We start from the raw sequence: 112,548 nt of genomic DNA on the forward strand, positions 1-112,548 counted from the left end.
CAGCACATGATTATAAACTTGGATATCAGATTATGTCTGGTACATCAATGGCAACTCCTCACGTTGCTGGAATCTCAGCTTTAATTAAAGCTGCACATCCAGATTATACACCGGCTGATGTCAAAACAGCATTAATGAATACTGCAAAAGATATTAACACAGATTCAAAGACTTATAGTGTCTATCAAGTAGGAGCAGGACGTGTTGATCCATCACGTGCTATTAAAGAAAATGTAAAAATTCAAGTTTTAGATAAAACCGTTACATTTGATAATCTAGCAGATAACTCAACAGCACATGAAGTAGATAACATTACAGGTAGCATGTTTTTTGGTTTTAAAGGTAGAGGAGAAGGTGCAGCGAATGGTTCTGATGATGTAGTTTCTTCAAAAGATTTTAACGTTTCTAACGAAGGAACTAGCAGTAAAACATTTAATGTAAGTACGGAATTTATTACTTCAAAATTTGCTGGGTCGAATAAAGTAGGACCAGGAACAGGAAATGATGTTAAAATTGATTTTTCGGTTGATGGAAATAACGTGAAATCGATTAATGTCGGGGGAGGAAGTACAGTTAAAGCCACGGCAAAAATAACAGTTCCGTCAAATTCACTTGAGGGTACTTACGAGGGATATATCCACTTAATAAATGCAGCGGACTCATCGGAGACTTATCGAATTCCATTTACAATTACAGTTGCGGAAAAAGGAATTAATACGTTTAATGTTGCGATAAAAGCTGCGGCAGAAGGAAATATTTCAGCTTATAATGTTTCATTTAACAACGAAATGGAAAACTGCTATATTGTTGTGAAGGATAAAGATGGGAAATATATAGGTGTAACAAACACATTATCAAGCGGTAGAAATTTTATCCCAGGTGTCCAATATGGCCCACTATTAACTCTTTTTAATGGATGGTATCTTCCATTTACAAAGACATACGATGGAACATATGACGAATCTGGTATTGCAGATAAAGTGGAAGTACTAAAAGAAGGTAGTTACTCTCTAGAGATGATTGCTACTGGTAAAGATGGAAAACGTTATACAGCGGAAGATACGCTCTATGTTGATGGTACTCCGCCGACTATGACGATGGATTCTGACTCAAAACCAGGAATCTATGAAATCGATACGACAGGGTACCTACCTGGACAAGAAATTAAAGGATTTAATGGTACGGTTTATGACTCGAACGTAGACGTGATGAAAAATAATGGAGAAACATCAGTACCTAGGCTTACGGATGGCAAACCTGTTCCTGTTGATCAAGGGTTGAATATTGTCACTGGTTATCAAGACAGTCAATTCCCAACAGTTTACTTCAATACAAATGCGAAAGGTCGTTTCCACTTTGGAGTGACGAAAGAGGACTTAGCCAATAAACTGGGTAGTGATTTTATAATTGACCCTACAGATTATTCGGGTGAAAATGATTATGAGATCAATCAACAAACTTATTACTTTATTAAAAAAGGAAATCCTTACGTTACCTTAACTTCATCTAATGGAGTAGATGCAGGACCAGGTAACAAAGATAAAGTAGTTGTCGATCCGAATAAACCATTCAAAGCAACAATCGCAACAAAATATGGTGTCGGAATGACTGGTGGTAAATTTTTACTGAATGACAATGGTGTGTACCAATTCTCTAATATCCGATTAACAGATGAGTATAAAAATTATCTAATTAGTAAAGGAATCGATCCAACTACCGTTCTTACTATAGGTCAACCATATACACATCAATTTTATCAAGTTGGAAAAACAACAGATATCACAATTTCAAATATAGGTTCAGCCGGTGCTCTTGATCATGATATGCCGATTATTGAGGCAGATGTAACTTATACAAACCTTGATCCTGTAGTAGGAGAATTTCCATATGACTTGTTGCAAGCGAATTTAACATTGTCAGGAACAGATACAAGGGTTGCGTGGTTCCCAGTTGATATACCTTATGTAAGACAGTTCACTTCTTTAATTAGAGGTCGTGTAGCAGCGGAATCTTTCGCAAGAAACAACATTAATAACAACTATCCACAATTCACTGTTGATTCAGGTGCGAAGGTAACGGCTACAGATGCAAATGGTAAAAAATTTACAACAGATCAACCGACAACAGCTAATAATACAATGGCTTATGCGTTTATCAACCCATATTATGCTTTGACAGCTGATGTAAGTGACAAGCCATATTCTTTGGAAGCAAGTGTACCAGGACATTTTAAAGGATATGCAAAAACACCTGTGATTGGTCAAAACAAATTCGGTTATCAATCAGGTACAGTAAAAGATCTTCCGAGTCTCTTCCCAATCCTTTTAGGGGGAGATGTAAATAGTGACGACGTCATCGACATGAAGGATTTACTGCAAGAAATTAGTGTTTATTACCAGTATAAAAATATTTTAAGTTCACCACCAGGTACATTGAATACGGTGGCAAACAAAACGGCATTCTTAAACACAAACCGAAATGCTGATATTTATTGGATTAAACCAACAGGATTTGGTTATGGAATTGACTATAATGACTTCTATTATATCTTTAAAAACTTTGGTACAAAAAATCAAAGTGCGATTGATGCAGGCTTAAGTGTTCCAGATACTCAACTAACAGTTGATAAAGATACGACGATCACAACGGATTATGCCGGTTCAATTACGTTAAATGCTGGTGACACATTACAGCAAGTTATGCAAAAACTTAATTTTGCAGGTCCAGCTCAAGCAGTATCAACAACACCTAAGTTACAAGACTTGCAAAATGGAGCAACGATTTCACTTTCTCCATCAAGCACGATGATCGTTGATGATTTAGTGTGGAGAAAAGCAATTACAAAAGTTATGCTAGGATCAACTGATGTAACTGATAAAGTAACAATTAGTCCGGCTTACACGTATTATGATGCAAATGGTGTAAGTCAAACAATGCCTTCAAAAATTACGTTACCGGGTTCATTATTCCCGACGGCAACGAATTATACTATTACAGTGAAGGCAACAGGTTACCAAGATGTAACGAAAACGTTAACAGTATCAACGGTGCCAATTCCGACGCCAGCGATTCCAATTATCACAGACCCAACAGTAGCGCATATTGGGAATGATTTAACATTATCTTTCCAAGAAGATGCGAACTGGCGAAATGGAATCAATAAAGTAATTATGACCACTAATAGCGGTAAAACTGTGGATATCACGAATTTAATCAATCCAGACACAAATCAAAAATATTACGACATTAGCAAACCAGGGAAAATCACGTTTAATGCAAAAACATTTATGACGGATTCTACTCTTGATCCAAATAATACTTCAACATTTAATCAAGCGACAATCAATCCTGGTGGTAAAAATTATTTACCTCAGCTTTACAAATTTACAATTGGCTCGACAGGTACAGATGGAACAGTTTATCCAGATACTATAGCAGGTTCTGACCCAATTTACACTGCGCAACAGCCTGTTGGTTATAGTATAACATTTGACAGTCAGGATGGCTCAGCCCCTAAGTCGATGGCAGTAGGATACAAACCGAGCGCAAGTCGTTCGAATGGTCCGAATAGTGATTTAGTAAGTTTTTATAGTCCTGCACCAACAAGACCGGGATATAAGTTTCTTGGATGGTATAATGAACCTTCTTTAAAAACAGTATGGGATGCAGGTCCAATAACTGCAGACAAGACTGTTTATGCGAAATGGCAAATGAATACGACTCAAAGCTACTCACCAGTTGATAAAGCGAATCCGGATGGATTAAAATTCGACGGAAGTAACGGAGGGGTTTCTGGCGTTGGTTGGATATTAGGAGAAGGCGATTTAAAAATCAATATTCCTGACTATTTAACAAATGTTTCTTGGTTAACATCTAAGGACAAGATTGCCAATATCGAGGCAACATTCTATCAGATGAAGAGCGATGGTTCAAGGGAAACAACACCAACGGTCTATACGTTAGATCCAAGTACCTATGACTTGACGTCAAACGGTAATAACGGAATCCTTTCCTTTAAAACAGCAACTCATGATCAAGCTGTTCAAGCAGGTCAAACGAAATTAGGTGAGAAATTTGCCTTTAGTGAGATGCCAACGTTATCAAATGCAGGGGCGATTAAAGGATATAATATCAAACTAACGTCATCAACAGGGGAAGTAGTCACGATCCCTAATATTCAACTAGGATATAGACGTCATATTGACTTGAACGGTGGATCCTTAAAGAGTGCAAAAGACTTATTCTTTGCCGATACACTTGTCAATGGTTTGGCGACAGCACCGAATATGAGTACAGGTTCTTCTCATGTAGTAAATGGAAATCTGACTATTAGTTCAAATCTGTATCTAGATGCAGCTAACTCAATTGATAAGATGTCTGATATTTCAATGGATAATGGTAAATTTATAACGGATAATGCAACTTACTATTTATGTTGGAATAAGGTACCACCAACGGTTAATAAAGATGTTGCTGGAAACATTGTAGGAAGCGACATTACGTTAACATTTAATGATGATGGAACTTGGAAGAATAATATCAAAGCAGTGAAAATCGGTGCTAAAACTTTAGAACTAAATAAGGATTACACGATTTCGAATAATAGTATTACCCTTAAGGCTGCTCTTTTCACGAATGCACAAAAGTTCAATGTGACGATTGTTTCAGAAGGGTATATAGATGTAAATGTAGTTGACCAAGTTGTCGGCTATACGGTTACGTTTAATTCAAATGGCGGAGATCCAGTTCCAGCTCAAATCGTCGACAGAAGTGCGACGAAACCATTCGATCCATCAAAAGCTGGATACAAGTTCTATGGATGGTATATCGATCAAGATCTAACAATACCATATGATTTTGATAATATTGTGACAAAACCAATTACACTTTATGCAAAATATGCTTTAGCAGGATCTTTTGTAACAGCAGATACAACGGATAATGCGATCGGGAACAATATCGTATTAGAGTACAGTGATAAAGATTGGGCAAATGCGATTACTGACATCACACTTAACGGAGTTACAATAGACGGATCGAAATATACTGTCGATAAAGAGAATCGTACAATTACTCTAGATAAGAGTCTATTCTCAAGAGCGAGAGATTATCAGATTTCGATTAAGGCTACTGATTACGCTGATGTATCATTAGTTCAAAAATTAGTAAATGGATATAATGTACATTTCGTAGTACCAGGTGATGCACCAGCTGAAGTAAAAGAAGCAACGAAAGATCAAATTGTAGCACGAAGAATCACAGCACCAACTGTTCATGGTTATGAATTAACTTGGTTTGCGGATCAAGATTGCACAATCCCTTGGGATTTCACAAATTCAATTTACTCAGCAAAAACGCTTTACGGAAAATGGAAACCAGCAAAATACACTGTCATCTATGATACACAAGATGCTGGATTAGTTGTTTCGGCGAAAGCTGAATACAACACATTACTAGACGAAACAAAACCAACAAGAACGGGTTACACATTCCTTGGTTGGTATAAAGATGCAGAAGGTAAAACACCATGGAACTTTGCAACAGACAAAGTATCCGGAGATATGGTTTTATATGCAAAGTGGAGTATTAACTCTTACACAATTCACTTTAACAGCAATGGCGGCAGTCAAGTGGCTGATAAAACTGCAAACTACAATAGCAACATTTCTTTACCAAAACCAACAAGAACAGGTTACACATTTGTTGGATGGTACACTGATGCAGCATTAAAAACGCCAGTAGGCCCAACTGTAACATTAACAAACAACATTACATTGTATGCGAAGTGGAGTATTAACTCTTATTCGATCCATTTCAATAGTAATGGTGGTAGTCAAATTGCAGACAAAACTGCAAATTACAATAGCAAAATCACTTTACCAAAACCAACAAGAACAGGTTATACATTTGTTGGATGGTACAAAGATTCTGCATTAAAAACGTCTGCAGGTTCATCAGTAACATTAACAAGCAATATCACACTTTATGCAAAATGGAACATAAACAAATATACTGTTAAATTTAATTCTGTTGGAGGCACAATTTCGACTAGAACTGTAAATTACAATTCAACGATTAGCCAACCAGCATCACCAACAAGAAAAGGATATACATTCCTTGGATGGTATAAAGATGCATCTGGAAAAGTAGCTTGGAATTTCGCGAAGGATAAAGTGACTACAAACACTACGATTTATGCGAAATGGGTAGCTAATCCAGCAAAACCAACAAATGTAAAATTAACAAAATCAGGTTTATCTTCTGTAAAATTAACATGGTCTAGTATATCGGGTGCTGCGGGTTATGAGATTGTTAAATCAACTTCAAAAACAGGCACATTTGGTCACTTAACAAATGTAACAAAAACAAATTACACGAACAGTGGATTAACAAGAGGTAAAACTTACTATTACAAAATTCGTTCTTACAAATTGGTTGGATCGAAAAAAATCTACAGCGATTGGACAAGTGTTATAGCGTTCAAACGATAATAAATAGTAGGACAAGGTTTCTCAGGTAAAAACAAGTCAGAACGGGGTGTTTAGGATATTTAATAATTGAATAAACACCCTTTCGTAAAAAACGATTGATCATCTTTTTTAAAAACAAACTTTCCCTTAAAAATATAAAAGACAAGAATACGTAAAAATCAGTATTCTTGTCTTATTTTTTTAAATTGGCATAAATCATGTATAGAATACAATTGAATATAAGACTTATCATTACGCATTTTGATGCAAGATATGTTAATAATAAGAATGAATCGATTTTCTGGAATCATAAATAGATAATTCACCAACAAGTTATAGTTTTAGTTTTCTTAAGGAGTAGTTGAAGAATGAATTTTGATCAAATGGAACATATTGTAACTGCAGCAAAAGAGATGTCAATCACGAAAGCTGCAGAAAAATTATTTATCTCTCCTTCTGGAATGAGTCAATCCATTACTCAATTAGAAAATGAGCTTGGCATAAAAATTTTTAACAGATCGAAACAAGGAGTTACACCAACTTTTGAAGGGAAAATTGTATTATCAAAAGCGATTATTTTATTAAGTACGATTAAAGAGCTTAATAAAGAAATAGATGATATTAAGAATAGAAGCAGCAATCATTTAAAAATCTTAACGGCACCTACTTTTTCAGCAATTCTTCAAGAAACGATGATCAAGTACAATGAGAAAAATAGTGAAATTACATTTGATGTAGTTGAAGAAAACCCTGCTTATATGATTCAGAATTTCAGTAAGCAAGATTATGATATTGCACTGATTCCTTGTACAATCGAAGAATTAAAGAAAGAAAAATTTATTGGTTTTGAACATTTAACAAAAGGGCATATTTGCATCGCGGTCGGTAAGAAATCTCCGTTTTATTCTTATGAATTTGTCACACCAAACGAACTAACGAATGAAAAAATTGTTATGTATAAAAACTCTGACTATAAGACATTGCAAAAAATCTCTAAACTGAATCCCAAAAATGTAGTCCTTCAAACAAATAGAAGTAGCTTGCTTTATGAACTTGTGAAAGAAAGCCAAGCCATTTTATATTTACATAATTTTTCAATAAGAAATCGTCCGATCGTTTTAAATGGTGACATTAAAATTATTCCATTAAAGGAAGAAACGTTTTTCGATTTAGATTTTTGGTTGATATACCTACAATCAAAAGGATTATCAACACTTGCGAAAGATTTTATGGATGAATTTAAATTGCAGTTTAAAAATAGTATTTAAAAAAGATAGTGAAGCCAGCATAACAACTGACTACACTATCTTTTTTTTAATTATTCTTCAAGTTGAGACTCTGTTCCAATTGCTCCTGTACTTAATATAGTAACGGTCACTTTCGGTTTGATTTCAATAGTAGGATATTCCTTTTGCCAATTTAGTTTTCGCCATTCTTCTGGCTGATGTTCTTTTAAATATCTTCCAATACCAAGCACATCACTATTAGCAACCTGTATTTCTTTGATTACCTCTTTAGCTCTTTTATTTAAATCTTTCTTAATAATGGACCACATTTCTTTTTCTTGTAACATTTTAATTGATGTAATTCCGTCTATTCTAACAAATGCATCAACTTTTAAATTTACTTTTATTTTATCTTTAGAAGTCGTAATAGAGAAATTATTTCTAGGTCTAATGATTTCATAAGATATTGTATTGTATGGTGCTTCATATTTTTTAGGAAGCTTTGTAATAAAATGGCCGGTATTTCCATATTTACCCATCAGCATTAAAAGAACAGGAGATTGTTCAGAAGTTATGAAATGACCAGTATAGCTAGCATTATGCATTAGTCCTGCACCAACAACTTCTACTCGTTTATCTGATACATCTACAACTGGGATTGTGAAATCAATTCCATCTTCAGAACTATAAGTAAAAATATTAAATAACTCCATTTTTTGAGCGATGGAGGTTGACTCGGCATTATCAATTGTATCCCTTAATATAAATGACAATGGTTTTGAACCAACGGTTTTTAATGCCAAAACGTTTTTTGCAGGTTGCTTATTTGTAATAGCGACAGATACATTTATATTTGAAAATGTTCTACGCCGAAAGGTACTTAAAAGATGAATAAATTTAGTTTTCGAGAAATCTTCACCTAATAATATAACCCTCGTTTTTGATGTCGTTATATCTCCGGGTAAAAATGATTGTATTTCCATCCCAGCATGAGATACTGAATTCTGTATAGATTTAACAGATTCATTTTGGAAATCGAAGACGCCAGCTCCTCTTCCGATAATATCAAGTATTAGTGCATTCACCTCAATTTTTTTATCTTGATCGATATCAATACTAATCCCATTTACTAATGTTTTTTCTGTAATGGTTCTTGAATCCCAGCAACCAGTAGCTACTAAAAGAAATAAAAATAAACAAATAATGATTATTGACTTGCGAATCAACTGATTAGCCCCCTAACTTTATTAATTAGGAACAATAGGCATGGAATAATAATAATAAATAATGGGTCTAAATAACTACCGAAATTTACAATTGTTTCTCTTCTGATTAGATGGAAGGAAACTAACGGATAAAAAGCAAATACTACTATAATGATGAAAAGTAATATGCTTTTCCTATTTTTTACAATTAATGAAAGTCGTTTATGTACATCTTCACTAACGATATAAATATAGCTAACTACTGTAGCACAAATGACAATTGTCCATAAGCTTAAAAATATCGTATCTAAACTTTCAATCATTTTCGAGTGATAGGTTTTAAAAATATATAGAATGGGGTCTATGATATAACTATTTTCTTTGTTACTTAATCGAATATAGGAAGTAATAATAATAAAGGTATAAAAAATTGTCGTAAAGAAATTTGCAAATGTTAAAGTAAATAATTTCTTTTTTGTATCTTGAAAGTTTGGCGCTATAAATAAAAAGATTTCAAAACCTAACATTTCAAGAAATGATGAATATGCACCGGAGCCAATCTTTTTTATTGGATATTGGCCAATAGGTAATATTCTGCCAATATGAACATTATCATAAGCAGATAGTAAAAATAAGATAAAGATTAGAAAGATAAAAGTACAAAGTACATATGTTCTAGCAATTGTTAGAATGTCATTTTTCGCAACAATATACGCTGTTAATAAAAATAAAATGAGTATAAGCCAAGACGGGCTTTTAGGAAAAATCCATATCGTGATAATATCTGAAAATCTCATCGATACTACAAGCACAACATACAAAAAATAGACGTAATAACAAATATTTATACATGTTCCAATGAATGGATTCGTTATTATTTTTGTATAGTCAGTAAAACTTTTGTCTGGAAATTTTTTATATAAACTATAATAAAGAAGTATTAAAATTTGAACAATCATGCCACCTACTAGAGTTGAAATCCATCCGTCATGGCCAGCAACTTTATACATATTATTAGGAAAGCTAGTTATAGCAACACCGAATTGCGTAAATATAATTAAATAGAATAGGTGTTTATTATTAATCATGACGATTTCCCCTTTCTATTTTTAAAAAGAACAAACTCAGAGAAACCTGGATTTTCAACATATCGAAAACTAAAGGCTTTAATTTTTGATAGGTGAGCAAAAATCATAAAGACGCCTAAGCTAATTCCGATAAATCCAAAAATTGATGCAAGGATTAAGAGTGGTATCCCCATGATTCGTGCTGCAATCGACATTTCCCTTGATGGAAGTGAAAATGATGCAATGGCAGTGACTGCAATCACAACAACCATAGAATTTGAGATTAAATTCGTTTGTACAATAGCCGTCCCAATAACAATTGCTCCGACAGTACCAATTGTTGATCCGATTGGATTTGGGAGTCTTAAAGGTGCTTCCTTCAAAAGCTCTAAAATAATAATCATTGTTAAAGCTTCGATCAATGGTGGAAGAGGGACATTTTCAATTGATAGTTTTAAAGTATAAAAAATAGAAACAGGTAAAATATTCGAATGATAAGTGGTAACTGCGATATAAATTGAAGGTATTAATACTGCGATCCAAAATGCGAAAATTCTTAAAGAATAAAAAAATACTCCAAAAAGCCATCGGAAATTAAAATCTTCTGTACTCCGAAAATAACCATAAATATCATAGGGAAATAATAAAGCGTTAGGGTCATTATCAATTATAATAGCAGGCTTTCCCGTTATTAAATGACGAATTGTACGATCCGGCCTTTCAGTGTACATCACTTGTGGAAATATAGAAGTCGGATACTCTTCTATACTATTTTGAATATGAACAGCCTCAATCATTTTTTTAGGTTCAACTTGTCCACTTAACTCAAGCTTTTTAATTTTTTGCTCAATTGTTTTAATCATTGATTGAGGAGTGATATCGTTCAAATAAATAATGGAAAGCGATATAGGATATTTTTTACCAACTGTTATATTTTTTATGATTAGCTCCTTTGTACGTAGTCTTTTTCGAATTAAAGTTGAATTAATTTTAAGACTCTCAACAAAACTGTCATGAGGACCTAGTGAAACTGTTTCAGTACTTGATTCTGTGATAGAACGATCGCTATTATTACTAGGTGCAGAATAGGATTTGGCTTTATTTTTATTGTTATCATTAAAAACAATGACATTTCCCGAAAGAATGGCTTGTATACATTCATCAAGAGTATATGCATCATCAGAATCTAATATAGTCGTGATGATTCGACCTGAATGATCTTTTGAAACTAATCGTTCTAATATATGTGTTTGAATAACCTCTGAATCGATCATTGTATCTAGATAACATAAATGAAGAGTTACTTCACCAATTGAATATTTTTTATATTTAAAATCTGAACTTGAATGAAATTCGTTTTGTACTTCCTCAAGCATGGAGGTTTTTTCATTTACTTCCATTTAAACCAACTCCTTAAAAACTCCGCAATGAATATAAGTATTATTCCCTTTTGTAAATTGGATATGTATGGAAATTGATCTTGTAGTTACTAAAGTCTTTAAATATGAATATTTATGATCATTAATAGATTGTAAATTAATTAAACTCTATATTTCATAGTTCTGATTAAGATGTCTGATTATTCAATCTGGGCATTTTTTTAGTATTCAAAACATAAATTTTTAAAGTATCTCATATAAAAGAAAGCTTAAATTAACTATTGCTAAAGTATTAAATACTTTATGAAATGTTTTTTACGGAAGGGGTTGAGAACACATCATGCATATAATTGGTAAAGGAATACCCCGAAAAGAGTCTTTCGAAAAAGTTACTGGCTATGCAAAATATACGGACGATTTTGAAGCAAATGATATGCTTCATGCTCAATTAGTAACAAGTCCATACGCGCATGCGATCATTAAAAATATTGATGCAACTGAAGCTCTAAACGTGCCAGGTGTCAGAAAAATAATATTTGGTGAAAATCTACCTTTAGTTGGAGAAGGAATACTTGATCGTCATCCAATTGCATTTGACCGTGTTCGATTTTTTGGTGAAGTAGTTGCAATCGTTGTAGCAGATACAAAGTATCAAGCAAATCAGGCTGCTAGTTTAGTGAAAGTACAATATGAATTACTGACTGTTGTAAATTCTCCGTCGGAAGCACTTAAACAAAATGCTCCTCTTTTACATCCTAACCTAGGAGAATATGAAAAAACAGAAGGGGTTTACCCAGAGCCAGGAACTAATATAGCTACAAGAATTAAAATTCGAAAAGGCGATTTTAACAAAGGTTGGAGAGAAAGTGAAGTAATGGTTGATGAGAGTTTTGCTTTTAGACCATCAGATCATGCTGCAATGGAGACAAGATGTTCATTTGCGCAAATACATCATGATGGCACTATTGAGATTACTACTTCTTCACAAAGCCCTTTTATGGTAAAGGATTTGATTGGTGATTATTTTGGAATAAAACCTGGAAAAATCATTGTAAACACGCCTTTTGTTGGTGGGGGATATGGTGGAAAAGGGGCAGTCCAGTTAGAAATTTTAGCTTTTATTGCTTCACGAGCTGTAAATGGCAGATTAGTAAAAATATTAAATAGTCGTGAACATGATATGCTTTCCTCGCCAGTGCATATTGGCCTTGAAGCGAATGTAAAACTAGGATGTACAAAAGAGGGAATGCTCAAGGTTGCAGAGATTCAATTTTTATGGGATGGCGGAGCGTATGCTGATAAATCAATTGATTTAACACGGGCGGGAGCAGTTGATTGTACAGGTCCTTACAATATCGAAAATATTTGGTGTGATTCTTTTTGTATGTATACAAATCATCCATACCCAGCACCTTTTAGAGGTTTTAGTCATTCGGAAGTACATTTTGCATTTGAAAGAGCGATGGATATTCTTGCTAGGAAATTAAATATGGATCCTATTGAACTAAGAGAAAAAAACGCAATTAAACCAGGTGATCAAACGCCTACTCAAGTTGTATTAAATTCTAGTACTGTGGGTAATCTTCCTAAATGTATTGAAAAAATGAAAGAATTAATCAATTGGGAGGAAGGTCAGGTTATTGACATAGGAAATCATAAATTGAGAGTAAAAGGAATTAGTTGTTCTTGGAAAACTTCTACTATTACACCAAATGCCAGCTCAGGTGTGATATTGATCTATAACGCTGATGGTAGTATAAATTTAATGTCTGGTGTTGTAGAAATCGGTCAGGGCACGAAAACGATTCTTGCTCAAATGTTAGCAGAAATTCTAAAAATGGACGTAGACGATATTCATGTTCAAATGAAGATTAATACATTAAATACACCTGAGCATTGGAAAACTGTTGCAAGTAGAGGGACATTCATGGCAGGTAGAGCATTGCTAGCAGCTGCCGAAGATTTAATTCGTCAATTAAAAGATATAGCCTCATTTGTATTGCGTGCTCCTGTTGAGGATTTAGAGGTTGGTTATGGTAAAGTATTTTTAAGAAGTGAACCAAATAAAAATATAGCGATAAAAGATATCGCTTATGGATATACATTTCCAAATGGAAACTCGATTGGTGGACAAATAATTGGAAGAGGACACTATATTTTAACTGGCTTAACTTATCTAGATCGAGAAACAGGTGCTGGAAAACCAGGACCAGAATGGACGGTTTGTGCACATGGTGTAGAAGTAGAAGTCGATTTGAAAACATATGAATATAGGATTCTTAAAGCCGTTACAGCAGTTGATATTGGCAAAGTACTAAATATTAAGACGGCAACTGGTCAAGTTAAAGGTGCAATGAGTATGGGATTATCTTTTGCCGGAAGAGAAACCTTTTATTTTGATGCGCATGGGAAGGTACTAAATCCGCAATTACGAACTTATCGACCAATTAGGTTTGGTGAGAATCCTAAATATGAAGTTGCATTTGTTGAAACACCACAAGTGGATGCAGTATTTGGTGCAAGAGGGGTAGGGGAACATGGTTTACTAGGGATGCCAGCTGCTCTTGGAAATAGTCTTTCTACTGCAATCTCGGCTGAAATTAACAATTTACCAATTATCCCAGAACTATTATGGAAAGTAAAAGAAGGTGGGGTATAGTTTGTTATCTTCTAATATAGATTACTATAAACCAACGACCATTAAAGAAGCATTGGAGCTTTTTTATTTTTTAAAAGCTAAAAACCAAAGGCCAATCTATTATGCAGGTGGTACAGAAATCATAACACTAAGTCGACTAAATCTGGTTGAAACAGATGCCCTTATCGATATTAAAGAGCTAAAAGAGTGTCAATTATTTGAGTTTAATGAGAGCTATTTAATATCAGGTGCTGTAATCTCACTTACTGAGATTGAAGAAAAAAACTTATTTCCATTACTTTCTAAAACATCTATGGAAATAGCTGATCGTACGGCAAGAAATAAAATTACTTTAGGTGGAAACTTATGTGGTCAAATTTTTTACCGGGAAGCAATTTTACCATTTCTTCTTTGTGATAGCCAAGTAGTTGTTGCCGGGTACAATGGTGTAGAAGCTTTTCCAATCGAACAAATCTTCAATCAAAACTTACAACTCCAAGACGGTCAAATTCTAATTCAACTATTAACCGAAAAGAAATATATCAATCTACCATTTATGAGCATAAAAAAACGTCAGCAATGGGATACGGGTTATCCACTGCTGTCCATCGCATCTATTAAATCTGATAATCAATTGCGTTTTGCTTTTAGTGGACTATGTCCTTTTCCGTTTCGATCAAAGCAAATGGAAGCCGAGCTAAACAATACGAACTTGAGTGTAGAAGAAAGAATACAAAAAGCAATTCAATTCATTCCCGGTGAAGTACTTGACGATGTTGAAGGTTCAAAAGGGTTCCGACTATTTGTACTAAAAAACACTATAGAAGAGATAATGAACTCAATGGAGGGAAGGTAATGGACCAGTCTCCAAGCAAAAAACTAAGTGTTTCTTTAAGTATTAATGATGAAATTCGACAAGTGGAGATCCTTCCAGTTGATTCTCTCCTTTATGTGCTACGAACTAAGCTTGGTCTCACAGGTGCAAAGCCAGGCTGTTTAAATGGAGATTGCGGAGCCTGCTCAGTCGTTATGAATGGTACTGTTTATAAATCATGTATAATGCTTGCCATAGAGGCAGTTGGACAAAAAATAACAACAATTGAAGGGTTAAAAGATTCACCTATACAAAAAGCATTTGTTGAAAACTTTGCGTTTCAATGTGGTTATTGTACTCCTGGATTTATTATGAATTGTCATTCTCTTTTATTAAAGCATCCACATCCAACATATGAAACGATGAAAGAATGGTTATCCTCCAATATATGTAGATGCACATGCTATGAAGAAATTGAAGAAGCTGTTTTATCAGTTATAGAGAATAGAGAAAAACCAATGAGTAATGAGTTAGAAAAAGACGAATAGTGATCTTTTAACTCACCGGTGTTGACGATGTTGAGTCACTAGCTTTCCTTTGTGTAAAGAAGAAAATAAACGAAATGACTGAAATTGCCATAAGAAAAACTTGGGTATCAGTAGGTCTTACTGTAGGGATATCTGTTAAAGACATAATCACCATTCCTTTATTTACTAAATATTCGCGGATCAATATCAAAATGTTTCGAAACAATTTTTTTACAAAAGTAATACGTTTTTTTTAGAAAAGGAAGTGTCGGTACGCTAACGGGTGCACCGAAAATTGGACCACTGACATTGAGTGAGAATCTACCTGGTCCTATAACAGAGCTTACAACTCGAACTTCATCAATTAATAATAAAATTGCAATGATTATATCGACTACATCAATGAGAGCATTTGTAAATTGATCTCCATATTTACTTTCTACACGTTCTCTACCTAATAAGGGTCCACTTAGAGAAAGACTAAATTCTCCAGACGTTACAAATACACCTATTATCGTAATTTGACCAGTTAATAATAGTGCAGCAGCAGCGAGATTTAAATCTCTTTGAAGAGTAGCAATTATACGGAGATCTTCTTTTATCTTAGAGTCATTCATTGCATCACACCCTCATGCCTATAGTATTCAATAAGTGCCCAAGTGTGAATAGAAAAGGAAGGGTAAAAGAAGAAAGGAAAAAAAATTTAGACATGGAATGTTCAATATACTGATGCTGCTACACTTTATTCGTAGCAGCATCTTTATTTTTAGGTTTAGAATTGATAAAATGTATATTGGTACTATTCAATATTAAGAATTTATTTAATGAAAATCATAAATGAAGATTTTACTAAATAAAAATTAAAAGAGAAGCAATGTTTATGAACCACTTCCTTTTGGGATGTGGTTATGTTTGTATAAGTATAAGATAAATTCATACTACTTAGGTAAATAGGATAAAAAGCAAGGAGGTTGTAGAATGGATGTGAAAAAGTTTTTTCAAAGTAGCACATTTAGACGATTAGCGATCTTTTTTTGTATCGCTCTAGTGTTGTTTTTAATTCGAAAAATAATAAATTTAGTATTACTCATTTTCATTTTTACTTATTTAATGGATCGGATACATAAATTTATTATCAATCGATTGAGTAAGATTTTGCCAGTTAATCGTATAGTAGTCGTTTCCTCTATGTATATAGTTATAGTGGCGGCTTTAGTTTTTGGAATCTATAATTATTTACCTGTTATTACAACTCAGGTTGTTCAACTAATAGTTCAAATAAAGACATTTTATATGAATCCACCAGATGAGCGAATCATAAACTATATCGTTACAGCGATTAAAAAGGTTGAAATATCGGGCTATACAGAACAAGGATTAGATTTTTTATATAAGTATGCATCTAATATCGGTCAATGGGGTATTGAAGTATTAATTGCTCTAGTTCTGAGTTTCTTTTTTCTACTTGAAAAACCTCGAATTATTGCTTTTACCCGAAAATTTAAAAATAGTAAAATATCACTTTTTTATAATGAATTGGCCTATTTTGGTGAAAGATTTTCGCGTTCTTTTGGTAAAGTGATTGAAGCGCAGTTTATCATTGCGCTTGTGAATTGTATTCTATCGGTAATAGCTTTAAATTTTATGGGATTTCCACAGTTAATTGGCTTAGGCTTTTTGATTTTCTTACTTGGATTAATCCCTGTAGCAGGTATGTTTATTTCATTAATTCCTCTTTGTACGATTGCTTATACAATTGGTGGAATGGCTCATATTATGTATGTGATTATCATGATTTTAATCTTACATGCGCTAGAAAGTTATTTCTTAAATCCAAAGCTTATATCGGCTAAAACAAATTTACCTGTTTTTTATACATTTCTGATTCTCGTTTTTTCAGAACGCTTTTTTGGCGTATGGGGTCTGATCATCGGTATTCCAGTATTTATCTTTTTACTAGATGTACTTGATGTAACTGATCATGACAAGAAAGAGATTGAAACGACAGAATAAAAAAAGATGATATCGCATTTAAGCGATATCATCTTTTTAATTTTTAACCAACATATGAGGTCATCTCTGATTTAATAAATTTGATGAACTGTTTTTCAAGTTGAGAGAAAGATTTGTTTTTTGAACGGATAAGTCCAAGTGATACGTCTAATTGATCGTAATTTATTAAATCAATTTCGACAATTTCACCTTCCAATACATATGGGTTATTTCTTAAAACAAAATCAGGAGCAAAACTAATTGCTGCTCCACTTAAAACCGCTCTCGCAATTGCATCAGAGTGATTTGATGAAAATAATATATTCATATCTCCGTATTTCTGTTGAAGTTTACTCGTAAACCATTTCATACAATCTCCGTTGTATAAGATAAACTTTTCAAAAAGTAATTCTTCAGGTGTAATTTTTTTTGAAACTGCAAATGGTGAGTTTTTGCTTACAAATACCTTCATTTTCCCTTTTAGTATAATTTCCGAAATTAACTGATCCGAATGATTAAATAGCTCACCGTATAGACAAACAACTCCAATATCATGTTCGTTCTTAAAAACAGATTCAATCGTTCGGATCGTACTATTTTCAACTACTTCGATCGTCATATTTTCATTTTTTTTCCTAAACTTTATTAAAGGTGCTAAAAAATGATTAATAAATGCTGGAATTGTTGAAACACTAAAATCACTTATATTTTGTTCTTTGCTTCTTCGTGCTTCTTCTTTTAATTCTTCATATTTTAAAAGGATTTCCCTCGTTTTATTGATAATATTCATACCTTCTTTTGTTAAAATGACACCAAAGCGAGATCGATTAAAAATTTTTATTCCCAGCTCTTCCTCAACTTTTGTAATCGCCTGACTGACTCCGGAGTGACTTACATGAAGATTTTCCGCAGCAGATGAAATGGACCCAGTTTTAGCGACTTCCACGAGAAACTCTAATTTTTGTAAATGCATTTTTTACACCACCTATTGATCACATGTCAAATTAATTAATTTTATGTAAATTTAACATATTTTTTCTGCTTTTATATATTAAAGTTTTTGATATTAATATAAGAAAATGTGATAGTGCTATACATCATGCTGATAGCACTATAAAAAGTTACTAAATCAATTTGTATTTATAGAATGAGTGTTTAGAATTCTGAGAAGTTAAAAAGAGGAGAATTTGGATAAATTATATCCAATCATTTAACGTGGGGAGTTTAATAGTCTTTTTGTTTTTATTTAAAGTATTAAATATGAGTAACATAATTTGGAATTAATTGGCTAATCTAAACAAAAATATGGTTAAGGAGCTTTTGAGTGAATAACTTAGAACAATCTACTCTAAATGTGAGTTTAGATAAGAATATTAACTATTTAAAAGAACAATTTAATCAGTCTACTGATTTAAAAATTAGGCAATTAACTATTAATGATGAAGTCATCCGGGATGCGGCCGTTTTATATTTAGATGGAATAACGAATATAGAAGCCGTTCAAGATAATATTCTTGCTCCTTTGTTAAGGGTTATTAAATTCGATAGTATGGATGTCATAATCACACGTCATCTTTTGGCCGCGGATGTCATGAAGGTGACATTGAATGAAGAAGTTTTGGCCGGACTATCAAAAGGAAAAACGCTCATATTAATTGATGGTTATAACGAAGGAATATTAGCAGATACTGCAGAATGGCAAATGCGTTCAGTAACTGAGCCTGATACGCAAAGATCGGTGAAGGGTTCTTTAGTTGGATTTAATGAACAGCTAAAGGTAAATGTTAATATTATCCGTAATAGGATACAGTCTCATAAATTATCAATCGAAAATCTACAAGTAGGAAATGAAACGAAAACAGACGTTTCAATTCTATATATGGATGGATTTGTAGATCAAAAAGTTCTTGAAGAAACACGAAAAAGAATAACAGAGCTAGATGTTATTTATCTATTAGAAGCTAGAGTTATTGAAGACGCACTGGAAGGTAAAAAAACATTTTTTCCAACTGTTTTTACATGCGAACGACCAGATGTAACTGTTTCAGCGCTATATGAAGGGCGTGTTGCAATTTTAGTAAACGGAATTCCTTATAGCATAATCGTTCCATCGCTCTTTCTTCATTACTTCCATCAACCTGATGAATATAATACAAAATCAGGTCGTTACGGTAACAGATTTATGCGTTTATTTAGTTGGTTATTTTCTATCATTTTATTAGGTGCTTATGTAACAATTGTCCGCTTTCACCAAGATTGGGTACCGGATCATTTTGCTAAAATCTTTTTTAAGAAATCAGATACACTTTTCCCTGTAATCGTAGAGATTTTATTTGTCATGTTAATTTTTCAATTACTAACGGAAGCTTCGTTACGAATACCTAAGTCGACTGTCATTATTGTTTCACTTATAGGGGCAATCGTAGTTGGCCAAACGGCAGTGGCCGCAAAACTTATCCATTCTATTACCTTGATTGTAGTGGGTCTTAATTTTTTATCTAGCATCTCGATAGCCGCAGGTGGATTATACGGATCAGTTTTAACATTACGATTTGTCTTTTTATTTTTAGGATACTTTTTCGGATTAAAAGGACTACTCATTGGATTTATCATTATGATTGCTTATATGGCATCAATTAGATCTTTAGGTGTTCCTTATTTAGCACCGTTTATACCGTTTCATCCAAAAGAAATGAAAGATGCATTATTCAGAGGAGATTTAAGGAAGGTTATTAATAGTAAACATACATTTCCTCATAAAAAATAAATTGGAACAAAGAGTAACGTCATCATATGTTGCTTTTTGTTCCAATTCTGTCTTTTGATGTCTAAATAATAGGAGTAATATCATGTTTGAAAAAATAAGTTCAAAAAGATTAACTATTTTTCTACTATTAGTCATTTTATTGTTTAGTAATTTTAATGTTAGCAATGTATTTTCACAAACGTTGCCTCCTACAATGGATACAATTAAATCAAATGAAAAAATTTATAATGAATTAAATTTCAATGATAAGCAAGATTTTATTGACGCACATAAAGGATTCATCGCACCATTAATGCAAAATCAAATAAAAAATACCAAAGGTGCTGTCATTTGGGATCAAAATCAATATTCAATTATTAATAATGGACCCGCGCCTTTAACGGTAAATCCGTCCTTATGGAGACAAGCTCAATTACTAGATACTCCGGGACTTTATAAGGTAGTTGGTGGGGTATATCAAATTCGTGGACAAGATATATCTGTGATGACAATTGTAGAAGGTAAAGAAGGTTTAATCGTATTAGATACATTATCAACGATTGAAACGGCTAAAGCAGCAATGGAATTATATTATGCGCATCGCCCTAAAAAACCAGTTAGCGCAGTAGTTTTTAGTCACAGTCATGCCGATCATTTTGGAGGGATAAAAGGAGTTTTGCAATATGCAGCAAATCCTGAAAAAGTACCAATTATTGCTCCATTAAACTTTTCGAAGGAAGTAGTAAGTGAGAATATCCTTTTAGGTAATATCATGTCACGAAGAGCGGGATATATGTTCGGAATGCTTCTACCCGTAAATAAAAAAGGATACGTAACAAATGGGATTGGTCCAAGACTTAGTAAAGGTACAATTAGCTTTCTGCCACCGACAATTGAAATAAAAGATAAAGTACAAACGATGAAAATTGATGGCGTTCAGTTCAAGTTTTTATTAACGTTAAATACTGAAGCACCTTCAGAAATGCATTATTACATAAATGATTACAAAACTTTAGTAGTAGCTGAAAATACAGGGCATACAATGCATAATTTCTATACTTTAAGAGGAGCAAAAACACGAGATGCTTCGGAGTGGGTAAAAGCATTGGATGATACAATCAAATTATTTGGTATAGAAGAAATCGAAGCATTAATAACAGCACATAGCTGGCCGTTATGGGGGAAAAATCGTGTAATAGACCATCTGTCAAAGCAACGGGATTTATATAAATACATTCATGATCAAACAGTTCGTTTAGCAAACCAAGGATATACTGCAGATGAAATAGCTGAACAAATAAAACTACCTGGTAGCCTTGATAAGTATTGGGCGAATCGAGGATATTATGGTAATTTAAAGCAAAATGCCAAAGCAGTTTACAATTATTATTTAGGCTATTTTAATGGAAACCCATCTGATTTAGATCCACTTCCACCAGTAGAGAGTGGAACTAAATATGTTCAATATATGGGTGGAGAAAAGAAAATATTGAAGCTCGCAAAAGCGGATTTTGAAAAAGGGGAATATCAGTGGGTAGCGCAAGTTTTGAAAAACGTTGTGATGGCAAACCCTAATAATAAAAAAGCAAAGAACTTACTAGCAAAATCTTACGAGCAATTAGGGTATCAGTCCGAATCTGCAGCCTGGAGAAATTATTATTTAACAGGGGCAGAAGAACTGAGAAAAGGGATTGTAAAGTTATATGGTTCACAAACTATTAGTACCATAGATCCTCAGATAATCTTAAGTATGGAAGTAAATGATTTTTTTGATTATATTTCAATTACACTTAATGGACCAAAAGCAAGTCATAAAAATTTTACATTTAATGTAAATATTACTGATTTGAATAAAAATTACACAATTGATATTAAGAACGCTGTTTTTAATTATAGTAAAGGTTTAACAGCTCCAAATTCAAATTCTGATGAATCACTATCTGTAGACAAAGTAACTTTTTATTTAATTATGCTTGGGAAACTTGATGTAAATCAGGCAATTGAAAGTGGAAAGTTAAACATTAAAGGGAATAAGCAGAAATTAATAGAGATGTTAAATTTATTTGATCATTTCAATCAAGAGATCAATATCGTTACCCCATAAGAGAAATTAAAAATTGTTCTAAAGCATTCTTCGGGAAATAGGAAGAATGTTTTTTTGAATTTTTCCGTTCTAAAAATTCAGAAAACTATCAACTTATTTTATTCATTTTTTTTGTATAGAGTCCATGATGTTAAAGATAAAAATTCATGACATTTCACCTGCGAAAAAATGACGATTTTCCTATAGACAGATAATTAATTTTGAACTTCTAAAGAGTCTAAAGCTTTATAAAATAAGGATACAAGTTTACAAAGCGCTTTCATTATATAATTTTTACCAATCGAATAATTTATTGTTGAAGTATGTCGAATTTGGATTTAATATATATTTATTGTTTCAAATAAATATACGTTTTTTGAAAATTTAACTATACTTAAATAACTCTAAATTATCTAAACAATGAAAAAACTCCTTCTATTTTTCGTCAAATTATGATAATTTTAATTAAGTACATTTCGATGATGAAAGCAAAAAAAATGAAAACGCTATCAGCATTGAGAGTGTTAGTTTTGTTCCTTTGTTAAATTGAGAAGGGAGGATTTTCATCTTTACATCGCTCAGTTTCCAGGCTTAGTATTAGAATGTGTTTTGCAAAATCTTGACGAATGACGAGTTGTCAAAGATCAACTGGTATGCGAGCTTTTAAAGATTTAAATTCTAGGAGAAATTTTAATTTAAAATAAAGAGGTGTATTCATGCAAAATACAAACCGTAAAAGTGACTTCACTGTTCAAAGTAACGCGCCTAAAAAAGAACACTTAGAAAGAAAATTAAAAACAAGACATTTAACAATGATCGCGATGGGTGGTACGATTGGTACTGGTCTATTTTTAGCGAGTGGAGCAACTATTCATGATGCAGGACCAGGTGGAGCTCTTGTTGCTTATTTAATTGCTGGTATCATGGTTTATTTCCTTATGACTAGCTTGGCTGAAATGGCAACTCTTATTCCAATTTCGGGTTCTTTTAGCACATATACATCAAGATTTGTCGATCCAGCTCTTGGTTTCGCTGTTGGTTGGAATTATTGGTACAACAATGCAATCATCCTTGCTTTAGAATTATCAGCTTCGGCTTTAATTATGAAATATTGGTTCCCACATACTCCAGGAATCGTATGGAGTTCTATATTCCTTGTTTTAATTTTTGGATTAAATGTATTATCTGTAAAAGGATATGGAGAATCAGAGTTTTGGTTTTCAATTATTAAAGTAGCGACAATCATTATTTTTATTGTAATTGGATTATTAATGATTTTCGGTATTATGAGTGGTCATACAGGTGGATTTGATAATTTCACAAAAGGAGAAGCACCATTTAAAGGTGGTTTCTTATCAATCTTTAGTGTATTTATGATTGTAGGTTTTGCTTTCCAAGGAACCGAAATGGTTGGGGTAACTGCAGGGGAAAGTGAAAATCCTGAAAAGAATATTCCAAAAGCAATCAAACAAATCTTTTGGCGTATTTTATTATTCTATGTATTAGCGATTTTCGTTATCGGCTGTTTAATCAGCTACACAGATCCTAACTTATTAGGTGGAGACGTTGATAGTATTGCGATTAGTCCATTTACTTTAGTATTTAAACATGCAGGACTTGCTTTTGCAGCTGCTGCAATGAATACAGTTATATTAACTTCAGTTTTATCAGCGGGTAATTCAAGCTTATACGTTGGTTCTCGTGTACTATGGGTATTAGCTGAAGAAGGAAAAGCACCAAAGTTCTTAAGAAAAGTAAACAAAGGTGGAGTTCCAGTAAGTGCATTAATTGCAACAACTCTAATTGGTGCGCTTTGCTTCTTAACTTCATTATTTGGAGATGGTACAGTATACAATTGGTTATTAAATGCAGCGGGCTTAGCTGGTTATATTTCTTGGTTAGGCATTTCAATTACGCATTATCGCTTCCGTAAAGCGTATATCGCTCAAGGAAGAAAATTAAAAGATCTACCTTATTTAGCAAAATGGTTCCCACTTGGTCCAGTTTTAGCAACAGTTTTATGTTTAGTTGCAATGCTTGGAACGAATTATCAAGCGTTTTTCCAAGAAAAAATTGACTGGTATGGTATTGCAGTTTCTTATATTGGACTACCACTATTTATTCTTGGATACCTAGGCTATAAAGTAGTGATGAAAACGAAGAAGGTTAAATTAGAAGAAGCTGATTTCAGCAGAGAGTTATAATTAAATTTGACAAAAGCTCAATCTATTATTCGTATAGATTGAGCTTTTTTGCGTATTTTTTTACAGTATTTTGGAAAATTAATAATGTCAATGTGTGGACTGTTCGAAAAACCTTATCGATTAAGAAAGTCAGATAAGGACAGAAACGCAGGCAGACGAAAAAGTGAAGAATGTAATTTTATGTTCGAAAGGAGAAATCAAGTATGAGTAATGGATTAACAGAACTTGAATTAGAAAATCTTCGTCATATTATCGGAGGGCATAGTACTATCGCAAATAAATTAGAGGCTTATGCTCAAAATTGTTCTGATCCTGAATTAAAAGCATTACTACAAAGAGATGCTCAATCAGCACAACAATCAAGACAACAACTTTTAAATTTTTTAGGATAAGGAGACAAGATTATGTTTCAAGATAAAGATATGGTAAATGATTATTTAGCAGGCCTAAACGCTAGTTTAGCGGCTTACGCTGGATATATTAATGAATCTAATAATAATGAATTAAGACAAACTTTAATTCAATTACGTAATCAAGATGAAGCGCGTCAACGCACATTGTACAATTATGCATTACAAAAAGGATTTTACAAACCAGCTGCACCTGCAGATGACAATTTAGTTCAGCAATTTAAATCAGAATTAACAGCTAATCAGTAATATGAAAAAAAGCATTCGTTTGATCGAATGCTTTTTTTGCTATTCATTTTGAAATCCGTACCAAAAGTTTCGCCAAATGTTTGATATTCTTGGCTTCATCTTTTCTGCTCCATAATAGGATAATTCAATAAAGATGCCATCGATTAAACAGTAATAAGACATAACAAAATCTTCAACATTCCCTGTACGAATTTCGCCGTTTTTAATACCCTTATCAATCACTGATCTTAAAATAGTTGACATTGCTTCTTCAGATTCCATAAACTGTGTATGTAATTGCTCCTTTAATGGTTCTGGAGAAAAAAAGACAGCGCGATTAACAAAAGTAGATTGCTCCTCGAACTCAATATAATATTCAAATGTTAAATTTAGAATTTTGTAAAGTTGTTCCTTCGCAGATAGTTCGCTTATTTCTTCCATCAACTCTTCTACTTTTTTCACATGTAGCCATAATATATTCTCATAAATCGTAAGAAAGATTTCCTCCTTACTTTTAAAATGGTTATATATTGATGGTTTCTGAATTCCAACTGCTTTTGCAATTTCAGTTAAACTTGTGCCTTCATAGCCATTTTTAGAAAATAAGGCAAGTGCTGCTGCAATAATCTTATCCTTTGTCATCTTCATCCTCCGAAACTAACTGTTGTTAGCTAGATTATAAACTGTAATCTTCTCTAAGTCTAAAAAATATTTTTCAACTATTAAAAAAGCTCTGTTTTTATGAAACAGAGCTAATTTTTATTATTTTATTGTAGAGAGAGTTTTATCTTTTAAATAGACAATTTTTCCGTCACTAATTGTCATTTGAACTGAAGCTTCAAGAATTTCTTCTTTTTGCATCTGAAACAGATTTCGATCTAGTACAACAAGATCAGCAAGTTTTCCTTCTTGAATTGTGCCTAATTCATGCTCTCTTGATGTACCAAAAGCAGAACCGTAAGTATAAGCTTTTAATGCATCTGATAGGGAGATACATTCTTCAGGATTCCAAACTGCCTTGCCACTACTATCGATTCGAGTAATAGCTCGATAGATTTGCAGTAAAGGATTAAACGAATCAATTGGGAAATCAGTTCCAAAAGAAAGTTGGGCTCCGGTCTTTTTAATTGAATTAATTGCAAATACATATTTTTCACGTTTAGGACCTATTCGTTCAGTATATGTCTCTCTTTCTGATAGGGCAAAGTGATCTGGTTGCATCGAAGCAATTACACCTAATGAAGCAAATCTAGAAATATCATCTGGATGAATGACTTCAATATGTTCAATCGAATGACGTGAGTCTCTTTTTCCGTTTATATTTTGTGCATTTTCATATGAATCAAGCGCCAACCGGATTGCAGCATCGCCAATAGCATGAAATCGAATATTAAATCCATGATCATCTGCATCAACAACCCAATTTTTTAAATCTTCAATTGAATGTGCAGGTAAGCCAAAAGTTTCAGGAGAATCCGAATATGGCTCTAACATAAAAGCTGTGCGGCTAGTCACTACACCATCTATAAATTGTTTTAAGCCGGAAACTCTTAATTTATCAGATTGATATCTTTCCCTTAATTGTAAGGCTTCTTTAATATCTCCGTTTAAAACAGGATAGAGATGCATTCTTAAAGGAAGTGCATCTTTTATTTCAAATTCTTTAAAGATTTCAAAGTCATCTAATTGACTCAACGTCTCAGTGCCATATAAATTATTTACTGAAGTTACACCATTACGGCTAGCTTCTTTTAGAAAACTCCTAAATAATTCTCTTTTTTTATCTTTTGTAAAATCATAGGCATATTTTGTAATAAGTGAAGAAGCTTCTTCAATCAGAATTCCTGTAGGCTCTCCATTTGAAGACCTTTCAATGACTCCATTTGACGGATTTTTAGTCTGTTTATTTATATTAGCGATATTTAAAGCTTTAGAGTTCACCCAAGTATAGTGACCCTCAGCATGGAATAAAACAACAGGACGATTTGGAAATACCTCATCTAAAGAAAAACGAGTCGGGAATTTTTTGTTATCCCAATAGCTGGAATCCCACATAAAACCAATAATCCACTCATTTTCAGGAATAGATTTAGAAAATTCTTTAACGATCTTAACAGCTTCTAATTCTGAGCGAGCATTAAAAAGATTGACACTTTCTAATGAGAGACTGCCCATCATTGCATGAACGTGAGAGTCGTGGAAACCGGGCATAATCAAATGATTCCCAAAATGTTGGACAATTGTATGTTCGCCAATAAGCGTATTCATCTCTTCAATAGGTGCTACTGAAATAATTCGGTTTTCTAATATAGCGACTGCTAATGGTCTTGGTTTATCCTCAAGCCCAGTAAAAACAGCCTCGCTAGATAGGACAATATCAGCTTTCATATTAATCTCCTTATCTGGTAGTTTTACAATTGAACATCTAAATTTGTTTCATTAAAGTCTAGTTCAGGGGGCCGTTGTCTGAAAAATTTTGTTAAGTAAAGTAAATAAATAAGGCCAGTAGCTAGCCAAATACTACCTAATACTATCGAATGAATATCTAATTTTGACCAAAATAATGCAGTGATGGCTGCACCGATGAACGGAATAACACCATACAATATCAGGCCTTTAAGATTTCTCTGTTTTTTTCTACCTATAAAATGATTAATCACTGAAAGATTAACAAAAGTAAACGCGAATAGAGCTCCAAAATTAATAAAGGCAGCTGCTGTATCTAAATCTAAGAAAAGTGCTGTCAATGCAATACAACCAATGATAATAATATTGAAAATTGGAGTCCTATATCTTTGGGAGATATAACCAAAGATTCGATTAGGAAGGATATTTTCACGACCCATCGCATATAAAACTCTAGCACCACTACCACCCGAAGCTACAGCAGAGGAAATAGCAGCAGTGACTGTCACACTTAGGAAAAAGGAATTTAATATATTTCCACCAACATACATAAATATGTCTACTGCTGCTGAATCAGGATCTTTAAAAGATGTAAAGTTCGGATAAATGCTTTGAGCAAAATAAGTAGAAGCAATAAATAAAATGCCACCGATGATTGTAATCAAATAGATTGCTTTAGGTAATGATTTTTTTGGATTTTGAGTTTCCTCAGCTAAAGTTGTTACAGCATCAAAACCTAAAAAGCTAAAACATAGTAATGGAACAATTGATAGTAGATTTGAAAAATGAACTTTTGGATCAAGGAATGGGGTAGTCGATAATAAATCTCCTGTTCCTTTCCCATCGATTAATCCTTTAATACTAAAAAGACAAAACAGAACGATGAAAAGAATTTGTAGTGCAAGTAATATAGCGCTTACATTTGTGGCGAATTTTATTCCAAGAATGTTAATAAGCGTAACGATGATTACAAATATAAAAATGCAAATGGAAACAGGAATAATCGGTAAATAAGCATGAATAAAAATTCCAAATAATAATGCACTAATCATTGGGCTAAGCAAATAGTCTAATAAAATAACCCATCCTACAATAAATCCAACTGATGGATTTATTCCTTTTTGAACATAAGTATAGGCTGAACCAGTCGTAGGAAACTCTTTCACCATTTTTCCATAGCTGTAAGCAGTAAATAACATAACAACTAGTGAAATTAAATATGCTGTTGGAATCATTCCATTTGTTGTTTTAATTGCTATACCATAAGTGGTAAAAACTGTAATGGGTGCCATAAATGATAGTCCGAATAAAATAACATGTCCTAAGGAAAGTGAACGTTTTAATATTGGAGAATTATTCATTCAATTTATCAACTCTTTCCAAAAGTATAGTTAACATTATTATTTGTTCGTTTTATTAATTTGCAATGTAGCTAAACTAGCAAATTCATGCACTAGCGTTGCAGCTAAAAGTGATGTAATTTGAGTTGGATCATACGATGGCAGTACTTCAACTAGATCAAATCCAACAAAATTGAAATCAGTTAACGAACGGATCATTTTTAAAGTTTCCATGCTATTATAACCGCCTACTTCTAGCGTTCCAGTTCCAGGAGCACATGAAGGATCGACAAAATCGATATCAAATGTTAAGAAACATGGAGTATCACCAATTACTTCTTTTATTTCTTTTAAAATATCTTCAAAACCTCGTTCATACATATCAGGAGTCGTAATAACATTGTAACCAAGATCATGACTAGCATCGATATCTCCAGGATGATTCAAAGTACCTCGAATTCCTAATTGGAATACTTTATTTGGTATAAGCAATCCTTCTTCATGAGCTCGAATGAAAGGTGACCCGTGCCAGTATTTTTCGTCATAATAAGTATCCCAAGTGTCAGTATGTGAATCAAAATGAATCATTGCAACAGGCCCATGCTTTTTAGCGGCAGCTCTAAGGTTTGCAAGCGTAATTGAGTGGTCACCACCTAATGCAATCGGAATAATATTTTGATCCATTAATTCAAACATCGCATCTTCAATTATTTTATAACTACGATGGATATTATGCGGAATAACAGACACATCTCCAATATCGATTGCATTACTTTCATCAAATGGATATACCTTGTGAATTGGGTGATATGGAAATAGGGTCATTGAAGCTTGGCGAATTGCTTGAGGTGCAAATCGAGCACCTACACGAAACGATGCAGCCGTATCAAAAGGCATGCCAACGATTGCTAATTTCGCATTTTCTTTTGCAGACGGTAATCTCATAAATGTGCCAGTTGTACAAAACTCAGGTTTTACATCAGGGGAAAGTGGGTATTTCATAAAAAATCATCTCCTATTTTTTATTTCCGGTATTAACTACCGGTAGTTAGTTTAATATGATTATAGATTGTTAAATCTGAATAGTCAAACTATTTTATATTCAATTAGGAATTATTTTAAGCTCAAATTCTCGGATATAACGACATTTATTGTAAATAATAAAATTGTTTAACAATAAATTAAGGAGGGATTTTATGCCGCGGAATCAACAAGGAAAAGGTAATATGGGAACGAATATGCAATCAGGAACTAATCCGCAAAAAGTAAAACAACAAATTCAAAATGATGTAGCCAATGGGCAGGGAGCAATGACTTCTCGTGAGGCAGGGGCAATGCGTGATTAAAAACCACTTTAAGTGGTTTTTTAAATTAGTGCATCTCATGTGAACGAATAAAGAAAACTTGTAAAAAATGAACCGACCATTCCTGATCGGTTCATTTTTTGTATTTAAAAGTTAAATTAGTAATTTCCATTCGCTTCGAGCTTATTGTTTTTTTTTTAGGTTCGATAATGATAATATCGTTTGGATAAGTGTTTCTTAATGTTAGATAGTTAAACCTTGGTTGTGATTTGTACATATTTTGACTCCTTCAATGAACGAAATTTAAAAGTACGAGTTATAATAATTATTAAGAATATTTAATATTGTATATTTATTGTAAAATTTTAATAAATATTCAAATAGAGTAATTTTGTCCAATACTACTTGCAAAAATTCGCCTAATGCAATGTCTGCTTTTATAATCTTCTATCGGATCGCATGCGTATGTCAAAAGCTTTGTCTATTTTAAATGGGAGGTTTATTATGTGTTTGAAAAACAATATGTTGATCGAAGCAAAAAAGATGCACCATACTTTAGGGGTAAAATAATTATTTGTTGAAGTTAATAATATTCCACTACCTATAAGTGAACCCTTTTTTCTAAATCAGTAGGTTAAAATGGTTAATTTAAATCAATATTCAATAATATGCTTTATCATTCTCTTTTAAAAAAGGAGAGATACTAAGTAATCTAGAATAATTAATTTATAAAAACAAATTTTTTGAGATGGAGTGAGGAAATTATTTTGAATAGTAGGTTAACTATATGTTGAATAAATTGAAAATTCTGGATTTTACACGTCTTTTACCAGGTCCGTATGCAACTATGATCCTAGCGGATTTAGGTGCAGAAGTATTACGAATCGAATCTCCATATCATCCCGACATATTACAAACTTCACCTCCATTTGATGGGGACCAATCTGCCGCACATCAAACAATTAATCGTTCTAAAAAATCTATTACCCTTGATTTGAAAAATGAAGAAGCAACTGAAATTATCTATAAGCTAGTGAAAGAGTATGATATTGTCATTGAGCAATTTCGACCCGGAGTATTGGATAAGCTTGGATTAGGATATGAGCAATTAAAGAAAATTAATTCGAAATTAATTTACTGTTCAATTACTGGTTATGGGCAATCAGGACCTTATCGAAATCGTGCAGGACATGATAACAATTATCTTTCATTAACTGGTGTGTTGAGTTATTCAACTAGAAAAAATGAACGTCCAGTTCCAATGGGCATCCAAATTGCAGACCAAGTTGGCGGATCATTACACGCGATTATTGGCATTTTGTCGGCTGTCATTCATCGTGAACAATCTGGTGAAGGACAGTGGGTTGATATTAGCATGACAGACTGTACTTTTGCGTTGCAATCTTTAATGGGTTCTGGGTGGTTAACTCAAAAAATTAATCCAAAGCCGGAGGAACATCTGTTAAATGGAGGTGTGTTTTATGATTATTACGAGACAGCTGATGGACGATTCTTTTCAGTTGGCAGCCTTGAACCTTCATTTCGAAAACAGCTATGTGAGGCATTAGAAATCAGGCAATTTCTTCCTTATTCTTTTAGTGAGGAGAAGGATGAGATAGATTTATTTAAAAATGAAGTAAAGCATGCATTTAGTAAGAAAACGTTTAATGAGTTAATAAAAATTTTTAGTAAATTTGATGCGTGTGTTGAGCCAGTTTTAACTTTTGAAGAAGCATGTGAGCATCCGCAAGTAAAAGAAAGGGGACTTTTAGTAAACGTCAAAAAAAATGACGATACAAGTCAATTGCAAGTTGGTTCACCTTTTAAAACGTCAGTGTTTAACCCTACTTATCAACATGTTGGCGTAAAACCTGGAACGAATACAAAAGAAGTTTTATTAAATTTAGGATACGATCATCAAACAATTAATCGATTCTTTGAAAATGGAGTTATTAGGTCAGCTGATTAAATCTAAATTATTTAAGATGGGGGTAAGCAAATGAGTTTTGGAAATGTATTATCGTTAAACGCAAAAAGGCACCCAGATAAATTAGCATTAGTCTATCAAGACCGTACTTACACATACATGGAATTCAATAAAGTGGTTAATCGTTTTGCTTGGGGATTACAGAAACTAGGTTTAAAAAAAGGTGAAAAACTAGCTCTAATGATGGCAAACTCTGACTTGTTTGCGATTAGTTATTGTGCTGCTGTAAAAATAGGTGCTGTTGTCGTTCCAATTAACTTCCGCCTTGTTTCACGTGAAGTTGAATATATTTTAGAGCAATCGGATAGTGTCATTGTGGTTTGCGATTCAGAACTAGAAAAAGTGGTTTTTGATGCTTCAAAGTCCTCAACGAAAGTAAGAAAGATCATTACTGCGCCAGCAACTTCATCGCCGAATTGTTTAAGCTTCTTTGATGTGTTGTCATCGATTGATGAAGATCCTCAAGTAGAGATTTTCGGAGATGATGATTTTCATTTACTATATACTTCAGGTACGACTGGACAACCAAAGGGTGCGCTTTTCGACTATAAACGAATTGAAAAGCTCATAAATGGGTTGAGTGCAGTTATGGGACAAAGCTGCCAGGATCGGCTTTTACATGTTGCTCCATTATTCCATTGTGCTCAGCTTGTAATCTTTCTATTACCAGGATTATATTTGGGAATGACAAATGTGATCCACCGTGATTTTAACCCAGTAAATGTTTTAAAGGATATTGAAAAGTATAAAATTACTTTATTTTTTGGGGTTCCTACAATGTATAACTATTTACAGCAAGTTCCAAATGCTGATCAATTTGATCTTTCTTCTGTAGAACGGTGTGCATACGGTGCAGCTCCTATGCCACCTGAAATTTTAATGAAAAGTATGAAATTATTTAATACAAATCAATTTTTCAGCTTATGTGGATTAACAGAAGGGGGCCCAACAGGAGTTTATCTTTCACCAGAAGACCATGAGCATCATTTAGGAAAAACGGGAAAAACACCATTACTTTATACAGTCATTAAAGTAGTGAATAAAAAGGATCAAGATGTTTTACCAGGTGAAGTAGGTGAATTAATCTTAAAAGGTGAAACAATCATGAAGGAATACTATAAAAAGCCGCAAGAAACAGCAGATACGATAAAAGATGGTTGGTTATATACAGGAGATTTAGCTGTAGTAGATGAGGAAGGATATATCACATTAGTTGATCGTAGTAAGGATATGTTAATTTCTGGTGGAGAAAATATTTATTCAGTTGAAATTGAAAATGTTTTATATGAGCATCCTTCTATTTTGGAAGCAGCAGTGATCGGTACGCCTGATGCTAAATGGGGAGAGGTGGTAACAGCAGTTGTTGTATTAAAACCAGGGCATCGTCTATCTTTTGAGGAGATTGGCTCTTTTTGCCGTGAAAGAATGGCAGGTTATAAGATTCCTAGAGTTGTTGAATTTATTGATCAGCTTCCAAGAAATGCATCTGGTAAGGTTCAAAAGTTTATTTTACGAGAAATGTATTGTAGCGCTAAATCAAAATAGGAAGTTAAAAAAGCTCTAACTTTAGAAGTAAAAGTTTGAGCTTTTTAATTTGGCTCTTAATAAAGACCGGTTGTATAAAGTGATGTAATTGTTTTTGCAATGTCTTCAATTGAATAATGCTGTTCATTTCGAACGATTTCCCATAAGTACATCTCATTTGTAAAAAACCAAGCACGCGCGACTAATTCGTGGTTTAACTCTTTTCTTGCTAATCCTGTTTCTTGTGCATAGGCAATGTCTAATGATATGCGATTTATAAACTTTTCTCGAATCGTTTTCCATCTGTCTGAGATGATTTCGGATACTCCGATTGCTTGTTCAAAAATTTGCATCATATTTCGCTCATCTTCTGCCATTTTTAGAAAAGAAGTAGCTTGTTTATAAATAATCGATTCAGCGGATTCTTTCGTTTCAGGAAAAAAGTGAGTTTCGGCGATTTCATAAAACCTTTCCATTACACTTTCCATTAATACAATCAAAAGCTCTTCCTTACCTTTAAAGTGTACATAAGCTGTTCCGTAACCAATATCAGCTTTTTTTATCATTTGTGTTATCGTCGCTTTTTGAAATCCTTCTTCAAGAAATACTTCTTTAGCAGCCTCAAGTAGTTTTTGTCTTGTCATCATTGAACGTAATTGACGCTTAGATTCTACTTTGTCATTACTCATACTACGATCCTCCAACATAAGTTACTTCTAGCATATAGGTAAATGAATAAAAATGGAAGAAATGACAGAAAAACACTGTAAGGTTAACAAAAAAACTGGTCATTATGTTGAAACTTTTTTTATTATCTGAAAATATGACACCGTGTCATTGACATAATGTCAGTTAATTTGATATGATTTTTTCACAAATAGATTTAAATAGTAGATTGATAGAGGAGGAACAGTATGAGTACGAAAATTACAGAAACAAGTTTAGAATACGCAAAAAAAATGGACAGTCTCGATTCACTTAGACAGTTTAGAGATGAGTTTTACTTAAAACCTGGTTCAATCTATATGGACGGTAATTCATTAGGACTACTTTCAAAAAGAGCTGAACGTACTTTACTAGAATCATTGCATGATTGGAAGAACTATGGTATAGACGGTTGGACAAACGGAAATCATCCATGGTTTTTCATGGCCGAAAAATTAGGAGAAAAATTAGCTCCGTTAGTTGGTGCTTCTTCTGAGGAAGTAATTGTAACCGGTTCCACGACGGTTAATTTACATCAGTTAGTGGCTACTTTTTATCAACCAAAAGGTAATCGAAAAAAGATTTTAGCTGATGAGCTTACTTTCCCATCAGATATTTATGCTCTTCAAAGTCAACTACGTATTCATGGTCTCGATCCTGAAAAAGATCTAGTTTGCGTAAAAAGTAAAGATGGACGTTATTTAGAAGAGGAAGACATTATTCAAGCAATGACAGATGAAATCGCTTTAATTATTTTACCAACAGTTTTATATCGTAGTGGTCAAATTTTAGATATGAAGCATTTAACTGAAGAAGCTCATAAAAGAGGAATTTTAATCGGTTTTGATGGTTGTCATTCTGTTGGCTCTATTCCACATTCTTTTAGTGAATGGGATGTTGATTTTGCCTATTGGTGTAATTATAAACACTTAAATGGTGGACCAGGTGGAGTAGGTGGTTTATTTGTTAATCGTAAACATTTTGGTGCATTGCCTGGACTTGCAGGTTGGTTCAGTTCTAGAAAAGATAAGCAATTTGATATGGAGCATACACTAACTCCTGCTGAAACGGCTGGTGCTTATCAAATCGGGACTCCACATGTATTAAGCTGTGCACCGTTATTAGGATCTTTGGAGATTTTTACAGAAGCGGGAATTGATGTGATTAGAGAAAAATCACTACAGATTAACCAATTTTTAATGGATTGTATTGAACAAGAATTACCAGACATGGGATTTTTCATTGGATCTCCTAGAGAGGATGCACGTCGAGGAGGACATGTCAGTCTAGAGCATGAAGAAGCAGCTCGTATTTGTAAGTCTTTGAAAGATAACGGTATTATTCCTGACTTCAGAGCACCAAATATAATTCGTCTAGCACCAGTAGCACTTTACACTTCTTACGAGGAAGTTTGGGAAGTTGTACAAACGCTTAAGAAAATCATGAATGAAAAGCAATATGAAAAATTTAAAAATGAACGTGAAGTTGTGGCGTAAGTTTAATTGGCTATCTAATGGGACAAGGGGATGAGATTATGAAGAAATCCACCACTAATTATAAAATTGAAAACGAGCAAGAAAAAGGATTAAAACGGGAGTTGAAAACTAGTCAACTAACGATGATTGCCATGGGGTGTGCAATTGGGACGGGGTTATTCCTTGGAAGCGGACTAGCAATCAAAACTGCTGGCCCAAGTGTATTACTTAGTTATGCAGTTGGTGCATTCATCGTCTTACTACTAATGGGTTGCTTAGCTGAGATGACTGTTGCACATCCTACTAGTGGTTCGTTTGGAACAATTGCTGAAAAATATATCCATCCTATGGCTGGCTATCTTGTCCGATATTCATATTGGGTGGCACAAGTACTTGCTGTTGGAGTAGAAGTAAGTGCCATTGCAGTCTATATGAAATATTGGTTTCCAACTGTACCTGGAATCGTTTGGATCGCCTTTTTTGCAGCAGTATTAATCTATATCAATGCGACTAGTGTTAATACATTTGCAACATTTGAGTATTGGTTTTCAATGATTAAAGTAAGCGCAATTGTTGGTTTTATCCTACTTGGAGCTTATGTCTTGTTTGGAACATCTAACCACGGGAATATTGGTATAGAGAACTTAACAAATGACGGAGGATTTATGCCATTTGGTTGGTGGGGCATGTGGGTAGCTGTCTTTATTTCGTTATTTAGTTTTCTAGGAACTGAAATGATAGCGGTTACAGCTGGCGAAGCAAAAGAACCTGATATTGCTGTTCCAAAAGCTCTTAAAGCAACGGTTTTTCGTTTATCAATTTTTTATGTATTAACGATTGGAATCATGCTAATCATCGTTCCGTGGAAATCAGCAGGAGTAGATGAAAGTCCATTTGTAAAGGTTATGGAAATTTTAAATATACCTTTTGCATCAGGATTTATGAACTTTATCATTTTAACGGCAGCTTTGTCAGCGATGAATAGCCAATTATATGCCTCAACTCGTATGGTGTATTCACTTTCTAAAAGTAATCATGCACCGAAAATTTTAGGCAAAGTAAGTAAAAAGGGTGTTCCTGTAAATGCTCTTGCAGTTTCAACCATTGGAATTGTTGTTGCCGGAATTGTAAATGCAGTACTACCAGATTCCTCATATGCATTTATGATGGGAATTTCAATGTTTGGTGCGATGTTTACTTGGATGACAATCTTTATTTCGCATCTATTTTTTAGAAGGAAATGGGAACAATCAGGCGGGCGAAAATTACCAGTAAAAATGATCGGTTTCCCTTACTTCACAATACTAGGAGCAATTTTATTGCTAGGACTAACAATTACTTCTTGGTTTACTGGCTTTAAAATTATGCTTCAATTCGGAATACCGTGGCTAATTGTATTATCTATTGTTTACTTATTTATTGATAAAAATAAGAATCATAAAGTTCAGCAAAATAATACAGTATTTAAACAAAAGACAGATAAGTTTTAGAGTAGGAAGTTATTGGGGATTGGTATTTAAATTATATTAGGATGTCTCATAAGTAAAAATACTTGTGAGACATCTTTTTTTAGATACTTGTAAAATATAAAACATAAATTAGTATATATTTTTGACTGTTGGCAATTTCTATTTATAATGTGATTAAAGAGTAATCCAATATTCATTGAATGGAGTTGAAAGATTATTAATAGTAAAGTAGAACTTCAAAATTTATCAATTGCTTATAAGGATCAAGGGAAAGGAAAGCCAATTGTTTTAATTCATGGTTTTATGGGAAGTCATGCATATTGGGACAAAGTAATTCCAAAGTTGGCAGAGGATTTTCGAGTAATCGCTATTGATTTACCAGGGCATGGAGATTCCACTTCTATAAAAGAAGAACATTCAATTGAAGATTATGCAGATACGCTGAAAGATCTCCTAGATCAATTAAACATTAATCAAGTAACTTTGTTTGGGCACTCGTTAGGAGGTTATATTACACTAGCCTTTGCTGAAAGATACTCTAATTATTTAAATGGATTTTCATTAATTCATTCTACGGCTTATCCAGATAGTGAGGAAGCAAAAAAAGGTAGAGCGGCAACTGCTGAAAAAGTCAAAAATGAAGGAGTGAAAAACGTCGTCGATGGACTAATTCCGAAACTTTTCTCTCCAAAAAATATTCAAAAGAATAGTTCGGAAATAGATTTAGCAAAGCAGATCGGGTATAAAACTTCAGTAGATGGGACAATTAAGGCCTTAATAAGTATGAAAAATAGACCTGACAGAAATCATGTAATGAACGATACGACTTTACCAGTACTTTTACTAGCAGGTAAAGACGATCAGATTATTCCACCTGAAAAGACTTTTTCAGTCCAAAAAGAAAATATTAAGACTTCAACTTTAAATAACGCAGGGCATATGAGTATGTATGAGTCTCCTGAAGAATTAATAAACGAGATGAAGGATTATTTAAATTCGTTTTAATGGCAGTAATATAGAATTAGATAATGTAAAAGATTTAAAAAGGCTTTGATTCAAGAAAAAGATCTTGATGAAAAAGTCTTTTTTTATGCAATCAATTTTTAATAAACGTGGTAAATTAAGGTGTAGTACTGTTAAGATTAATTAGACAAAGTACATAATGAAATCGTAAATAAATCAAATCTGAGCGTATTTGGGGGTGTAATAATGTATCGTATTGGACTGGTCGGCCCAGAGTGGTCTATAGAAAGAATTTTAAGTTTCTCTAAAGAATATGAACATGAAATGAAGTTTTTTCCTTTTGCTTATGAGGAGCCAGTAGAAACAAAAGATATTTTAAAGAAACATGATCAAGATGTGGATGTTTGGCTTTTTTCAGGGCAATTACCATATAATATTGCCAAAAAAATTCTACATTCTAGTGAAAAATTATTGTATATTCCTCATACTGAGGCTACGGTATATAAAAGTCTGCTTAATATTATGTATCATACTAGTAAGTTAATTAGGCAATTAAGCGTTGATATGCCAATGTATTCTAATCTATTAGAGGATGCTTTAGAGCAGCTCAATAACCCATTTGATCAGCTTTATATAAAAAAGTTTGAAGCTGAAGAGATAAATTTAGAGGAAATATTACAATTTCACCTTGAATTATGGGAAGCAAATAAAACGGAAGGTGTTTTGACTAATTTTCCAACTATTTTTCAGGAATTAAAAAAACGTGAAGTTCCAGTAGAATGGATCTCCACTAGTAGAGTTGATATTCGGCAAACATTAAAACTATTAACGGAAAAAGTAAAAGGGCTTTATTTTAAAGACTCTCAAATTGGAGTAGAGTTGATTGAAATAGAAAACTTTGAGGAGATTATTAAGAAAGCAAAATCACCTTATCACTTACAGCACATCGAACTTCGTATTAAGAATGTGCTTCTAACACTTTGTGAACAATTAAATGGTTCTTTAATTGAAAAAGGGTACGGGAAATATTTAATTTACAGTTCTAGAGGTGCAATTGAACGAGAGATTAAACTGTTAGAAAATACGGTCGAACAGTTATCGTTAGAATCTGATTCAAAAGTCTCCGTAGGTATTGGTTTTGGGGAGACTGTTTTTTCTGCAGAGAAACATGCGATTGAATCAATTCAACAGTCAAAAGAAACGAATAATCGAAAGATCATAATTGTCCAAGAGAACGGAGAAATCATCGAGTCAGTTGGTAGAGAAGAAGAGTTTACATATGCTTATCGAACAGATGACCAAGAATTGTTGCAAAAACTTAAATTAGGAAATATTAGCGTGAAAACATTCCATAAAATCCAAAATCTCGTTAAGAGAATGGGATGGTCCGATTTTACAACAAAGAATTTAGCTGAACAGCTTAATATGACAGAACGAAATGCTAGACGCATAGTTGCAGATTTGTGTGAAGTAGAATTACTAGAATGCATTGGCGAGGAATCTTTATCTTTTCGTGGGAGACCTAGTAAAATATATCGCTTTAAATAAACATTTCAAATTGGAGTGTTTATTTTTTTTGTAAAGTTAAATTTTGTTAATATTTAGAATTTTAAATAAAAAAGTATTGTAGAAACCGTTTTCAAGTAATAAAATCAATATATAAGGAAAATGACCGTAAATGTTCCTTAAATAAAATTTGTATGAATCTCGGAGGTGTTTCAATCGTGTATGAAATTTTTTCTGAATTAAGCTTAGATGAATTGGTTAGTTCGATTAACGACGAAGTGATTGAATGGAGAAGGTATTTGCATGAAAATCCGGAGTTATCTTTCCAAGAAGAAAATACTGCTCAATTTGTGTATGACAAACTAAAATCGTTTGGTGACTTAGAAATCTCTAGACCAACTAAGACTAGTATTGTTGCTAGATTAATAGGAGACCATCCTGGGAAAGTCCTTGCAATTCGAGCGGATATGGATGCTCTGCCAATTCATGAAGAAAATAAAATTGAATTTAGGTCTAAAAAGGATGGAATCATGCATGCATGTGGTCATGATGGACATACTGCAATGTTATTGGGAGCTGCGAAACTACTTTGTAGCTTAAAAAATCAAATAAAAGGTGAGATTCGATTTATTTTCCAACACGCAGAAGAATTACCACCAGGTGGTGCAATTGAGATGGTGAGTGCAGGAGTACTTGATGGAGTTGATCTGATTATCGGAGCACACTTAACGAGTAGTTTGGAAACGGGAAAAATCGGTTTAAATTATGGACCTATTATGGCTGGTGCAGATATGTTTAAAATTACGATCATTGGTGAAGGGGGTCACGCTTCTCAACCAAATCAAACAATCGATCCAATTCTAATTGGTACCCAAGTAGTAACAAACATACAGCATATCGTCTCAAGAAAGATTGATCCGATCGATACTGCCGTCATATCAGTTACACAATTTAATGGGGGTACAGCAATAAACGTCATTCCAAATTTTGTTACAATCGGTGGTTCAGTTCGTAGCTTTAAACCTGAAGTTCGAAATAATTTACCTAAGTTGATTGAACAGATTGTAAAAGGTATTACCGATGCTCATGGTGCAAAATATGAGATTGAATACCATTTTGGATACTCCCCAGTCAATAATGATGATGTAACAACTAGTTTAATAGATCAAACTGTTTGTGAACTATTGGGAGAAGAAAATCGTGTATTAATTAACCCAATCATGGGAAGTGAAGATTTTTCAGCATTTCTTAATGAAGTACCTGGAGCTTATTTTTTTATAGGTTCAAGAAATGAGACAGAGGGAATAGTATATCCGCACCACCATCCGAAATTTAATATTGACGAGAAAGCTTTAAAGGATGGTGTAAAGATCTTTGTTCAAGGAGCCTTTAACATATTAAATAACTAAAATTAAGGAGAGTAGCGTATGAAAAAAATCTATTTACTTGGCTTTATACCGGTTATTGGTTTTGTCATAGGTGCGTTGTTTTCGAATAAAGTTACTCCTTATGTACTTGGTATGCCATTTTTTCACTTCTCCATCGTACTATTGTCATTACTTACTACTGCATGTTTAGGTTTAATCTATTTATTTGATCCTGCGAATAAAGAGGAGGAAATAGAATGAATACTGGTACATTATTTATTTTCTTATTTTTTATTATTTCGATAGTGATCGGTATATGGTCTAAAAAAGGGAAAGAAATGAACTTAGAACAATGGTCTGTTGGTGGCCGTGGGATGGGGACGCTTTTCATCTTTTTATTATCAGCTGGAGAAATGTATACTACTTTTACCTTTTTAGGTGCTAGTGGCTCTGCATATAGTGAAGGTGGTTCAATTTTTAGTATTGTTTCATATGGATGTATTGCATCAATCATTTCATATTGGGCTTTTCCTAAGATTTGGAAATACTCCAAAAAGCATAAACTAATTTCACAATCAGATTTTATGGCAAAAAAGTATGATAGTCAGATCCTAGGAGTACTTGTTGCAATCGTTGGCATTGTCGCTTTATTTTGTTACTTAGTTTTACAATTTAAAGGTTTGGGTTATATTGTTGAGATTACGTCTTATGGGGTTATTTCTTCAAAAATGGCAATTTTATTTGGCGCACTCGGTGTTACTTTATTCGTTATGCTATCTGGAATTCATGGTTCTGCATGGACCTCTGTTTTAAAGGATATATTAATTCTTGCCATTATTTTATTTTTAGGTATCTATTTCCCTATTCATTTTTATGGCGGTATTAAGCCGATGTATCAAGCGATTGAACATGCTAAGCCAAACTTTACGATTCTACCAGAACATGGTATGAATTTAACATGGTATATTTCTACTATTATATTAAGTGGAATTGGAATGTATATGTGGCCACACTCATTCCCACCTATTTTTGCAGCCAAAAATGCGAAGGTTTTAAGAAAGAACGCAATTATTATGCCGTTGTATCAGTTGATTTTATTATTTGCATTTTTCGTAGGGTTTGCAGCAATCTTACAAATTAAAGGTTTACAAGGAAGTGATGGTGATAAGATTTTATTACTTCTTTCTAAAAAGACGTTTGATCCATGGTTTGTAGGACTAATAGGGGGCACAGGGGTATTAGCAGCTTTAGTACCAGCTTCACTGATTCTGATGGTAATCTCTACATTATTCGTTAATAATATTTATAAAGTAGTAGTACCATCTAAATCAGAAATACAAATTGCAAGATTAATAAAATTAATCGTTCCTTTTATTACGCTAATAGGTTTATATTTTACATTTAAAGGTGGTAACTCTCTATTTAGTATTGCAATTGTGGCCTATAATTTTATAACCCAGCTTGCTCCACCATTTTTCTTAAGTTTAATGAAAAAGAACTTTGTAACAAAATACGGAGCTATTACAGGAATTATATTTGGAGGAGCAATCGTTTCAATATTTGATTTAGGCGAAAAAACCTTTGCTCAAACTTTTCCCCATCTTCCACAGCTAGTGAAAGACTTAAATGTAGGAATTGTTGCACTAGTGATTAATGCTCTTATTATGATCGTTATTAGTCTTATTACAAAAAATAGCATGTCTGCGAATAAAAAGAGTGACATATTAGCTGGATAATAAGGGTGGTTTTAAAGAGAAAAAACGTCCGGTCAAACGATCCGATGTTTTCATAGTGTTGAAATATGCTGTGGTTAATATAAAAAATACGAACAATAAATGATGTTGATGAAATTGCATTATTTTTAAATATGTTCTATCTATGTTCTCTTACCTGTAAGACAACTGATGGATAATATATTTTTTTTTCTAAAAATTCAACACAATTAACGTCATTATTATTACAAATATCTTTTTGAGGATCACTATTTATATGATTTTTTAGTAGTGGATTATCTCTCACTTACAATTAGATTAATAAAGGGAGATTCATTCGTTTAATAGACTATTCTATTGTTTTTAAGATTATTCTTTTTTATTAAGAAGTTGATTGGAACGAAAGGGTGCTCGACTCCTACGGGATTAGCGGGAAGGCTAAAGACCCCGCAGGCTTGCCGAGGAGGCNNGCCCCATGGAAAGCGAGCACACTGTAGTGGAAATCATACCACACAACTTATTTATCAGTGATAAAAATAAATGACAAAGTTCTTTTTCAACAGCATGAAAACGTCGGGTCTATAGATCCGACGTTTTCTATTATTCTATTAAATTGTTTATTGAATGTATAAATCCTTCAAAATGTCTGTTAAAGTTTCACCTTTAATTTTCGTTTTACCTTTAGGAACGTCTTGGACATCAGGGTTTGGTGTTAAATAATTCTTTTGAACAAAACTCAAATCCTTTGCGTCAACAATCCCATCGAAATTGATATCAGCTGCACGCTTGTTAGTGCCCCAGTATGTTTTAATATAATCAGCATCTAACACATCGATTACGTCATCGTTATTTACATCTCCACCCATTACTGGAGCATATAAAATGTAGGACAGTCTACCAACAACATCACCATTCGTCACATCATACAAATCATTAACTGTTACATGACGGTCGAAATGTCCAGGAATTTTAACTGTTAAATCATAATCTTCATTTGTAGCTGGAAGATTTTTAACAAAGTATCGTGCACTACTGTTAAATTCTCCAGTATAAGTCTTTCCGTTTTTTGAAACTAATTTTAAACTCATGCCAGCTTTAGAAAAATCTTTGTTGTAGTCTAACCAAATACCCCAGTTATCTAAAAATCCATCTGCAAGTATACCGCCTTCAAGTTGAGAGTAAGTTGGTTCGATATTTATTCCTTGACCAAAGCCTTGAATTGTCGCAGGTGCTTGATTTAAGGAGAATGCAGTAGATTTTGTGAGATCAATAGTTTGAATCCATTTAATATATGTGCTTGGTTTTTCTTTTACTTTAAAAGTAATATCGATTAATGGCATGTTCGTTTGGATTGGCTGAATTGAGTCTCCTGATAATTGAGTGTTAAGTGTAATTTTACTTGCGGTCTGCTCAATGATTTTAAGATCGGCATTTAAGCCATGTGACTTAGCATAAGATACATAATCCTTATTTAATGATACATTTGCAACGTCGTATACTGTTGAAGGGAATGTTAATGTAAATTCTCCACCTGTTAAATCTTTAACATTATTTGCACTTAGTGATAGCGTTACATTTTCACCATATTTCACATCATTTTTGTTTGCGACTAGTTTTGCATATGGTAGTCCTTTTTTAACAAGTGTGTATGAGAAATCAGGGTGATCCTGCATTCCGTTTCCTGCGTAGTCATAGGTGTCAAGACTAATTTTTGTTACATCTTTACCGTCTAATAGATTAGTTTTAAATTCAAAGTCACCATTCTTTTCAATTTTTAAAGGTGTTGATGAGAATTTTGTTTTATTAATTAAGTTAACCATGTTGGAAGACTGATCCCATTTAAATCCATTTTGATTCATGATATCTACTTGTTGGTCATATATGTTACCTTTTACAGTCATACCATCTGGAGTTATTTCATAAACTCCACCTGGTTGCTGCATTTTTACGATTGGGTTAGTATTTTCAATATAAAATACATCAGACTTTTTAAATGTTTTACCTTCTCTGTTTGTAGCGATTAGTTCTAATTCATATTTTCCTGGAGGAGCAAGCCTTTTTGAATATGAAATTGGATGATCCTTATGACCCGTAAATGCACTATAAAGTCCATTAAATCCGTATTCAGTTTCAAACATACTATCTTCAGTGAAAAGACCCTCATATGAATCAACAAGTCCTAGCTCTTTTCCTGTTTTCGCATCTTTTAAAACCAGATCTACAGTTTCCATTGGACTATTAAGGGAGAATTGAATGGCTGTTCCGGATGGGAAACTATGATTTAAATCACGTCGTGTTGTAAAGGCGTCTTCATAAGCATTAATTGAATTAATGCCTTCTTGTAAATGCTTGAAGCCAAAAGGTATTTGGTAAACTTCATCTGGATTGCTATTGCTTGTAATATAAATATAGCCTTCGTAGATACCAAATTCAGCAGTATCAGGAATATGAATTGTTGGTTTGATTTTTATTGTTTTATTGGCATTCAGTGTCACCGTATCTGGAACATCTAATGTAATATTGTTAGCTGAAGCATCTTTAGCTCCTTTTACATTTTGATTAAACTTAACTTGAACATTAAATGTTTTCTTTTTGTTACTTGTATTTGAAATAGAAACTACTCGAGAGTCTGTTTTTTCCTTACCTGCAGTAACTTGTGGTCCGAAGCTTAATGCTCCTGTAACGTCTGGTATAGTTATATCTTGACCATCTTTTGTGCTGATCGTTTTATCTAGTACCTTGATATGCAAATCAGAATGAACTGCTTCATAAACATCAATTCTTCCTGCACCTACTTCAAATACACTATAATCTTTTTGTAGTTTATCGGCTGTATTCATTAAAGCTGCTTTTACATCTTCTGGTTTGTATTCTGGATGTTTTTGTAAAAGAAGGGCAGCAGCTCCAGCAACGTGAGGAGTAGCCATTGATGTTCCAGATGCACTCATATATGCGTTCGTATAATCAGTCAGATGATTTGGTCCGTTTTGATAAGCAGGTACACTTGAAAATACAGCAACTCCTGGTGCAGTAACTTCTGGTTTAATATCATAAAATCTATTTGAAGGACCACGTGAACTAAAATCAGCTAATGTATCTCCACTAGTTTTCATTTCACCAATTGAGTTTAAAGTGAAGGTCGCATTACCTTGATTTACTTTATCTACAACTTTTAATCCTTGTTCGTTTGTCATTGTAAATGAAGGGATAAAGTCAAATCCGTTTCCAAGATAATGAGGAATTTGGCCTTCTGTTGGGTTATTATTGTACATTAAAACTGCTTTTGCACCATGTTTCTTTGCTAGCATTACTTTTTCATTTAAGCTAAGGATTCCACGCTCAATTAGAGCGATTTTACCATTTACATCTTTGCCGCTATAATCACTTTCGCTATTTCCTAGACCGACAAACACGATTGGTAGAGTTTGATTTTTAAGAGTATTTAAATCATCATCGTAATTCTTTGCAAGTAGTTTTAAATTTGATAAGGAAAGATTATCATTTGAACTAACTGTGCCAGTAGCTGTAGGGATCGTCATTGAAAAATCACTTGCACCAACTGTTAAAGCTAGAGGAGAAGTACCAGGTGAACCAAGTGAATACAAATCACTACCAGAGTTACCAGCTGCTATAACAGCAGTCGTTCCAGCTAAAACTGCATTATTGATTGCGATTGCATTTGGATCAAGAGGGTCGTTATAATTTGAACCTAAAGATAGATTAATAACATCCATTCCGTCTGCTACTGCTTTATCGATTCCAGCGATGATGTTACTTGAGGATCCTGATCCATATGGTCCAAGCACTTTGTATGCATATAGATCAACTCCAGGTGCAACGCCTGTAACTGCATATTCTGTTTTATTTTTACCTTGCCCCGCAATCGTTCCAGAAACATGAGTTCCATGGGAAGTATAGTATGTAGATCCAGCTAACGCATTGATTTCAGGTTGTCCAGATTTTTTCCAATCGTCGTATGTTGTTTCCATTGGATCAGAATCGTTATTCACGAAATCATATCCACCTTTATAGACGTCTTTTAAATCTGGGTGATTATAATCTATCCCAGTATCAATTACAGCAACTTTAACACCTTTTCCAGTAATTCCTTCTTCGTGAAGTTTTGTTGCACCGATATTTTCAGTACTATCTTCTGCGGGAGAGTGACTACTTGACTCGTTTGCTTGAATCTCTGTAGGAGATGGATCATCTATTGTGATTACTTTATCTTCAAATATTGCTTTTACTTCATCCATCGCAAGAATAGTATGTACTTCATTACCTGGTACAGTCATTGCAACACCGTTAAAAGCTTGGCGGTACTCTTTGTGAATTTGCATAGTTGAGACGGCTTTTTTTGCTTGTCCAATTTTCTGTTTAAAATTTTGATGTGATTTTTCTACTTTATTTTTTGCCTCATCTAATGGGACTTCAATTCCGTTTTCTTCGTTTTTCTTAATATCCGTTTTAGCAGGGTCTTGGGCAAATTGAACAATGATGCTTACTGGTTTATTACTCGTCGTATCAAGCTTAGGTGATAAATACTTTTCTTGATCGGCCGTTTCAACGCCGTTATGTACTCGATTTCGATCCTCTTTTGTTAAATTTTTTAAATACTGCTCTACGTTTGATCTGCCACCTTGAGAAGTAGAATTAACAGATGCAAAAGTATGACTAGAAAATAACAAACTAGCTGCAATAAAACTAGTAGATACAACCTTGAGTGGCATTACTAAACTGCTTTTCAAATACAATACACCCCTTCAATTTTATGTTAAGGAATTAACCTTATAGTCTGATTATTAAGAAAACTTAATAACCAGTCAATTGGGTTATTTATTCCTTATAAAATCAACGTTTTTCTCAATTAAGGATATAAATCTTTCAAAACTCATAAGAAAATTGTTCAAAAAAGCCAGAAAACATAATAAAAAAATGAATTTTGTCGAGTTTAAACGTTTCCTATTGAACGAAGTAGGTGATTTTTCACGTTAATGATTTAATGATTTTTAGAAAATGGTAATAAATAGCATAATTTTTCTACATTTAACAAATTTTAAATAGTAATAAATAAATTGATAGGTGATTGATATGCGATTGGGTTATCCAAAGAGAAGTAGGCAATCAAAGGAAGTTAAAGCTCCAGTTGTTTTATCATCCGATTTACATAAAAATTTACAAAATATAAATCATGAATTGCAGTATTGTGCAGATTTAATCGTTAGAGAATTTGAGGTTGGAGAAACCAAAAAAAGAAAAATGGCACTAGTACATCTTCAAGGTATTTCAAATGGTGACACAATCAGTCAATTTATCGTTGATCCAATTCTACATAAATGGAAAAACATGATATTAGATAATTTAAGCGAAATTAATTTCTTCAATGAAATGAAAGATAATACGTTTGATGTTCCACAAGTTAAAACTGAAAATGAATGGAATAACATAATGATGGCAGTTTTAAATGGAGATACAGCAATATTTATTGATAATCAACTAAAAGTATTGCTGATTGATACGAAAAGTGGACAATTTCGTTCCGTTTCAGAGTCAACTGGACAAACGATTATTCGTGGTCCTAAAGATAGTTTTACTGAATCAATTGCTACTAATATGTCACTTCTACGTTACCGACTTCGAAGTGCTCAATTTAAAATGGAAATGATTAAAGTTGGTGATGTTACGAATACGAGTGTAGTAATCTCTTATCTTGATGACAAGGTTGATCAAGATATTTTACATACTATAAAAGAAAAACTAAAGAATGCTAAAGTTAATGGAGTTTTAGAATCAATAAATATAGAATATCTTATTGAATCAAAACCCTTAAGTCCATTTCCAACTGTCTTGGACAGTGAAAGACCTGATGTAATTGCCGCAAATTTATTAGAAGGTAGAATTGGAATTATTGTAGATGGTAGTCCAATGGGGCTAGTACTTCCAGCAACCTTACCTATGTTTTTCCAATCGCCTGATGATTATAATCAACGATATATTGTTGGAACCTTTTTAAGATTTTTGAGATTTACAGCATTTTTTACATCATTATTAGTTTCTGCATTATATCTTGCATTAATTACACACCATCGTTCGATGATCCCAACACCGTTATTAGTTAGTCTTGCAGCTCAAAGAGAAAGTGTACCGTTTCCTGCGATCGTTGAGTTATTGCTAATGGAATTTGCTTTTGAAATCATTAGGGAAGCTAGTATTCGTAGCCCAAGGGTTCTTGCATCAACTGTATCAATAGTTGGTGCACTTGTAATAGGGCAAGCTGTTGTACAAGCGGGAATTATATCTACTGCAATGATTATCTTTGTCTCAATTACTGGTATTTCAAGTTTTACTCTTCCTTATTATAGTGTTGCTGCATCTGCAAGACTACTGAGATATTTATTTATTTTAAGTGCAGGAATTGCTGGGTTGTATGGAATTGCATTAATGTTTTTATTTTGGCTAGTTCATTTAAATACACTCGATTCATTTGGAGTGCCATATTTAATGCCAGTATCCCCATTATCAATTAGAGATAATGAAGATAATTTTATCCGTCTACCTTGGAAAAATTTAAAAACTTCAAGTAAAGATTTTGTCCCAGAATCAACAAGGATGAGAAAACAACAAAAAAATAAAAACGGTGAAGACAATGAATCGTAATCTTAAATTAAAGTTAATAATATCCGTTTTTTTGCTACTTTCAGGCTGTAGTAATTATATGGAGTTAAATAAAATTTCATTTATTACGGGATTAGGTGTCGATTGGACTGATAAATCTAATTTTAAAGTTACTTTACAAGTCATTAATCCAACTGATTTAGCTACTGGTCAAAATGGTGGTGGCAATTCTTCGCCAGTCATTCTTTATACAAGTACTGGGAAAACATTATCAGAAGCAATTAGAGAAGCAGGAAAAAAAATAACGAAGAACAAAGACTTTACTCATGTTGGATTAACTGTAATAGGTGAGAATGCAGCAAAGCATGGTATAGAAGAAATAGTAGACGCTATTATTCGGGAACCAAGAGTCTCTGCTTTTATGTCTGTTCTTGTAGCTAAAAATTCAACAGCCGAACAGATCTTAAATACAATGACACCTATTAATAAAGTTTCATCAGCAGAAATGGTTTCAAAAATCCAAAGCGTTAATTTTTCATTAGGTGAAAGTGTCAATCCAAATGTATTTGAATTAGGTGAAGACCTGACCTATTCTGGGAAAGAGATTGCGATTAGTGGAGTTGAAATTGTTAACGAGAATAAAGAAAAAAATACGTTATCGAATTTACAAACGATGGAACCAGCCGAAACTAAAATTGATGACTTAGCATTATTTCGAGGTAGTAAACTAGTTGGTTGGATTTCAGGACGTGATGTAAGAGGAATTTTAATGGTATTGGATAAAATTCAACAAACGAATTTTGCCATACCTTGCGGAAATAATAAATATAGCTCTCTTCGGTTACATGCTCAAAAAATAAAATCGGATGTGAAAGTTAAGGGAAATATCCCGATTATTAACATTGATAATACGCTCCTTACATTACTTGATGAAACTGGTTGTTCAATAAATATTGAAAGCGTTCAAGATTTAATAAAGATTGAAAAACAAGCTGCAAAAGTAGTTAAGCACCAAATTGAGCATAGTATTAAATCTGCTCAAAACTATAAGAGTGATGTTTTTGGATTCGGTGATATGATTCATACACATAATCCAAAAAAATGGCAAAAGATGAAAAGTAATTGGGCAGAAGATTTCGCAAATGCAAAAGTAAATGTTAAAACGACGGTCATAATTAAGCGAAGTGGATTACTAGGGGATCCTGTTATCATGAAGAAGAAATAGGGTGAAGTAATGCAAAATATGAGATTTAATTCAGAGCAGTTATTTAGTTTATTGGCAATTTATTTAATTGGAAGTGCTGTTGCAGTTGACCCTGCACAAGATGCTGGAAGAGATGCCTGGCTTGCAATTTTAATAAGCCTTGTTGGTGGATTACTCTTATTAAGCTTATATTTGGGAATATATAAAAATAACCCGTCTAACTCATTAATCAAGTCCTTACAAAAAGCATGGGGAAAATATTTAGGCGGCTTAGTTGGAATATTATATGTTGTTTATTGTATCTATATTGCATCAAGGGTTATGAGAGATTTTGCCGAGCTTATTTTAACGGTTGCATTAGATAATACAGGTTTATTCACAATTTCAATGTTAATGTTGTTTCTTTTGATTTATACGGTAATGAAAGGATTTACGAGTTTTGCTAGGACGGTTTGGATTTGTTTTCTATTAAGTGGAATTATCGTTTTTATTCTCATTTTGTCTCAATTATTAACTGGATTTTTAAATTTTTCCCATTTAAAACCTATCCTTGAATACGGATGGAAACCAGTTTTAAAATCAGTATTTCCAACGACTGTAACATTCCCATTTGGGGAGTCAATAATATTTTTATTGTTGCTACAACACTATGATCAACCAAAAAATGCATACAAAATGAGCTATTTAGCAATGATTTATGCTGGGATCTTTCTAACAATATCGACGATTATACATATTGCAAATTTAGGTGAAATTATTTTTAAAGCTTCAACATTCCCGGTACTTTCAAGCGTATCATTAATTAACATAGGTGATTTTTTTACAAGATTAGAGTCTCTAGCGGTAATTGTTTTTGTTATTTTAGGTTTTATTAAAATATCAATTTTATTTTTTGGAGCAGTAGTAGGGACTATGGAAATATTTAATTTAAAAGATGATTGGTTAATTACATTTTTAATAGGTATTATGATTATATTTTTCAGCATATTTACAACTGTTTCATACGCACAGCATGTTTATATAGGACTTGAATTAGTCCCTAAATATCTCCATGTACCGTTTCAAATTATATTGCCGCTTATCTTATTTGTAACATTAAAGATTCAAAATAAATTATCCCTTTCTTAGTTTAAGAACCATAGTTAAACAAAAATAGAGAATGAAATAACCGACCATTATTTTATCAAGAGTTAAAAAACCTACTTTATTATAAGAAAGGGCTAAAGTTAAATAATGTAAATCAAAACCTTGTAATAATGTAAGTATGTAAATGAACAGGAAACAAAAAAATGATAACAAAACAAAGATCATTATTTCTTTCATGCATAACACTCCTTTTAATGAGTATTATGAGGAATTTTAGGTTGTTTTACTCATCTGATAAAGAAGTCAAAGGAAAATCCTAAAGTGTAGAATTAGCTCATTACTCTTTAGGATTTTTTTAATTGCAAATAAGTTCATGTTTGTTTTTTTAATAAAAAAATTAATAGAAATTTTGTTGTATTTAATTTAAAGAGATTAAGTAAACTGTATAAAGTAATCTTAAAAGATTATTATTCTTACTTCCTAATTTAATTAGTAGATTAGCCGTCTCTAAACATGTACATATTCATAGATTAACAGTGGATAAGTATTATTTGGGAGGTATCATTTTTGGACGCTTTTTTTAGTGATTTAGTAAAAAAAGTAATTGCAAATTACCCTTTAGAAGTAAAACATGAATCTTTAAAATACATTGATGAAAAAAAAGCTGAGTGGCCCATTGATACAAATATCGGTGAAGTTTTATTAAAGAAAGTTTTAATTGATGAAAAATATATTGAATTCATGATTTATGCAATTGACTATCTTAGAGATAATGGCGTCTTTACACCAGAAGTATTAACAACCAAATTAGGTGACGGTTTTGTAAAGATGAAAGATGAATATTTTATGTTATTTGAAGCTGTTAATGGGAGAAGACCAAATTTTGAGAGTGAAGAAGATCTTATTCTGTTGATGAATGGGCTTGCTTCTTTTCATAAAGCTTCAATAGGCATAGAATTAACAACTGAGCAAGTTTCAATTATTCAGTCAAATTGGAAAAAAGATTTACAAAATAAATTTTTAAAATTAACAAAATGGAAAGAAGAACGAGCTAAGTTAAAGCATCAAAATGAAATCGATAAGCTGTATTTAAAAAATATAAACACAGTTTTAATGCAATGTGAAAAAGCTTTAGCAATAATTGATAAATATATTGCAGAAGAGAAAGCGAAAACATTATGCTACCTAAATTTTAATGTAGATGATCTTACAATCGGAGAAGACGGGAATTTATATTTCTTAAATATGAGTTCTTTAAATATCGAATTACCGATTCATGATATGAGAAGAATTTTAAATATCGCAATGAAAGAAAAAAATTGTAATGCAAAGTTAATTAAGAAAATAATCATCGCATATCAGGAAATCAATCCGTTATCTTGTATACAGTACCAGCTACTTAAAGCTGATTTATTGTTTCCTCATTTATTTTATGACGTATTTTCGGCACATTACGAAAACAAGGATACACTATGGGGTGATCCTAGTTTAGTTTTAAAAATGAAAAAAATAATTACATTTGAATTTAATAAAGAAAGAGTGATTTATTCATTCTTTGTCCGAACAAATGAAGTACTTAATGATCGATAAAACTTCAACTTCAATAAAAAATAAAGCTCAATTCCATTTATGGATTCGAGCTTTATTTTTTATTTATTTTTTTTCTTGCCAATCATACCATAATCTCTGATTGTAATGTGAACATCATAGTTTATTTTAGCTTTACTAAATAGTTCATCCCAATTCTTACTCATTTTTTTCCATTGTTTTGGGTATTGAATTCTTACTTCGTTTCCAAATCCAGCAACATCTGTTTTATATTCATTTTGAAGCTTTTTTGTTACATTTTCTACTAATTTTGTGACTTCAACTGCAGTTGCTTTTTCAATCCTTTTAACATTTTTCTCTTCAAATACAGGTCTTAACTTAGGATTCCAATACTCTGCTATTCTACCTTCTGATTCAATTTTTACGTCAAAAGAGATTTTGTTACCTTTTATATGAGGTGTAACTTTACTTTTTATTAATTCATTTTGAAACCAAGTCGGGCCATCTGATTTTTTCGTGTATGCCTTTACCGCTCCGCCCTTCCCTTGTGCCGTAATCCAATTAACTCCTTCTACTTCTAGTGGATTAAGAGAGCCAATCATTTTATTTTTTTTACCATTAAAAATTGCACCGCCAGAAAACTTAACACCTTTATCAGTTGTTTCTAATAATTGAAGGAGAAAACTAGAACCAGAATTCATTAATCCACCAATTTTTATTAATGGTGTTTTACTGACAATTATTGAAGTTAATGATTGGTCTGCAATTTCAACGATTCGTAATGACGGAATGACATTTGGTTCTTTCGTTTCTAATGCTTTTGAGGCTTCACCTTTTGCAATGAAAATTAGCGTACTTCCACGAATATCGATATCACGAAAATATAAATCAGTAAGCTCTCGGAGGTTTATTTCTCTAGCAAGTTCTTCACTAATAACAATGCATTTTTGATGTGCTCCAAAAATGTAACCATTTCTCTTTAAAGTAGTATCCCATCCTGTAGGTTCTAACGATATGCCTTCACCAATCACATTTATATATGGTTTCGATACATTATCTCCACCAGACTTTGTATCCAATGCCTCAGGAACGACATATTGTAGGGTCGATTTTAATTTTCCTTCACCGTCTTTATCTAGCGAAGAACCTACGATAATGTTTAAGTCCTCAATTGGCCTACTACTCCAGCAACCCGATAATAAAATTAGGAGAATACTATTAGAAATTAAACATATAACGATTCGTTTTAACCTACATTTTCTCATTTAATTTTTTCCTCACAGATGAAATCACTAGTAGGATAAGTGGGACGATCCCAAATAAATAAAATGCTGTATTACCGATTGTATCGGCCATTGTAAAAGTTTGATTTATATCTTTAGGAATCATTGCAATAATATAAATAAATGGTAATGTGCCAAAAAGAAAAGGTTTCATATTTTTTTTATGTAAAACTTGAACCATTCCAAGGGCACAAATATACAATGCGATGATATAGGTAGCAAAAATTTGCATAATCCAAATAACTAGAAGTAATGAGTCAAATCTTTCTACAAATAGCCCCTGAATATCATAGCTGCGAATATAAGTGAGTACGGGCCAAGTTTGTAATAAAACACCGTTTACTGAGAATGCTCCGACTACAGCAACGACAGTAATTGTATAAAAAACAAATGGAATACCGATCCCTAACATAATTGATTTTGATACCTTCGACTTATCCTTCATAAACATAAAAATAAATAAAATCACTTCAAAGCCTGAAAATGAAAGGGAAGTTGTTTTAAGTCCATTAAGGACGGGTTTGAAACCATTTCCAAGAACTGGACGTAGGTTGTCTATTTCAATAATGCCTATTCCTAAAAAAATAACTAATAGAAAAAATAATACAGTGATTGGAAAAATAATTTCCAATATCCTAGCGATTGGGTTGATCCCTCCTAGAACTATATATAACCCAATCCACAAGAACGGAATTAAAATAGCCCAAGAAGGAGTACCTTGTAGTAAGAATAAACGTGTAGTTTCTGCCATTACTCGAACCTCTAAAGCTGAAATGCAAATATAATAGATGATAATAATGATACATAATGGGATTCCTAACCATTTACCAATTATTTTTTGCGTAAATTGAAAATATGTTTCGTTAGGATATTGTTTACACAGCATGACTAATAAAAATACTAACAAGGTAATAAGCAAACCAGATACCATAACGGCAATCCAACCGTCTGGCGTTTTTACTTTGTCAGTAATCGTTCTCGGTAGGATTAAAATACCTGCACCAAATATGAAATTTACAAAAAACATAACAGTTTGATTTGTTGATATTCGATCAATAGGCTCTGAATTCATAACCTAGAACTCCTCCTTTCTTAAGTTATTTCATCCTTCTTGTTTTTTTTGCTTGCAGGCTTTTAGGACGATTTTTCAACATAAATAAAGGAGCTCTTACGACGAAATCTTTCCAATCACCAAATCGAATAGGAGCAGCAGGACTTAGATAAGGGACCCCAAAACTTTTTAGTGTTACTAAATGACTACATAGTAATAGGAAAAATAAAATGACGCCATATAAACCAAATACACTTGCAAAAAGCATCGATAAAAAACGAAGCATACGAAGTGCAATTCCTACATTATATTGTGGTAATGTAAATGAGGAAATTGCTGTTACTGCAACGACAATAACCATGATTGTACTGACAATTCCTGCTTCAACTGCAGCCTGACCGATAATTAACCCTCCAACAATGCCTAAAGATTGCCCAATTGGCTTAGGTAAACGTAAACCGGCTTCCCTTAATACCTCAATCGAGATTTCCATTATTAGTGCTTCAATTAACGGAGGAAATGGTACGCCACCTCTAGTTGCTGCTATATGAAATACTAGCTTTGTCGGAATTAGTCCTTGATGAAACGAAATAAATGCAATGTACAAAGATGGAGCAAATAAAGCAATAAAACATGAAAGATAGCGTAATAATCGAACTAAAGTAGCTGCAAACCATCTTTCATAATAATCCTCAGGAGATTGTAATAACATCTGAAAAGTTACAGGAGCAATAAGTGCAAATGGTGAACCATCCAATATAATGGCTACTCTACCTTCCATTAAAGCACTCATAACCCGATCAGGACGTTCAGTACTTTGAATCTGAGGAAAAGGACTTAAATAGTCATCTTCTATTAATTGTTCTATATAACCAGAGTCTGGAACGCTATCAATTTCAATTCTTTTTATTCTTTTTTTTACTTCCTCGATAATCTCAGAATTCGCAATCGTTGAGATGTATGCTATAACTAATTGTTTTTTTGAAACTTCACCAATTTCAAATCCTAGCATTGTTAAATCTGGATTTTTTCCAGCACGCCTTAACATGGCCGTATTATCAGCTAAGCTTTCAACAAAGCCAAGTCTTGGTCCACGAACAAGTGCCTCAGAATCAGGTTCCTTTACTTCTCTAGTTTTTGTTAGTGCTTCGCCGATTAAAAAACATTCAGAAATACCATCTACTAACAAACCAATTGAACCAAATAGAACATCTGTTTTTAATTTTTTAAAAGTAGTGACTTCTTCAATTGTACAAACAGTGAGTGATTTCTCTTTAATACATTTTTTAATTTCTTTTAGATTTAAAGATTGCCCATTATTTTTATAATTGGTGGCAATGGCTGTAAGTCCCGTCATTAATTCGCCCAATATATGCTTTTGAATTAATTCTGCATTAGATAAGCCATCAATAAAAATAATTGCTACTTGAATATCTGTTTCACCTAATAAAAATTCTCTAAATTTAACATCAGAATTATGTCCAATTTCATTAAAAATCCAATCCAAATTTACTTGGAGATCACTGGATAAGATTTCATTATTATTTTGAGATTCATTATTTAGAGATGCCATATTTTCTGAGATTTTATTGGATCTCCAACGCTTCATTTAAATCACTCTTTCTCCATAATATGAACCCATTTGAAAAATTTTGATAATCCTACAGGAACGATAAAGGTAACAAAAGCTTGTATGAAAATCGGATACTCCGGAATAAATGAAATAATTTTCTTGAACATTTAATACACCCCAATATTTAAAATGATAAAGGTATTATTTCCCACTATAGGAAAAGAATGCGTAAAGGGTAGGAAAAGTATTATACATACTGAACTAAAAACAATTGATAAAGAAACAGAATTTAAATAATTAATCAATTTTAATAAAAAATTGAATATTTCCTATTTTAAAAAAATGACAAAATAGTATAATAAACCTAGTAGATTACGTGTGATTTTACCTAATTTTCCATTTTTCATATAGATAAAATGGAGGAATCGTTGAAATAAAAGATCTTACCGAGTATGGAGAGGAAAGCTTATGAATCAGATACTTCTATATGATTTTCTTACATTTATGAATGATAAAAATTGGAATAAAGCTGATTTGGCTAAATATTCTGGAATCCATATTAGTGATATTAGTAGAGTATTTAATAATAAAAAGCCTCTTTCTTTGCATTATTTAGATGCAATTACAGAAGCGTTCGGTTTACCAGAAGGGTATTTTTACTCAAGCTATACACAACTATGCTTTAATCAGAATCGATATTTAGATAAACGAAGAAGTGTAGCGTTTATTTATAAATGTGCAATAAATGGATTTGATAAAGAGTTAGAGTTTATTATTTCTGAAATGTTAGAGGAGAAATCTAAGACAATTCGTACAAAAAATTTACAAAATTTATATGAAATAGCTGAAAAGTTATTTGCTGAAGGGAAAGAAAAAGAGGCTTTGCCTTTATATGAAATCATTATAGATCACATGCCAGATCAAACAGCAGAGGAAGTTGCTATTAGTTATTTTAGAAAGTACTATTTAAATAGGCTAACAGAGGAAGGACCAGCAACTCTTGTTCATGTTCTAGAATATGTGAGCTATATGCCAGATGATTTTCAGGAATTAACGATTTTATGGATTACGGCAACCTACTATATGTTAAAACAATGGGACAAAGTTCTTCATTATGCTAAGCGATTAGAAAAAATGGCGAAAAATGAAAAACATTATGGCTATGCATTAGTATATCAAGGCTTTGCTTTGAATAGGTTAAGTAATTCTTTAGATGAAGTGCTTGAAATAATAAAAAAGTATGGTAAGATAAATGATTTTTTTGCTGAGGCTGCAATCGGTAATCGTTATGTTACATTACTAGACTTTGGTGAACTACATTATGCTGATGAATACTACGATTGGATTAAAGATCGAGATGATTTATATGTAGGCATTCCGAGAATTATTGAATCCTATGTAAAGTTAGGGAGATTAGAAGATGCTTCAACTTTAATCAATCATCATGAAAAAGTAATTAATGAAATGGCCAATAGTTCAAATATGTATAAACAACAAATGTATTTGGACTTTTGCTATGCACAGTCAATTTTAAAATGTGAAAATAAGCAATATATTGAAGGCTTAAATGATTTAATAAATGTAGCTAGAAAAGTTAAAAACGTAGGTATAATTGAAAAATTTAAACTATGTTTATTATCAATTTGGCACTATCGAGATCATTTAACAGATCAATTAAATGAGGATTATATTCAAATGTTAAGTGATGATAAGAATCAGGCGAGTAATTTGTATGCAATGAGCACTTAACCAGTCTATTAGACTGACCGAAAAAAGATCGCTTCATCTTCTGATTGAGGTGACTCCACTAACCAGTACAAAAAGTTACAAATAAACCACAAGGGAAATTAAATCCTTGTGGTTATTTTCATTTCTAGACCATATTTAAATAGGGAGTTAATTTATCTTCTTATATTCCTTAAACCATTCAACAAATTTAGCTATACCGTCTTCGATTGAAGTAGTTGGACTATATTGAATATCATTTACGAGTTGATCAATATCTGCATATGTTTCAAGTACTTCTCCTGAAATCATCGGCAATAATCGAATAGTTGCTTTTATACCAAGTTGCTTTTCTAAAACTTCGATAAAATAATTTAATTTCACTGGGCTATGGTTACCAATATTATAAAGTTTATAGTAAGAGGAGGATTCTTTTGGTGGCCCATTTTTAATGATTCTTACAATTGATTCAACTACATCATCAATATAAGTAAAATCTCGTTTCATATTTCCATAATTATAAACGTCTATTGGTTGTCCGTTAGTGATTGCATTAGCAAATTTATATAATGCCATATCAGGTCTACCCCATGGTCCATAGACCGTAAAAAAACGCAATCCAGTCGTAGGTAGATTAAACGTATGACTATAAGAATGTGCCATTAATTCATTTGCTTTTTTTGTGGCTGCATATAAACTAATTGGTTGGTCAACTCGATCGTCAATTGAAGAGGGAGATTTTTTATTATTCCCATAAACAGAGCTAGAAGAAGCGTATATGAGGTGTTTAATTTGATGATTTTTACAACACTCTAAAATATTAGCAAAACCTACAAGGTTTGATTGGATGTATGACCCTGGATTTTCTAAGCTATATCTCACTCCAGCCTGTGCTGCTAGATTAATGACTAGATCGAAATTATATTTTACAAATAGCTCTTCTAGAATCTCCATTTCATGTATTGAGCCATTAATGAAACTGAAATGTTCATATTTCTTTAAAATTTCCAATCTATCAAATTTTAGACGTCTGTCATAGTAGTCATTTATATTATCAATTCCAATGACTTGAAAACCTTGTTCTAATAGGCGTCTGCTTAGATGAAATCCAATAAATCCGGCACATCCAGTAATTAAGATGCGCATAGTATCAGTTTTTTTAATGTTAAAAACCTCCTTATCTAACAAGAGTTGGAATATCATATGATGGAGAAAACGACAAAGTTCGAATACATATAGAAATATGTATATAACTAGATTAGGGAAAATACTTTTTTAATAGAATACACATATACCCTCACAATACTTGGACAAAATCATATGATTACATTAGGTCTAAATACACTTAGGGCAATAAAAGTAAATATGCAACTATTTATTACATTTCATTAAAAAGAAATGTGAATTTTTTTATGGGCTCTAAAAAAGTAGGAGGGAGAAATTGAATAATATAATTATTGAGCCATGGATTGTCGATGAGCTTATTCATGATGAATTCTATGTGCCAGAATATATTGAAAAAATTGGGCTTGAAGTACTTAAGTTTTATGATCTTCAAGTAAATAGCATGCAAGTAATAACGACGAAAGCTGACAAAGGCGGAGCAATTTGGAAAATTGAAACAAACGAAGGTCCAAAAAGTTTTAAGCTTTTACACAGAAGACCTACTAGAAGTATGTTTAGTTTAGGAGCTCAGAAGTATTTAGTTGAGGTTCAGCAGGCTAGAGTTCCAAGCATCGTTCGAACTAGAGATGGCGAGGAGTATGTAGAAGCAGGTGGAAAGCTATGGTTCGTTGCAGAATGGATTGAAGAGCTGGCACCAGTTTCTAAAGATTTAGAAGGTGCTAAGCAGTTATGTTATGCTCTTGGTGAGTTTCATCGATTAAGTAAAGGTTATGTACCACCGATCCAAGCAGAAATTGCATCAAGATTGCACAAATGGCCAAAAAGCTATGAAAAAGTATATAACAAAATGAATTGGTTCAGAACAATTGCCTTGGCTTATGAAGAAATGCCTGCTAGTCAGGATTTATTAAATGTAGTAGATATATTTCAAGAACAAGCAAGAAAGAGTATGGAAGATCTAAATAATTCAGGTTACTTTAATATGGTGAATGAAGGAAATGCGAGCTGGGGCTTAGTTCACCAAGATTACGGATGGTCGAATGGTCAAATGGGTCCAAATGGAATGTGGATCATAGATTTAGATGGAGTTGCATATGATTTGCCAATTCGTGACCTTAGAAAACTAATATCTGGTACAATGTCTGATTTATTCGCTTGGGATGCTACATGGGTAAGGGAAATGATTAACGCATATCACGAAGCTAATCCAATTTCTAAAGAATTATATGATGTATTAATGATTGATTTTTCAATGCCAAATGAATTTTATAAGAATATTAAAGAAGTACTTTATGAACCAGAATTATTTTTAGGTGAAACTACTAAACAATTAATTCAATCAATTGTTGACTTAGAGCAGTCAAAATGGGCAACATTGAATGAAGTTCGCAACGACTGGAGTGGAAAAGAATGAAAATATTAATGGTATGTACAGAAAACCTACCAGTGCCTCCAGTTTTAGGTGGTGCGATTCAAACTTATATTGCAGGAAGTTTACCTTATTTAAGTAAAGTACACGATATAACAGTACTAGGCGTTAATGATCCAACATTACCAGATGAAGAAACAATCGACGGTGTAAATTATGTACGTGTACCAGGGAAAGTATTAGAACTATATCGTGAAGGTGTAGTTGAATACATTAAAGGAAATCAATTTGATTTAATCCACATTTTTAACAGACCACGTCTTGTTCTTCCGATTAGAAAAGTAGCACCAAATTCAAAGATTACGTTAAGTATGCATAATGACATGTTTAATATTGGGAAAATTGCTGTTGATGAAGCGAATTTAGTATTAGAAGAAGTTTCAAGTATCGTTACAGTAAGTGATTATGTAGGAAATGTAATTCGTGAACTTTATCCTCAAAGTGCAAATAAAATTAGAACGATCTACTCAGGTGTTGATTCTGACCGTTTCTTACCTGGTAATGATCCTAAAATGATTAGTACGAGAAACACACTTAGAAAAGAGTATGGTTTAGAAAATAAAACAGTTATTTTATTTGCAGGAAGACTTTCAGAAAACAAAGGCGTAGATCGTCTAATTAGAGCATTGCCAACACTTTCAAAAACCTTCAAAGATTTAGCTTTAGTCATCGTAGGAAGCAATTGGTTTAGTCAAAACAATGTAACAGATTATGTTGCTTATATTCGTGCTATCGCAAAAAAACAAGATGTACCGATTATTACAACAGGTTTTGTATCACCTTTTGAAATCCACAACTGGTTTGCAGTAGCAGATTTATTTGTCTGTACTTCATTATGGCAAGAGCCTCTTGCAAGGGTTCACTATGAAGCGATGGCAGCAGGTCTTCCAATTGTAACAACTGCTCGAGGTGGAAATCCTGAAGTCATTATTCCAGGTGAAAATGGATTAATCGTAGAAAATCCAGTTGATCCAGATGAATTCGCTACCAAAATTACAGAAATATTATCAAACAAAACGCTAATGAAGAATATGGGAATAAAAGGTAGAGAACTTGCAGTTACTAAATATTTATGGAGTCGTGTAGCAAATGAGATACTATCTACATGGAGCCAAACTGAATATGCCTCATCTATTTCATCAGAACAATTAGAACAATATGAACCTCAAACATTATTTAAAACTGCAGTACAAAATACAGAGTTGAATGTAGCTAATAATAATGTATCTGAAGTAATCGAACAACCTACGGCAGAAATCAGTGAAGTAATCGAACAACCTACGACAGAAATCAGTGAAGTAATCGAACCAACTGTAGAAATAAAACCAACTATTGAAATAGAAAAAACTACTGAATCAATAGTAGAAGTACCAAAACCAGTAACTCAGTCCGAAATCAAAACTCTTGAAGAATTGCTAGCAATCCTAGTTGAGAAAGCAAAATTAGTTCCTAAAGAAAAAGTAGTCGCAAAAGTAACGGAAGAATTTTCAACTAATACGAATCCAAGATTAAGGATTAGAAGAGTAACTGATCAGGGTGTAAATAATGCAACCTCAAATTCAAACCTAAACTTAAACCAAAGACCATATGCAAATGAAGTAAGTAGAGTAGAAAATAGGGTTAACAATCTATCTAATACTAATTCAGAACCTTTTAGATTGAAGAAAATTCCTAGCGTCATTGAAATGCATAGAAACAGAAATCGTTAAAAGATCATTTTTTTGAGGAATTTGTCTAAATAGAAAGAGGCTGTCTCATAAGTTTAAAGACTTTTGAGGTAGCCTTTTTTAGTTTGAAAATTATTTATTGATGACCGTGTTCCAAATAGAGCAACTTATGAAACAAGTGAACGCTGCTGATCAAGTTACGAACACCGCTCAATTAAAGTTAAAATGGCTAAATTAACGCCAAAACTGATGCAATGAATGGACAACAAATAACACTCCTTGAACGACAAAAATGGCCAAATTAACGCTAAAAATAGCGTAATAAAGGTTAATTAACATGAACAGCAAATTTGGTTTAGCTAAAGGTTTATATCGGTTGATTAACGCCTATCTAGGTGAAAGGAATGGCAATAGCGAGGATGAATAATCTCTCTTAAATAACGTTTAAATTAGCACAATGATTGCCCATGCCGAGGCAACTAATCTTCAAATCGCATATGTCATACTGATTCAAACATGGATTCAAGTAACAAGAAAAGTCTCTTAAATAAATTTATTTTGGTGCAAGAATACCTATAAACACTATCTTTTAATAGATTGGTTTAATGTCTTGAAAATAAATTTATAGGCGAAAAAACTCTAGTTATTAAGACATAAACTTTCTAAACATAATAGGTATATATGGTGACAAGACCTCCTTCATTTACATATAAAGTAGAATGAACAAATGTTTGGAGGCAAGTCAAATGAAAATCCGCAAGGCTATTATTCCCGCTGCTGGTCTCGGGACACGTTTTTTGCCAGCAACAAAAGCGTTGCCAAAAGAAATGTTACCTATAGTTGATAAGCCAACTATTCAATATATCGTTGAAGAAGCTGTTGCTTCTGGAATTGAAGAAATCATTATTATTAGTGGTAGAGGCAAGCGAGCAATCGAGGATCATTTTGATAAATCATATGAATTAGAAGAATCATTATCTCGAAAAAACAAGCTAACTGTTTTGGAAGAAATGCAGAAAATATCCAATATGGTGAAAATCTTTTATGTGCGTCAAAAGGAACCGAAAGGATTAGGAGACGCAATATTATGTGCTAAGAGTTTTATAGGAGATGAACCATTTGCTGTTTTGTTAGGAGATGACATCGTTATGTCTACAACACCTTGCTTACAGCAAATTATTAATGTTTACGAGAAATATAATGCCCCGGTTATTGCTGTTCAGAATGTTCCTGATGAAGAAGTAAGTAAATATGGTGTTATCAAACAAAAAGAAAGTACTTACGATACAAACACAAATCTATTTCAGGTTGAGTGTCTAGTAGAAAAACCAAAATTGAAAGATGCCCCATCAAATTATGCAATTATGGGACGTTACATCCTTACTCCAGAGATTTTTGACATTTTAGCAACAATTTCTGTGGGACAAGGCTGTGAATTACAATTAACAGATGCGATTAATGAATTAAATAAAAATCAATTTGTCTTAGCATATAATTTCGAAGGTAAACGATATGATATCGGACATAAAATCGGATTTATAATGGCTACAATTGATTTTGCGATTAATAGAGAAGATATAAAAGATGAGGTAATCGCTTTCTTAAATGAGGTCATATCTGATCATGCTCTAAATATGAAGAATCAGGAAGTGGATTGACTTGAAAATTTCTATATTAGGTACGGGCTATGTCGGTTTAACAACAGGAGTCTGTTTAGCAGAGATTGGTCACTCAGTAACTTGTATTGATATAAATGAACTTAAAATAAAGAATTTGTGTGCAGGTATCTCTCCAATTTATGAACCAGGAATTGAAGAGTTAATAATTAATAATATTAAGTTAGGAAGATTATCATTTACAACTTCATACGATAAGGGGTTAGAAGATGCTAAGGTTATTATCGTTGCAGTAGGTACCCCTCAAAGAGAAGATGGGGCCGCAAATTTATCCTATCTTGAGGGTGCAGCGATTGATATCGCAAAAAATATTAAACAAGACGTAATTATTGCGATAAAAAGTACTGTTCCAGTTGGAACAAATGAAGTAGTAAAGGAAATTATTCAACAAAATTGTAGTAAAGATATTGTGGTTGACGTTGTTTCAAATCCAGAGTTTCTAAGACAAGGTTCGGCAATTAAAGATACGATGGAAGCAGATCGAATCATTATCGGTAGCAATAATCAAGAGTCTGCCAGAATTGTTGAAGAAATGTATAAACCATTAAATGTACCGATTTTAATTACTAGCATTCGTAGTGCAGAAATGATTAAATATGCATCAAATGCATTTTTAGCTAGCAAAATAAGCTATATCAATGAAATTGCTAATCTATGTGAAGCACTCGGTGCAAATGTAGAAGATGTAGCTAAAGGAATGGGGAAAGATAAACGAATTGGTGAAGCATTTTTATATGCTGGAATAGGTTATGGCGGCTCTTGTTTCCCAAAGGATGTTAAAGCATTATTGCATACAGCCGGGATAAATGGGGTTGAATTTGGTTTTCTAAAGGAAACTATTTCTATTAATAATTATCAACGTGAATTACTGGTAAAGAAAGCAATTGAACGATTTGGTATATTAAAAGGGAAGAAGATTGCATGTCTAGGATTATCGTTTAAACCAGATACAGACGATATGAGAGAAGCACCTTCTATCAATATCATAAATTCTTTAACAGAATTAGGGGCAGAAGTCATTGCGTATGACCCTGTTGCAATTGAAAACGCAAAAAAAATTCTAGGTAGCAAATTAACGTTCGCTAGTTCAATAAATGAATGTGTAACGGATACAGATGCAATTTTTATTGTTACTGAGTGGAGAGAATTTAGAGAACTTGACTTACCTAGCATATTAATGAAAATGAAGAATCCAATCATTTTTGACGGAAGAAACTGTCTGAGGGAAGAAAAAATAAGAGATTGTGAGAAAATAGAATATTACCCAGTTGGTAAACCTTCCATAATTCAATAAAAATGAAAAACGACTTCAAACTTAATTGAAGTCGTTTTTATTATTTTACTCATTTTGTTCATGTAAAGGACGGTAAATCGATTTGACGAATTTATGTTTAAGATAAGGGAGAATTTTTTTTCTACGATTTACTAATCTGCCTACAATTGCCTTTTTGTCTTCCTTTGATAATAACCAATCATCAGGTATTACTTCTACAATTTCTTCTAAAAGCAGTACCGGGAATCTTTGGATGATCTGAAGTTGTTCATTAAATTCTTCTTCACTTTTTATATATTGGGACATGAATTGATGAGTTGAACTTTTCATAATATTTTGAGGCAAAGTTTCTAACTCTGAAGTTAACCAGCTATAGGAGCCAAATGCTTCAGCATGGTCAATGATCCAAAGTTTAAATTGATCTAAATTTTCTTCGCGAAGTAAAATATTTTTTCGAGTACGATCTCCATTACAGAGCCAATAATCGAATAAAATGATACCTGCGAGCTGATTGTTATTTAAAATACTAGGAACTGATACAACTTGATGTCCATTTAACGTTTCAGGTACATATAAAGAAGCAAATTGAAACTTTGAATGTTGAACTTCTTCCATGACTAAATCCGGTATTGTTTTTGAAAATTCTTCAGGAATTGATACGATTTGAGCAAAAGGAACTGGTAGATCTAAAAATCTAGCAATGCAATAGGCAACCCATTCGTTTGGTAATGTTTTCTCAAATCCAGACCGAAAATATTTCACAACATAATCTCTACCATCACTAAATGTAATTAAATGAGCATTGGATTTTCCTTCTAGTTTTTTAATATAGGAAACTGGTTCAATCATTTTGAATCACATCACTATTTTTGCCTTTACCAAATTTCAGAAGATATTCACGATAAATATCGGCTACTTTATGAATAGCAAAATTATTTTCAACATGGTTGATTGCATTTTGCGATAGCTTTTCATGAAACTTCTTATTATCAACGATTGAATATATTTTTTTAACAGCATCTTGAACATCATGTCCTCGAAACAGCATACCTGTTTCACCTTGAAGAACGATTTCCGAAATAGGCATTATATTAGAAGCAACAACTGGCACACCACATGCCATAGACTCAATAAAGGTATTCCCAAATGATTCTACTTTTGTAGTTGCGATTGTACAACCACCAGATTGAAGTACTTTTGCGTATACATGGGGCATTTGTTGATAAGGAATAACCGGAAACCATTTAATGATATCGGTTAGACCTTCTTCCTTCCAAGCTAATGCAAAGTCCTCTCGCTGAACACTTTGGGCTCCTCCAATTAACCAAATTTCAATATCGGACCGTTCACTTTTTATCAATTTTGCAATTTCAATTAACATTGGCCAGTTTTTTCGTTTATCCACTCTACCGATACAGCACACAATTTTTTTATTGTTTGGAAGGATTGGATTATTTTCGATTGCGATCTCATCCCCTGCTAATGGATGGAAAAATGATGTATCAACACCATTGTAGATTACTTTAATGGGGATATTATCTGTTAAGATGGAAACTAATCTTTTTTGATAATTAGAAGGAACAATTATAGAAACAGGTTCAATGGATCTGAATTTCTTTAAATGAGGTTGTAGTTTTATAAGCTCGGGCGTACGTGCTTCTACAATTACTGGACCTTTATATTTAGCTTTTTGTAACCACTTATATGCAGAACCCGTATCTACTACAATGATTGCGTCATATGCATTGTTTTTAATAATATCAATAATTTCGTTTTCGTCCTTCGTTAAATAGACAGGTGCAACATCTTCCATTATGTGTAATCCACCATGATCTGTTGTGTATAGAAACTCAGTATCAATTCCAAACTTTTTAAAATAAATTGAACGATTCCTCCAGCCAGCATTTACTCCACCAACTGTTAAGAGACGCCAGATTATTAAGACTTTCAAATTTTCCCCTCCTTGGTTTTAGGGTATACAAATAACGTTTAAACCGATTTGAAAACTAATTGTATACACGAATACGGCTTTTTACCGGATTCAAATCTTGAATAGTAGTCCTATTTTAGTTAATTCAAATTGAGGTAAATTGTAAGGGCAATTAACTACTAACTACAAATATTTATTAGGTTAAAAGCAGGAAAACTTACTTCTATTTTTCCTTGCTCAGCATTTAGGGATATGATAATGTATAAGAAAAAGAAGTATTGACTGCAACTTTTAAAATTAATGAAGGATAAACTTCAACACTGGAAGGATTAAAAAATAATGGAGCGACCTAATTTTAAATTGTTAGTTAAGGAAAAATTTTCACAATTATCACCAGGGCAAAAAAAAGTAGCGACATATATGATTGAAAATCTTGAGGAATGTGCTTTTAAAACGGCTTATCAAATTGGAAAAAAAGCTGAAGTAAGTGAAACAACGGTCATTCGACTTTCATATGCACTCGAATTTGAAGGCTTCAGTGATATGCAGTTATGTGTTCAAAATGAGTTTCTTCATTTAAATAAAGCCGATTATATAAAAGAAAAAGAAGAGTTAAAAAATGCAGAAGGACAAAATACTTTTACAAAAATTATCGAAAATGAAGTAAATATTTTAAGAAATTTATTACAACCTTCAAATATTAAGGAAATTTCAAAAGCTATTGAAGCAATTATAGACGCTGATCAAGTGTTAATAGTTGGTCATCGAGTATCTCATATAGCTGCATACTGGTTTTCGAATACGTTAAGCTCAATTAGAAGTAACGTATTGTATTGTTCTCCAGCAGGTGACTTTTATGAAAAGTTTTGTAATTTAACAGAAAAATCAGTTGTTGTTGCATTTTCTTTTCCAAGGTATGCAAAGGAAACATTAACAATTGCAGAATGTACGAAAGAAAATGGAGTAAGTTTAATTTCAGTCACAGATCGATTATTATCACCAATTGGACGAATTGCAGATATTGTTCTAACTACAGAAGAAAATGTGGAAAGTGGTTCTAACTCGGTAGCATCAGTTATTAGTCTATTAAATTTAGTGATTGCGGGATTATATGAAAAAGACCAAAAAAGAATTCAAATGTATCAACAAAAATTGGAAAAAATTTATTCTACCTATGAAGTGTTTATAGAATAGAAAAAACAGTTAGGAGAAAATCGTATGAATCCACAATCTTATCTAGATCATAATAAAGAAACTATTTTACAAACTTACCAGGATTTACATAAGCTAGCTGAGCCTAGTTGGCACGAAGAAAAAACAGCAAAGTATTTAAGAGAACGACTAAATTATGCAGAAGTTGAGATTAAAACGTTTAAAAATCATTTTGGATTTATTGCTGAAATTAAGGGGCAAAACGATACAGTTGTTGCGCTAAGAGCTGATATGGATGCACTAGTACAAGAAGTTGATGGTGTTGTGATGGCAAACCACTCATGTGGTCATGATGCTCATAGTACGATGGTTTTATATGCAGCGTTGGCGATATCTGCAAGTGGTATAAAGCCAAAACATACGATTCGATTTATCTTCCAGCCAGCCGAAGAAAAAGGTGAAGGAGCTCTTCAAATGATGGAAGATGGTGCATTAGACAATGTCATTTCATTGTTTGGCGTACACTTAAGACCAGAAAGAGAAGTACCTTTTCAAAAGGCATCTCCAGTAATCATACATGGATCTGCTGAAACGATTAAAGGCACAATTCGAGGGATTCAGGCTCACGCATCTAGACCACAAGATGGTATTAATGCGATTGAAGTAGCTGCTGAAATAGTCAATAAATTAAAACGAATAAATATAAATACGGATATCCCTCATTCGATTAAAATGACCCAAATTCAAACTGAAAATGAAGCATCAAATACGATACCAGAAACGGTAAAGTTTTCACTTGATGTTAGAGCGCAAACAAATGACATTATGAATCAATTAAACGCCCGCACTGTAGAGGTTTTTGAGGAAACGATGATTGAAACAAAAGCTAAAATTTCGTGGTCTATGGAAGAGTTTGTTCCAGCGGCCGTACAAAACGAGCAGGCAATAAAAATTACCGAAAGAGCCATTGCTGAAGTGATCGGACATGAAAACTTAGTGCCTGAATGCATTTCAAATGGTGGTGAGGATTTCCATTTCTATACAAATAAATATCCTCAAATTGCGGCTACAATGGTCGGTTTAGGATGTGGATTAACTCCGGGGTTACATCATCCTCATATGAGTTTTAATTTAGAAGCACTTCATTATGGAGCGAAAATTTTAACTCAAACGGTTTTATTAGCATCAGAACAAGAACAATTAAGAGGTGAGGCAAATGCTAAACAAACTGAATCATTCTGAAGTTAATACAGGAATTAAGATCCGTGCTCTACATTCCATCGAAGAAATGGGGCAGGTACGAGAACTAGAATCTAAAATTTGGGGTTTTGAAGATTCAATTCCCACGCATCAAACAATTACAGCTGCAAAAAATGGTGGCTTAGTTTTAGGTGCATATTTTGACGATAAACTAATTGGATTTCAATATAGTTTTCCTGGTTATGATGGACAAAATGTTTATCTTTGTTCTCATATGCTTGGAATTGATCAAGAATTTCGTAATAAAGGGATTGGAAAACTACTTAAAATTGCCCAGCGAGAAGAAGCGCTTAAACTCGGCTATAAATTGATTACTTGGACTTATGATCCATTAGAAACCGCAAATGGCTATTTAAATATTTCTAAGTTAGGTGGAGTTTGTAGTACGTATATTGAAAACTGCTATGGAGAAATGGAAGACTTATTGAATAGTGGAATTCCATCTGATCGTTTTTTAGTTGAATGGTATATTGCAAAAGAGGAAAAGGAGAATTTGAGACCATTTGAACTAGATGAAGCAGTTAAAAATTCGCTTATTAAATGGGAAGAAAATAATGACGGATTACCAGTGCCGATTAAAAATGATTCCCTAGATAATAACGATCTAGCCTTTGTTGCAGTACCAAAGGATTTCCGAACAATTAGAGAAACGAATAGTAAAATTGCAACCCAGTGGCGAATGCTTACTAGAGAGTCCTTTAAAAAATTATTTCAAAGCGGATGGAAAGTCAGTGGATTTTATAAGAATTCAGACTCGGAAATGCCAGTTCATTTTTATGTACTAAAAAAATAAAAAGGAAAATAAGGGAGAGTTCGGAAATGAAAATTAAAAAAATAATATTACGCCATATGAAGCTAGATTTATTGCATCCATTTACAACGAGCTTTGGTACTGAATATGACCGTGAATTTATTCTATTAGAAGCGATAAGCGAAGACGGAATATCAGGTTGGGCTGAATCAGTTGCTATGCTTGATCCGCTTTATAATGAAGAAACTTTAAAAACAAATTGGCATATTCTAGAAGATTATTTAATTCCAATCGTGTTAAATAATGAAATTAACCATCCAGACGAAATTTCCGAAAAGTATTTCTCACATATTCGTGGGAACTATATGGCCAAAGCTGCCATAGAAGGCGCAATTTGGGATCTTTATGCTAAGCAAGAAAATATCTCACTTTCAACTGCGTTAGGTGGAACTAAAAAGGAAATCGAAGTAGGAGTAAGCATTGGAATTCAAGATTCAATCGATTCAACAATTAACATTATCGAAAACCGACTTGCAGAAGGCTATAAGAGATTTAAATTAAAAATTAAACCAGGCTGGGATCTTGAACTGATTGATAAAGTACGAAAAGTTTATCCAACTATTCCTTTAATGGCGGATGCTAATTCAGCATACACATTATCTGATATGGATCAATTAATTGCATTAGATGATTATAATTTAATGATGATTGAACAACCACTTGCATACAACGATATTATCGATCACGCAGATTTACAAGAAAGAATGAAAACGCCAATCTGTTTAGACGAGAGTATTCACTCACTAGAAGATGCTAGAAAAGCAATAAAGCTAGTAAGCTGTAAAATTATTAATATTAAAATTGGTCGAGTTGGGGGACTAACTCAATCAAGAAAAATACATGATCTATGCCAGGAAAATGGAATTCCATTATGGTGCGGTGGAATGCTAGAATCAGGAATTGGAAGAGCCCATAATATTGCAATCACATCATTACCGAACTTCATTCTACCTGGAGACACTGCGGCATCTGCATTATACTGGGCAGAAGACATAATCGAACCAGAAGTAACTGTAGAAAATGGAATGATCACCGTACCAACAAAACCAGGTATCGGGTACGACCCACACATTCAAAATATTGAAAAATATACAATCAGTACGAAAGTTTACAATAAGAATTAAATACAAGGGGGATGGAGGGGACACAAACCTAAATTTATGGTTTGTGTTTTTTTCGTGATAATAATTTTGATATAAACTTCAAATCAACCTTACTTTTACTGGATAATGTTTAGTTTTGAATGATTCTTATTCAAATTATAGTTATTTCTTCTATTTTATCGAATCTGATAAACTATTTTCTCATGATACCAAGCTTAATTTGCAGTTTTTAAAGTTTTAATTGCAGATTTAACTTTTTTAATTGCGGATTTGCCAAATTTAATTGCAGTTATGGCTACTTTAATTGCACTTGAACAGATTTAATTGCAGTAATAGCATATTTAATTGCACTACACAGATTTATTCGTAGTCACAACATTTTCAAAAGCTTGAAAACCCAAACCTAAATAAAAGGTTTGGGTTTAATTGTTCTTAATCTTCTTCCTTAATCTTGCTTTTAATCTTTTCCTTGATTCTTTTCACTTGTTCTTCGTACTTCTCAATATCCTTTATTTCACCTTTACCATAGCGAACCGAGTTATATGCATTAATTAGTTCATCTTCATTCGGAATTTGTATTCGCTCCAACCACTCTTTTAATGTTTCATTTTGGTTTCGCCCCATCTTGTATTTAGAGGCGTATTTTTGAAGTTGGAAGATTAGTTTTCTGATTTGCTCTGTTGGAGCAGAGTGTTTGAAAAATCGTCTTTTTTTCCTCTTGTGTTCTGGTATTGCATTATATTCGATGCTGATTTCTTGTTTGGCAGTATGTTTTTCATTACGTATATAAGTAAGCTTTCTTATAACTAGCCAAATTACGATTAAAACGATCATCAGTAATAATAACCATAACCAAGTAGGAGTCGACTCTAAAATGTAATGGTGATTACGTATATTTTGTGGGATTTTATCTTCAGCACTTGAATTTTGACCTAGCTTAATTTTTTTCTCTTTTATAGTGATGTGATCTACATAGTTAAAGAAAGGAGTTCCTAAAAATCCAACTGCACTAAATAAACCGTCCAGTAATTTAAAAATCGCCCACTTTAAGATCGGTAATATTAACATTATGGTACCAGTAAGCAGTACTGCTATACTAATTGATCCTATGATTCCTCGATAGTTATTAATAGTTTGGGTAGTGACAGCTTGTTGAAAATATCTACCTAAACTAAATAGAATTGTAAAAATGATTATGATCCATAATATCAAACTCATATGAGAGTAATGTGAAGTCCAGCCAAAAAAGAGGACGATCAAACTCGTTAAATAAAAAGTGATTTGTAATTTATTTCGTTCTTCGATCCATAACGAAGTGTCTTTAAGAAAAGCTTCAAGTCGAAAATAGATAAAGCTAGCACATAAAATAGATGTCACTGAATTTAAGCCAAGAGTATAACTGATTCCTCCAGAAATAATGGCTGCTAGAAACGGAATAACTCGTGATACTTGAGCCTTTCGTAATGAGTAATGTAAGAATAGATTTCCAATCATAAAAATACAAATGATTGCCAAAGTAGGTGGCAGTTGATTTTTTGATTCATATATAAATAGAACGATTAAATAGAGTAATAGATATTCTAATGAAAAAAAGTATGTAGAAAGTAAACGTAAAATCATTTCATTATCCTTTCGACTTAATGTTGTCCAAATGGAACAAGCTTTGGACTTTCTAAATCATCTTGTAGATAATAGATGCTTTGGCCACGTTTTCGCATTTGAGTGAAATATCGATCTCCATGTTTGCCGAACGGGCCACATAAAATAATTACAGGAGATTTTCGTTGTTGCTTTTCTACGTAATGTAGTAATCGATCAATCGGCTGAGTCATTCTTGCACCATTAACTCGAGCAAGAATATCGTAAGTTTTACCTAGTTGAGCTTTACCTCCACCAATTGGTAAATGATAAACAGGAACGCCACTTTCCATGTTCAAATTTAGGAATATTTCATAATTAATATTTTTTAATGCAGCGTATTGGACTATAAAGGCAATATTACTAGCAATTGATTCGATGTTTTCAATGATACTTAATCTAAAATTATCATGATGAGTATCTCGTAAATTGATAATAAATGTAATTGAATAGTCAGCAGTTTTTTCATAAATTTTCGTTTGAAGAACTTGAGTTTTAGCACTAGCTTTCCAGTGAATTCGATGAAATGAGTCCGAATAGACATAGTCTCTTGTTCCAATCGGAGCTAGAAAATCTTCAAACATACTAGTATTTGTTACAAAACTACCATATGAGTTAGTTGAAATTATTTGATCAATTTGAGGTACAGGAATTAAAGTAGGATAAATAATAATTTCTTTATGTAAAAATGGTTTATAGGTCAAATATAGATAGCCTAAACTAAAGAAATTTGAAATTTTTAATTCTACTTGTTTAATTCTAGTAACTCCACGTTTAGTAGCTGAAAGCGGTAATGTAATCTGAATCGTTTCATTACCTTTTAGTTGAATTGGGATCATTAGTTCTAAATTTGAATCGCTACTAACTGCTTTAAAATTTATACTTTCTACTATAGGTTCTAATTTTATTCGAACTGTTGCGTTAATAATTGGTAACCAATGATTCTGGGTTATCTTAATAGGTAAATTAAATTGCTCTCCGACGGAAACTCGAATGGGTTCCTTGTCGTTTTCGATGACAAGGTGATCAGCAATATGTTTTAAATAGTATCGACTCATCAAACTAATAATGATTAAAAATCCTCCTAAAAACATTAATAAATAAGAAGATTGATAGACATTAATGATTAGAAATATGACCCCGAAAATAATTAAGATATCAAGTGAATTTTTGCCATGTATTTCTTTATTCCAAGTCATTTATTGACCAGCTCCAGCTTCTACAGGAACTTCAACTTGATTTAAAACTGATTCTATAACTTGTGTAGCATTTTTCTTTATGGATGCCTCAAGGGTCAAGACTAATCTGTGTGAAAGGAGATAAATCGCAACATCCTTCACATCTTGTGGAGTGACGAATGATCTATTGTTTATATATGCTTTACCTTGTGAAGCTCTCATTAGTGCCAATGTACCACGAGGACTAATGCCGAGTTGAATATCTTCATGATTTCTTGTACTATGAATAATGTTTAAAATATAATCCTCTACTTCTTCCGAAATTGTAACAGTCTTCACCTGTTCTTTCATTTCATCAATTTCTTCTAAAGTTAGTACATTTTTTAAATTCGAAAATGGAGTATTTGAACGATAAGACTTCATAATACTTTTTTCCTCTTCAAATGTAGGGTATTTCAAACTAATTTGCATGAAAAATCGATCCATTTGTGCTTCAGGTAATGGAAATGTACCTTGTTGTGATTCAATAGGATTTTGGGTTGCTATCACGATAAACGGATTTGGGAGAGGAATCGTTTCTCCATCGATTGTTACCTGGCGTTCTTCCATTACTTCTAATAAACTAGCCTGGGTTCTAGGTGTAGCACGATTAATCTCATCTGCTAATAAAATATTCGTCATAACAGGACCGATTCGAAGTTGAAAGTCTTGTTCTTTTGGATGAAAAAATTGAATACCTGTTACATCACTAGGTAATAAATCTGGAGTAAATTGAATTCTTTTAAATGAACCGTTAATCGTTTTGGCAAAACTTTTAGCTAACTGTGTTTTTCCAGTACCAGGGACACTTTCCAATAGAATATGCCCATTATTAATAAGAGCAATGAAAATCATTTCAACGACATCTTCTTTACCAATTATCACGTGACTAATCTCTTTCTTTAATTCCAATAACTTTACTGATCTATTCATAGTTCTCTCCTTATCTTTTAAAACGTTTTAAGCATTATTAATTCTATTTAAAAATCGAAAAAATTGTAGAATATGCTATTATTTTAATAGTTAAACAATAGTAAAGTCCAATAATTCTCAATTTTTAAAATCTATTAAAGAGAACAATAAATATTAGTTGATATTTAAAAAAAAACACTGTAGAATATAATGTTTGTTTGCTAAAAAATGGAAATTGCTTAAAAGACGGAAATTCTGAAACGCCAGTGACAGACTAAAGTTTTTAAGAATCATAAAGAGTATTAAATGATGATGATGATAAAAATATGATTAATTAAAGGTTCCGGATTGTTTTGTCTTTTCCTATACCATGCATTCCATTGAACCTCGCTTTAACAGGAGAGAAAAAGATGAAAAAAATAATGATAGTATTAGCTACCTGCTTTTTTGCTTTAGTTTGCGGGTGTACAAAAAATAATCAAGATGAACAAAAAGTAAAAGAAGATAAACAAAATACAGAACAAGTTAAAGAGCCAAAAGAGCCTATAAAAAAAATAAATCAGGAAGTTACAAAGGTGACTGTTGGTGCCGTGGGTGACTTGTTAATTCATAATGAAGTATATGAAGATGCTAGGCTTCCTAATGGTGTATATAACTTTAATAAAATGTTTGATGAAGTTAGAAAAACGATGGAAAAGCCAGATATTTTAGTAGCAAATCAAGAAACGATGATTGGGGGAAAGCAATTCGGATTATCTACTTATCCAGCGTTTAACAGTCCATATGAGGTTGGAGATGCACTCAAAGGGGCTGGGGTTGATTTTGTAACACTGGCCAATAATCATTCGCTTGATCGAGGTGAAAAAATTATACGAAGTGCAATTTCCCATTGGGACGCTATTCATATGCCATATACAGGGGCTTTTAAATCACAAGCAGATCATGACCAAATTAGAGTGATAAATAAAAATAATATTCGATTTTCATTTCTTGCTTACACATTTGGTACAAATGGGATTCCCGTTCCTAAAGGAAAAGATTATTTAGTAAATTTGATCGACCTTGCCAAAATACGTAGTGATGTTGCAAGGGCAAAGAAAGTATCAGATGTAGTAGTAGTTGCTATGCATTGGGGGATTGAATATGAAAGAATGCCAAACAATACCCAAAAGAATCTTGCAAAACAATTGGCTGATATGGGAGTTCAAATTATTATTGGAAATCATCCACACGTCCTGCAACCGCCGGCATGGATCACTGGAAAAATGGGGAATAAATCAATTGTTTTTTATTCATTAGGAAATTACTTATCAGCTCAAGATGAAATTTATGAGTTAATTGGTGGAATGGGTACAATTGATGTGGTTAAAACTCGAACTGATCAAAATGTAAAAATTGAACTAGAAAATCCAAGTTTTTTTCCTACTTATAATTACTATCGTGATAATCGCAATTTTAAAATTATGTCTTTGGAAAATATTAATGAAGTTAATCTAAAAAATGGCAAAATGAGATACAACGAAATAATGAACCATATGCGAACAAATATTAAGGATTTAAAAAGTATTCCTGAGGTTCAAAATTAAAACGGTAAAATGGGTAAATCGCAATTAAAATCTTAGAATCGCAAATAAAAAGTCTGATCGCAATTAAAATCTGAGAATCGCAAATAAAAAAGGCAAATCGCAATTAAAATCTTAGAATCGCAAATAAAAAAGGTAAATCGCAATTAAAATCTGAGAATCGCAAATAAAAATACAAATCGCAATTAAAATCTAGGAATCGCAAATAAAAAAGGCAAATCGCAATTAAAATCAGAGAATCGCAAATAAAAAAGGCGAATCGCAATTAAAATCTGAGAATCACAAATAAAAAAGGCAAATCGCAATTAAAATCAGAGAATCGCAAATAAAAAATACAAATCGCAATTAAAATCAGAGAATCGCAAATAAACAAGGCAATTCACAATTAAAGTAGATGAAGAATTGACCAAAACAAAATAAAATCAGTTCAAGCACAAAAAAATTACAAAAAAATGTTTGATTACATAAATTTTTACATTAAAATTTTACATCTAATAATCTTCACTACTGACGAAACAATCCGGAAAGCTTATATGCCACAATATAAGCTTTTTTTCTATTCATTAAATAAGTATTTTCTCACAAACTACTTAATAATTGTTTTAATGATTTTTAGCGTACATTTCAACTAGGAAAAAATCTTTTGAAAAACTTTTTTAAAAAATTGTTTATTTTTTTGCAGGGTTTTTAAATTTGTCTTCGTCTAAAGTTATGGAAGAGGAAAAGAGGTGATGCAATGGAGTCGGATGAACAATTAGTAAGGAATATAGTAAAGGGGAATCATCAACTATTTAAAGAATTAATCGTAAGATACCAATCAAAGGTATTTGCAGTAGCATTGAAAGTTTCAAATAACCAAAAGGATGCTGAAGATATTTCGCAAGAAGTCTTTCTCCAATTGTATCGTTCTCTCGAAAACTTTAACGGAGAATCTAGTTTTGCCACATGGATTTATCGAATTACAATGAATAAAGCAATTGATTTTAAAAGAAAACAAGTAAAACAACAGGAAAATGAAACTAGTGAATTACTTTCTACTTTACCAGAAGAGAATTTATTATCACCTGAAGAAGCTTTACTAAAAACGATTGATAAAGAACTTATTCATTCATATTTAATTGAATTGCCACAGGCATATAGCGATGTATTGAAATTATATTATTTTGAAGAACTTACTTATGGGGAAATAGCTTTGAAATTAAATGTAGCCGTTAATACTGTAGAATCACGTTTATATCGAGCTAAACGATTAATTAAAGACAAGCATAAAGGAGGGATCATTTGAAACATTTAACTTCTGACCAATTATTATCGTATCAACAAAAGAAGCTTTCAAATAAAGAATCTCTTTTGCTTGAACAGCACTTAAATGAATGTATCTCATGCCAGGCGGAGCTTGAACTTTTAAATGAATTAGACAAGGAATGGATGAATCCACCTGAATTTCATTTTTCAGATGATCTAGTGAACGAAATAATGAAACAAACTGAATCAATACAAATTACGGAAAAAACAAATGAAAATAAATCTAAAACGAATTCAAAAAAAGTTCGCTTAATCCATTTAGTGTTGGCTGCTGCAGCAACATTTTTATTCTTCCAATTTCAATTAACTGAACGGATTACAAATTCCAATCGTCACGTTGTACAAACGATTGATCAGACGTCTTCGTTAATTGAAAAAAGTGAAGAAATTAAATTATCAATTCCAATTCCAAAAATTTTGAAAGGAAATAAAAAATAATGGAGGTACAAACATTGAAAAAACGTAAAAAATTAGTTTATTTATTATCAATCTTACCTGGTCTTGGCCATTTTTATTTAGGATTAATGAGTCGAGGATTGCAGTTTATGCTGTTATTTTTCGGCACAGTATTTTTAACCCATCTAATTTCAAGCTTTGGATTTTTTATACCAGTCATCGTATTTTATAGCTACTTTGATGCACTTCAATATCATAGTAAATATCGTGAGGATATTGAATTAGTAGATGAGCCTATCTTACATCATCAATTTAAATTTAATAAGTATTTAATTGGTTGGGTATTAATTGGTTTTGGTTGTTTATCTTTATTAGAGAACACTTCTGATTATATTTCTAGACATTACAATATCTTTATCGACTATAATTTAGTACAAAATTTACTAATCAGTATTGTTTTTGTCGGTCTTGGTATTAAATTATTAACTGGAAAGTCGAAAAAAGAAGTATGAGGAATTGGAAGGTTGGCACTATAACAGCGGGAATCATTTTAATCGCAATTGGTTTACTATGGTTTTTACAAAATTTTATTTCAATTCCTTATTCGAAGCTTCTTATTAATGCATGGCCAGTTGCTTGTATTTTATTAGGAATTGAAATACTACTATTCAATTTAGTAAGAAAAGAAGAAACACTCCGTTTTCATGGATTTAGTATTTTTTTACTTATAATAATGATGGTTGTTTCATTACTATTTAGTATTGGTCATTTGTTTGTCAAAGAAATTGGTTATACATTCAAATCTAAAGATATTGAAATAAATGATTCGAAAACGATCACTTCATCAATTAATGAAGTTATTATTAACGCTAATAATAGTGAAATCAGTGTAAATGGAACTGATACTAGTTCAGTAAACGTAAATGGTAATATAAGAGTTCCGGATCGTGATAAAGAAGATAGTGAAAAAGTATCTGATTATTATTCAGTAAAAACACTTGGTGATAAACTGATTATCGAGATTCGTAATGATGACCATCAGATTTTCCACTTTAAGGATGACAGCTCCCATCTAAATATTGATTTGCCTAAAAGCATTTTAACGAATATAAATGTAAAAAATGGCTCTATCAATTTATCAAATAAAGACAATGAAACAGTCATTAATTCAAATGACGGGCAAATTAATATTGAGAATGTTACTGGTAACTTAGTTGCAAAAACTAGAAACGGTTCGATCAGCTTAACGAATGCAAATTTAAAAGGTGATAGTGAAATTGCAACGAGAGATGGTGAAATTACAATCAAAAATATGTCTGGTTATTTAAATTCCACTACAAGAGATGGAAGCATTTCGATTGAACATGCAAATATAGAAGGAACAAGTGAAATTACGACATATGACGGAGAGATTAACTTACGAGATTATAAAGGTAATGTAAACGCAAAAACAAATAATGGTGCAATTAATGTTGAGAATGCATTATTAAATGGTGAAAGTAAAATTTCTTCTGATGATGGCGAAATTCAAATCGATTTGCTAAAGGATAACAATCTAACGATCAATGCGGAAACAAATGATGGAAGTTTTAGTGGAAATATTGGATGGAAAATGAAAAATAAAGATGAAAATCATACCAATAAGGCGATGGTTGGAAGTGGCGAACATCAACTTAATTTAAAAACGAGAAATGGATCAATTTATGTAAATAAAGATTAGAAGAGTAAAAGCCCCATATATTGTATGGGGCTTTTTTTACTAAAGACGTATTAGTATTTGCTTTTTTACAAAAAAAACCTTTAAATACATTTTGTATCAAAGGTTATATCCAGCTAAGGTAAGTGTACAGATTTAATATGTCCCAGTTTTAGATAAACATTTTGTCCACTCGCAACGGAAAGTTCTATTTGATTATTATCTACTTTATTTAAAAGCCCAATTTTCATTGGATCTGTTCCACCATCAAAAATAACAAGCTTTCCAATTTCTTTTCTAAGCTGAATTTCTAAAGACCTGTGTAAAGGTGTAGTAGATGGATGTACCCCTAGTGTCTCATTTGTTAAATTATATGGCACCACTCTATGGTTATATGGAGTGATCCATTTTAAATGTGATAAAGAAATATACATTGTATGAAATACAGGTGAGTAAAATACAAGATAATCATTTAATACGTTCATAATATAACCATGAAAAGTTATATTACCAGTTACATAAATTTCTGAAAATATTCCTTTAGCATTTAGTAAAATTTTACGATATGAAATTGTCTCCATTTCTTGTGTAATGGATGGTTCATTAGGGTTATCTATTTTTTCTTTTAATTCATTGTTTTGATATACCATATGGATATGCATCCAAGGGATATAATAATATTTTATGCCGTTAAAAAGCACTAAAATATCTTGTCCTAAATCAGTAAGAATTCCTTCGAATATGACATCTCCAGATAATCTTACAGAGACTTGTTCTCCAAGCAATGTAGATACATCACTCACGTAGATCTCCTCCTAAAGGGTAATTAAATTAATGGGCAAAAAATAATTGTATCCAATAAAATAATAATATTAATGAAATAATTGTTGTTAATGGAATCACAATTATAGTGACGCTTAAATAATCCTTCCATTTTACTTTAATTTTATTTTCCTTTAAAATGTGCATCCAAATTAATGATGCTAATGTTCCAATTGGTAACAGTAGCGACCCTATATCACTACCAACTATATTAGCAAGATAGATTGCTTTTAGTGTCACTGGATCTAGTCCCATTTCAGTTAGGCTGATTGTGCCAATCATAAGGGCAGGGTGATTGTTAAAAAGATTTGACAAAACGCTTACTAATCCACCCATTGCCAAAGTAGAATTAAAAAGTCCCTGGTTAACGATTGGTTCAATTTCTTTTACAATAAAATCAGTTAGACCAACATTATGGAGTCCGTAAATAATTACATACATTGAGAATGCAAATAAAAGAATTTGCCATGGTGTCTTTTTTAAGATATCTACAGGATTTGTTCTTAAATGGTACCATCTCCATATAAGTAAAATAAGGGAACCTAGTACAGCAACAATTTCAATTGGTATTGAAATAAAGGATGCAACAAAAAGTAAACATCTCATAACAAATACAAAAGTTAAAATTTTAAGCATAAACTTTGTTCTTTTTCTTTTTGTTTCAACAGAAATTTTACTTTTTAACGGATGAAAATTTTTAATAAAAAAGGATTCTTCAATATCATTTGTTGAAGCGGGTAACACTTCTGGAAATTTACTTTTTAATACGAAATACATCATAATCGACATAAATAATAAGCCTAACATTGTAGGTACAAACATCATTAAGGGTTGCATATAAAGTGGCATGTGTACGATTTTTAAACCTATTAAATTCACGATATTACTTACGCCAATTGGAGCACTTGAAGCAGTTGCAATTAATGCACCTGATAATAGGTAGGGTATTTGTTGATGTGGTTTTAAGCGTAGATTTTTTAAAAGAATTATTAGTATAGGTGTTGTAATGAGGATGCTACCATCATTATTAAAAAGTAACGTCATTAAAAAACATAGTAATTGAATGTACCAATATAATCGATAACTAGAACCTTTGGCCAATGTAACTAGTCGAGCTGCTGACCAATGAAAGAAGCCAAAGCTCTCTAAAATAACAGCCATAACAATTGTTGCTATAATTGTAATTGAAGCTCCACCGATTTTCGTTATAATGTCATATAAATCGTGTCGGCTAACAATTCCAGTTACTAGAATGATTATAGCCCCAATTGAAGCAGGCCATGCTTCATGAATTCCTTTTGGTCTCCAGAATATGACAGCCATTGTCATAATGAAAACAAATGCTGTCATTGCAATTTCAAAATTCATTTTCATTCACCTTTCTCTAATCGGTAGTATTTTTTTGAGTCCTACTTGTCCGATTAATATACTAATATTCAATTTTACTAATCATGTACTTAGTCAATTGACCATTTTTTTTAGTTTGTATATTTGTCCACATAGTTGAAATGTCCCGAAATGACATCGTCCTATAGGTACACATGCCCCGAAAAAACTCAATTTTCCAAAAGAAAAAGGTCAGCTGCTACGCTGACCTAAATTATTTTGAAATATCATTATGAAAATTTCTTTCCATTTATATAATAACAATCTTCTTGATATGTAATAAAAGCAATTTCAAATTCAGGAATTTTCAATGTGTTAATATGTTTCTCGATTGTAGCTGCGAAACGATCTCTAGTTTCACCTCCACGTTCAAACCACTTTACTTCAATGAATGGAAAGCTTTCTACAATTTCACCATTAAAAATTGAAGTTGGATGGATACAATCAATCGTAAAATTATCAGTTCCACATTCACAAACCACTGCAAGTTCTTCGATTAAAGACTTACTAATTTTGCAAATATCATCAGTTGAAATCCCTTTAATTAATAATTGAGGCATAAATGTCCCACCTTTTTTTCTCCCATTATAACTCAAAAATTAAATTAGTTTAATTTTCTAAATTGGGTTTTACGATATTTACATGGAATATATTTATTTGGCTTCGTGAATCATACCTTGATTGCACAGTTCTTAATGAACATATTATCTTGATCATTTGGTATTCAGCGTAATTCTGTGGATGGTAAAAAACCAATAATTGGTATTGATAATCATTTTCAGTTGTGGTAATCTAAGATTAATAAAAGAAGTTTAAGAAACAAGCCATTGTTTTTCTTAGTTCTTCGTTTGTATACACATTAAAATGTGAATTGCGACCCTAGAACCCCCAAAAACCCTAAAGAAGAGAAGAACGCGCTAGGACAATAGTTTTTCTCTTCACCAAATTAATAACCCTGTTTTTTGACGCAGATTATTCTGCGTTATTTTTTTTGTGTGAAAATACAGATTATTTCGTAAAATTCTATAAAAATTATTATACTAATTTACTAATATGTAAGTTTGGAAATGTGAACAAAAAGTTAATCAAAATCTAATATTTGTCTAAAATGTGAACGTTGTGAATAAGTGAGCAATTGGATTGAACCATTGATATATATAGGTTTTTTAGAAAAAAGCATATTTTCAAATATGTCTAAAATGTGAACACTCTTTTTTTCCTTTCAAAATGGTAATTAATTGTTTGTTTTTTTAATTAAAGTATCTTACTATAACTGTGGACATTGTTTGTCATTTTGGTGACAATTTATAAAAATACTTATCTAAGAAATAATTCAAAAAAACTATTTTGAACTTTTACTTACGTTATAGGAAGGAAGAGCGAAATGAAAAAATTTCTAATGGGCATGATGATCATGCTGGTTGCATTAGTAATGGGTGCTTGTGATAAGATTGCAGTTCTTAATCCAAAGGGTCCTGTCGCTAAAACGCAAGCAGATACGATTATCTTCTCGATGTTGATGATGTTAGGAGTTTTACTAGTAGTTTACATTCTTTATATTGTTATTCTATATAAATATCGTGCTAGTAAACTTCCAAAAGATTACGAACCTCCTCATGAAGAGGGAAGTAAAACACTTGAAATTATTTGGACTGTCATCCCAATCATTATTGTTGCAGTTTTATCAGTTGTAACTGTTAAAACAACAAATGCAGTTGAAAGTGTACCAAAAGGACATGAAAATGATAAGCCACTTGTTATTTATGCAAGTTCTTCAAACTGGAAATGGCATTTCTCTTATCCTGAACAAGGAATTGAAACAGTTAACTATGTAAATATTCCAACGAATAGAAATGTTGAATTCCGACTTTATTCATTTGGTCCGATTACAAGTTTTTGGATTCCTCAATTAGGTGGACAAAAATATGCAATGAGTGACATGGTAACTAAATTAAACTTTGTTGCTTCAAATGAAGGTTCTTATATAGGTAAGAACAGTAACTTCAATGGTAAAGGCTTTGCTGGAATGGAATTTGAAGTACTAGCAATGAATAATAAGGATTTTAACGGCTGGGTTAAGGACGTTAAAGAAACAGCTCCTGCTTTAACAGAAAAAGAGTTCAATAAATTACTAAAAATTGAGCATTTAGGTAGAAAGACATATTCTTCGACTCATTTAGAATTTAGACCAGCTCCAGAAGGTAAAAATGCAGGGCATCAACATGGTTCTATGAAGGATTCATCTGATCACCATGACATGGATAATATGGAGGGGATGAAATAATGGGTTATAAATGGGATCACTTTTTTGTAACAGGTGAACCAATGATCTATGGCGCAATGGTGAGTATCGTTGTTGTATCTCTTGCTATTGTAATTGGTTTAACCAAATTTAAAAAATGGGGTTATTTATGGAAAGAATGGTTAACTACTGTTGACCATAAACGTATCGGTGTAATGTATATTCTGTGTGCATTATTAATGCTATTCCGTGGTGGAGTAGATGCGTTATTAATGAGAGCACAGTTAGCAGGACCAGATTTAAAAATATTAGATGCACAACATTATAATGAAATTTTTACAACACACGGCTTAATTATGATTCTGTTCATGGCGATGCCTTTCATTATTGGGTTAATGAACATCGTTATTCCTTTACAAATCGGAGCTCGTGACGTAGCTTTCCCTTACTTAAATGCAGTAAGTTTCTGGTTATTCTTTGCTGGTGCAATGCTTTTAAACTTAAGCTTTGTTATCGGTGGATCACCTGATGCTGGTTGGACAGCTTACTTCCCACTAGCTAGTAAGGAATTCAGCCCAGGAGTTGGGAATAACTATTACGCAATTTCGCTTCAAATTGCTGGTCTAGGTACTTTAATGACTGGTATTAACTTTATCGTTACAATTTTAAAAATGCGTGCTCCAGGCTTGAAATTAATGAAATTACCAATGTTTACTTGGAGTATTTTAATTACAAACGTTATTATCGTATTCGCATTCCCAGTATTAACTGTAGCTTTAGCATTAATGATGTTTGATCGTGAGTTTGGTACTCAATTCTTTACGATGGCACATGGTAATGACATGCTTTGGGCGAACTTATTCTGGATTTGGGGACATCCTGAAGTTTACATCGTTATTCTTCCGGCATTCGGTATATATAGTGAAATTATCGCTACTTTCTCAAGGAAGAATTTATACGGATATAAGAGCATGGTTGTCAGTATGATTGCCATCTCTGCTTTAAGTTTCCTTGTGTGGGTTCACCATTTCTATACGATGGGTCAAGGTTCTGTTGTAAATGGCTTCTTTAGTATTACAACAATGGCAATTAGTATACCAACCGGTGTTAAAATATTTAACTGGTTGTTTACATTAAGAAAAGGTAAGATCGAATTTACCGTTCCAATGCTGTACTCACTAGCGTTTATTCCGATTTTTACAATCGGTGGGGTTACAGGTGTAATGCTAGCAATGGCAAGTGCTGACTACCAATATCATAATACGATGTTCTTAGTTGCTCACTTCCATTATGTATTAATCCCAGGTACTGTATTTGCGGTAATCGCAGGATTTTACTACTGGTTCCCTAAAGTATTTGGTTTCAAATTAGATGAAAAAATTGGTAAGATTACGTTCTGGACAATTATCGTTAGCTTTAACGTAACATTCTTCCCATTATTCTTATTAGGATTAAAAGGTATGACTCGTCGTACTTATACTTATAGTGCTGAGTCAGGTTTTGGACCATTAAATATGATTGCTACAATTGGTGCTGTAGGGTTAGCAATCGGATTCTGTTTACTTGTTTACAATATTTATTACAGTGTACGTTACGCACCAAGAGAAACAACTGGTGATCCATGGAATGCAAGAACATTAGAGTGGGCTACAAGCAGTCCAATTGCTCCTTATAATTTCGCAGTAATTCCAAAAGTTGATTCTTTAGATCCATTCTGGAAAGCTAAAAAAGAAGGTAAATCATTACTTGAAGGTGAAATTACAGATATTCATATGCCAAGTAATAGCGGTATACCATTCATTTTAGGTGCAGCATTTATGGCATTTGGTTTCTTCTTAATATTTGAATGGTGGGTTCCAATGATTGTATTTGCAGTGCCAATCGCACTTTGCTTAATTGCACGTTCTTTCCAACGCGATCATGGCTTCCATATTCATAAAGAAGAGATTATTGAAACAGAGAAAAAATTACGAGGTGATCATTATGAGCAGCAGGCCTCTGTATAGTCTAGGTGAAGAAAGTTCTAATAAGATTCTTGGCTTCTGGATATTTTTAGGAGCTGAGATTGCCTTATTCGGAACATTGTTCGCAGTTTACTTCACTTTAGCGAATAACACTGGTTCAGCACCTACTCAAAAAGAATTATTTGAGATGAAAGGTGTAATGATAGAAACATTTGCCCTATTAACAAGTAGTTTTACGATTGGTTTAGTTGTGAACGCAATAAAATTAAATCACAAAAAAGCTTTTATAAGCTTCCTTGTTTTAACACTAGCTTTAGGAGCAGTCTTCTTAGGAGTAGAGATTACAGAGTTCTTTACTTACGTTCATGAAGGCGCAACAATCCAAAGTAGTGGTGCATTATCAGCATTATTCGTATTATTAGGTACTCACGGTGCCCACGTATCATTCGGTATGTTATGGGGTATTGCAATCTTAATTCAAGTTTCTCGTGAGGGAATTACAGAAACTACAGCAAACAAAACATTTATTTATTCATTATACTGGCACTTCTTAGACGTAGTATGGATCTTTATCTTTAGTTTTGTTTACGTGAAAGGACTGATTGGATGAGCGCATTATTCCCTAAGCATCAAGTGGTTGGCTTCATCCAATCACTTGTTCTAACAATCATAGCTTTAAGTGTTTACTATTTAAATTTACCGTTTAATGTATCATTTATTATTTTAATTGTAACTGCATTATTACAAGGTGGTCTTCAGTTAATTGTTTTCATGCATATGAATGAAAATGAAAATAAAGGAGTATTATATATCAATTTAGGCTACGCAGTATTTATTGCAGTAGCAATTGTTTTCGGTACTCTTTGGACATTAATTTGGGGTATGTAATAGTTAAAAGCTCTTCGACATTCGAAGAGCTTTTTAGCTGTTAAAAAACAATCTTGTCAATTAATTATCAAACTTTTGTAAAGGAGTAGAGTTGTTGATTTCCATTACAGGATGCTCGCTTTCCATGGGGCNNCATAGGAGTCGAGCATCCCTCCATTCCAATCAACTAATTCATCAAAAAAAGTTTACGATATAAACCTAATCAAATAGCCTTTACATAGTGTAATCTAACAGAATTTTTATCAGTTTGTAAGTTAATAATGATTGAAAATCAACTTATAAACTAATCATTTAAAACATATATCTAAACTTTGCTCTAAACATTTTAAATTTCCGAAAAAGCAATAACCATAGTTTGTTGGTTAATTAAAATAGTTAAATACTTTAACATTTTAAATGTTAAAAAATTGAAATCGAATATAAATAATATTTCACTAAATTTTGATTTCCCTATAGACCGTTTTGTATCTGAACAACACTGAAAAGCTCTTCGACATTCGAAGAGCTTTTTTTTCGTTTTTTTAAAGGTAAATTTTGATTTTCTTACAAAACTTAAAGCAAAATTGTTTAATATAAAAATAAAAAAGAGGTAAATAAATTTAATAGCAGGTCGTCTTGTATTAAATGTAGAAGTAAGTAATAAAAAATATTCGAGTTTATACTTATGAACAATTACATTAAAACAATGGGGATAAGGTTTGAACAGGACAAAGTATTCCGCAAGAAAAGTTAATGTCATCAATTGTTCACAATGTTGTGAATAATATCTTATTTGTAAGCGTTATTTCTATTATTATATGTAATAGTTTAATATAATAATTGCATAATAATTAATCATATCTTGTTTGATAGGTAATACAAGATACATAATTATTTGGGTATTTATTTACTTTTAAGGAGGAAAAAAGTATGGAAATGAATGACAATTCTAACATTGCAAAGTGCCCGTTTAATCATGGTAGCACTACTACTCCGAAATCGGCTGGTACAGTAAATAAAGACTGGTGGCCAAACCAGTTAAATTTGAACATTCTACATCAGAATGACAGAAAATCTAACCCTATGGATGAAGAATTTAATTATGCAGAAGCATTTAAAAAGTTAGACTATCAAGCGCTTAAACAGGATCTTCATAATCTAATGACAAACAGTCAAGATTGGTGGCCTGCTGATTATGGACATTATGGTCCATTCTTTATACGTATGGCTTGGCACTCAGCAGGTACATATCGTACAGGGGATGGCCGTGGTGGGGCAGGAACTGGTACACAGCGTTTTGCTCCACTTAATAGTTGGCCTGACAACGGGAATCTCGATAAAGCCCGTCGACTGCTTTGGCCGATTAAGCAAAAGTATGGTAACAAGATTTCTTGGGCTGATTTATTTATACTAACAGGCAATGTTGCTATTGAATCAATGGGCGGAAAAACATTTGGATTTGGTGGAGGACGCGAAGACGTTTGGCATCCTGAGGAAGACGTATACTGGGGTACTGAGACCGAATGGCTAGGGGATAAACGATACACGGGTGACCGTGATCTAGAGAATCCACTAGCTGCTGTTCAGATGGGTCTGATCTATGTTAACCCAGAAGGACCAAATGGTAAACCGGATCCTATTGCTAGTGGTCGTGACATTCGTGAAACATTTGCCCGAATGGGAATGAATGATGAAGAAACAGTTGCACTAATCGCTGGGGGACATACTTTTGGTAAAGCTCACGGCGCAGGCGATGCTGCTCATGTTGGTCCAGAACCAGAAGCAGCTCCGGTTCATTCCCAAGGGCTAGGATGGCTAAGCACTCATGGCTCTGGTAAAGGTCGTGACACAATTACTAGTGGTATTGAAGGTGCCTGGACTGCAAACCCAACAAAGTGGGACAATGGTTACTTTGATCTATTGTTTAAATATCAATGGTGGCTTACAAAGAGCCCAGCTGGTGCGTTTCAGTGGCTAGCTGTAAATCCTGAGGAGAAGGATCTTGCTCCTGATGCTGAAGATCCAAGCGTTCGTGTTCCAACAATGATGACCACAGCTGATATGGCTTTGCGTTTTGATCCTGAATACGAAAAGATATCGCGTCGTTTCCATGAAAATCCAGAAGATTTTGCTGATGCTTTTGCACGTGCGTGGTTTAAACTAACGCACAGAGATATGGGGCCTCGTTCAAGATATTTAGGTCCAGAAGTCCCAGAAGAAATTTTAATTTGGCAAGATCCTATACCTGCCTCAGAATATGAAATAACTGATGCAGAAGTTGAAAAAATCAAATTAATGATTCTAGATACAGAACTTACAATTAGCGAGTTGGTAAATACTGCTTGGGCCTCAGCAAGTACATTCCGTGGCTCAGATATGCGTGGCGGTGCGAATGGAGCTCGAATTCGACTATTTCCACAGAAGGATTGGGAAGTAAATCAGCCTGAACAACTTTCAAAAGTACTTAATGTATTAGAGAGCGTTCAAAACCATCTGCATAAGAAAGTCAGCATGGCCGACTTAATTGTACTTGGTGGTAGTGCTGCAGTAGAAAAAGCTGCACAAAATGCAGGTTTTGATGTAAAAGTTCCTTTTACTCCAGGACGTGGCGATGCAACCCAAGAGCAAACGGATTTAGAAAGCTTTGCAGTGCTAGAGCCGATTGCTGATGGATTCCGTAACTATCAAAAGAAACAATATAGTGTAAATTCAGCAGAGCTATTAGTAGATAAGGCACAATTGTTAGGCTTAACTGCTCCAGAAATGACTGCACTTATAGGCGGTATGCGTGTACTAGGTACAAACTATGATGGCACTCAACATGGAGTATTTACTGAACAAGTCGGTACACTTACTAATGATTTCTTTGTAAACTTGCTAGACATGGGAATTGCGTGGACACCAGTAGAAGGAGACGTATTTGAAGGACGTGATCGCAAGACGGGTGAGAAAGTACGTACAGCTACTAGTGTTGATTTAGTGTTTGGTTCAAACTCAGTGTTGCGAGCAATAGTAGAAGTGTATGCTCAAGATGATAACAAAGAGAAGTTTGTACGTGACTTTATAGCTGCATGGGTTAAGGTCATGAATGCAGACCGCTACGACCTCGGTTGAGGAAATATACAATCTATATGAAATAGTATGAGGTAAATAAAAATCCTTCCTGATCAATCAGGGAGGATTTTTTCGGTATGCCCAAGCAGATTGTATGGATCAATCTAAACTTAAGTTTTTGTATATTGTCTACAAACAAAAGGCGGTCATATAGACAGCCTTTTGGAGTGTAAATTAAAATCAGTTTAAAGGAGCTTTTTGGAAAATACTCTCCTACTTAAGCTGATTTTTTTCGATCATTTGGCAGCATAAAAGCTACTAAACCTAATAGTGGTAAGAAGCTACATAAATTCATTACAAAATTTAAGCTAGTTGCATCGGCAATTACACCTAATAATACTGCTCCTAAAGCACCCATTCCAAATGCTAAACCAACTATTAATCCACTTACTAAACCAACTTTTCCAGGGACGAGTTCTTGAGCGTAAACAACAATTACACTAAAAGAACTTGAACTAATGATCCCAATTAAAAATAATATTGGAATAACTGCTAGCAAAGAGATATGAGGTAAAAGTAAGGCTAATGGGAATGTACCAACTAATGAAAATAAAATCATATTCCGTTTACCGAAACGATCAGCTAACGTTCCACCTATGAAAGTACCTATTACGCCTGCAATCATAAAGATAAATAAATATAATTGTGTGCTTTTAATTGATAAGCCATAACTTTTAATTAAGTAAAACTGATAATAATTACCTATGCCTGCTGAGTACCACGAACGTGCAAATGTAATAAATACTAGTAGTATAATAGAGAATTTTACAGCTGATGTAATTTTGATATTTTCACTTGAAGACTGAGCTTTACTTTTTAATTTAAAAGGGTTTTCTTTCAGTTTATTTCGATACCATGTGGATACGTAAATTAAGACACAAATCCCAATGGCAGCTAGAATCGTAAACCATGCAGCACCTTTTTGTCCTAATGGTACGAAAATTAGTGCTGTAAAGATTGGCGCCAGTGAGTTCCCTGTATTTCCGCCTACCTGGTAAATCGCTTGCGAGAGTCCTCTTTTTGAACCTGACGCTAAAAAGGCTACTTTTGAGCCCTCTGGGTGGAAGATGGCAGAACCTATACCAATTAATAGAACTGATAATAATACAATAATTAAATTAGGTGCAAATGCTAAGCAAAGCATTCCGAGTAGACTGGACGCCATACCAATCGGTAGGAGAAATGGTGAAGGCTTTTTATCAGAAAAAATCCCAAAAACGGGTTGCATTACAGAGGAAGTCATATTTAGCGCAAAGGCTATGAATCCAATTTCTGTATAAGTTAAATTCATCGTCTTTTCTAAAATTGGAAATATGGCTGGTACAACTGCTTGCATAGAATCATTTAATAAATGGCCTAAACTGATTGCAAATAAAATTTGATACATTGTTGACTGATTAATAACCTTTGAATTAACTGCTGGTTGCATAATAGCCTCCTTTCTAATTGACTTATCTATCATAAACCAATCTTCGGAAAATTTACACAATTTTGCTTCATACACATTTCAATAAACTTTATGCTCATTTATAATATAAGAAATGGTTAAAATTGCATTTAATAAGTAGCTATGAATTTTTTAAAATGATAATGGATTATTCAGTAGGGAGTGTAGAATGGACAAGTATTCAACTGAGTTAATGAGATTTTTTAAAGAACATAAAAATAATAATAATCGACCTGCAATGGAAGCTTATATGAAAAATAGATTTACATTTTTAGGAATTAAAGCACCAGAACGAAATGCACTTTTGAGACAGTATCAAAAGAGTAATGGTGAACCACCGAATTTAGAATCAATAATTGATATTTGGAGCTTAGAGGAAAGAGAATTTCAATATATTGCATTAACATGTTTAGATCGGCAGTATAAAAAAGCAGAGCCCGAACGAATCAAATTATATGAACAACTAGTAGTCGAAAAGCCTTGGTGGGATACTGTTGATACAATTGCTGGGCGATTAATTAGTTATCACTTTTTAATCTATCCTGCATTAATTGATGAGTATGCTAATAAGTGGATCTCTTCGGATAATATGTGGCTGAATAGAGTCGCGTTATTATTTCAAATGAAATTTAAGGAAAAAACCGATCAGGAGCGTTTATTTCATTATTGCCGTCTACTCAAAGAAAGCAAAGAATTTTTCATTCAAAAAGCAATAGGCTGGGCGTTGAGAGAGTATTCCTATATCAATCCTAAAGAGGTTGAATTATTTATCAATCAAACTAATTTGTCACCTTTAAGCAAAAGGGAGGGATTAAAATATATTGATAAATTGAAGTGTTAAATATGTCGATTTTCCGGGAAATAACCGATATATTTTACTAATTTAAGTAAGTTGAGACATTAGTATGAAAAGGTTATAATAGGTGCATTATTGTTTTTTTAAACCATCCAGACTGCCCACCAAACGCTTGCAATCAGTCTGGAATCAAATTTTTTATTATTTGTTTACACACTGTATTGTTGCTTTAAAACACTCCTCTTTTATCTAGTCGAATTATATTTAAATTTGAGTGATGTGACTTGTACGAAATAACTAAATGAAAAAAGTTCAAAGGAGATTTAGTGTTTATGAAATCTACTTTTAATAATATTATAAAATTTTGTCTTTGTTTTAGCTTAATTAGTAGCTTCTTTATTCAAAAAACTGTACACGCAGACGAAATAAACCTATTTAGTGATAAGGCAATTTCAATATTGGCTGATAGTGGCGAAGTAATTTATAGTAAGAACGCAAATAAAGTTGATTTCCCAGCTAGCACAACGAAAATAATGACCGCAATGGTGATGATGGATTATTTAAAAGAGAATGATAAAATTCAAATGACAAAAAGAAGTATCCAAGAAGAAAAAAGTAATTCCCAAATTCTTTTTTCTGAAGGAGAGGTTTTAGATCGAAATACAGCATTAAAAACAATGATGATTTTAAGTGCCAATGATTTAGCATATGCTATTGGTGAAAGAGTTGGCGGAAATATGGACAACTTTGTAAAAATGATGAATGAAAAAGCTAAAATGATTGGTGCAAATCATACAAATTTCATGAATCCAAATGGTCTTCACAATGTAAATCATTATACAACTGCACATGACTTAGCTTTAATTACAAAGGAAGCTTTAAAATACCCATTAATTATTAAAGCAATGGGTACAAAAGATGCTCGTATTAGTACATCTAAGCAAAAGAATGTATATATTTTTAATCGTGGAAAAATGTTTAAAAATCCTTACTTTTATGCGGGGAAAACCGGATATACTGATTCTGCTAGGAATACTTTAATTGAAATAGATAAAAAAGACGGCCAAATGATTATTAATATTTTATTACGCTCATCAAAACCACAGTATCTACAAGATATTAAGTTATTAGATTCCTATGCATTTTCAAGAATCCATAAAAAAACTCTTATAAAACAAAGTGATTGGCAGAGAGAATTAAAAATTAGAAATGATCTAATTCAAACAAAAATACCAAATGATTTATCTTTTTTAACTGCACTAGGCACGAATACAAATTACGATATAAAAATAAAACCTTTAAGTGCAATAGATAAGTCATACAAGGAAAATGGAATTTCTAAAAATCAAAAACTTGGTAGAGTTGAAGTATGGACCAAAAACGAGGAACTTTTCAGTACTGAGTTATTAGCTGCTAAATCATATGACCGACCGACCATCCTTTCTATGAGTACATTTATCATTGCAGGATCGGTAATTTTACTTTTGCTGTTAATATTTTTTATTACAAAACCAAAAAGGAAAAGAGAATATATGTAAATTAAAAAGGCGAATCGTATTGTTTACGTTTCGCCTTTTATTCATTAAAGTAAGATTAGTTTTAAAATTTGATAGAAAATTGCAGCTACTGTTGCTGAAATTGGGATTGTAATAATCCATGTTATTACCATACGTTGAGCAGTACCCCAGTTTACATCTTTAACACGTTGGGCAGAACCTACCCCCATAATAGAAGAAGAAATTACGTGAGTTGTACTTACTGGTAAGTGTAAAGCAGTAAATGTGAAAATAATCGCTGCTGATGATAAGTCAGCTGCTGCACCATTAATCGGGCGAATTTTCATGATTTTTCCACCAACAGTTTTAATAATTTTCCAACCACCAACTGATGTACCAATAGCCATTGCCATAGCACAACCGATACGTACCCATAAAGGAACATCTGCACCAGCTGGTTCAATTTTAGCGGCAATTAAAGCGATCATGATAATTCCCATTGCTTTTTGTGCATCATTTGTACCGTGAGTAAATGACTGTAAAGAAGCAGTGAAAATTTGGACTAATCTAAAGCCTTTATTAGTTTTAGAAAGGTTAGAACGTCGGAAAATAGTTGCTAAAATTGTCATAACTATAAAACCAAGTGTAATTGCAATAACAGGGGAAATTAATAAAGCTTCGATAATTTTAATAAAACCTTCCGCCTCTAAAACGTCAAATCCTTTTGCAGAGACAGCAGCACCAGCTATTGCACCAATGATTGCATGTGAAGAACTACTTGGAATTCCAAAATACCAAGTTAATAAGTTCCAAAATATACCGCCTAATAAAGCTGCAATTACGACAACTAGTCCATTTGAACCTTCAATCGTAATCGGATCAACGATACCAGTTGTAATCGTTTTTGCAACACCTGTAAATGTAATCGCACCAATGAAATTCATTAGAGCTGCTATTAAAATAGCTGTACGTGGTTTCAATGCTTTTGTTGAAACTGACGTTGCAATTGCATTTGCAGTATCATGAAATCCATTAATAAAATCAAACAAAAATGCAAAAATCACGATTAAAATCGTAAGTAAAAATAAATGCTCCATTTTATGACTCCTTACGCATTTCGCATGATAATTTGCTCAAGTGTGTTTGCTACATCCTGCGCACTATCAGCTACAGATTCTAGATTTTCGTAGATTTCTTTATACTGAATAATTTTAATTGGATCTTTCTCATTCATAAATAATTGCTTAATTGATGTACGTAAAAGCTCATCACACTGAGACTCATAATCCTTAATTTTAATTGCATGAACACGGATCTCTAATAATTTTTTATTTGAAAGTAATTTAACTGCAAGTAAAATTTCTTCAACAGCTTTTTGAAGAATATCAACGAATTTAACCATATATTCATCAGCAGATGTAATTGAATACATTTCAAATCGTGCTGAACAATGTTCAAATCCATCTAATACATCATCCATTTTCATTGCAAGTTGTAAAATATCTTCTCGCTCAATTGGAGTAATAAAAGTTTTGTTTAATTCAACGATTAAAGAGTGAATAAACTTATCACCTTTTGTTTCATATTCTTTCATTTCTTCTTGAAACTTCTTTAAGTCGCTTGCATTCTTTATTTTAAAATCAACGTAATAATTTGATGATACGTGCAAGTTCTCAGCGATACCTAAAAGCTTTTCAAAGAATACATCCTTTTTTTGTCCAAAAAACATTATGATTCCTCCAACTAAAACATATAATTTATTATCACCTTCACATTTGTCAGTTAATTTTAATATGTCAGAAACTATGTAAAAATGTCGAAAAAAGTAAAGGCCACGTTAATAATAATAATTGGTTTTTGAAATTAATCAATTAAAAACATATAATTAATTTACAAATTTACAATATCTTTACATTCCCTTAACAAAGTTAATATTTCGATTTCTACACTAGTTAATATTATTGATAGTATTCACAGAATTGTTGACTTTATGTGAGATTTTAATTTAGCATTAGATTATACGTTTAAACTATTGGACTAAAAAGGGTGTGATGATTCTGGAAAGTACATATAAAGCATCTGAAATTACACAATTAGTAGCTATGCAAAAAGCATTTTTTCAGACTGGTTCAACTAAAACTTCAAATTTTCGAATTGAACAATTAAAAAAATTATATAAATCAATAGTAGAAAATGAGGATGAAATAAAAATAGCCTTAAAAAAGGATTTAAATAAGTCAGATTTTGAAGCCTATATGACTGAAATAGGATTTACATTAAAAGAAATATCGGAAGCAATTAAACAGATTAAAAAATGGATGAAGCCTAAAAAAGTAAAAACTCCGATTACGCATATTGGTACAAAAGGATATATTTACAGAGAACCGTATGGAGTAACATTAATTATCTCCCCTTGGAATTATCCTTTTCAATTAACGATGGCTCCATTAATTGGTGCAATAATTGGGGGAAATACTGCTATTATTAAACCATCGGAATTAACACCAAATACATCGATCATTATTAATAAAATAATTAAAGAAAATTTTGATAAAGAATATATCGCTGTAGTTGATGGTGGAATTGAAGAAAGCACAATATTATTACAACAAAAATTTGATTTTATCTTTTTTACTGGCAGTGTTCAAGTTGGAAAAATTGTGATGGAAGCAGCAAGTAAAAATTTAACGCCATTAATACTTGAATTAGGTGGGAAAAGCCCAACAATTGTACATAGCGATTCGAATATACAACTAGCCGCGAAAAGAATTGTTTGGGGGAAATTTACGAATGCAGGACAGACTTGTATTGCTCCAGATTATATATATGTCCATAAATCAGTAAAAAAGGTTTTTATTGATGCATTAAAGAATGAAATTGTTCAATTTTATAGTAATAAACCTTTACTAAATAATGATTATACAAAGATTATAAGTGAACGCCATTTTAATCGTTTGGTGGGCTTTTTGAATAATGGTGAAATCCTACATGGAGGGGAGTTCGATCAATCTTCTTATAAAATCGAACCAACTTTAATTTCTAATCTATCTTGGGATTCACCAATTATGTCTGAAGAAATATTCGGTCCAATTTTACCAATTCTTACCTATGAAAATATAGATGAAGTAATAAATGAAATTAATCAACACCCTAAGCCATTAGCACTATACGTTTTTACAGAAAGTAAACAGTTAGCTAATAAGGTAATTGAGAGAGTTCCATTTGGTGGTGGATGTGTAAACGATACGCTTTATCATATGGCAAATCCACATTTACCTTTCGGTGGGGTAGGAGAAAGTGGTTCAGGAAATTATCATGGGGAGTACAGTTTTGCTGCTTTTACACATGAAAAAAGTGTCCTTTTACAAACTACTAAAATTGACTTGAAAATTAGATATCATACTACAAAAAACGCTTTACGGTTTATTCGTAAATTGTTAAAATAAAGGTTAATTGTAACTTAGTTTCTTAGCTCCTTGACAAAAGGGGCTTTTTATATGTTGAAAATAAATTATTCATTTTTACATAATAATAAAAATATTAATATAGATGGGACGGGAAAATGAAAAATATAATTGAAATTGAACAAGTCGAGAAAAATTTTAGTGAAAATAATGTGATCTCTCCACTTTCATTAGAAATTTATTCTGGAGAATTCCTAACAATTTTAGGACCAAGTGGTTGTGGGAAAACGACACTTTTAAGAATGATTGCTGGTTTTGAAGAACCATCTTCAGGTGTAATCAAACTAAATGGAGAGGCAATTAATAGTTTGCCGCCATATAAAAGGGATATGAACTTAGTGTTCCAACACTATGCATTATTTCCTCATATGAATGTTGAAAGAAATATACAGTTTGGATTGAAAATGAAAGGTATTTCGTTAGAAGAGCAAAAGGTTCGTGCTGACGAAGCAATGAGATTAACCCAATTAACTGAATTTAGAAATCGTAAACCTAGTCAATTATCTGGTGGTCAACAGCAAAGGGTTGCAATCGCTCGTGCAATAGTGAACAATCCAAAAGTCTTATTATTAGATGAACCATTAGGAGCACTTGATTTTAAGCTACGTAAAGATTTACAAAGAGAACTTAAAAATCTTCAACGCGAATTAGGCATTACATTTATTTATGTAACCCATGATCAAGAAGAAGCGATGAGCATGAGTGATCGAATCGTCGTGATGAATAATGGGAAAATCGAACAAATCGGAACACCGAAAGAAATCTATCAAAATCCGGCAAGCAAATTTGTTGCTACATTTATTGGTGAAAATAATTTCTTTGATAAAGGTGTAAAAGAAATTGCAGTTAGACCAGAAAATATAAAAGTTTCTCATTCTACAAATGAAAGTAATCCTTATTCAGGCATCATAAGAGATGTTGAATTTGTTGGTACTCTAAATAAGATTTTTATAGATTTACATAAACATGAACAAAAGATTATTGTCTATCAAATGCCAGACCAAACAAGCTTTAATAGAAATGATAAAGTTGAGATTAGTTGGAAGTCAGAAGATGAGGTGATTATGTATTGAGAAATGAAAAGTACATAATTGCACCTACGATTATCTGGCTATTAGTTTTTTTTCTAGTACCTTTATTATTAATTTTTGGTTTTGCATTTATGAAAAACGGAATGTACGGAGAAATTGAAAAAACGTTTACATTAGAAAATATTGTAAAAGTTTTTGACCCACTTTATTTGAAAGTTTTATGGACAACTTTTTGGATTGCATTAGTAACTACAATAATTACTCTTTTGATTGGATATCCTTATGCATATACAGCTACAGTTGTAAATGAAAAATGGCAGAGGATTTTACTTTTACTAATCACAATCCCTTTTTGGATAAATTTCTTAGTCAGATCATATGCATTAATTGTTATTCTTCGTTCAAAAGGAATTATTAACACATTATTAATCCAACTAGAGATTATAAAAGAACCATTACAACTACTTTATAATACTCCATCGGTCATAATGGGAATGGTCTATACATTATTACCATTCATGGTGTTACCGATCTTTGTTGCCATTGAACAATTAGATAATCGAAAATTGGACGCTGCTAACGATTTAGGAGCTACTCCATTTCAAACCTTTCTATATGTAACTCTTCCATTAACGATGAAGGGGATCTTTGCAGGTAGTATTTTGGTTTTTGTTGCTTCATTTGGAATGTTTGTCGTTTCTGATGTTATGGGCGGTTCAAAAGTTGCTTTAATCGGAAATGTCATTCAAAATCAATTTTTAGCAGCAAGAAACTGGCCATTTGGTTCCGCACTTTCAATATTCTTAGTCATTACTTCAATCGGTTTAATAGGACTTTACTATTTAGCTACAAAAAATATTGGTGCTGATAAAAGTAGAGGTGAAAAATAAATGAAAAAACCTATACTTATTGGATTTTCAACAATTGTCTTGATTTGTTTATATTTACCAATCTTGATATTAATACTATTTTCATTTAATAAATCAAAGATTAATGCACACTGGACTGGATTTACGTTCGATTGGTATTTAAATTTATTTCATAACCCGCAAGTTATTGATGCCTTTATGAATAGTTTATTTATTGCAATTGTAACGACAATCCTTTCAACAATTCTTGGTACTATTTGTGCACTAGCCTTACATAAGCATAAATATAAATTTTCAAATCTTATAAGTGGGCTAGTTTACTTACCCATTGTCGTTCCAGATATTTTAATGGGACTTTCATTACTAATATTATTTACTAATTTTCATATTGAATTAGGTAGTTTTACAATTATTATTGCCCATGTCACTTTTTGTATTTCATATGTCATTATACTTTTAGCAGCTCGACTTTCAGGAATGTCATCTGATTTAGAAGATGCTGCAAGTGATCTAGGCGCTACACCATGGCAGACATTTAGATTTGTAACTTTACCAGCGCTTATGCCTGGAATTATTGCTTCAGCACTATTATGTTTTACATTAAGTATTGATGATTTTGTCATAAGCTTTTTTGTTTCAGGACCAGGTTCAACAACATTGCCAATTTATATATATGGAATGGTAAAAAAAGGTGTAACTCCTGAAATAAATGCAATTTCGACGATTTTAATTGTTACAATTATTTTCTTAATGGTAATTTCTGAAGTTTATCGTACAAAAGGTATTAACAATCAAGAAGAATCAGAGAAAAAATCCTATATCGTTTAAAGTGCTTTTAGTGACCTTATAATAGTTTAGTTTCACTTAAAAACGAATCTTCTGGATTATAATTCAATTAAGGCATATTGGTTTTATGTGCCAAATTTAAGGAGGTAGTCAGTAGGCATTATGAGTATATTTAGAAAAACTGCTGCAATAATGGTTTCTTTAGGCTTAGTAAGTTTACTTTTATCTGCCTGTTCAGTTGGAAAAAAAGAATTAAATATTTATAGCTGGGCAGATAATTTTGACGAGAAAGTTTTAGAGTCATTTGAAAAGAAATATGATGTTAAAATTAATTATCAAGTTTTTGCAAGTAATGAAGAGTTGTATGCAAAACTAAAAGCTGGCGGTTCGAATTATGATGTAATCCAGCCATCAGATTATATGGTTAAACTTATGATTCATCAAAATATGTTGGCTAAATTGGATAAAAGTAAGATGCCAAATTTAAATAATATTTCTCCAGAATATACAAATCAAGAGTTTGATCCAAAAGGTGACTATTCAGTAGTCTATACTGGGGGATTAACGGGGATTGCATATAATCCAAAATATGTAAAAGAAAATATAGATAGCTGGAATGATCTGTGGAATCCAAAATACAAAGGTCATGTAACATTACTTGACGACAATAGAGAAGTATTTGGAATGGGATTAATCAAAAATGGCTATTCAAATAGTTCAACAAATGAAGACGAATTGTTAAAAGCTTATAGTAATTTAAAAACATTAACACCTAACTTATTAGCATTCGACACAGATACGGTAAAACAAAAGTTTATTACCGAAGATGCATGGATTGGTCAAGTATGGTCTGGAGATGCTGCTTATATTCAAAAAGAACTTAAAGATATTAAATGGGTTGTACCAAAAGAAGGATCATCAAGATGGGCAGATACTTTAGCGATACCAAAAGATGCAAAACAAAAAGATCTTGCTGAAAAGTTTATTAACTATCTATATGACCCAAAAGTAAGTGCACAAAATTATGAGGCGATTGGCTATGCTGATCCAAATAGTAAATCAGGACCGTATCATTCGGCGGAGTATAAACAAAATCCGTATATAAATGTAACAAAACAACAAACTGATGCAACCAACTGGATTAAAGACGTTGGGGACCAAACAGAATTATATGATAAGTATTGGACAGAATTGAAAACTGGCAAATAATAATCAAAACTAAAAAGGTTGTCTCCTACGAGATAACCTTTTTAGTTTGAGATTAATTTGTTTAATAAAAATCGAAATTGATCTCTTTCACTATGTGAAAGATTTTCGAATAATGTTAACCACAATTCTTGACGGAAATTGAAGTTTTCTTCAATCAACTGTTTTCCTTCATCAGTTAATTCAAGCCATGTAACTCTGCGATCACGGCTATCCCTTTTTCGAGAAATTAATTGATTATTAACTAATTTATTGACAGCGGTTGTAATAGAGCCTGAAGATAAACCAATCTGTCTTCCAAGTTCAGAAGCAGTAATTTTTTGATTTTTATATATTAAATATAAAAGCAAATATTTTGGTGGAGTTAAGGAGTTTTTTACTTCTTCATCAGTTTTTTGCCAGTTTTTTCGAACTCGAATCATTAAACTTGTTAAATCATCTAGAAGAAGTTTGTCGTTTTCGGTTAACAAGGCAAGATCCACCTCCTAAATTATATTTTGAAGTTGAGATAAAGTGGGTATTGTACGTATAGGTTACCAATTTTCTATGTCATTTTCAAGAATGCAAGGAATTTAGGCAAGATTTTTAAATTTGACAAGTTTTGGCTGTATAGTATCTATAGTGTTTTGTAAATAGTATGATAAAAGAGACATTGGTAGGGGTGAAGTTCAATGTTTAAGTATTTTAAGTTTAAAATAAATGATACTGTTCAATTTGTAAAGAACGATGGTCATTTCTATCGAGTGATCGGGTACAGGATCGAAAAAAGTATTTATTTAAATGATGAGTACAGTAGCATTATATACGAACTCTTACGAGAATTTGATGGTCTTCAAGTTGATGCTGAAGAAGAAGAATTAGTAAGCGTATCGAACTTTGATGAATTCTACGGTTCTATGTTTGAAAAACTAGGTACATTTACAATTAAGTTTGCTAAAAAGCAAGAAGAAGTAAAGAAATCATTTACGGGTGAAGCTTCATCTGTGGACGAGCTATTAGATAAATATAATGATTATCGAAGACTGGCAATACTTTTCAAAGATTGTCTTTACGATTTAGCTGCAGAAAATGTTCTAAATGAGCTCACCGATTTTTCTGAATCAAAAAAAGATTACATGCATTAAGCATGTAATCTTTTTTCATTAGTTTTAATTGTAACAGATTTTTTTTGAAATTTACTTTCATAGACCAATTCTGTTACTTTCGCACAGATTGCCACAGAAAGAATTGTATATCCTACTTCATTCCATGACAGGTAGGATAGTGAACAAAGAAGAATTACAGCATCAAAAATAAAATATACTTTACCGATCGATATTTTTGATTTTTTGCTCATTATAATCGTTATTAAATCATCTCCACCAGTTGCACCACCACTTCTTAGAATTAACCCTAAACCAAGTCCAGCGAAAATTCCTCCTAAGATAGCGGGTATCCAAAGATGATTTCCAAAGTTAAAAGTAAAATTAGAAGATGTTTTTTCTATTATAGAATAAAAAACAGAAAACGAGATGGCTCCGATCGTAGTATTGATTAATAATTTTCTACCTAAATACAAACCAGCGATCAAGATAATAGGAATATCGAGAAGCAAAGTTGTAATTGAAGGTGATATATTTATTGCGTTCTTTACTAATAAAGCAATCCCAATAAATCCACCTTCAGCTAAATTATTTTGATAATGAAAATGATACAGTGTAGTGGCTAAAATAAATGAACCAATTAAAATCATTAAGGTCTCACCCAAACGATTGTTACTCATTGTTATTTCCTCTTTTCGTAGTTAGTAGTTAAAAATACAGCTTATAAACTAACTACGTACATATAGAGCTCGTAGTTAGTTTTTTTGCTTTCTAACTACATAGCTATATATCATTGAAGAAATAACATAATCGCCTGTCAACCATAGTTTCGCCTACCTTCAGTTTTATTTTAGAGTTCTTTTGGTTCTCTAAATTAAAACTGCTAAGTGTAGGATAAGTCTTTACGTTGCCAAATGCTCCTTCGAGCAATCATGGTTACACGTCCTTTTTACCAGTTTTGTTAGAAAAATCTAACAGGTGAAAAATAAGTTCACTTTAGAACTTATTCTTAATTTTATCATATGCGAAAATATTTGAAAAAAGAAAAGAATTAACAAAAATCTACAAAAAGTTAGAAGTAAGAAAAGGAATCAGTAGAAGAGGAACATGTTTTGTTGAAAAAAATGTGAAATATTTCACAAATTAGACATAGCAATTTCAATAAAAAGGATATATATTATATTTGTAAGTAATATTGTGAAGTATTTCACAAGAATAAATGATTAAATGGGACTTAATGAAACCTTAAATAGGATGATTAATTTCCAACATTAGAGGAGGAGAGCCAAATGGCTGTTCAAGAAAAAATTGTAAATGAAACTAGTAACGCTTCTAAAATGGTAAATGACTTAGTCGTAAAAGGACAAAAAGCATTAAAAGATTTTGAAAATTTTAATCAAGATCAAATCAATAAAATTGTACATTCGATGGTTCTAGCAGGTTTAGAACAACATATGCCACTCGCAAAAATGGCAGTTGAGGAAACAGGTCGTGGGATCTATGAGGATAAAATTATTAAAAATATATTTGCTACAGAATATATATGGAATTCAATCAAAGATAATAAAACGGTTGGGATTATTAGTGAAGATATACAAACTGGAATAACAGAAATTGCTGAACCTGTTGGGGTAATTGCAGGTGTCACTCCAACAACTAATCCTACATCAACAACATTATTTAAAGCAATCATTGCGATTAAAACAAGAAATCCAATAATTTTCGCTTTTCATCCTTCCGCACAAAAATGTAGTAGAGAAGCAGCCAGAATCGTTCGTGATGCGGCAATAAAAGCTGGAGCACCTGAAAACTGTGTACAATGGATTGAAGTCCCTTCAATAGAAGCAACAAAGTGTTTAATGAATCATGAGGGAGTAGCACTTGTTTTAGCTACAGGTGGTGCTGGAATGGTTAAATCGGCCTATAGTACAGGTAAACCTGCTTTAGGGGTTGGACCTGGAAATGTACCATGTTATATCGAGAAATCTGCTGAAATTAAGTGTGCAGTGAATGATCTTATTCTTTCAAAAACATTCGATAATGGAATGATTTGTGCTTCTGAACAAGCAGTTATTGTAGATAAAGAAGTTTATGAAGTAGTAAAAGCAGAGTTAAAAGCAAATAATTGTTATTATGCTACAAAAGAAGATAAAAAGAAATTAGAAAAGCTTGTCATAAATGAAGCTACATGTGCTGTAAATGGTGATATTGTTGGTAAATCAGCATATGAAATTGCAGCGTTAGCCGGTGTAAATGTACCAGTAGATACAAAAATTCTTATCGTTGAATGTCAAAGCGTTGGTGCAAATGAACCTTTAACAAGAGAAAAATTAAGTCCAGTTTTAGCTGCTATTAAAGTAAATGGAAAAGAAGAAGGGTTTAAACGTTGTGAAGAAATGTTAGAGCTAGGAGGATTAGGCCATTCTGCAGTTATTCATAGTAATAATGAAGAAATTCAAAAAGAATTTGGACTAAGAATGAAAGCATGTCGTGTTATTGCAAATGCTCCTTCAGCACATGGAGGAATTGGGGATTTATATAACGCATTTATTCCTTCTCTTACATTAGGCTGTGGATCACATGGTAAAAACTCTGTATCGTCTAATGTAACAACTGTACACTTATTAAATATTAAAAAATTAGGAAGAAGAAATATGAATATGCAATGGGTCAAACTGCCACCAAAAATTTATTTTGAAAAATATTCAACTCAGTATTTAGAAAAAATGCCTAATATTAAAAAAGCATTTATTGTAACAGACGAAGCAATGGTTAAATTAGGTTATGTTGACATAATTAAATATTATCTAGAGAAAAGACAAGAAAATATACAAATTGAAATTTTTTCAGATGTAGAACCAGATCCTTCAGATGTTACTGTAATAAAGGGTGCAGATAGAATGAAATCATTTGAGCCGGATACGATTATCGCTTTTGGCGGTGGATCAGCAATGGATGCAGCCAAGGGTATGTGGATGTTTTTTGAATACCCAGAAACCACTTTAGACGGGCCTAAACAAAAATTCTTAGATATTCGAAAAAGAGCTTATAAATACCCTAAATTAGGACGTAAAGCTCAGTTTGTCGCAATACCAACTACTTCTGGTACTGGTTCAGAGGTTACACCATTTGCTGTAATTACTGATAAAGCTAACAATATTAAATATCCTTTAGCTGATTATGAATTAACGCCTGATGTTGCAATTATTGACCCTCAGTTCGTATCAACTGTTCCTAAAAGCATTACAGCAGATACTGGGATGGATGTATTAACTCATGCAATCGAGGCTTATGTAAGTGTCCTAGCGAATGATTATACAGACGGATTAGCATTACAAGCTATAAAATTAGTGTTTAAATATTTACCTAGAGCATACAAAGATGGAAACGATTTTGAAGCGCGCGAAAAAATGCATAATGCTTCAGCAATAGCAGGTATGGCATTTGCAAATGCGTTCTTAGGAATTAATCACAGTTTAGCGCATAAAATTGGAGCGGAATTCCATATCCCACATGGCAGAGCAAATGCAATTTTAATGCCGCATGTCATAAGATATAATGCCAAAAAACCAACGAAGTTTACAGCATTTCCTAAATATAAGCATTTCATTGCAGATGAACGATATGCTGAAATAGCTCGTTTCCTAGGCCTTCCAGCTGCAAATACTGAAGAAGGGGTTGAAAATTTAATTACAGCAGTTATTAAGTTATCTAAGGAATTAAATATAAATATGAGTATCGAAGCACAAGGAGTTACCGAAAAAGAATTTTTAGAAAAAGTTTCATATTTAGCTGATCGTGCTTTCGAAGATCAATGTACTACTGCAAATCCAAAACTACCTCTAGTAAAAGAATTAGAAGAAGTTTATTTGAATGCATTCAAAGGATGATAATAAATTTTACATTAAGGAGCACCTATATAGGTGCTTCTTTTTTGACGAATTATATTTTGATATAATAGTCATATTGAAAGTGGTGATTAATGATGGAGTTAAAGCAACAAAATCCATGGTTTAAGGTAATAATAGGTATTGAACATAAAAATCAAACAGTAGAGTCATATTTAAAAAATGTGTGGCAGTTTCCAAAGAAGTTATTACATGAATTAAGGATGGCAAAAGGTTGTAAGATTAACGGAGAAATTAAACCTTGGAATACAATCCTTTTAAGTGGTGACCAAGTTGAAATGCAGTTGTACATAGAAGAAGATTATGGTGTAATTCCACAAGAACAATCTATTGAGATTTGCTACGAAGATGAACATTTACTTATTGCTAATAAACCGTTTGGAGTCGACACACATCCGAATGAAAAAGGACAGTTAAATACATTAGCAAATGGGGTAGCATTTCATTTTCAAGAAAATGGATTAAAAACAAAAGTACGCCATATACACCGCCTCGATAAAGACACAACAGGTGGAGTGGTATTTGCTAAACATGCATTAAGTAGTTCAATTCTAGATTCGATGTTAAGTCATCGTAAAATAAAACGTACCTATACAGCTATAGTTGAAGGGAATGTTAAATCACCTAAAGGTACAATAAATGAAGCGATTGGAAGGGATCGACATCATCCTACCAGAAGAAGGGTATCTCCAAAAGGCGATAAAGCAATTACACATTATAAAAAAATAAGATATATCTCAAAGTTGAACATAACGATATTAGAATGTCAGTTAGATACTGGCAGAACACATCAAATCCGAGTCCATTTAAGTTTTTTAGGTCATCCATTAATTGGAGATCTATTGTATGGTGGGAAACAAAAATTATTGAATCGTCAAGGATTACACGCTAGTAATGTACAATTTACGCATCCTTTTACAAAAGAAAATTTATCGATTGATATCTCATACCCAGCCGACATAAAACAAATACTTAACGAAAAGTGAGATGAATGAAATGTTATTAGAAGTCATTGCCACAACCGTAAAAGATGCATTAGATGCAGAAAGGTTTGGGGCAAATCGCATCGAATTAGTTACTGGAATAAAAGAGGGAGGATTGACACCAAGCTATGCGACAATTAAACAAGTTGTTCAAAGTGTCTCAATTCCAGTACATGTAATGATTCGACCACATAGTCGTTCATTTTTATATGATAAATATGATCAAGAAGTAATCTTAAGTGATATTGATGTATGTAATGAGATCGGAGCAGCTGGTATTGTTTTTGGAGCCTTGACAAAAGAGAATACAATTGATGAAGAGCTTTTAAAAAAAGTAACAGCTCGTGTAAAAAATATGAACTTTACATTTCATAGAGCAATAGATGAATCAAATGATCTGTTATCAGCTATTGATACATTGAAACAATACCCTGAGATTACACATGTATTAACATCAGGCGGTGTTGCTAGTGCTATTGATGGGAAAGAAACAATAAAAAGTATGATCGAACTGACAAATAAATCGAATATAAAAATTTTAGCAGGAAGCGGATTATCTATTGAAAATGTATCAGATTTCATTGAATTTACGAATGTAGAAGAAATACATTTCGGTTCTGGGGTTCGGAAAAATAACGCTGCAATTGAAGAAATTGATTCTTCTTTAATGGAAAGTTTGCGAAGTAGGTTAGTACGAGGATCAATCAAATAATCTTTGAATAGATCAAAATTATTTTCACATAATAAAAAAGTAGTCCGCAAAAACGGACTACTTAGAATACAGCTTTATTCAAATGTTATTTATTATTTACCGATAAATTGTTGAGTCCAAGCATTTGATCTTGAATCATAACCAACACCAATTTGAGTTAAGTTAGGATTTAAGATATTTGCACGGTGACCAGCACTATTCATCCAAGCAGTAACTACTTCTTCAGGTGTTTTTTGACCTTTAGCAATGTTTTCTGCTGCATAGCTATAAGTGATTCCGAATTGTTTCATCATATCAAATGGTGATCCATAAGTCGGTGAAGTGTGATCAAAGTAATTTTTGTCAGTCATATCTTGTGATTTTAAACGTGCTGTTTTAGATAATGTTGCATTAACAGTAAACGGTTTTAAACCAGCTTTTGTACGCTCAGCATTTGTTAAATCAACTACTTTAGATTCATAAGCTGATAATGATGCTGTGTTTGATGGTGTTGATGGTGTTGATGGTGTTGAAGTTGCTGGTTTTGATGGTGTTGATGGTGTTGATGTTGACGGCGTTGTTGGTTTAGATGGTGTAGTTGGTACCGTCGGTTTTGTTGTTGGTGTTTCAGGTTTAGCCGGCGTTGTTGGAGCTGATGGTTGTGTAGTTCCTGAGTTAGCTGGCTTAGATGCTTGTCCTAATTGTTGCTTAATAGCATCTTGTAGTTTAGTCATATCAATACCATTGCTGTTTAATAATTTACTTAAATCGATTTTAATAGTACCATTTGAAGTTTCTAAGTTTGGTAGATTAAAATAATTATATAAAGAGTTTAAATTATTTAAGTTGATATGTTGTGTATATGATTTAGTAGTATCCTTTGTAATAGTCGCTGCGTTTACGGCACCTACAGGAGCACCCACTAGTAGAGTAGCAGCCACAGTTGATAAAGTTACGATTTTTTTCATGTTCTTCTTCCTCCATTTGTTTGGTTATTGTCTCGCTGTACAAGTAATACTTTAGCATGAAAACGCATGACATAATTATGGGAAATAATGGGGAGGCAAATTTGAGGATTTTTTTGGTAGTACTGTTTTAGTACAGAAATAAAAAAAATCGTTGTTATGACAACTATTTTACTAGAATAATATTAAATAAGTATCATAAATTTTTGCTTAAAATTTCCATTAAAAAAGTTTGAAGTTAAGAAAACGTCCTATTCTCACGTTATAATACAGGAAGAAAAATCCAGTTTTGTTGTTATTCAGTTACGATTGTAATCATTCTGTAAAGAACGTATTGAGGGTGAATAATTTGAAATTATTTATTGATGATACTAGTCCAGTTCTATACAGTTTTATATTGGAAAGTCCTTTGAGGAATGATTAAAAGAATGTATACATCAACAATTTCAACAAATATCCCTAAATTATAAGCTAGGATTTAGAAAAGAAAATTGAAAAGACCATATAAAGCGAATTATTGTACATACTTAGCGTTTTTTAAATGGGATATGAAAAAAATCATTAATAATAGAAGAGAAAATACAAAACACTAAAATTACATAGAGCTATTTATGAATAAAAGGGGACCTAATTAAATTAGTGTCCTTTCAGAGTGTTGAAATATAAAATGGTCAATAGAGAAAACGGACATTAAATGAACATTTATTAATGATGAAATGATAATTTTTGGTTGAGCTATCTATTAATGGTTTTAAATTTTAATATGATTGAGCAATTTTATGATACCAATAACACTAGTAAGTTTTTTTATAAGGTAAGAAATATTATATGCTAATTTTTTGAAAAATAAATTCAGTTGATTAGCTTATTAATTAATGTTCGATCTTAATTGACCTACAAATTAATAAACAACTGATAGGATACGCTTAATAAAGGCTATTTGATTAGTTTTTATTGCAGACTTCTTATTGATGAATAAGTTGATTGGAACGAAAGGGGTGCTCGACTCCNNTGGAAATCAACATCACTCTACTCCTTTATGAAAATTTGGTAAGTTAATTGACAAGGTTGTTTTTCAACAACGTGAAAGGACGCTAATTAAAATTAGTGTCCTTTAAACTTTTCCTATATATATAGAAGCGAAATTACATAATCCGGTTTACCTAATTAATACATGCTTCTCGATCAATGACTTATGCACTTTATAATAATTTGTAATAACAGGAAGTATATCTTTAAAGTCCGGACATTTAATATTTGTATTTTGTAGATCAGTTAAAGTATTAATACAATCATACTCCGATTTACAATTAAAATAAGATAAAACTTCTTTTTCTACTTTTAGTAAACGTCTAATGAATGGGATTGAAAGGAGAGGACTAATAAATTTAATTGGAATTATGCCTACGGTAGTTTTGTTTAAATAATAGGAAAGAAAATCTTTATAAACATCTTGTACAGGGTAAGGAGAGGGATCTGTAATTTGATAAGTTTTGTTAACTCCGATTTCTGCATGACTTAAAAAGTAAACAGCATTAATTAAATAATCAATGGGAATGAAATTGCAATAAGCATTGTTCTTACCTATTTGAGGGATAGGTAAATAGCGAAGTTTTGTAAAGAAATTTAAAATGAAATATGGTCCATCAAATTTACTTGTCTCACCAGTTTCTGAATGACCAACTACAATTCCAGGTCTTATAATGGTGATTGGAAGTTGTGTTTTTAGTTTCTCAACTTCTATTTCAGCATAATACTTCGTTTCTTCATAAAAGTTTTTAAATGTTTGTGCCATTTCTAATTCATGTTCATAAATTCTTCCTTCACGAGTTCCTGAGACATAGCTAGTACTAAAATAGGTGTAACGCTTCAAAGATTTTAGTTTAAGTGCAAATTCATTTACGTTTATTGTTCCTTTCACATTTACTTCATATGCAATTTTTTTAGGGACTGCAAGGTCATAAATGGCAGCCAAATGAAATAAGTCAGTTAGATCATTAATAAGGACATTAAGATTTTTTAGGCTGAGCCCAAAGTTTTTCTTGGTAATATCTCCACATAAAAGTTCTATCTTTAAAAGAGAATAATCCGGATACTTTTGATCTAATGTTAATAAAAAGTCTCGGCATTGTTTTTCAGTATTAGGAAGAATGAGTAGATAAATTTTTTGAAAAGACATTTCATTATCTAGAATTTTGAGGAGTAACTGCTTCGAAATGAATCCGGGAAATCCAGTAATAAAGTATGTTCTTTCCATTCTAGCCACCTACTTTATGTAAAATAAATCCCTTTGTTTATATTATTAAAGAAATATGCATTTAATGTGAAGTTGCTTCTATTATAATAAACATATTTTGATCTTCTCTATTTATGGAGGGTAGAACTCCAGTTTTAGGCTATCTAGTTCCTCATGAACCGCTTATG

The 112,548-nt window shown here is 32.5% G+C and carries 86 protein-coding genes and 1 pseudogene (1 of these 87 cut by a window edge); 55 read left to right on the plus strand and 32 right to left on the minus strand.

Annotated features, from left to right (window positions below; genetic code table 11):
* Both COE53_RS10565 and COE53_RS10570 read left to right on the plus strand, forming a co-directional pair.
* Positions 1–6,491: the 3' portion of an InlB B-repeat-containing protein gene (locus COE53_RS10565; RefSeq protein ID WP_069033515.1), read on the plus strand. 1,981 nt of this gene lie to the left of the window's left edge; 6,491 of the gene's 8,472 nt are visible here — the last part of the coding sequence; its start codon lies off the left edge, out of view; it ends in the stop codon at positions 6,489–6,491.
* A gap of 347 nt (positions 6,492–6,838) precedes the next feature.
* Complete coding sequence (locus COE53_RS10570; RefSeq protein ID WP_069033516.1) at positions 6,839–7,738, plus strand: LysR family transcriptional regulator; 900 nt, start codon at positions 6,839–6,841, stop codon at positions 7,736–7,738.
* A gap of 50 nt (positions 7,739–7,788) precedes the next feature.
* Here COE53_RS10570 and COE53_RS10575 read toward each other — a convergent pair whose 3' ends face one another.
* From COE53_RS10575 to COE53_RS10585, 3 genes are read right to left on the minus strand one after another with little or no spacing between them, the layout of a single operon-like run.
* Positions 7,789–8,922, minus strand: coding sequence for a Ger(x)C family spore germination protein (locus tag COE53_RS10575; protein WP_069033517.1), 1,134 nt, complete (start codon positions 8,920–8,922; stop codon positions 7,789–7,791).
* Positions 8,919–9,989: a GerAB/ArcD/ProY family transporter gene (locus COE53_RS10580; protein WP_069033518.1), complete on the minus strand. Its 1,071-nt coding sequence runs from the start codon at positions 9,987–9,989 to the stop codon at positions 8,919–8,921. The genes COE53_RS10575 and COE53_RS10580 overlap by 4 nt, the downstream gene beginning before the upstream one ends.
* Positions 9,986–11,368, minus strand: coding sequence for a spore germination protein (locus COE53_RS10585; protein WP_069033519.1), 1,383 nt, complete (start codon positions 11,366–11,368; stop codon positions 9,986–9,988). Before COE53_RS10585 ends, COE53_RS10580 begins: the two co-directional genes overlap by 4 nt.
* A 319-nt stretch (positions 11,369–11,687) precedes the next feature.
* Here COE53_RS10585 and COE53_RS10590 point away from each other — a divergent pair, with 319 nt between their 5' ends.
* From COE53_RS10590 to COE53_RS10600, 3 genes are read left to right on the plus strand one after another with little or no spacing between them, the layout of a single operon-like run.
* Positions 11,688–14,006 carry a xanthine dehydrogenase family protein molybdopterin-binding subunit gene (locus tag COE53_RS10590; protein ID WP_069033520.1) on the plus strand — a complete coding sequence of 773 codons (2,319 nt, stop codon included), beginning with the start codon at positions 11,688–11,690 and terminating at the stop codon, positions 14,004–14,006.
* Position 14,007: 1 nt separating this feature from the next.
* Positions 14,008–14,841, plus strand: coding sequence for an FAD binding domain-containing protein (locus tag COE53_RS10595; RefSeq protein WP_069033521.1), 834 nt, complete (start codon positions 14,008–14,010; stop codon positions 14,839–14,841).
* Complete coding sequence (locus tag COE53_RS10600) at positions 14,841–15,347, plus strand: (2Fe-2S)-binding protein (protein WP_069033522.1); 507 nt, start codon at positions 14,841–14,843, stop codon at positions 15,345–15,347. Before COE53_RS10595 ends, COE53_RS10600 begins: the two co-directional genes overlap by 1 nt.
* Before the next feature lie 7 nt (positions 15,348–15,354).
* On the opposite strand, the gene COE53_RS23940 is transcribed toward COE53_RS10600, so the two are convergent.
* Both COE53_RS23940 and COE53_RS10605 read right to left on the minus strand, forming a co-directional pair.
* The gene (locus COE53_RS23940; RefSeq protein ID WP_175403477.1) at positions 15,355–15,492 is read right to left on the minus strand and encodes a hypothetical protein; all 138 of its coding nucleotides are present in this window, start codon (positions 15,490–15,492) and stop codon (positions 15,355–15,357) included.
* Positions 15,493–15,505: 13 nt separating this feature from the next.
* Positions 15,506–15,943, minus strand: a complete 438-nt coding sequence (locus COE53_RS10605; RefSeq protein WP_069033523.1) for a hypothetical protein — start codon at positions 15,941–15,943, stop codon at positions 15,506–15,508.
* Positions 15,944–16,304: 361 nt separating this feature from the next.
* Between COE53_RS10605 and COE53_RS10610 the strand changes: the two genes are divergently transcribed.
* Positions 16,305–17,339 (plus strand): AI-2E family transporter, encoded by a 1,035-nt coding sequence (locus tag COE53_RS10610; protein ID WP_069033524.1) that lies wholly within the window; start codon positions 16,305–16,307, stop codon positions 17,337–17,339.
* 43 nt (positions 17,340–17,382) lie between these two features.
* On the opposite strand, the gene COE53_RS10615 is transcribed toward COE53_RS10610, so the two are convergent.
* A complete protein-coding gene (locus COE53_RS10615) occupies positions 17,383–18,291 on the minus strand; it encodes a LysR family transcriptional regulator (protein WP_069033525.1) in 909 nt (302 codons plus the stop codon).
* A 351-nt stretch (positions 18,292–18,642) separates the two neighbouring features.
* Between COE53_RS10615 and COE53_RS10620 the strand changes: the two genes are divergently transcribed.
* The 5 genes from COE53_RS10620 to COE53_RS10640 all read left to right on the plus strand — a co-directional run bounded on the left by COE53_RS10620 (position 18,643) and on the right by COE53_RS10640 (position 25,010).
* A complete protein-coding gene (locus COE53_RS10620) occupies positions 18,643–20,085 on the plus strand; it encodes a spore germination protein (protein ID WP_069033526.1) in 1,443 nt (480 codons plus the stop codon).
* A gap of 82 nt (positions 20,086–20,167) precedes the next feature.
* Positions 20,168–22,168: an alkyl/aryl-sulfatase gene (locus tag COE53_RS10625; RefSeq protein ID WP_069033527.1), complete on the plus strand. Its 2,001-nt coding sequence runs from the start codon at positions 20,168–20,170 to the stop codon at positions 22,166–22,168.
* Between the two features lie 695 nt (positions 22,169–22,863).
* The gene (locus tag COE53_RS10630) at positions 22,864–24,351 is read left to right on the plus strand and encodes an amino acid permease (protein ID WP_084006854.1); all 1,488 of its coding nucleotides are present in this window, start codon (positions 22,864–22,866) and stop codon (positions 24,349–24,351) included.
* Positions 24,352–24,554: 203 nt separating this feature from the next.
* A complete protein-coding gene (locus COE53_RS10635; RefSeq protein WP_069033528.1) occupies positions 24,555–24,743 on the plus strand; it encodes a hypothetical protein in 189 nt (62 codons plus the stop codon).
* A gap of 12 nt (positions 24,744–24,755) precedes the next feature.
* Positions 24,756–25,010 carry a spore coat protein gene (locus tag COE53_RS10640; RefSeq protein ID WP_069033529.1) on the plus strand — a complete coding sequence of 85 codons (255 nt, stop codon included), beginning with the start codon at positions 24,756–24,758 and terminating at the stop codon, positions 25,008–25,010.
* Positions 25,011–25,049: 39 nt separating this feature from the next.
* Here the strand turns inward: COE53_RS10640 and COE53_RS10645 are convergent, their stop codons facing one another.
* The 4 genes from COE53_RS10645 to speB all read right to left on the minus strand — a co-directional run bounded on the left by COE53_RS10645 (position 25,050) and on the right by speB (position 29,737).
* Positions 25,050–25,631, minus strand: a complete 582-nt coding sequence (locus tag COE53_RS10645) for a TetR/AcrR family transcriptional regulator (protein ID WP_069033530.1) — start codon at positions 25,629–25,631, stop codon at positions 25,050–25,052.
* Between the two features lie 120 nt (positions 25,632–25,751).
* Positions 25,752–27,377, minus strand: a complete 1,626-nt coding sequence (locus COE53_RS10650) for an amidohydrolase (RefSeq protein WP_069033531.1) — start codon at positions 27,375–27,377, stop codon at positions 25,752–25,754.
* Between the two features lie 23 nt (positions 27,378–27,400).
* Entirely contained in the window at positions 27,401–28,756 is a 1,356-nt protein-coding gene (locus COE53_RS10655; protein WP_069033532.1) for an APC family permease, read from the minus strand.
* Positions 28,757–28,795: 39 nt separating this feature from the next.
* Positions 28,796–29,737: an agmatinase gene (gene speB / locus COE53_RS10660; RefSeq protein WP_091021917.1), complete on the minus strand. Its 942-nt coding sequence runs from the start codon at positions 29,735–29,737 to the stop codon at positions 28,796–28,798.
* A gap of 194 nt (positions 29,738–29,931) precedes the next feature.
* Between speB and COE53_RS23945 the strand changes: the two genes are divergently transcribed.
* The 3 genes from COE53_RS23945 (at position 29,932) to COE53_RS10670 (ending at position 33,571) form a co-directional block, all read left to right on the plus strand.
* The gene (locus tag COE53_RS23945) at positions 29,932–30,081 is read left to right on the plus strand and encodes a hypothetical protein (RefSeq protein ID WP_175495577.1); all 150 of its coding nucleotides are present in this window, start codon (positions 29,932–29,934) and stop codon (positions 30,079–30,081) included.
* 745 nt (positions 30,082–30,826) lie between these two features.
* Positions 30,827–32,008, plus strand: a complete 1,182-nt coding sequence (locus COE53_RS10665; RefSeq protein WP_098948015.1) for a CaiB/BaiF CoA transferase family protein — start codon at positions 30,827–30,829, stop codon at positions 32,006–32,008.
* Between the two features lie 30 nt (positions 32,009–32,038).
* Entirely contained in the window at positions 32,039–33,571 is a 1,533-nt protein-coding gene (locus COE53_RS10670; RefSeq protein ID WP_098948016.1) for a long-chain-fatty-acid--CoA ligase, read from the plus strand.
* 56 nt (positions 33,572–33,627) lie between these two features.
* Here the strand turns inward: COE53_RS10670 and COE53_RS10675 are convergent, their stop codons facing one another.
* Positions 33,628–34,239 (minus strand): TetR/AcrR family transcriptional regulator, encoded by a 612-nt coding sequence (locus COE53_RS10675; RefSeq protein WP_091021923.1) that lies wholly within the window; start codon positions 34,237–34,239, stop codon positions 33,628–33,630.
* 225 nt (positions 34,240–34,464) lie between these two features.
* Between COE53_RS10675 and kynU the strand changes: the two genes are divergently transcribed.
* The 7 genes from kynU (at position 34,465) to COE53_RS10710 (ending at position 42,771) form a co-directional block, all read left to right on the plus strand.
* Complete coding sequence (gene kynU, locus COE53_RS10680; RefSeq protein WP_098948017.1) at positions 34,465–35,751, plus strand: kynureninase; 1,287 nt, start codon at positions 34,465–34,467, stop codon at positions 35,749–35,751.
* 38 nt (positions 35,752–35,789) lie between these two features.
* A complete protein-coding gene (locus COE53_RS10685; RefSeq protein WP_098948018.1) occupies positions 35,790–37,220 on the plus strand; it encodes an amino acid permease in 1,431 nt (476 codons plus the stop codon).
* 228 nt (positions 37,221–37,448) lie between these two features.
* Positions 37,449–38,204, plus strand: a complete 756-nt coding sequence (locus COE53_RS10690; RefSeq protein ID WP_353616542.1) for an alpha/beta fold hydrolase — start codon at positions 37,449–37,451, stop codon at positions 38,202–38,204.
* 204 nt (positions 38,205–38,408) lie between these two features.
* Positions 38,409–39,710 carry a hypothetical protein gene (locus COE53_RS10695; protein ID WP_098948020.1) on the plus strand — a complete coding sequence of 434 codons (1,302 nt, stop codon included), beginning with the start codon at positions 38,409–38,411 and terminating at the stop codon, positions 39,708–39,710.
* Positions 39,711–39,886: 176 nt separating this feature from the next.
* Complete coding sequence (locus COE53_RS10700) at positions 39,887–41,077, plus strand: M20 family metallopeptidase (RefSeq protein ID WP_286162564.1); 1,191 nt, start codon at positions 39,887–39,889, stop codon at positions 41,075–41,077.
* 18 nt (positions 41,078–41,095) lie between these two features.
* A complete protein-coding gene (locus COE53_RS10705; protein WP_098948022.1) occupies positions 41,096–41,296 on the plus strand; it encodes a DUF3311 domain-containing protein in 201 nt (66 codons plus the stop codon).
* Complete coding sequence (locus tag COE53_RS10710) at positions 41,293–42,771, plus strand: sodium:solute symporter family protein (RefSeq protein ID WP_098948023.1); 1,479 nt, start codon at positions 41,293–41,295, stop codon at positions 42,769–42,771. The genes COE53_RS10705 and COE53_RS10710 overlap by 4 nt, the downstream gene beginning before the upstream one ends.
* Positions 42,772–43,364: 593 nt before the next feature.
* Here the strand turns inward: COE53_RS10710 and COE53_RS10715 are convergent.
* Positions 43,365–47,495: a S8 family serine peptidase gene (locus tag COE53_RS10715; protein WP_098948024.1), complete on the minus strand. Its 4,131-nt coding sequence runs from the start codon at positions 47,493–47,495 to the stop codon at positions 43,365–43,367.
* Positions 47,496–47,838: 343 nt separating this feature from the next.
* On the opposite strand from COE53_RS10715, the gene COE53_RS10720 reads away from it, so the two are divergent.
* From COE53_RS10720 to COE53_RS10740, 4 genes are all read left to right on the plus strand, one after another.
* Entirely contained in the window at positions 47,839–49,404 is a 1,566-nt protein-coding gene (locus COE53_RS10720) for a spore germination protein (protein WP_069035436.1), read from the plus strand.
* Positions 49,394–50,587 carry a Ger(x)C family spore germination protein gene (locus COE53_RS10725; RefSeq protein WP_098948025.1) on the plus strand — a complete coding sequence of 398 codons (1,194 nt, stop codon included), beginning with the start codon at positions 49,394–49,396 and terminating at the stop codon, positions 50,585–50,587. Before COE53_RS10720 ends, COE53_RS10725 begins: the two co-directional genes overlap by 11 nt.
* 9 nt (positions 50,588–50,596) lie before the next feature.
* A complete protein-coding gene (locus tag COE53_RS10730; protein ID WP_098948026.1) occupies positions 50,597–51,694 on the plus strand; it encodes a GerAB/ArcD/ProY family transporter in 1,098 nt (365 codons plus the stop codon).
* Between the two features lie 525 nt (positions 51,695–52,219).
* A complete protein-coding gene (locus COE53_RS10740; RefSeq protein WP_180242412.1) occupies positions 52,220–53,242 on the plus strand; it encodes a CotS family spore coat protein in 1,023 nt (340 codons plus the stop codon).
* Positions 53,243–53,301: 59 nt separating this feature from the next.
* Here the strand turns inward: COE53_RS10740 and COE53_RS10745 are convergent, their stop codons facing one another.
* The 4 genes from COE53_RS10745 to COE53_RS24325 are packed head-to-tail and all read right to left on the minus strand — an operon-like array spanning position 53,302 to position 57,274.
* Positions 53,302–54,465: a Ger(x)C family spore germination protein gene (locus COE53_RS10745; protein WP_091021953.1), complete on the minus strand. Its 1,164-nt coding sequence runs from the start codon at positions 54,463–54,465 to the stop codon at positions 53,302–53,304.
* On the minus strand, positions 54,452–55,555 hold the full coding sequence (locus COE53_RS10750; protein WP_091021955.1) for a GerAB/ArcD/ProY family transporter: 1,104 nt from the start codon (positions 55,553–55,555) through the stop codon (positions 54,452–54,454). The genes COE53_RS10745 and COE53_RS10750 overlap by 14 nt, the downstream gene beginning before the upstream one ends.
* A gap of 25 nt (positions 55,556–55,580) precedes the next feature.
* Positions 55,581–57,143, minus strand: coding sequence for a spore germination protein (locus COE53_RS10755; RefSeq protein ID WP_091021957.1), 1,563 nt, complete (start codon positions 57,141–57,143; stop codon positions 55,581–55,583).
* Positions 57,144–57,148: 5 nt separating this feature from the next.
* Positions 57,149–57,274: a hypothetical protein gene (locus COE53_RS24325; RefSeq protein ID WP_091021959.1), complete on the minus strand. Its 126-nt coding sequence runs from the start codon at positions 57,272–57,274 to the stop codon at positions 57,149–57,151.
* Positions 57,275–57,575: 301 nt separating this feature from the next.
* Here COE53_RS24325 and COE53_RS10765 point away from each other — a divergent pair, with 301 nt between their 5' ends.
* Positions 57,576–58,856 (plus strand): helix-turn-helix domain-containing protein, encoded by a 1,281-nt coding sequence (locus COE53_RS10765; RefSeq protein ID WP_098948029.1) that lies wholly within the window; start codon positions 57,576–57,578, stop codon positions 58,854–58,856.
* Between the two features lie 147 nt (positions 58,857–59,003).
* Here COE53_RS10765 and COE53_RS10770 read toward each other — a convergent pair whose 3' ends face one another.
* Entirely contained in the window at positions 59,004–59,978 is a 975-nt protein-coding gene (locus COE53_RS10770; protein ID WP_069035445.1) for an NAD-dependent epimerase, read from the minus strand.
* 295 nt (positions 59,979–60,273) lie between these two features.
* On the opposite strand from COE53_RS10770, the gene COE53_RS10775 reads away from it, so the two are divergent.
* From COE53_RS10775 to COE53_RS10790, 4 genes are all read left to right on the plus strand, one after another.
* Positions 60,274–61,371 (plus strand): CotS family spore coat protein, encoded by a 1,098-nt coding sequence (locus tag COE53_RS10775; RefSeq protein WP_069035446.1) that lies wholly within the window; start codon positions 60,274–60,276, stop codon positions 61,369–61,371.
* Entirely contained in the window at positions 61,368–63,095 is a 1,728-nt protein-coding gene (locus COE53_RS10780) for a glycosyltransferase family 4 protein (RefSeq protein ID WP_098948030.1), read from the plus strand. Before COE53_RS10775 ends, COE53_RS10780 begins: the two co-directional genes overlap by 4 nt.
* A 704-nt stretch (positions 63,096–63,799) precedes the next feature.
* Complete coding sequence (galU, locus tag COE53_RS10785) at positions 63,800–64,711, plus strand: UTP--glucose-1-phosphate uridylyltransferase GalU (protein ID WP_069035447.1); 912 nt, start codon at positions 63,800–63,802, stop codon at positions 64,709–64,711.
* A 1-nt stretch (position 64,712) separates the two neighbouring features.
* Positions 64,713–66,023: a UDP-glucose dehydrogenase family protein gene (locus COE53_RS10790; RefSeq protein ID WP_091021968.1), complete on the plus strand. Its 1,311-nt coding sequence runs from the start codon at positions 64,713–64,715 to the stop codon at positions 66,021–66,023.
* A gap of 45 nt (positions 66,024–66,068) precedes the next feature.
* On the opposite strand, the gene COE53_RS10795 is transcribed toward COE53_RS10790, so the two are convergent.
* Together COE53_RS10795 and COE53_RS10800 are read right to left on the minus strand one after the other, a co-directional pair.
* Positions 66,069–66,851, minus strand: coding sequence for a HipA family kinase (locus COE53_RS10795; protein ID WP_069035449.1), 783 nt, complete (start codon positions 66,849–66,851; stop codon positions 66,069–66,071).
* The gene (locus COE53_RS10800; RefSeq protein ID WP_091021970.1) at positions 66,844–67,953 is read right to left on the minus strand and encodes a glycosyltransferase family 4 protein; all 1,110 of its coding nucleotides are present in this window, start codon (positions 67,951–67,953) and stop codon (positions 66,844–66,846) included. Before COE53_RS10800 ends, COE53_RS10795 begins: the two co-directional genes overlap by 8 nt.
* Before the next feature lie 318 nt (positions 67,954–68,271).
* Here COE53_RS10800 and COE53_RS10805 point away from each other — a divergent pair, with 318 nt between their 5' ends.
* From COE53_RS10805 to menC, 4 genes are read left to right on the plus strand one after another with little or no spacing between them, the layout of a single operon-like run.
* Positions 68,272–69,126 (plus strand): MurR/RpiR family transcriptional regulator, encoded by an 855-nt coding sequence (locus COE53_RS10805; RefSeq protein WP_069035451.1) that lies wholly within the window; start codon positions 68,272–68,274, stop codon positions 69,124–69,126.
* Positions 69,127–69,150: 24 nt separating this feature from the next.
* Positions 69,151–70,326, plus strand: coding sequence for an amidohydrolase (locus tag COE53_RS10810; RefSeq protein ID WP_098948031.1), 1,176 nt, complete (start codon positions 69,151–69,153; stop codon positions 70,324–70,326).
* Positions 70,301–71,137: a GNAT family N-acetyltransferase gene (locus tag COE53_RS10815; RefSeq protein ID WP_098948032.1), complete on the plus strand. Its 837-nt coding sequence runs from the start codon at positions 70,301–70,303 to the stop codon at positions 71,135–71,137. Before COE53_RS10810 ends, COE53_RS10815 begins: the two co-directional genes overlap by 26 nt.
* Positions 71,138–71,163: 26 nt before the next feature.
* Positions 71,164–72,279 (plus strand): o-succinylbenzoate synthase, encoded by a 1,116-nt coding sequence (menC, locus tag COE53_RS10820; RefSeq protein WP_098948033.1) that lies wholly within the window; start codon positions 71,164–71,166, stop codon positions 72,277–72,279.
* A gap of 411 nt (positions 72,280–72,690) precedes the next feature.
* Here menC and COE53_RS10825 read toward each other — a convergent pair whose 3' ends face one another.
* Genes COE53_RS10825 through COE53_RS10835 form a run of 3 tightly spaced genes read right to left on the minus strand, consistent with a single transcriptional unit; the run spans position 72,691 to position 76,046 of the window.
* A complete protein-coding gene (locus COE53_RS10825; RefSeq protein WP_098948034.1) occupies positions 72,691–73,878 on the minus strand; it encodes a hypothetical protein in 1,188 nt (395 codons plus the stop codon).
* Between the two features lie 17 nt (positions 73,879–73,895).
* On the minus strand, positions 73,896–75,095 hold the full coding sequence (locus COE53_RS10830) for a DUF58 domain-containing protein (RefSeq protein ID WP_098948035.1): 1,200 nt from the start codon (positions 75,093–75,095) through the stop codon (positions 73,896–73,898).
* A complete protein-coding gene (locus COE53_RS10835) occupies positions 75,096–76,046 on the minus strand; it encodes an AAA family ATPase (protein WP_098948036.1) in 951 nt (316 codons plus the stop codon).
* A gap of 389 nt (positions 76,047–76,435) precedes the next feature.
* On the opposite strand from COE53_RS10835, the gene COE53_RS10840 reads away from it, so the two are divergent.
* The 5 genes from COE53_RS10840 to COE53_RS10860 all read left to right on the plus strand — a co-directional run bounded on the left by COE53_RS10840 (position 76,436) and on the right by COE53_RS10860 (position 81,029).
* Positions 76,436–77,611, plus strand: a complete 1,176-nt coding sequence (locus COE53_RS10840) for a CapA family protein (protein WP_091021986.1) — start codon at positions 76,436–76,438, stop codon at positions 77,609–77,611.
* A 733-nt stretch (positions 77,612–78,344) separates the two neighbouring features.
* Positions 78,345–78,893 (plus strand): RNA polymerase sigma factor, encoded by a 549-nt coding sequence (locus tag COE53_RS10845; protein ID WP_098948037.1) that lies wholly within the window; start codon positions 78,345–78,347, stop codon positions 78,891–78,893.
* Positions 78,890–79,351 carry a hypothetical protein gene (locus COE53_RS10850; protein WP_091021988.1) on the plus strand — a complete coding sequence of 154 codons (462 nt, stop codon included), beginning with the start codon at positions 78,890–78,892 and terminating at the stop codon, positions 79,349–79,351. Before COE53_RS10845 ends, COE53_RS10850 begins: the two co-directional genes overlap by 4 nt.
* Positions 79,352–79,365: 14 nt before the next feature.
* Positions 79,366–79,821, plus strand: a complete 456-nt coding sequence (locus COE53_RS10855; RefSeq protein WP_069035461.1) for a hypothetical protein — start codon at positions 79,366–79,368, stop codon at positions 79,819–79,821.
* Positions 79,818–81,029, plus strand: coding sequence for a DUF4097 family beta strand repeat-containing protein (locus tag COE53_RS10860; RefSeq protein WP_098948039.1), 1,212 nt, complete (start codon positions 79,818–79,820; stop codon positions 81,027–81,029). Before COE53_RS10855 ends, COE53_RS10860 begins: the two co-directional genes overlap by 4 nt.
* A gap of 113 nt (positions 81,030–81,142) precedes the next feature.
* On the opposite strand, the gene COE53_RS10865 is transcribed toward COE53_RS10860, so the two are convergent.
* The 3 genes from COE53_RS10865 to COE53_RS10875 form a co-directional block, all read right to left on the minus strand.
* Positions 81,143–81,808, minus strand: coding sequence for a DUF2642 domain-containing protein (locus COE53_RS10865; protein WP_069035463.1), 666 nt, complete (start codon positions 81,806–81,808; stop codon positions 81,143–81,145).
* Positions 81,809–81,836: 28 nt separating this feature from the next.
* A complete protein-coding gene (locus COE53_RS10870) occupies positions 81,837–83,195 on the minus strand; it encodes an arsenic transporter (protein ID WP_069035464.1) in 1,359 nt (452 codons plus the stop codon).
* Positions 83,196–83,443: 248 nt separating this feature from the next.
* Complete coding sequence (locus tag COE53_RS10875) at positions 83,444–83,773, minus strand: DUF1904 family protein (RefSeq protein WP_069035465.1); 330 nt, start codon at positions 83,771–83,773, stop codon at positions 83,444–83,446.
* Positions 83,774–84,597: 824 nt separating this feature from the next.
* Between COE53_RS10875 and qoxA the strand changes: the two genes are divergently transcribed.
* From qoxA to katG, 5 genes are all read left to right on the plus strand, one after another.
* The gene (qoxA, locus tag COE53_RS10880; protein ID WP_069035466.1) at positions 84,598–85,497 is read left to right on the plus strand and encodes a cytochrome aa3 quinol oxidase subunit II; all 900 of its coding nucleotides are present in this window, start codon (positions 84,598–84,600) and stop codon (positions 85,495–85,497) included.
* Positions 85,497–87,461, plus strand: a complete 1,965-nt coding sequence (qoxB, locus tag COE53_RS10885) for a cytochrome aa3 quinol oxidase subunit I (RefSeq protein ID WP_069035467.1) — start codon at positions 85,497–85,499, stop codon at positions 87,459–87,461. The genes qoxA and qoxB overlap by 1 nt, the downstream gene beginning before the upstream one ends.
* Positions 87,430–88,029, plus strand: a complete 600-nt coding sequence (locus tag COE53_RS10890; RefSeq protein WP_056474257.1) for a cytochrome c oxidase subunit 3 — start codon at positions 87,430–87,432, stop codon at positions 88,027–88,029. Before qoxB ends, COE53_RS10890 begins: the two co-directional genes overlap by 32 nt.
* Entirely contained in the window at positions 88,026–88,307 is a 282-nt protein-coding gene (gene qoxD, locus COE53_RS10895; protein WP_069035468.1) for a cytochrome aa3 quinol oxidase subunit IV, read from the plus strand. The genes COE53_RS10890 and qoxD overlap by 4 nt, the downstream gene beginning before the upstream one ends.
* 909 nt (positions 88,308–89,216) lie before the next feature.
* On the plus strand, positions 89,217–91,400 hold the full coding sequence (gene katG / locus COE53_RS10905; protein WP_098948041.1) for a catalase/peroxidase HPI: 2,184 nt from the start codon (positions 89,217–89,219) through the stop codon (positions 91,398–91,400).
* A gap of 217 nt (positions 91,401–91,617) precedes the next feature.
* Here the strand turns inward: katG and COE53_RS10910 are convergent, their stop codons facing one another.
* The gene (locus COE53_RS10910) at positions 91,618–92,829 is read right to left on the minus strand and encodes an MFS transporter (protein WP_098948042.1); all 1,212 of its coding nucleotides are present in this window, start codon (positions 92,827–92,829) and stop codon (positions 91,618–91,620) included.
* A 187-nt stretch (positions 92,830–93,016) separates the two neighbouring features.
* On the opposite strand from COE53_RS10910, the gene COE53_RS10915 reads away from it, so the two are divergent.
* Positions 93,017–93,688: a DNA alkylation repair protein gene (locus COE53_RS10915; RefSeq protein WP_098948043.1), complete on the plus strand. Its 672-nt coding sequence runs from the start codon at positions 93,017–93,019 to the stop codon at positions 93,686–93,688.
* Between the two features lie 287 nt (positions 93,689–93,975).
* Positions 93,976–95,181 (plus strand): D-alanyl-D-alanine carboxypeptidase family protein, encoded by a 1,206-nt coding sequence (locus COE53_RS10920; protein WP_098948044.1) that lies wholly within the window; start codon positions 93,976–93,978, stop codon positions 95,179–95,181.
* 44 nt (positions 95,182–95,225) lie between these two features.
* Here the strand turns inward: COE53_RS10920 and COE53_RS10925 are convergent, their stop codons facing one another.
* Both COE53_RS10925 and COE53_RS10930 read right to left on the minus strand, forming a co-directional pair.
* Positions 95,226–96,236, minus strand: a complete 1,011-nt coding sequence (locus COE53_RS10925) for an inorganic phosphate transporter (protein WP_069035473.1) — start codon at positions 96,234–96,236, stop codon at positions 95,226–95,228.
* A gap of 11 nt (positions 96,237–96,247) precedes the next feature.
* Positions 96,248–96,868, minus strand: coding sequence for a DUF47 domain-containing protein (locus COE53_RS10930; protein ID WP_069035474.1), 621 nt, complete (start codon positions 96,866–96,868; stop codon positions 96,248–96,250).
* A gap of 322 nt (positions 96,869–97,190) precedes the next feature.
* On the opposite strand from COE53_RS10930, the gene COE53_RS10935 reads away from it, so the two are divergent.
* The 5 genes from COE53_RS10935 to COE53_RS10955 all read left to right on the plus strand — a co-directional run bounded on the left by COE53_RS10935 (position 97,191) and on the right by COE53_RS10955 (position 102,498).
* Positions 97,191–98,585, plus strand: a complete 1,395-nt coding sequence (locus tag COE53_RS10935; RefSeq protein WP_069035475.1) for an aldehyde dehydrogenase — start codon at positions 97,191–97,193, stop codon at positions 98,583–98,585.
* Positions 98,586–98,701: 116 nt separating this feature from the next.
* Positions 98,702–99,676: an ABC transporter ATP-binding protein gene (locus COE53_RS10940; RefSeq protein ID WP_069035476.1), complete on the plus strand. Its 975-nt coding sequence runs from the start codon at positions 98,702–98,704 to the stop codon at positions 99,674–99,676.
* The gene (locus tag COE53_RS10945; RefSeq protein WP_353616541.1) at positions 99,673–100,524 is read left to right on the plus strand and encodes an ABC transporter permease; all 852 of its coding nucleotides are present in this window, start codon (positions 99,673–99,675) and stop codon (positions 100,522–100,524) included. The genes COE53_RS10940 and COE53_RS10945 overlap by 4 nt, the downstream gene beginning before the upstream one ends.
* On the plus strand, positions 100,525–101,331 hold the full coding sequence (locus COE53_RS10950) for an ABC transporter permease (RefSeq protein WP_069035478.1): 807 nt from the start codon (positions 100,525–100,527) through the stop codon (positions 101,329–101,331).
* 120 nt (positions 101,332–101,451) lie between these two features.
* Positions 101,452–102,498 (plus strand): polyamine ABC transporter substrate-binding protein, encoded by a 1,047-nt coding sequence (locus COE53_RS10955; RefSeq protein WP_091021999.1) that lies wholly within the window; start codon positions 101,452–101,454, stop codon positions 102,496–102,498.
* A 41-nt stretch (positions 102,499–102,539) separates the two neighbouring features.
* Here COE53_RS10955 and COE53_RS10960 read toward each other — a convergent pair whose 3' ends face one another.
* A complete protein-coding gene (locus COE53_RS10960) occupies positions 102,540–102,965 on the minus strand; it encodes a MarR family winged helix-turn-helix transcriptional regulator (protein ID WP_069035480.1) in 426 nt (141 codons plus the stop codon).
* A gap of 201 nt (positions 102,966–103,166) precedes the next feature.
* Between COE53_RS10960 and COE53_RS24560 the strand changes: the two are divergent.
* A pseudogene (locus COE53_RS24560) lies at positions 103,167–103,365 on the plus strand (histidinol dehydrogenase); the annotation flags it as partial.
* A gap of 250 nt (positions 103,366–103,615) precedes the next feature.
* Here the strand turns inward: COE53_RS24560 and COE53_RS10970 are convergent.
* Positions 103,616–104,227, minus strand: a complete 612-nt coding sequence (locus COE53_RS10970) for a YitT family protein (RefSeq protein ID WP_084007048.1) — start codon at positions 104,225–104,227, stop codon at positions 103,616–103,618.
* A 639-nt stretch (positions 104,228–104,866) separates the two neighbouring features.
* Here COE53_RS10970 and adhE point away from each other — a divergent pair.
* The 3 genes from adhE (at position 104,867) to COE53_RS10985 (ending at position 109,180) form a co-directional block, all read left to right on the plus strand.
* Positions 104,867–107,467: a bifunctional acetaldehyde-CoA/alcohol dehydrogenase gene (gene adhE, locus COE53_RS10975; protein WP_098948045.1), complete on the plus strand. Its 2,601-nt coding sequence runs from the start codon at positions 104,867–104,869 to the stop codon at positions 107,465–107,467.
* 95 nt (positions 107,468–107,562) lie between these two features.
* The gene (locus tag COE53_RS10980; protein ID WP_069035634.1) at positions 107,563–108,471 is read left to right on the plus strand and encodes an RluA family pseudouridine synthase; all 909 of its coding nucleotides are present in this window, start codon (positions 107,563–107,565) and stop codon (positions 108,469–108,471) included.
* A gap of 10 nt (positions 108,472–108,481) precedes the next feature.
* Positions 108,482–109,180: a copper homeostasis protein CutC gene (locus COE53_RS10985; RefSeq protein WP_069035635.1), complete on the plus strand. Its 699-nt coding sequence runs from the start codon at positions 108,482–108,484 to the stop codon at positions 109,178–109,180.
* A gap of 92 nt (positions 109,181–109,272) precedes the next feature.
* Here COE53_RS10985 and COE53_RS10990 read toward each other — a convergent pair whose 3' ends face one another.
* Entirely contained in the window at positions 109,273–110,127 is an 855-nt protein-coding gene (locus COE53_RS10990) for a CAP domain-containing protein (protein ID WP_091022005.1), read from the minus strand.
* 1,156 nt (positions 110,128–111,283) lie between these two features.
* Entirely contained in the window at positions 111,284–112,381 is a 1,098-nt protein-coding gene (locus tag COE53_RS10995; RefSeq protein WP_069035485.1) for an SDR family oxidoreductase, read from the minus strand.
* Between the last annotated feature and the right edge of the window lie 167 nt (positions 112,382–112,548).

The organism is Bacillus sp. AFS029533 (assembly GCF_002585125.1).
GTDB classification, from domain to species: domain Bacteria; phylum Bacillota; class Bacilli; order Bacillales; family Bacillaceae_G; genus Gottfriedia; species Gottfriedia luciferensis_B.

Excerpts from the sequence above, each read along its gene's own strand:
- COE53_RS10770 (WP_069035445.1), bottom strand. The coding sequence starts at position 59,978 with ATGCGCATCTTAATTACTGGATGTGCCGGATTTATTGGATTTCATCTA.
- kynU (WP_098948017.1), top strand. The coding sequence starts at position 34,465 with ATGAGTACGAAAATTACAGAAACAAGTTTAGAATACGCAAAAAAAATG.
- qoxD (WP_069035468.1), top strand. The coding sequence starts at position 88,026 with ATGAGCGCATTATTCCCTAAGCATCAAGTGGTTGGCTTCATCCAATCA.
- katG (WP_098948041.1), top strand. The coding sequence starts at position 89,217 with ATGGAAATGAATGACAATTCTAACATTGCAAAGTGCCCGTTTAATCAT.
- COE53_RS10610 (WP_069033524.1), top strand. The coding sequence starts at position 16,305 with ATGGATGTGAAAAAGTTTTTTCAAAGTAGCACATTTAGACGATTAGCG.
- qoxA (WP_069035466.1), top strand. The coding sequence starts at position 84,598 with ATGAAAAAATTTCTAATGGGCATGATGATCATGCTGGTTGCATTAGTA.
- COE53_RS10815 (WP_098948032.1), top strand. The coding sequence starts at position 70,301 with ATGCTAAACAAACTGAATCATTCTGAAGTTAATACAGGAATTAAGATC.
- COE53_RS10840 (WP_091021986.1), top strand. The coding sequence starts at position 76,436 with ATGAAAAAAATAATGATAGTATTAGCTACCTGCTTTTTTGCTTTAGTT.
- COE53_RS10910 (WP_098948042.1), bottom strand. The coding sequence starts at position 92,829 with ATGCAACCAGCAGTTAATTCAAAGGTTATTAATCAGTCAACAATGTAT.
- COE53_RS10645 (WP_069033530.1), bottom strand. The coding sequence starts at position 25,631 with ATGACAAAGGATAAGATTATTGCAGCAGCACTTGCCTTATTTTCTAAA.
- COE53_RS10630 (WP_084006854.1), top strand. The coding sequence starts at position 22,864 with ATGCAAAATACAAACCGTAAAAGTGACTTCACTGTTCAAAGTAACGCG.
- COE53_RS10915 (WP_098948043.1), top strand. The coding sequence starts at position 93,017 with ATGGACAAGTATTCAACTGAGTTAATGAGATTTTTTAAAGAACATAAA.
- COE53_RS10810 (WP_098948031.1), top strand. The coding sequence starts at position 69,151 with ATGAATCCACAATCTTATCTAGATCATAATAAAGAAACTATTTTACAA.
- COE53_RS10990 (WP_091022005.1), bottom strand. The coding sequence starts at position 110,127 with ATGAAAAAAATCGTAACTTTATCAACTGTGGCTGCTACTCTACTAGTG.
- COE53_RS10710 (WP_098948023.1), top strand. The coding sequence starts at position 41,293 with ATGAATACTGGTACATTATTTATTTTCTTATTTTTTATTATTTCGATA.
- COE53_RS10860 (WP_098948039.1), top strand. The coding sequence starts at position 79,818 with ATGAGGAATTGGAAGGTTGGCACTATAACAGCGGGAATCATTTTAATC.
- COE53_RS10635 (WP_069033528.1), top strand. The coding sequence starts at position 24,555 with ATGAGTAATGGATTAACAGAACTTGAATTAGAAAATCTTCGTCATATT.
- COE53_RS10625 (WP_069033527.1), top strand. The coding sequence starts at position 20,168 with ATGTTTGAAAAAATAAGTTCAAAAAGATTAACTATTTTTCTACTATTA.
- COE53_RS10605 (WP_069033523.1), bottom strand. The coding sequence starts at position 15,943 with ATGAATGACTCTAAGATAAAAGAAGATCTCCGTATAATTGCTACTCTT.
- COE53_RS10950 (WP_069035478.1), top strand. The coding sequence starts at position 100,525 with ATGAAAAAACCTATACTTATTGGATTTTCAACAATTGTCTTGATTTGT.
- COE53_RS10940 (WP_069035476.1), top strand. The coding sequence starts at position 98,702 with ATGAAAAATATAATTGAAATTGAACAAGTCGAGAAAAATTTTAGTGAA.
- COE53_RS10670 (WP_098948016.1), top strand. The coding sequence starts at position 32,039 with ATGAGTTTTGGAAATGTATTATCGTTAAACGCAAAAAGGCACCCAGAT.
- COE53_RS10705 (WP_098948022.1), top strand. The coding sequence starts at position 41,096 with ATGAAAAAAATCTATTTACTTGGCTTTATACCGGTTATTGGTTTTGTC.
- COE53_RS10695 (WP_098948020.1), top strand. The coding sequence starts at position 38,409 with ATGTATCGTATTGGACTGGTCGGCCCAGAGTGGTCTATAGAAAGAATT.
- COE53_RS10935 (WP_069035475.1), top strand. The coding sequence starts at position 97,191 with ATGATTCTGGAAAGTACATATAAAGCATCTGAAATTACACAATTAGTA.
- COE53_RS10970 (WP_084007048.1), bottom strand. The coding sequence starts at position 104,227 with ATGATTTTAATTGGTTCATTTATTTTAGCCACTACACTGTATCATTTT.
- COE53_RS10985 (WP_069035635.1), top strand. The coding sequence starts at position 108,482 with ATGTTATTAGAAGTCATTGCCACAACCGTAAAAGATGCATTAGATGCA.
- adhE (WP_098948045.1), top strand. The coding sequence starts at position 104,867 with ATGGCTGTTCAAGAAAAAATTGTAAATGAAACTAGTAACGCTTCTAAA.
- COE53_RS10570 (WP_069033516.1), top strand. The coding sequence starts at position 6,839 with ATGAATTTTGATCAAATGGAACATATTGTAACTGCAGCAAAAGAGATG.
- COE53_RS10870 (WP_069035464.1), bottom strand. The coding sequence starts at position 83,195 with ATGAATTTTGAAATTGCAATGACAGCATTTGTTTTCATTATGACAATG.
- galU (WP_069035447.1), top strand. The coding sequence starts at position 63,800 with ATGAAAATCCGCAAGGCTATTATTCCCGCTGCTGGTCTCGGGACACGT.
- COE53_RS10835 (WP_098948036.1), bottom strand. The coding sequence starts at position 76,046 with ATGAATAGATCAGTAAAGTTATTGGAATTAAAGAAAGAGATTAGTCAC.
- COE53_RS10995 (WP_069035485.1), bottom strand. The coding sequence starts at position 112,381 with ATGGAAAGAACATACTTTATTACTGGATTTCCCGGATTCATTTCGAAG.
- COE53_RS10795 (WP_069035449.1), bottom strand. The coding sequence starts at position 66,851 with ATGATTGAACCAGTTTCCTATATTAAAAAACTAGAAGGAAAATCCAAT.
- COE53_RS10665 (WP_098948015.1), top strand. The coding sequence starts at position 30,827 with ATGTTGAATAAATTGAAAATTCTGGATTTTACACGTCTTTTACCAGGT.
- COE53_RS10580 (WP_069033518.1), bottom strand. The coding sequence starts at position 9,989 with ATGATTAATAATAAACACCTATTCTATTTAATTATATTTACGCAATTC.
- COE53_RS10875 (WP_069035465.1), bottom strand. The coding sequence starts at position 83,773 with ATGCCTCAATTATTAATTAAAGGGATTTCAACTGATGATATTTGCAAA.
- qoxB (WP_069035467.1), top strand. The coding sequence starts at position 85,497 with ATGGGTTATAAATGGGATCACTTTTTTGTAACAGGTGAACCAATGATC.
- COE53_RS10755 (WP_091021957.1), bottom strand. The coding sequence starts at position 57,143 with ATGAAGCGTTGGAGATCCAATAAAATCTCAGAAAATATGGCATCTCTA.
- COE53_RS10955 (WP_091021999.1), top strand. The coding sequence starts at position 101,452 with ATGAGTATATTTAGAAAAACTGCTGCAATAATGGTTTCTTTAGGCTTA.
- COE53_RS10655 (WP_069033532.1), bottom strand. The coding sequence starts at position 28,756 with ATGAATAATTCTCCAATATTAAAACGTTCACTTTCCTTAGGACATGTT.
- COE53_RS10765 (WP_098948029.1), top strand. The coding sequence starts at position 57,576 with ATGAATCAGATACTTCTATATGATTTTCTTACATTTATGAATGATAAA.
- COE53_RS10825 (WP_098948034.1), bottom strand. The coding sequence starts at position 73,878 with ATGATTTTACGTTTACTTTCTACATACTTTTTTTCATTAGAATATCTA.
- COE53_RS10725 (WP_098948025.1), top strand. The coding sequence starts at position 49,394 with ATGAATCGTAATCTTAAATTAAAGTTAATAATATCCGTTTTTTTGCTA.
- COE53_RS10650 (WP_069033531.1), bottom strand. The coding sequence starts at position 27,377 with ATGAAAGCTGATATTGTCCTATCTAGCGAGGCTGTTTTTACTGGGCTT.
- COE53_RS23945 (WP_175495577.1), top strand. The coding sequence starts at position 29,932 with ATGCCGCGGAATCAACAAGGAAAAGGTAATATGGGAACGAATATGCAA.
- COE53_RS10750 (WP_091021955.1), bottom strand. The coding sequence starts at position 55,555 with ATGAATTCAGAGCCTATTGATCGAATATCAACAAATCAAACTGTTATG.
- COE53_RS10805 (WP_069035451.1), top strand. The coding sequence starts at position 68,272 with ATGGAGCGACCTAATTTTAAATTGTTAGTTAAGGAAAAATTTTCACAA.
- COE53_RS10640 (WP_069033529.1), top strand. The coding sequence starts at position 24,756 with ATGTTTCAAGATAAAGATATGGTAAATGATTATTTAGCAGGCCTAAAC.
- menC (WP_098948033.1), top strand. The coding sequence starts at position 71,164 with ATGAAAATTAAAAAAATAATATTACGCCATATGAAGCTAGATTTATTG.
- COE53_RS10925 (WP_069035473.1), bottom strand. The coding sequence starts at position 96,236 with ATGGAGCATTTATTTTTACTTACGATTTTAATCGTGATTTTTGCATTT.
- COE53_RS10615 (WP_069033525.1), bottom strand. The coding sequence starts at position 18,291 with ATGCATTTACAAAAATTAGAGTTTCTCGTGGAAGTCGCTAAAACTGGG.
- COE53_RS10780 (WP_098948030.1), top strand. The coding sequence starts at position 61,368 with ATGAAAATATTAATGGTATGTACAGAAAACCTACCAGTGCCTCCAGTT.
- COE53_RS10675 (WP_091021923.1), bottom strand. The coding sequence starts at position 34,239 with ATGAGTAATGACAAAGTAGAATCTAAGCGTCAATTACGTTCAATGATG.
- COE53_RS23940 (WP_175403477.1), bottom strand. The coding sequence starts at position 15,492 with ATGTCTTTAACAGATATCCCTACAGTAAGACCTACTGATACCCAAGTT.
- COE53_RS10730 (WP_098948026.1), top strand. The coding sequence starts at position 50,597 with ATGCAAAATATGAGATTTAATTCAGAGCAGTTATTTAGTTTATTGGCA.
- COE53_RS10920 (WP_098948044.1), top strand. The coding sequence starts at position 93,976 with ATGAAATCTACTTTTAATAATATTATAAAATTTTGTCTTTGTTTTAGC.
- COE53_RS10980 (WP_069035634.1), top strand. The coding sequence starts at position 107,563 with ATGGAGTTAAAGCAACAAAATCCATGGTTTAAGGTAATAATAGGTATT.
- COE53_RS10685 (WP_098948018.1), top strand. The coding sequence starts at position 35,790 with ATGAAGAAATCCACCACTAATTATAAAATTGAAAACGAGCAAGAAAAA.
- COE53_RS10585 (WP_069033519.1), bottom strand. The coding sequence starts at position 11,368 with ATGGAAGTAAATGAAAAAACCTCCATGCTTGAGGAAGTACAAAACGAA.
- COE53_RS10720 (WP_069035436.1), top strand. The coding sequence starts at position 47,839 with ATGCGATTGGGTTATCCAAAGAGAAGTAGGCAATCAAAGGAAGTTAAA.
- speB (WP_091021917.1), bottom strand. The coding sequence starts at position 29,737 with ATGAAATACCCACTTTCCCCTGATGTAAAACCTGAGTTTTGTACAACT.
- COE53_RS10930 (WP_069035474.1), bottom strand. The coding sequence starts at position 96,868 with ATGTTTTTTGGACAAAAAAAGGATGTATTCTTTGAAAAGCTTTTAGGT.
- COE53_RS24325 (WP_091021959.1), bottom strand. The coding sequence starts at position 57,274 with ATGTTCAAGAAAATTATTTCATTTATTCCGGAGTATCCGATTTTCATA.
- COE53_RS10600 (WP_069033522.1), top strand. The coding sequence starts at position 14,841 with ATGGACCAGTCTCCAAGCAAAAAACTAAGTGTTTCTTTAAGTATTAAT.
- COE53_RS10590 (WP_069033520.1), top strand. The coding sequence starts at position 11,688 with ATGCATATAATTGGTAAAGGAATACCCCGAAAAGAGTCTTTCGAAAAA.
- COE53_RS10830 (WP_098948035.1), bottom strand. The coding sequence starts at position 75,095 with ATGACTTGGAATAAAGAAATACATGGCAAAAATTCACTTGATATCTTA.
- COE53_RS10745 (WP_091021953.1), bottom strand. The coding sequence starts at position 54,465 with ATGAGAAAATGTAGGTTAAAACGAATCGTTATATGTTTAATTTCTAAT.
- COE53_RS10845 (WP_098948037.1), top strand. The coding sequence starts at position 78,345 with ATGGAGTCGGATGAACAATTAGTAAGGAATATAGTAAAGGGGAATCAT.